Raw genomic sequence first — 115,343 nt, forward strand, 5'->3', positions numbered from 1 at the left:
GGTCACTGGGACGTCTGCTTGTCCCGGCGGTGATCGTCAGCGCCTTCGTGCGGTTGGCCGGGATGAAGAAGTTGCCCTTCAGCGTCACCCCTGCGCCGATCACGATCTCCGTCCAGGAGTCCGGTACGGACAGCTTGCCGATGGCCTTGTTCGCGGTGAACGTCGCCACCCCGTTGCTGACCGATGGGTTCGCCGCACTCACGTCGCCGCCGGTCGCCGGCGTCGCGCCCGGCGCGCCGACCCGCTGACCGACCGTGAACCGTACCGTCTGCTGGGCGGTGCCACCGGGGCCGATCGCCCGCACCGCCAGCGTGTACGCGCCGTCCGGGGCGGCGGCCGCGTTCCAGCCCGGCACGACCGTGCCGTTGTTGCCCAGGAAGTAGTAGGGCGCATCCCGTTCGGTCCAGGTCGCCGTGCTCGCGCCCGAGAGCGAGAACTCCACCCGGTCGACCGTGCCGCTGGTGCGCGCCTCGATCCGGGCGGTGCCGCTCAGCGTGGCGCCCTCGGTGACACCGGCGAGCTGGGTGATGCGGGGGGCGTCGTCGGCGGAGGCGGTCGGGGCCACCGCCCAGGCCCCACCACCCGCGGCCACCAGCAGGCCGGCAATCGCCAGCTGACGCCAGGATCGTCGTGACATCGTCGTGTCTCCTCAGTACTCGTTCGGCTTCCGTCGATCGGCGGAAGCACCGATCGCAGGAGGACACGTCGCGCCAGCGGCCCAGGTTTCACCGGGGGAACGCCGGATTCGGTGCTGCTGCGACGAAACCGTCCACGGCAGCGCGGAGTGTTCTGCACCGTCAGCAGCAACCCCGTGCCGGCCGTCGGGTCGACGAGGCCGGTGGCCGAGAAGGAGTTCCGTGGTGCACAGAAGAGGGAGGCTGCTCACCGCAGCCGTCAGCGCCGTCACCGTGTTCGGGATGGCGGTCGCCGGCATCACCTCCGCCGACGCCGAACAACAGCAGGCCGCGATGGCGACCGCCGAGGTGGCCTCCGGCAACCCGATCGTGACGAACATCCGAGGGGCCGATCCGGACGTCCACGTGTGGGACGGCAGGGTGTGGATGTACACCTCCCAGGACCGGCCGCCGATCGACACCTCGACGAACTACTCGGGGATGGACGGCTACCACGTCTTCTCCTCCACCGACATGGTCAACTGGACCGACCACGGCGAGATCCTGCACTCCCGCGACGTCAGCTGGGGATCCCGCGGCTACATGTGGGCGCCGGGCGCGGCCCGCAGGGGCACGACGAACTACCTGTTCTACCCGCACAAGGACAGGAGCGGGATCTGGCGGATCGGTGTGGCCACCGCGAACAGCCCGGCGGGGCCGTTCGCCGACAGCGGCCGTCACATCCCGAACATCTCCGGGATCGACCCGATGGTCCTGCAGGACGGCAGCGACTACTACCTGTACTGGAGCGGCTGGAAGAACGAGGGCGGGCAGACCAGGCACGTCCCGTACGTGGCCAAACTCAAGAGCAACATGGCTGAACTCGCCGAGAGCCCGAGGGTGGTCAGCTACGGCGCGACCAACCACAAGGAGGGCATCTTCGTCTTCAAGAAGGCCGGCACCTACTACTTCACCTACACCGACTGGCAGGGCGAGAGCGATCAGGGTTTCTGGGCCACCGGCAGCTCACCGTACGGCCCGTTCGGCGGCGCGGGCCAGCTCAAGGGAGCGGTCGGGCCGAGCCCGGCCGGGGCGCAGGACCACACCATTCGATCATCCGGTACGCCGACAGGTGGTACTACTTCTACCACGTGGGCAACTACACCAACGCCGCCGGTGAGCCCGGTGCCGGATACCGCCGCAACGCCTCGGTGGACTACCTGCACTTCCGCGCCGACGGTGGCCTGAAGAAGGTCGTGCACACCACGACGGGGGTGAGGCAGGTGGCCTCGCCGGGCGGCGCCAACCCGCCAGGTGTCCCCGGCCGCATCCAGGCGGAGGACTTCACCGCGCAGACGGGCGGCGTTCGCATCGAGACCACCGCCGGTGCCGACGGGCGCAGCATCGGGTACGTCACCGACGGCTCCTCGGTCACGTACGAGGTGGACGTCGCCGCCTCCGGCCGCCACCGGCTGACCTTCCGCTACGCGTCGGCGGCGACGGGCGCCCGGATCAGCGTCAAGCAGGGCCAGGCGCAGGTCGGGGGGACGACCGTCCGCGGCACCGGTGGCTGGACGGCCTGGCAGGTCGTCGCCGCCGACGTCGACCTCAGGGCCGGCACGAAGCAGCGCCTCACCCTCACCTTCGAGGGCGCCGGCGACTACCTGCTCAACCTGGATCTCTTCGACGTGGTCCAGCGCTGACGGCGACGTGCACCAGGCGTTCCGCCCGGGCAGGACGGCCGGGCGGAACGCCGTCGCCGGCGGTGGCTACCCGGCTGCCTTCGACGGGATCCCGCTCGGCCGGACACCCGACGTCGGTCGGGGAGTCGCTCGATTGCGTGGACGTTTCAGAGCCTCGATCTACGCCGTCGCAGGTCAGGGGCGGTGGGGTGGGGTGAGGGGATCGAAGATGTGGCCCGTATGTACGTGCTCTGACGATGCTTGGGCCGTGTATATCGGCAGCTGGCTGGCAACGACGGTGACCACCGTCGTCGTTGCTGCTGCCCGGGTGAGCGCATCCCGGGGAGGGCCGTACCGACCTCGTGCGACGGCGACTACGCCGGGGTGCCGCAGTGATGGACCATGGCTGCGACGCGCCGGCGAGCACCGATCGGCAGGGTGCCGCCTGCCGGCACTCGATCCACCTGGTCCGACCGCCGCCGGAGCAATCTGGCTGAACATGGCGATCAGGTGCCCCGATCAGGCATTCAGTGTGGTCGCGCTGCAGAGGCCCGGGGTCGACGGGCGCCGCGGCGAGCCCCATCGCGGTCCGGAGAAAGCCGCCGATCGTCGATCGGTCCCGGCGTGCCGAGTGACCACCTCGGCCCAACCGTTCCGGTTGTCTCGAAGGTGCGTCGACGTGTCGGCGCGGGTGTCCTGCCGCCGGCCTCTGGCGAAGACACTCCCGCACAGTCCCCGGTTCCCGCCGGTGTGGCGCGGCGCGGGATCTCGACGTCAGCAGAAAAAACCGCTCACGGCGACGGCGTCGCTTTCGTCGCTCGAATCTCGTGCACCAAAAGCAGGGGATGGGGGACTTTGACCTGAGTCTTCGGTGCGCATTAAGTCTTACCGGTGACGTGACGAGTCGGTGACAGTTTTCGGGTTGGAGGCTGCTCGCTTTTCGACGAGCGTTGTGGCTGCCCTGAGCTGCTAACTTTGGGCGAAGCGACGGTCGGCAGTGGACTGCGCGCGGCTTTCTTCGCTTTGCATGAGTGCCCGGCTCCGCGCTTATTTTGATGCCAGATGTGACCGAGAAAAATTACTCTCTTGGATTATTGCAATGGAAGCGCGCTCGTGTGACAGTTGTGGGGCTTAGGGGCCGCTCGTAAACGGCACATCGGCGGGAGGTCAAGGGCACCGGTTCTCCGGATGGCCTACCCGCCGACCTGCTCATCGCGTCACTGTCGACGCCATCGCACCACCACCGCCCGTCCGGGTCGGGCACCTCAGGAACAACGTCGATGACACCGGTGGGCCGTTCGTTCGGCTGCCCGCCGGGTCGATCGACCGGGCCTCCCACGGCCCGGTACCGTCCCGAAGGAGATCTGTGCAAATGAACGTGTGGAGAAGGCTTTCCGGCTCACGCCGGGCGGTCGCGCTCTCCGGAGCAGGCGTCCTGGTCGCGGGAGGGCTGGTAGCGCTGCCCGTCACCGCAGCCCAGGCCGCCACCCAGTGCGAGGTGTCCTACTCGACCAACGACTGGCCGGGTGGGTTCACCGCCTCGGTCACCATCAAGAATGTCGGCGACGCCCTCAACGGCTGGACGTTGGGATTCACCTTCCCGGACGGCGGTCAGCGCGTGGGGCAGGGCTGGGCCGCACGGTGGGCGCAGTCCGGCCGGGAGGTCAGTGCCCAGAACGAGTCCTGGAACGGCGCCGTCGCCAGCGGCGCGACGCTGAGCCTCGGCTTCAACGGCTCGTGGAGTGGCAGCAATCCGAAACCGACGTCGTTCACGCTGAACGGCACGGTCTGCAACGGCGGCACTCCGACCACACCGCCCACCAGCAGCCCGTCGCCGACCACGAGCCCGACCACCGGTCCGTCGCCGACGACTAGCCCGACCCCGTCGCCGACCGGCCCGACGACCCCGCCCGGACCGAAGGTGGACAACCCGTACGCCGGGGTGAGGGGCTACGTGAACCCGGAGTGGAAGGCCAAGGCCGAGTCGGTCGCGGGCGGCAACCGGGTGTCGAACAACCCGACCGCGGTCTGGCTCGACCGCATCGCCGCCATCAACGGCACCCCGGACAGCAGCTCCAACGGCGCGATGGGCGTGCGGGACCACTTGGACGAGGCGCTGCGGCAGGGTGCCGGTTACATCCAGTTCGTCATCTACAACCTGCCCGGCCGCGACTGCGCCGCGCTCGCCTCCAACGGTGAGCTCGGTCCGAACGAGCTGCCCAAGTACAAGTCCGACTACATCGACCCGATCGCCGCGATCCAGGCCGACCCGAAGTACAAGGACCTCCGGATCGTCAACATCATCGAGATCGACTCGATCCCGAACCTGCACACCAACACCGGCGGCAGCCCGGGCGCGACCGCGATGTGCGACACGGTCAAGGCCAACGGCGCGTACATCAACGGCGTCGGCTACGCGCTGGCCAAGCTCGGCGCGATCGGCAACGTCTACAACTACATCGACGCCGCCCACCACGGCTGGATCGGCTGGGACAGCAACTTCAGCCCCGTCGCGACCCTGCTGCACCAGGCGGCGATCGCCTCGGGCAGCACGGTGGACAACGTCACCGGCTTCATCGTCAACACGGCGAACTACTCCGCCCTCAAGGAGCCGTACTTCAAGGTCACGGACACGGTGAATGGGCAGATGGTGCGGCAGTCCAAGTGGGTGGACTGGAACTTCTACGTCGACGAGCTCTCGTTCGCCCAGGCGTTCCGGCAGGAGCTGATCTCCAAGGGCTTCCGGAACAACATCGGCATGCTGATCGACACCTCCCGCAACGGCTGGGGCGGCTCCGCTCGGCCGACCGGCCCGGGCCCGATGACCAACGTCGACGCCTACGTCAACGGTGGCCGCATCGACCGCCGGATCCACGCCGGCAACTGGTGCAACCAGGCCGGGGCGGGTCTCGGTGAGCGGCCTCGGGCGAACCCCGAGCCGGGCATCGACGCCTACGTCTGGGTGAAGCCGCCGGGCGAGTCGGACGGCTCCAGCACCGCCATCCCGAACGACGAGGGCAAGGGCTTCGACCGGATGTGCGACCCGACCTACACCGGCAACGCCCGCAACGGTTACAGCATGACCGGGGCCCTGCCCAACGCACCGATCTCCGGTGCCTGGTTCCCGGCGCAGTTCGCGCAGCTCATGCAGAACGCCTACCCGGCGCTGTCCTGATTCCGGTGCGCGTCGGTCGCTCGAACCCGGCACGTCACCACTCGCGGTAGTTCCCGCGTCCCTGATCCCGGCCGCCCGGCCGGGGTCAGGGACGCTTGGGGTGACCGGTGCGAACGAGAACGTCGTCCAGGCCGGCAAGCTGACCGCGCCGGCGCCCCGCCTGGGCCAGCCTGCTCACCGGCCAGGCCCCCGTCCACCACCGGCTGCTGGCCGACCGCGCCAGAAGGCTGGGCCTCCGCGCGGTCGTCCAAACCGCCCGACTCGTCGATGGGCAACGCCGGTTTCCGCACCGTGGGCCGCGCACGACGACGGGCTTGCTCGATGCCACCCGCCCGATCTCGCCGGCACGCGGGGGTACCGGCCCCCGGCTCGCCCAACCGAGGGCCGGTACGTGTCACCACCGCCGTGTGGAGCGGGTCGCAGGCCGGTGGTGCGTGCGGCACCCGTTCGGTCGGACGGAGTCGGGCGGTGGGCCCGAGGCTGCCATGCTCATCCACGCATCTCAATTCTGGCGCGATGATCACCGATGACAGTGCCGGAGCCGTCACTCCGCGGAAGGTCGGTTGAGCAGCGTATCCGTAGGCGGTCGCGGATCTCGCCGGCGATCGTCCGGGCCGAGCGAAGGCTGAAATGATTCATCGACGGCGCCGGGGTGGCGGTGACATGAAACCCCCGGGGGCGGGTCGGGGTGTTCACCGGCGTCCGGGCCCGCCGGGCGGAGTTCGTCGACGGGCGGACCGACCGCCCATGGAACAACCGTGTTGCAGTTCGGGCGTCGTATCGCGCTGACCCTCGTGGCCCGTCCTCGGTTCTGGTCGCCACCTCGGTTGCGCAGTGTTACCGAGGTATTGCCACAAAGTTTCCATTGACGTTGTCCGTGTTCACTGTATACAACGTATCCGTCAGGTTCGCATCGACGAACGGAGGTCGAATGAACAAGGCGTTCAGCAGGGGGTGGCGCGTCGCCGCGACGGCGGTCGCGGCCGTCACGCTGCTCGGTCCCGGCGCGGTGGCCGCCCACGCGGCCGCACCCGCGCTCAACTACCCGTGTGAGCGGATCGCGGTCAGCTCCGACGGCAACTACCACGACCGCGACGACATCGGCGCCTCCGCGATGGCGCTCGCGCTGCTCGCGGAGAAGGGCCAGCAGTCCCGCCTGGTGCACTGGGACTACAACTCGCACCTGGGCAGCTCGACCGCGAGCTGGGAGCGGGACATGGTCACCGCGACCGAGGGCACCGCGAGCCGGTTCGGCTACGACACGGGCGTCATCTTCCGCAACAGCCAGGCCGATCTCGGCCGGGCGGTCACCCACCTGAAGAACAAGATCGATGCCTCGACGGCCAGCAGCCGGCTCTGCCTGATCGGCGCCGGGCCGATGGGTGTCGTACACCGGGCGCTGGACGCCTCTAACCCTGCGGTCCACCCGCACGTCACGCTGATCTCCCACTCCGACTGGAACAACAACCACGACGACGACGACAACATCTGGAACCTCGCGGACATCCGCCGCGACTTCCCCCAGGTGCGGTACACCCGCATCCCGGACCAGAACGCCGGCCTGGGTACGAACGGCGGCGAGGCCAGGTGGTCCTGGATGGCCAACTCGGCAGACCCGGGTCTGCGCTACGTGCACGACGTGGTCAACAACGTGATGAACAAGAACGGCGATGTCTCCGACGCCGGAATGATGTACTACCTGATCACCGGTGACGACTCCGGCAACGCGACCAAGCTGCGCAACTTCCTGCAGTGAGGGTGGACGGGGTGGCGCCCGCTGGCGACACCCGCGGTCACGCCGCCCCGCCCACCGCCCGGGCAGTGCCGCGGGCTGCTCCCGAGCCACCGGGCTGACTGACAGTGGCGCCCTCGTCCGTCACCGCCCGACAGTCGGCCCCGACGACGGCTCTCCCCGAGACATCGGAACGGGCCGACGCGATCGACCTCCGCACCCCCACCACACCTTCTCGCCCCCTCTTTGGAGGAGCCATGGCACACCTGAGCCGCACCGGCCTGACCCGCCGCCACGCGCTGAGCCTCGGCCTCGGCGCCGGCCTCACCGTCGCCCTCGCCGCCTGTGGCGAGGACGGCACCTCGACCGCCGGCGGGACGTCGCTCGGCGGAGCCAGCCTCACCGGCCTGATGCGCGCCAGCTTCATCCCCGCCATCCACGAACTCCAGCAGAAGCAGGCCACCGCCTGGGCGGACTCCCACGACGGGGCCGTCGAGCTGACCTTCGCCAAGGAATGGCGGGAGCAGATCGCCGCGGTCGTCGAGTCCCGCGCCGGCGAGGACCTCGGTGAGCTCTTCGCCAACCAGGCGCACATCTACGCGGATCGCCTGGTCGACCTCACCGACCTGTGCGAATCCATCGGTGAACGCAACGGCGGCTGGTACGACGTCGCCCGGGACGCCTGCGTCGTCGACGGCCGGTGGCGGGCCGTTCCGCGCGCCTACACCGCGCACGTGATGAACTGGCGCACCGACCTGTTCGCGCAGGTGGGGATCACCGAGTTTCCGAAGACCTGGACCGGTCTCGTCGAGGCCGCGACCCGGCTGCGGGACGCGAAGCTTCCCCGGGTCGCACTCACCATGAGTCAGGCGGGGCCGAACGACTCGGCCAGCGTCGCCTACTCCCTGCTGTGGTCCTACGGGGCCGCCGAGGTGGAGAAGGACGGCAAGACCGTCGCCATCAACAGCGCCGAGACGCGCGCCGCCATCAAGGTGATGCAGGACCTGGCCGCCGCGAGCGCCCCGGAGATCTCCTCCTACGACGAGGGCGGCAACAACACCAGCTTCCTCGCCGGCAAGATCGCGGTGACCCAGAACGCCACCAGCATCTGGTACACCGCGCAGAAGCAGGCTCCGGACGTCGCGAAGAACATGAGCCACGCGCGCTACCCCGAGGGCCCCGCCGGTCACCAACAGCTCGTCGAGATGAACTCGCTGGCGATCTTCTCGCACAGCAAGCGGATCGAACCGGCCAAGGACCTCTTCGGCCACCTGATGGACAAGGCGCAGCTCGGCAAGCTGGCCGAGATCGCGCTCACCTACTACACCCCGTTGCTGAAGGGCTACGACGACCTGCCCACCATGCCGTGGAACTCCGAGGCCAAGCTCAAGGGACTCAAGGGTCTGGCCGCCGGCGGGCACATGCCGGGCTGGCCGGGGCCGGCCTCCCGGCAGTCGGCCCAGGCGTACAACAACCAGACGATCGTCAACATGTTCGCCCGGGTGATCAGCGGCAAGGCCAGCGCGGAGGAATCCATCCGGGTCGCCGAGGGTGAGCTCAAGAAGGTGTACGGGGGCTGACGTCGATGACCGTACGCACAGTGGACCGGGCCGCGGGGCCGCGACACCCGGCCCGGCCGGGCCCTCCGGCCGCCCGTGAGCGGTGGTCCTTCCTGGACCGCGAGACCCCGCTGGGCTACCTGCTCGTCCTGCCGATGGCGGTGGTGGTCCTCGGGCTGGTGGGCTATCCGCTGGTGCTCACCGTGTGGTTCAGCCTGACGGACAAGTCACTCGGCAGCGATTCGGTCTCCTTCGTCGGGCTGACCAACTACCTGGAGCTGCTCGACGACCCGGTCTTCGCCCGGACCATGTGGAACACGTTCAACTACACCGTCACCGCCGTGCTCGCGAAGCTGGTGTTGGGCCTGGTGATGGCGCTGGCGCTCAACGAGGTCCGTCGGTTCCGCCGGTTCTTCCGGGCCGCGTTCCTGCTGCCCTGGGTCGTGCCCTCGTCGTTGAGCGTGCTGGCCTGGATGTGGATGTTCCAGGCGGACTTCAGCGTGCTGACCTACCTCGGCCGGCAGGCCGGGCTGGTGGACGGCAACATCCCGTGGTTGGGCGAGGCGGGCTGGGCGATGGCCGCCGTGCAGACGGTCAACATCTGGCGTGGCGCCCCGTTCTTCGGGATCATCATCCTCGCCGGGCTGGCCACCGTACCCAAGGAACTCGTCGAGGCGGCCGTCGTCGACGGCGCGAGCGCGTGGCAGCGGTTGCGGTACGTCATCCTTCCGCACCTGACCCCGATCCTGGTGGTGGTCACCCTCTTCTCGTTCGTGCAGACGCTCGGCGACTTCCAGATCGTCTGGATCCTCACGAACGGCGGCCCGGTCAACAGCACCCACCTGATCAGCACGCTGGCGTTCCGCACCGGCATCCGGGGCGCGGACATCGCTTCCGGTTCGGCGATCTCGTTCTTCGTGTTCCCCGCGCTCGCCGCGATCATCGCGCTGCAACTGACCGTGATGCGACGAAAGGCGAAATGACCATGACCACCGTGTCCGGCCGGGCCGCCCGGCCACCCCTGCCCGCGCCTCCGCCGCGTACCGGACGGGTTCTGCGCCGCCTGAAACTGGGCCGCCGACTGCTGATCACCGTCACGATGACGTTGTTCACCGTCTTCACGCTGTTCCCGTTCGTCTGGATGGCGCTGACCTCGCTGCGCACCGGATCGGACCTCTACCGGGTCGCCGACCGGCCGTTCTCGGTCAGTGGGCTCACCCTGGAACACTTCCGGGAGCTGCTCACCGAGACGAAGTTCCTCACCTGGACGCTGAACAGCCTGATCGTGGCGCTGTCGGCCTCGGCGATCGCCCTGGTCATCGGGGTGCCGGCGGCGTACAGCCTGGGTCGGTTGCGGTACCGCGGCGGCGCCGTGGTGGGCGTGATCGTCTTCTCCACCTACCTCCTCCCGCCGGCGTTGCTGTTCATCCCGATGAACGTCGTGGTCAACCGGCTGCACCTGGGCAACACCCTCGGCGCGCTGATCCTGGTGTACCTGACCTTCCTGGTGCCCTTCATCGCCTGGATGCTCTCCAGCTACTTCCAGAGTCTGCCGGTCGAACTGGCGGAGGCCGCCCGGATCGACGGCGCCAGCCGGCTGCGGGCGATGATGGTGATCGACCTGCCGTTGGTGCTGCCGGGCGTGGTCTCGGTGTTCTTCTTTGCCTTCACCCTCTGCTGGCAGGAATACCTGTACGCGTTGACCTTCGTGCGCTCGACCGACAAGCAGCCCGTCGCGGTGGGCCTGGTCAACGCACTGCAGGTCGGCGACGTGTTCGCCTGGGGCCAACTGATGGGCGGTGCGCTGCTCGGCGCGCTGCCCGTGGTGATCATCTTTTCCTTCCTCATGGACTACTACCTGTCCGGCCTGACCGCGGGAGCGGTGAAGGGATGAGCATGCGCGAGCAGGTTCGCGGGCTCGACCACGTCGGGCTGGTGGTGCCCGACACGGAGCAGGCGCTGGCGCTGTGGCGGGACCGGTTGGGCTTCGCCGTCACGCACGCCGAGGTGGTCAACGACGACACGGTCCTGCTCACCCACCTCGACCTCGGCAACGTCCACCTGCAACTGGTGCAGCCGCTGGTCCGGCCGCACCCGCTGCACGAGTGGCTGGACCGGCACGGTGCCGGCCTGCACCACCTCTGCTTCGCGGTGGACTCGGTCGACGTGGCCTGGCACGGCGACGGCGTCGGCGTCCCGCCCGACCAGCCGGCGCCGCACCAGGGGATCCGCGGCCGGCGCTCGGTCTTCCTCGATCCGCGCCGCTCCGGCGGCGTCCAGGTGGAGCTGACCGGCTCATGAGTCACCTGTCGACCGCGCCGGACCTGGCCGGGCTGCCCGCCCCGTGGGCGGAGCCCTTCGTACCGCCACTGGCACAGCGCATCGCCGCCGAACGGCGCACGGTCGTCGTCCTCGACGACGACCCGACCGGCACGCAGACGGTGCACGGGGTGCCGGTGCTCACCCGATGGGACGCCGCCGCCATCGCCGGGGAACTCTCCTCCAGACCGCCGGCGTTGTTCCTGCTGACCAACTCGCGGTCGCTCGATCCGGCCCGGGCCGCGGAGATCAACACCAGGACCGGCCGGCAGATCCGTGCCGCGGCCGAGTCGGTGCGGAGTCGGGTCGTCGTGGTCAGTCGGGGTGACTCGACCCTGCGCGGACACTTCCCGGACGAGACCATGGCCTTGGCGGACGGTCTCGGTGGCGGGTTCGACGGCGTCCTGCTGGTGCCCGCCTTCATCGAGGGCGGGCGGGTGACCGTCGACGGCCGGCACTGGGTGGCCGATGCCGACGGCTGGACGCCGGTGGGCCGGACGCCGTACGCCCGGGACGCCACGTTCGGGTTCGGCTCGTCCGACCTGCCCGACTGGGTGGCCGAGCGCAGCGGCGGCCGGATCCCGCGCGAGGCCGTGCAGCTGCTGACGCTGCGGGAGTTGCGCACGGGCGGCCCGGCGGCCGTCTTCCGCCGGCTGTCCAGGTTGCGCGACGGCGCCGTCTGCGCCTGTGACGCGGCCGAGCAGGCCGACCTCGACGTGCTGGTCGCCGGGGTCCTGGCAGCCGAGGCGGCCGGGGCGCGACTGCTCTACCGCACGGCGGCGTCCTTCGTCCGGGTCCGGGCCGGGCTGCCGCCACGGCACCTGCTCACCGTCGGTGAGTTGGGTCTGCGGCGGCGCACCGGTGGGGGAGGTCTGGTGGTGGTGGGCTCCCACGTGCCCACCACCACCGCCCAGCTCGGCCGACTGCTCGCCGACCCCGCGGTGGCGGGCGTGCAGGTCGACGCGGCGCTGCTCGCCGGGTCCGACCGGCAGGCGGCCGCCGAGGTCGAGCGGGCGGCCGCGCTGGCCGAGGAGGCGATGGCGGAGGGCCGGACCGCGGTGGTGCACACCAGCCGGCGGGTGTTGACCGCGGCGACCGCGGCGCGGGCCCTCGCCCGCAGCGTACGGATCTCGACCGGGCTGGTGCGGATCGTCGGCCGTATCCCGGGCCGGCCCGCCTTCGTGGTGGCCAAGGGCGGCATCACGTCCAGCGACGTCGCCGCGGACGGGCTGGGCATCAACCGGGCCGAGGTGCTCGGGCAGGTGGTGCCGGGTGTGCCGGTGTGGCGGGCTGGCATGAACAGCCGGTTCCCGGGCCTCACCTATGTGGTCTTTCCCGGCAACGTCGGCGGTCCCGACGATCTGCTGGCGGTGGTGGCGAGGCTCGGTGGAGCCGATTGGCAGGAGTCGACACATGCCTGAGCCGTTGAATGGATACGACGTACACACGATCCGGCCGGCGAGCCGCCGGTCGCCGCTGGTCGACGTGCACGGCCACTTCGGTCGCTCCGCCGCCACCGGATACTCGGCGGGCGCGCCCGAGCTGCTCGCGGCGATGGACCACCACGGCATCGACACCACGCTCGTCATGCCGCAGCCGTCGACCGACCGGGAGACCGCCGACGAGGTGCACGCCGAGATCGGGGAGGCGGTCGCTCGCCATCCCGGACGGCTGTACGGCATCGTCAACCTCGACCCGCGCCTGCCCGACGCGGAGTACCGGCGACGGGCCGCAACCCTGCTCGACCGGCCGGGGTTCGTCGCGGTGAAGATCCACACCGCGGGGTTCGCGGTGGCGCCCGACGACCCGGTCTGCGACAAGGCGTTCCGAATCGCCGCCGACTACGACGTACCGGTGATGGTGCACACCGGCCTGGGCGGGCCGCACACCCTGCCGCACCGGGTGGTCGACCCGGCCCGCCGGTACGCCGAGCGGCCGGTGGTGCTCTGCCACGCCGGATTCGGCGCGTTCTGTGCCGAGGCGATCGAGGTGGCGGTGACGCAGTCGAACGTCCACCTCGAGCCGTCCTGGTGCCCGGCCTTCAGCGTCCGGCAGATGGTGCGCCGGCTCGGCGCCCACCGGGTCATGTTCGGCAGCGACCACATCGACAACATCCCGGTGGAACTGGCGAAGTTCGACGCCGTCGGTCTGACCCCCGGGGAACGACGCCTCGTCTACGCCGGCACCGCCGCCAGCGTCTTCTCCCTCGACCCGTCCGCCCCCGCCACCCCCCGACCGGAGGTTTCCGCATGACCGACTACCGCATCGCCGTGCTGCCCGGAGACGGCATCGGTCCCGAGATCACCGCCGTCGCCACCGAGGTGCTGCAACGGCTCACCGCCGCGCACGGCGGGATCTCGCTCCATCTCGACACACACGACGCGGGCGCCACCCGCTGGTTGCGCGAGGGCACCGTGCTGACCGACGAGACGTACGACGCCTGCGTGCGGGCCGACGCCATCCTGATGGGCGCGATCGGTCTGCCCGAGGCGCGTCACCCGGACGGTCGGGAGGTCAACGGCGACGTCATCTTCCGGCTCCGCTTCGACCTGGACCTGTACGCCGGAATCAGGCCGGTCCGGTCCTGGCCGGGACTGACCAGCCCGCTGTCGGCCGCGCCGCCCGTCGACTACGTGGTGGTGCGGGAGAACGTGGAAGGCCTGTACGCCTCCCGGACCGGCGGCTGCAACGTACGGGAGGAGGTCGCCACGGACACCATCGTGATCACCGCGACCGGTACCCGGAAGGTGACCGAACAGGCGTTCCGCCTGGCAGGCAAGCGCGCCGGCCGACCCCGCGACGGCCGCCGGACGGTCACCTGTGTGGACAAGGCGAACGTGCTCGCCTCGTACGCGTTCTTCCGGCGGGTCTTCGACCGGGTGGCCGAGGGCCACCCCGACATCGGCGCCGAGCACGTCTACGTCGACGCGATGACCGCGTACCAGGTGCAGCAGCCCGACATGTTCGACGTGGTGGTCGCCGAGAACATGTTCGGCGACATCATCTCCGACCTGGCGGCAGCCACGGTCGGTGGGTTGGGCCTGGCCGCCTCCGGCGACGTCGGTGACCGGCACGCGCTGTTCCAGCCCGCGCACGGCTCCGCGCCCACCATCGCCGGCAAGGGCGTGGCCAATCCGATCGCCACCGTGCTGTCGGCGGCCATGATGCTCGACTGGCTGGCGGACCGGCACGCGGATCCGGCCGCGGCCGAGGTGGCCAGGTTGATCGAGGACGCCGTCGGCGACGTGCTCGCCGAAGGACGGGTCCGCACGCCGGACCTGGGTGGGACCGCGAGCACCGTCGAGGTCGGTGCGGCGATCGTCGCGGCGGCGGGGCGGAGGCGGTAAGTGGGTAGGGGAGGAACGGGGATGGAACGGCCGTTGCGGGGCCTGATGGTCGGTGCCGGCTACTTCGCGCCGATCCAGCTCGCCGCCTGGCGAGCGGTGTCCGGTGCCGAGATCCACGGCCTGGTCGGGCACCGTGATCCGAGGCGGGTGGCCGCGGTGGCCCGGGAGGCCGGCGTGAGCTGGTCGGGGGTCGATCTCAAGGCGGCGATCGCGGAGGTCCGGCCCGACTTCCTGGACATCTGCACGCCTCCGGCCACCCACGCCGAACTGATCCGGCTCGCGGTCGACCGCGGACTACCGGTGCTCTGCCAGAAGCCGCTCGCGCCGACCGTGGCGGACGCCGCCGAGCTGGCAGACCTGGCGCACCGGCGCGGCGTGCCGCTCGTGGTCAACGAGAACTGGCGCTGGCAGCCGTGGTACCGGGAGGCGAAGCGGCTGATCGACGACGGCGTGCTCGGCCGACCGTTCCACACCACCATGCGGATGCGGCCCGGCGACGGCTGGGGGGAGCGGCCCTATCCGGACCAGCCCTACTTCGCCACCATGCCCCGCCTGGTGCTGTTCGAGACGGGCGTGCACTACGTCGACACGACCCGATACCTCTTCGGTGAGATCGACGAGGTCCGGTGCACGACCGCAACCGTCAACCCGGCCGTCACCGGTGAGGACCTCGTCATCGCGGTGCTGCACACCTCCGGCGGCGGCATCGTGGTGTACGACGCCGACCGCTCGGCGGTGGCTCGGACGGTCCGCAGCCTGGCGTACGGGACGATGTCGGTGGAGGGCACGGACGCCACCCTGGAGGTGGCCGACGACGGCACGATGACCGTGCTGCGCCGCGACGGGCGGACGGTCCGGCACGACTACCGGATCCCGGACGGCTGGAAGGGCGGCTGCGCGACCGCCGCCCAGCAGAACTTCGTCGATGCCCTGCGAGGTCGCGCCGAGGCGGAGACGCCCGCCGCGGACTATGTCCGTACGATGCGGGTGGTGGAGGCCTGTTACCAGTCGGCCGCATCGGGGCAGGCGGTCCGGATCCGGTCCGAGCGGGTGACAGGCGTGCCGGAACCCGCGGGTGAGAGGCTGCCGTGAGCACTGAGACGACCTATCTTCCGCTGGAGGAGAGCACCTACCAGCGGGTGCGCGCGATGCTGCTCAGCGGTGAGATCCCGACGGGCCAGCCGGTCAACCAGAGCGAGGTCGCCGTAGCCCTCGGGGTCAGTCGCACACCGGTCCGCCGCGCTCTCTCCCGGCTGGAGGGCGAGGGCCTGGTCACCGCCGGCCCGCGGGGCTGGCACGCGGTGGGCTTCGACGCCGATCGGATGACCGCCGTGTTCGAGATCCGCGCGGTGCTCGAAGGGCTCGCGTGCCGGCTCGCCGCGGGTCGGGCCGGCCGGGCCGAGCTGGCCCGGCTGCGGGTGCTGTTCCAGGACGCCTACGAGCAGCTCACCACCACCGGTTCGGCCGAGGCGTACTACCAGGCGGATGTGGTGTTCCACCGGGCGCTGCTGGAGCTGGCCGGCGAGCCGCTGCTCAGCCGTACCGCCGAGGTGCACCACATACTCACGACGAGCCTCGCCCCCGGGCTCTACCGCGACCCGCACGAGACACATCCCGAGCACCTGGCGATCATCGAGGCGCTGGCGGCGGGCGACGCCGACCGGGCCGAGGAACTGGCCCGCGGGCACATCCGCGCGGCCGTGCCGAACATTCGCACCGGTGCGGTGTACGTGCCGGGAGCGGAGGCCACCTGATGGTCGCCCGGCTCCGGTCCGCGTCCCGGTCCGCGTCGCACCCGGGTGGCCGTCTCCGCGGGCACCCGGTGCGGCGGCCCGGCCAGGCGACGCGGGTGCGCCACGACTGCCCGGGCCCCGCACGAGTAGTGAACCGGTCACCGGGCATCCGCCGTACTCCTGACCGTATGGGTCGTGGCGGGGGCGGAGGCTGACATGGGGACGTACCGCAGCGGAAGCCCGCTCGCCGGGAGACTCACCCCCGAGGACGTCACCCGGGTACGGCTGCCGCTGGCGCCCTGGTACCAGCGCGGCTACCGTCGCGACGAGGTCGACGCGCTGCTGCACCGGCTCGCGTACGAGCTCGGTGAGCGAGGGCGGGAACTGGAGATCGCCTGGGCGGAGGGTCAGCGGATCAAGCGGGCGCTGCGCGTCTGGCAGTCGGAACGAGCCGGCTCCGGGGCGCATGCGAGGCGGACGACCACCGGCCGGCGGGTGCGGCGGACCACCATGCCGAAGCGGCTGCCCTCGGAGCCTGCGGCGGGTTCCGCAGGCACCCCTGGAGCGCACGCGGCGACCCACCGGACGGACACCGAGGACTCCGCGAGGTAGCGGATCGCCCGCACCGGCCGCCGGGGGCGCTCACCGCACCGTCGTTCGCCCCTCGTCGGTCGGCGGCGTGTCGGTCCGGGACGGTCCGGGACGGTCCTCCACCGGCCGCGACCGGTGCTCCTGCCACGCGGCCAGCGCAGCCGCCCGGTCCGCCTGAGGGTGCGCCCTCCGCCACTGCCGCAGGAACGCGTTGAACTCGAACTGTGCTGCCACCGGCCGTTCGCGGGCGGCTTCGGCCCGGGTGTCGTACCAGTGCGAGACGGCATCACCCAGGGTCCGTCCCGCACCGTCACGGATGAACGCCCGCATGAACTCGTCGAAGACGAACCCCTTGCCGACCTGATCGCGGAAGAATGCCCGCAGCACCTGGCTGCACCGCTGCCCGGCGGGAATGACGGTGTCGACCGTCACCGGCGGACCCAGTTGTCGCGCCGACCCTGCCCGCCGAGCATGCTCCGGCGCTGCCGTGCCGTCCAACGCGGCGGCCAACCGCTCGATCAGTGCCAGCTTGCCGCCCCCGCGCGGGACGCCCATTGTCCGGGCCAGTTCCGTCAGCTCGGCGAGCGTCCAGTACCAGCGGCGCAACTCCGAACCGGAACGGACGTGGGTCAATGGCGGGCGATCCGTCACCGTGACTCTCCAGCCGGGCATTCAGGGGAACAGGGGGGTGATGAAGTTCGACACCGTCTCGGTGAACAACGCCGGTCGCTCGATGATCCAGCCGTGCCCGACGCCGGGTACCGTCCGGTGCTCTCCGCGTGCGAAGGCCGCGGCGAGCAGTGGCGCGGAGCGCCGGATGCTGGGCGGTTCGTCGCTGCCGCACAGCACCAGGACCGGTCGGACGAATGCGTTGTCCACCGGAGGTCGATATCCGGTCAGTTCCCGGTTGATGCGGGCGAACGCCCGGGGATGGGTCCGCCGGGCCGCCGACCGGTACCACGGGTGAAGGTCGGCCGGTATCCGTAGCACCCGGGCGTTGGCGCTCAGCATCGGCCGGGTGACGATGAACGGCGCCAGCACCGGACCGAGCAGCCGCGGTGGAGACCAGAACGGCAACGGGACGGCGTTGACTCCGCTGGCGACCGCACCCGCGATCCGATCCGGCGCCGCGCGGGCCAGTTCCAAGGCCAGATACCCGCCGAGCGACAGCCCCACCACACCGACCCGGGCGTCGGGGACCCTGCTGTCGATCAGGTCGGTCAGGTCGTGCACCACTCGGCTCATCGAAGTCCATCGCCGGTTCCGGGCCGTGCCGTGCCCGGGCAGATCGGGGATCAGCAGGCGGAACGAGTGGCCGAGTGTCTCCACGACGGGTTGCCACATCGTGCGGTCGATGAGCAGGCCGTGCAACAGGAGCAGCGGTGGTGCGTCCAGTGGGCCGTGTTCGCTGACTTCCACCTGTTGTCCGTCCGGTGATGATTGACGCAGTCCGCCGCGACTCGCATCCGGCCCGGACCACGCTACGAGGCGCCGGCGCGGCACCGATATCACAGACGCGCCGCAACACTGTCGAAGCCGTGCCCATCTGCCGCCGCCTCCGCTCGCCAGCGGCCCGGGCTCGAGCCGAAGTGGGCCCGGAAGGCGGCGCCGAAGTGGGAGGCGGAGGCGAACTGGTAGCGGTATGCCAACTCGGATGCGCTCATCGGCGACCCGATCAGGTCCCGAGCGCACGCCTGCAGCCGCCGTAGCCGGATGTAGCCGGCCGGGCCGTGGCCGTGGCCGTTGTCGGCGAAGGCGCGGTGCAGCTGGCGCACCGACACGGCGAGCTGGCTGGCCAGCCAGGCGACGGAGAGGTCAGGTTCGGTGAGGTGGTCCTCGACGAGTCGCTCCGCGGCGAGACGCAGAGCGAGGTGAGGGCCGCCCCGTGTGTCACCGAGCGTGCCGTCGAGCAGCAGATCCAGCACCACGGCGAACACCGAGGCAAGGTCTCGCCGGCGGGCGGGGTCCTCGGTGGCGCCCGCCGCCGTCATCAGGTGGGGCAGCTGTCTGCCCAGGGCGCGCCCGGCCGGGTCGAGGGGTGCCGAGCGGATCGCTGCGTCCAGTGCCGCGTACCGGGCCTCGACCAGAACCGGCGGAAGCACGACGAACAACAGCTTGGCGACGGCGGGATAGTCGACCTCGAAGGGCTCTCCGCCCGGTACGACCACGAGCCGGCCCGGCACCACCGGCTCGACGCCGAAGCGGTGCCGAATCCGACCGTCGGCCTTCGCGCCCAGCAGCAGGAACACGCCCCCGGGCGAACGTTGTCCGGTCTGCCGCGCATGCAGCGCGGCGACGGTGACGGACACCAGCCGAGTCGGACCGACGTCGGCGGTGCTCAGCCGGGCACGGAAGCCGGCCGGGTCCCGGGCCTCGACCGCTTGGCTGACCAGGCTCCGGCGGACCGCACGGCGGAAGTCGTGCAGGCCGCGTGGACCCGAGAAGTGGTGCGTGAGCACGGGCACGATCGCTCCTTGATCTGTTCGCCGCGGCTCGGGCGACCGCGGGCGCGCTCGTTCCCTCGATGATCCTCGTGCCCGGACGGGCCGGCCTCGGCTGTCCGGACGGATCCGCGGCCCCCGGTTCGCGCTTTCCGGCCGGGCGGAGGCGATCACCCGCTGTGGCGTGCGGAGGGTCGGGTGATCCGGCGCAGTCCGCGCCAGGCGCCGACGAGGCGGGCGGGTAGCGGGGCCCCGAGGTCGTTGTCAAGGTCGCCAGTCACCCGTGGCCAGCCGTCCGCGTACGTGGGCTGCCCAGGTAGCGCCCGGGCGAGCTCCGAAACGCTGATGCCCTGACGCACCGCGGCGGCCAGCTCGCCGATCCACTGCCCGACCCGGGGCGACACCACCGTGGCCCCGAGCAGCTGGCCGCCCGGCCCGACGACCAGGTGGCAGAAGCCGCCGACCCGCTCGCCGAGCTCATCCCGGTCGAGGTCGTCGTCGACCCACCAGCGGGCCCGCGCCCGGTCGCCGTGGAGCCGCTGTGCCTGCTCCAGCGTGACGCCGACCTGCGCCACCTCGGGATCGGTACGCGTCACGCGGGGCACCGGGATCCGGTCGACCCGCCCGACCGGTCCGAGTAGCGCGTTCTCGGCCGCCTGGACGCCCTGCAGTTCGGCGGCCCGGGCCAGCGGCGCGGAACCGGTGACCGGGCCGGCGGCGAAGACCCGATGGTTCGCGCTGCGCAGCCGCTGGTCCACCACGACGTGCCCCCGCACGTCGCGCCGCACGCCGGTGGCGGTCAGCCCGAGCCGATCGGTGCGCGGCCGGCGCCCGACGGCGAGCAGGATCCGGTCGGCCGGCACGATCGCCCCGTCGGCCAGATGCACCGTCCCCACGCCGACGCGGTCGACCAGCTGGCCCGTACGCACCGCGACGCCTTCGGCGCGGAGCCGCTCGCTGATCACGGCGCCCGCGGCCGGTTCCTCGTTCGGCAACAGGCGGTCGGCCACCTCGATCAGGGTCACTCGCACGCCCAGCCGGGCCAGGGCCTGACCTAGTTCGCAGCCCGTCGAGCCGCCGCCGAGCACCGCGATCCGTTCCGGTAGCCGGTTGAGCCGCGACAGGTCGTCGGCGGTCAGCGGTTGCGCGTCGGCGAGGCCCGGGATCAGGGGCACGGCGGGAGCACATCCGGTGGCGATCACCGCGCGACGGAAGCGCACCTCGCGGACCGCGTCGGTGCCGGTGACCCGCAGTGAGTCCGGGCCGGTGAACTCGGCCCGGCCGTCCAGCACGTACGGACCGCCGGCGATCGTGCCGTCGCGCAGTTGACCCGACTCCGTGCGAGCCGCGGCCCGCACGGCGGCGAGCACCGCGACGTCGTCCACCCGAGGCGCGCCGCAGCGCAGCCCGAAACGGCCGGCGGTCGCCAGCGTGTGCGCGGCGTGCGCGGCCGCGATGAGGGCGGTGGCCGCCGCGGACGCGGCGTACCCGCTCGTGCCGTCGTCGACGAGCAACACCTGCGCGTCGAGTCGACGGGCCGTCCGCGCGGCGGCGAGCCCGGCGACACCGCCGCCGAGAACCACCATGTCCCACGTGCCGGTTCGCATCCCTCGCCCCGCTCCGTGACGTCCGCAGCCCGATCCTGTGTCTGTCGTCGCACCGCCGTGAGCTGCGCCCGACCGGGTGGTCGTCGGGCGGCGCGGACGCGCCGCGGCCCGGCAGAGGACACTCCGCCGGGCCGCGACCTTCCCCGGTGTGCGGTCAGTTGAGGGTGCAGACCGCGAGGCTGTCGAGTTCGGGGCGCTGCGCGCCGACGCGGTTGAAGGCGATCTCGATCCGGTCGAGCGCCGCCCCGCGCTTGCTCTTCAGCGGGTTGAGGATGGCGTTGGCGATGAAGTTCGGCCCGCCTTCCGGCTTGACGGCGATCCGGGCAAGCCGAGAGTTGGCCTCGTCGATCTGCTTGTCGAGGGTGGCCAGCTCGGACTGGACCTGCCCGGCGGCCGCGGCCGGCACCGCCGGCAACTCGACGCGGGGGCAGTTCACCGTACGGGCCTGCGCGGCCCCGCCGTTCTCCGACCCGGCCGCCTCGCCCTGGCCGGCGTTGCCGTTGACGGCGCTCGGCGTGCCGGGGGAGTTGAGCGTGCAGGTGGCGAGGTCGACCAGGTCGTCCGGACGGTTGCCGTTGACCCGGCCGATGTTCGTGGCGATGCGGTTCAGGACGGCCACCCGCTTGTTGCGCAGCGGGCCCAGGATGGCGTTCTGGATGAAGTTCGGGCCGCCCTCGGGTTTGACGGCGAGCTTCGCCAGGCGCTCGTTCTGCCGGGCGATCTCCTCGTCCAGGTTCGCCAACTCCTTCTCCACCCCGGCGACCGCCTCGGCCGGCACCTCGGGGAGCTTGTCGCGTACGGTCGGGCAGTCGACCGTCTGCGCGTTGGCCGGCGGAGCGGCCACCCCGCCGTCCCCGGCGCCGCCGGCCGCACCTTCGAGCGTGCAGTTCGCCAGGCCCTGCAGCCCGGCCGGCGCGGCGCCGCCGACGCGGGTGATGTCCTGGCTGATCCGGTCCAGCACCGCGCGGCGCTTGCCGGCGATGTCGTTGAGCTGGTTCTGTGCCGCCTTGGGCTCGCGGGCCAGCCGCTCGTTGACGTTCGCGATCTGCTTCTGCAGATTCTGCAGCTCGCGGTTCACCCCGTCCTGCGCCGCGGCCGGCACCGCGCCGAGCTTGTCGGCGACCGACGGGCAGACCACCGACACCGGCGTCGCGTTGGCGTTCTCGTCGGCGGACGCCAGTTGCAGTCCCGCGCCGATCAGCAACGCGGCGACGGCTCCCACACCGCCGAGCTTCAGGACGGCGTTGTTGCGCGTACCCCTGGTCATGCACCTCTCCTTTGGTCGACCGCACCGGGCCGACGTGACGGGATGTCGCGGCGACCCGGTGCGGTGCGAAGTGAGGACTCAGGAATCGTGCTCGTGCCCGCTCCGGCATCGCGGTTCCGGACGATGTCCTCTGTCGATGAGGAGTACGGGGTGTTCAGCAGGATCGTTCAGTTTTTGTCACAGAATTTCAGGAAACACGAAGACGGGTCAGTTGAAGGCCAACGTAGGGCTGCCCGTGATGTCGAAGCCACCGTCGGTCCTGGCGTTGGCGGAGGTGATCCTGGTGCCACCGATGGTGAGGTTCGTGATCGTCAGCTCCAGCGGTGCCTTCGCCTGCTTGACCAGGTTGCGGGGCAGGTCCTTGCTGCCGTTGCCACGCAGCGAGTTGATCTCCGCAAGGCTGTAGAGCCTGTCCACCCTGGTATCGGCCAGCGTGATGTCGCGGAACGCCTGGCTGGCGGAGGTGTTGGAGAGGGCCACGACCCGGGTGGTGGGTCCCATGATCCGGGTGCCGGTGACGCTGACGTTCGAGATGGCGCCGGAGCCGCCGGCCTCCTGATAGTTCAGCAGGCCCCAGTTCGAGTTGGTGCCGGTCCACTCGGTGTGCAGCAGGGTGTTGTTGGTGGCGGTGATGTTGGAGATGGTCTTGGCGAACCAGCCGAGCTGGAACACGGCACCGTTGTCCATCTGCCACAGGGTGTTGTTCTTGATGGTGGCGTTGGAGCTGTAGAGCTTGAAGGCGTCGTCGAAGGCGGAGACGAACGAGTCGCTGATGGTGGTGCCGGTCAGGGCGGGGATGCCGTCGCCGTTCCAGCCCCAGTTGCCGAGCACCTTGACGTCGGAGATGGTGCCGGTGAACCGGGACTCGTCGTCGCCCTGCTTGGCGGTGATCTCGTTGTCGCGGTGGCCGGTGACCACCCAGTGCGGGGCGTTGACCACGGTGACGTCGTGGAAGCGGAACTTGTCGGTGCCGAGCTGCACCATCTTGACGGTGTACTCCCAGCAGTCGTAGCTGCACGAGGTGGTGCCGTTGGTGCGTTTGTCGGCCCGCCAGTCGAAGTCCTCACCGGAGAGCACGCCCCGGCCGGTGACGGTGAAGCCCTGCTGGGTCGACTTGCTCACCGTGGCGGAGTCGATCGCGCCCTTGACGTACGCGCCGCCGGCCAGGTGCACGCGCTGCACGGAATCCGGCACCGGCCAGTAGCCGAGGTCGTGCACGCCGCGGGTGAAGATCACCGTGGTGGAGCGGGCGGCCCGGGAGCGGTCGAAGGTGGCGCCGGGGTTGACCACGTAGGTGTCGGGGGCCGTGCGTGACGGGTCCGCCACGGCGGCGCGCGAGTCGTCGGCGAACAGCAGCATCCCGTCCAGCGGCAACTGTCGGAGGCTGTCGTAGCGGTTGTCGATGAACTCCACCGACAGCTTGGCCTTCGGCCGGTTGACCCGGATCTTGATCTGCCGGGCGGCGAGGTCCTTGCTGACGATGGTGTAGTCGCCGGTGCCGCGGACCTTGATGTCGGTCACGGCTCCGGCGGCGGCCGTCCGGGTCACCGTGACGGTCGGGGTGGTGCCGACCGGGAACCAGAACGAGGACCAGTTGAACGACCGGTTGTCCGCGCGGGCGTAGTCGCCGCCGTCGCAGTTGGTGCTCGAGCAGGTCCGTGCCTTCGGTGCGGTGCGGTAGACCGACGGGGTCTTCCCCTCCACCGACACCGCGTAGATCGACGACTTGTCGCCCGCGGGCAGCCCAGGGGTCTTCGCGACGGTCACCGCGGCGACGGCTGCGGCGGTCGGGGGAAGGGCTGGTTGCTGCCCGGCATACGCGCTGGTGACGCCGGCGACGGCCAGGCCTGCGGCGACGGTTACGCCCAGGGCGAGTGCCCCGAGGCGTCGGGTCTTTCCTGCCATAGCCTTGCTCCTTCGGTGTGGTGGGGGTGGGGGGTGTGTGGTGCCGCGGTCGCGCCCCGGGCAGGCGTGGCGAGGGTGGTGCGGGTGGGGACACTCCGCGGGACGGTGGGAGGTTTCAGGACTCGCCGGCTACTTCTCGGCGCCGGCGAGCATGCCCTTGATGAAGTGCCGCTGCAGGAACAGGTACGCCAGCAGGATCGGCGCCATCGCGGTCAGCGACGCCGCGGCGGCGGCGCCGAGGTTGCTGCTCTGCTGGGAGAAGAAGGACCCGATCGCGGGGGCGATGGTGCGGACGTCCTGGGTGGTCAGCATGTAGACCGACATCTGGTAGTCGTTCCAGATGAACACGCCGGTCAGGATCGCCACGGTCGCGGTGACCGGCTTGAGCAGCGGCAGCACGATCCGGAAGAACACCCGGAAGGTGCCCGCGCCGTCGACCCGGGCGGCCTCCTCAAGGGCGGTCGGCACCGTCCGGATGAACGCGGCGTAGAGGAACACGCTCAGCGGCAACTGGCCCGTCACCAGGATCAGGATGATGCCCCAGTAGGTGTTGACCCCACCGAGTTGGTTCATCAGCGAGTACAGCGGCACGAGCACGCTCAGCGGCGGCACCATGATCGAGCCCAGCATCAGCAGCATCACCACCCGGTTCACCCAGGTGCCGCGCCGGGCCAGCGGATAAGCGGCGAGCGCTCCGAGCAGGCAGACCAGGACGGTGGCGACCGAGGTGACGACGAGGCTGTTGACGATCGCCCGCAGGATGCCGCCCTGTTCGATGGCGATGCGGAAGTTGTCCAGGTAGAGACGCCCGGTCGGCGGCATCCACTGGGAGCTCAGGTCACTCTTGGGCTTGAGCGCCGTGGTGAGCGCGACGTAGAACGGGACGAGCTGGATGACCGCGAAGGTGAGCAGGAAACCCACCGAGGCCAGCCGGAACAGACGGTGTCCGATCAGCATTGCTCACGCCTCCAGCCGGCGCTTGTTGAGTGCCGCGTTGAGCACCAAGGTCATGATCATGATGACGGCGAAGAGCGCGACGCCCATCGCGGCCGCGTACCCGGCGCTCTGCGCGTTGAAGTAGGTCAGGCCGATGAAGGTGGACACCGAGTTGGTCGAGTAACCGGGGCCGCCGCCGGTGAGCACCTTGATCACGTCGAAGAGCTTCATGCCGCCGATCAGGTTGAGCACGATGCTGGTGGCGAAGGCCGGCTGCAGCAGGGGCACGGTGATCCGGCGGAACAGCGACCAGCCCGACGCGCCGTCGAGCCGGGCCGCCTCGTAGTACATCGTCGGGATCGACTGCAGCCCGGCCAGGTAGATGATCATCGACAGGCCGACGAACTGGATCGTGTTGACGGCCACGATGATGGCCACCGAGCCGGTGGTGGTGCTCAGCCACGCCTGCTGCTCACCCCCGAGCGCGACCACGACGTCGTTGAGGGCGCCGTTGTCGTACTGCAGCAGCAGGTAGTAAATGGTGCCCATGATGACCGGGGAGACCAGCACCGGCAGGTAGATGATCGCGCGCAGCAGGGCCCGTCCCCGCATCGGCCGGTCCAGCGCGAGCGCCAGGCCCAGGCCGAGCACCTGCTGCAGGACGGTGCTGCCGAGGGCGTACACCAGGGTGTTGACGAAGACGGTGCGGAAGGTGCCGTCGTTGAGCAGCCGCTGGTAGTTCTCCAGGCCCACCAGGTGGTGGCCGGGACTGTAGCCGTCCCAGTCGGTGAACGACAGCCCGACCCCGTTGACCAGCGGGTACGCCGTGAACATGGCCAGCAGCGCCAGCGCCGGCAGGTAGAGGACGTTCACCAGCCCCTGCCGAGGCCGATGTCGGGGGCCGGCCGTCGGGCGGTACGTCGCGTCCGCGCTGCGACGCACCGCCGTGTCGATGCCGCTGTCGACCATGTCGGTCACTTCGCCTGCGCGTACAGCTTGGTGAAGTCGGTCTTGACCTTGGCCACGCTGTCGGCGACGGTCGACTGCTTGGTCACCACGCCGTCGGTGGTCTTGACCATGGTGTCCCAGGCGCCGTTGGGCATGTAGACCCGGTCGAAGTAGGGGACGGTCGGCACCGCGCCCGACTTGACGTACGTGTCGTAGCTGCTCTGCAGGCCGCCCAGGTCGGACTGGGCGCTGGTCAGGCCCGGCGCGGACCCGGAGGCCTTGGCCAGCTTGGTCAGGTTCTCCGGCTGGGCCAGGAACGCGAGCAGCTCCTTGGCCTCCTTCGGGTGCTTGGTGTCCTTGTTGATGCCCAGCGCGTTCTTCTCGCCGCTGATCAGGTAGGGCTTGCCGCCGTTGGCGGTGGGCACCGGCATGAAGCCGATCCTGGCGTCCTTCTTGTACTCGAACGCCGAGGTGGCGACGAAGTTCATCAGGAAGCTGAACCCGGTCTTACCCTCGGCGAGGGCGCGGGCGACGTTGTCCGTGGTCGCCGAGCTGTAGTCCTTGTTGAACAGGCCGGCCTCGCGGAACGCGCCGACGGTGTCGAGCACCTTGGTGTAGCTGCCCTCGGCGAACGTGCCTTCCTTCATGCTCTTCAGCTCGGCCTCGCTGAAGACGCCCGGCGCGATCCAGTCGACGAACAGGCCGGTCGGCCACTGGTCCTTGCCGGCCGCGTAGATCGGGGTCTTGCCCTTGGCCTTGATCGCGGCGGCGGCCCGGTTGAAGTCGTCCCAGGTCTTGATGTCGTCGGGCTTGACGCCGGCCTCGGCCAGCACGTCGGCGTTGTAGAGCAGGCCCGCGATGTCGGTGTCGACCGGCATGGCGTACAGCTCGCCGCCCTGGCCGAGCATCGCCGGCTTGAGCGCGGGCGCGAGGTCCTTGGCCCAGGGCTCGTTCTGCAGCGGCATCAGGAACTTGCCGTAGCGCAGCAGCGACCACCCGTGGGTCATCCAGATGTCGGGGATGTTGCCCGAGGCCAGCCGCACCTTGAGGTCGCCCTCGTGGTCGGTGCTCGACGGCACCAGGTTGACCTTGACGCCGGAGTGGTCGGCCTCGAACTTCTTGACCAGGTCCTGGTACTGCCCGTAGAGCGGCGAGTCCACCGCGGTGCCGGTGAGGAACTCCAACTGCCCGCCCTTCCCGCCGCCGGAGTCGGTGCCACCGCCGGTGCAGCCGGTCAGGGCGATTGTGAGTGCGGAGATCGCCGCGGTGAGGACGAGGCGTCGTCTCATGGGTGTGTCCTTTCCAGGGGGTGGGCCGGCGGGCCCACCGGCAGGCGCGGCACCGGGTCGGGTCGGGTCGGGTTCGGTGCGCGCCGGGTGGGGTTCGGAGTGGATCGCCGGCCGGGGGGCCGGGCGCTGGGCGGTGCCGAGGCAGGCGACACCCGGGTGGGCGGGATCGTCGCCGTGCCGTGCGGTGGTGTGCCCACCGCGGTGCGGTGTGCTGTCAGCGGGCCATTGTGACCGCTCACATTGAGCGTGAGTCTGGTCGACTGAAAACCGGCAAGTCAAGCGTCCTTCTAGTTACGGTTGGGTCACGAGCGGCCTTCTACCAGTATGTTCACGCGCACATGCTCGTCCGACTATTGATCAAGGCCGCTCATTGTTACCGTTCTCAAACATGAAGTCGCCAGAGGTTGCGTCCTCCGCCTGCTGCCAGCCCGGCACAGCGGGAGGATCCCCTGCGGCGGTCGGCCCGCCGCACCCCGTTCCCGGATTCACGTCCGATCCTGCCCGTCCCGAACCAGCCGCCGCCCTGGCCGAGATGGTCACTGTTCCGGCCGGTTCGTTCTGGATGGGCGCGGACGGCCCCGGCACCGTCCCCGGTGACGCCGAGGGCCCGGTCCGCCAGGTCCACGTCGACGAGTACCGGATCGGCGTCACGACGGTCACGAACGCCGCGTACGCCGAGTTCGTCGACGCCACCGGATACGTCACGGACGCAGAGCGCTACGGGTGGTCCTTCGTCTTCGCCGGCCTCGTCGGCCCCGAGGCCTGGGCCGGCGTGCTGCCGGGCACCGTCGCGGCGGCGCCCTGGTGGTTCGCCGTGCGCGGCGCGAACTGGCGGCACCCCTTCGGTCCCGGGTCGTCCGTCGACGAACTCGCCGACCACCCGGTGGTGCACGTGTCCTGGTACGACGCCTCCGCCTACGCGCGCTGGACCGGCACCCGGCTACCGACCGAGGCGGAGTGGGAGAAAGCCGCGCGGGGCGGCCTGGACCAGGCCACCTACCCGTGGGGCGACCAGCTGCTGCCCGGCGGCGAGCACCGGATGAACGTCTGGCAGGGGGAGTTCCCGTTCCGTAACACCGCCGAGGACGGCCACCGTGCCACCGCGCCGGCCCGGTCCTACCAGCCCAACGGGTACGGGCTCTTCAACGCCTGCGGCAACGTCTGGGAGTGGACGGCGGACTGGTGGTCGGGCGACCCGGTCGGTGGCGGGCCAGGGCGCGACGCGGCCCGCGTGGTCCGAGGCGGGTCCTACCTCTGCCACGCGTCGTACTGCAACCGCTACCGCACCTCGGCGCGGACCCGTAACACGCCCGACACCTCGGCCGGCCACACCGGCTTCCGCGTGGCCTGCTGAGCCGGGCCCGCCGGCCGCTCGGCGGGGGACCACACCGCCGAGCGGCCGGCCGGGTCTCGAGGCGACGCGGGGTCGGGGACCCGGCCGGTGTACCGGTCAGCCGAGGTGCTGGACGCGAAAGAGCCGGGCGCCGTGCGCCTCGACGTGCATGCCGGTGGTGCCGGAGGCCTTGCCCTGATCCGACCGACTCCACAGGTCGCGCAGCGTCACCTCACCGTCGATGCCCACCGCCCGCAGGTCCAGCTGTACGTCCCGGTCGTCCTTGCCGACGTTGAACACCGCCAGCGCGGTGCTCGACTCGTCGAGCCGGGAGGTCCAGACGATGACGTCGTGCTCGCGGTACACCTCCCGGGCCCCGTCGCCGTCGCGCAGGACGGCCAGCACCTCGGGGTTGGTCAGCAGGTCCCGGGTCTCGTCGTCGAGCCGGGTCAGGTCGGTGCCGAGCATCAACGGCGAGCGGGCCACGCACCACAGGGTCATCAGGGTCGTCTGCTCCGGCCTGGTGAACCGGGTGTACCGGTCGCGCACCCCGGTTTCGCCGGAGCGCAGGGCGATCCGGCCCAGCGGCAGCATGTCGGCGTCCGGCCAGTGTCCCGGGCCGGCGTACGGGGCCCAGGCGGCGCAGATGTCGAACGCCGCACGCAGGTCGCTCCACCGGTCCCAGAAGTCGGCCGTGGTACGCCACATGTGCGCCCGGGAACTCAGGTGACCGGCCTCCGCCACCGGGGTCGGGCCGCAGGAGAGGCTCAGCACCATCTCCCGGCCGCAGGCGTCCAGCGCGTTGCGCATCAGGTTGATCTCGCCCCGGTGGTACGGCAGCAGCATGTCGTCGGCCTTGACGAAGTCCACCCCCCACGAGGCGTAGAGCGCGAACAGGGAGTCGTAGTACTCCTGGGCCCCGGAGCGGGTGGCGTCCACGCCGTACATGTCGGTGTTCCACGGGCAGATGGAGTTGGTCTGCGCGATGTCCCGGGCCGTCACGTCGCTGCCCAGGATCGGGGTGGCCGCGTGCACGGCCTGGCGGGGCACGCCGCGCATGATGTGGATGCCGAACTTCAGGCCCATCGCGTGGATCCGTTCGGCCAGCGGCGCGAAGCCCCGGCCGTCGGCCGCCGACGGGAACCGGTTCGCCGCCGGCACCAGCCGCGAGTGCCCGTCCACGGTCAGCGGTACGAACGGCCGGTAGGCGGAGCTGTGCGCGTCCGGCTCGTACCACTGGATGTCGACGACCAGGGTGTCCCAGCCGAAGGGGAGCAGCTCCCCGGCCAGCACCTCGGCGTTGGCGAGGATCTCCGCCTCGGTCACGCTGGCGCCGTAGGTGTCCCAGCTGTTCCAGCCCATCGGGGGAATGGCGGCCACGGTCATGTTCTTGTCCTGCGCTTCCTGGTCGTCGGTCACGAGCGGTCGTTCGAGGTGGCGCCGGCCGGCACCGGTCGGACCCGGTCCGGCGGGCCGGCGCCGAGGACGGCCCAGGAACCGCGGCGGTGGCGTGTGCCAGTCGTGCGGTCCGAGGGTGCCGGTGGTGTCACAGCCCGCGGGCGAGCCGGTGGTAGGCGCTGGTCCAGCGCAGCTCGTGGGCGAAGCGCCGGGACGTGGTCTCCGCCTCGATGAGTGCGAGTTCGACACCGAGGATCTCGGCGAAGTCGTACAGGTGCTCCCGGGTCAGCGCGGTGGAGAGCACGGTGTGGTGCGGGCCGCCGGCGGTCAGCCAGGAGTCGGCGGAGGTGGCGAAGTCGGGGTGCGGGCGCCAGACGGCCCTGGCGACGGGCAGCCGGGGCATGTCGGCCAGCGGCTCCACCACCGTCACCTCGTTGGCCACCAGGCGGAACCGGTCGCCCAGGTCGCACATGCCGACCACCAGGCCCTCGCCCGGGTCGGCGTCGAACACCATCCGGACCGGGTCCTCCCGGCCGCCGATCGACAGCGGATGGATCTCCACGCGCGGGGTGCGGGCGGTGATCGTCGGGCAGACCTCCAGCATGTGCGCGCCGAGTACCAGCTCCCGGTCGGGCTCCAGGTGGTAGGTGTAGTCCTCCATGAACGAGGTGCCGCCCGGCAGTCCCGTCGCCGTGACCTTGAGCGCGCGCAGCAGCACCGAGGTCTTCCAGTCGCCCTCGCCGCCGAATCCGTAGCCGTCGGCCATCAGCCGTTGCACGGCCAGGCCGGGCAGTTGGCGCAGGCCGCCGAGGTCCTCGAAGTTGGTGGTGAACGCGGTGAAGCCGCCGTCGTCGAGGAAGTGCCGCAGCGCCAGCTCGATCCGGGCGGCGTAGCGCAGCGACTCGTGGCGCTCACCGCCGGCGCGCAGCTCCGGCGCGACGGCGTAGCGCTGCTCGTACTCGCCGACCAGTTCCTTCACCGGGCCGTCGTCGACGGCGTCGACCACGGCGACGAGGTCGTTGACCCCGTAGGTGTTGACCGAGACGCCGAAGCGCAGCTCGGCCTCGACCTTGTCCCCCTCGGTCACCGCGACGTCGCGCATGTTGTCGCCGAAGCGGGCCAGTCGCATGGTGCGCAGCGCCTGCACCCCCACGGCCACCCGGGACCAGTCGCTGATCCGGGCCAGTACGGTCGGGTTGGACAGGTGGCCGGAGACCGTCTTGCGGGTCCTGCCGAGCCGGGTCTGCACGTAGCCGAACTCGCGGTCGCCATGCGCTGCCTGGTTCAGGTTCATGAAGTCCATGTCGATGGAGCTCCACGGCAGGTCCCGGTTGACCTGTGTGTGCAGGTGCAGCAGGGGCTTGCGCAGCGCGTCGAGGCCGGTGATCCACATCTTGGCGGGGGAGAAGGTGTGCATCCAGGCGACGACTCCGACCACCCGGTCGTCGGCGTTCGCCGCGCGCATCACCTGACGGATGGCGGTGGCATCGGTGAGCACCGGCTTGGCCACCACCTCTGCCACGATCCCGGGATGCCGGGCCAGCGCCACGCAGATCTCGCCGGACTGGCGGGCGACCTGGTCGAGCACCTCCGGCCCGTACAGCCCCTGGCTGCCGGTGAGGAACCAGATCTGCTGCTGCCTCATGAAGTCGGTTCTCCCTGCTGTCCGTAGACGTTCTGGTAACGGTGGAAGAGGCTGTCGATGTGCTCCTGCTCCAGGCGCGGTGGCCGGCCGAGCTGGTGGGCGACGTGCACCGTGCGAGCGACGTCCTCGAGCATCACCGCGGCCTTGACCGCGTCCCGCGCGTCGCGGCCGATGGTGAACGGACCGTGGCCGCCCATGAGCACCGCCCGGCTGCGCGACCCGCGCAGCGTCTCGACGATGCCGCGGCCGATGGAGTCGTCTCCGATCAGCGCGAACGGGCCGACCGGGATGTCCCCGCCGAACTCGTCGGCGACCATCGTGAGCACGCACGGGATCGGCTCCCGTCGGGCCGACCAGGCGGTGGCGTACGTGGAGTGCGAGTGCACGATCCCGCCGACCTCCGGCAGGTGCCGGTAGACGTAGGCGTGCGCCGCGGTGTCCGAGGACGGGGCGCGGTGGCCGTCGACCAGCCGACCGTGCAGGTCGGTGACGACCATCGCCGCGGGGGTGAGCTCGTGATACGGCAGCCCGGAGGGCTTGATGACCATCAGCTCCTCGCCGGGCACCCGGGCCGACACGTTGCCAGCGGTCCAGACGACCAGTTCGTAGCGGGTCAGCTCGGCGTGCAGCGCGCAGACGGTGTCGCGTAGCTGCGCCACGGCGGACCGTACGGCGGAGGCGGTGTCGATCGTCATGCGGTGGTCTCCCGTCGAATCGCCTTGAGGCGCCGCATGGCGTCGGTGCCGCCGCGGCCGAACTGGTCGTGCAGTTCCCGGTAGATGTCGTAGAGCCGCTGGTAGGCCATGACGTTGGCCGTGATCGGCCGGTACGACTCGACCACCCGGCCACCCATTGCCGCGGCGGCGGTGGGCACGTCCGGGTAGGCGCCGGCCGCCACGGCCGCGTGGATCGCGGAGCCGAGGGCGGGACCCTGCTCCGAGACGACGGTGGACAGCGGCAGGTTCAGCACGTCGCTGTAGATCTGCATGAGGAACCGGTTCTTCGGCAGCCCACCGGCGACGATGAACTCCCGCACCGGCACCCCGGCGCGGGCGAAGGTCTCCACGATCACGCGGGTGCCGAAGGCGGTCGACTCCAGCAGGGCGCGGTAGATCTCCTCGGGCCGGGTGGTGAGGTCCAGGCCGATCAGGAGACCGGACAGCTCGTGGTCGACGAGTACCGAACGGTTGCCGCTCCACCAGTCGAGGGCGACCAGTCCGTGCGCGCCCACGGGGTCCCGGGCCGCGAGGTTGGTCAGGTATTCGTGCACGGAGATGCCCTGGGTGCGGGCGTCCGCGACGTACGCCGGGGGGACCTGGTTCGCGACGAACCAGCCGAACATGTCGCCGACCCCGGACTGGCCGGCTTCGTAGCCGGGAAGCCCGGCGACGATGCCGCCGTCCACGACACCGCACATCCCCGGCACCTCCACGAGCCGGTCGCCGCTCATCACATGGCAGGTCGAGGTGCCCATGATCGCCACCAACTGACCGGGCTCGACCGCCTGCGCGGCGGCGGCGGTGACGTGTGCGTCCACGTTGCCGACGGCCACCACCGTTGCCTCGGGCAGCCCGGTCCAGCGGGCGGCCCGGGCGGTGAGCCGGCCGGCGGCGGCGCCCAGTTCACCGATGCGCTGGTCGAGCTTGTCCCGGACGAAGTCGCGGAAGTCGGGGTTGAGCGCGGCGAGGAACTCCTCGTCCGGGTATCGGCCGTCCTGGAGGATGCCCTTGTAGCCGGCGGTGCAGGCGTTGCGGATGTAGGTGCCGGTGAGCTGCCAGACGATCCAGTCCGCCGCCTCCACCCACCGGTCCATGGCGGCGTACGCCTCGGGTGCCTCCTCCAGCAGTTGCAGACCCTTGGCGAACTCCCATTCCGAGGAGATCAACCCGCCGTAGCGGCCGAGCCAGGGCTCGTTCCGTTCGGCGGCCAGAGCGTTGATCCGGTCGGCGTGGCGCTGGGCGGCGTGGTGTTTCCAGAGCTTCACGTAGGCGTGCGGCTCATGGGCGAAGCGGGGCAGCTCGCAGAGCGGCGTGCCGTCGGCCAGCGTGGGCACCATGGTGCAGGCGGTGAAGTCGGTGCCGATGCCGATGACGTCGGCCGGGTCGATCTTCGCGGCCCGTACCGCCCGGGGCACGGCGGTGCGCAGCACCGTGAGGTAGTCGGCGGGGACCTGGAGGGCCCAGTCGCGGGGCAGCCGTCGCCCGGTGCCGGGCAGCAGGGTGTCGATGACGCCGTGCGGGTACTCGCAGACCGCGGACGCGAGTTCCGCGCCGTCACTCACCCGGACGACCAGCGCTCGGCCGGAAAGTGTGCCGAAGTCGACCCCCACGACGTAGCGCGGTCCTGGCTGCGTGCTCATGTCCCCGACTCCCATGATCCCGACGGTGCCGGCGGGCACCTCGCTGCTGGCGGCCATTGTTAACGGTCACAACAGGCGCCGTCAACCCTTGATCAAGGGCAAATCACGGCTGAGAGCGGCAATAACGTCCGCTCTAGAAGCTCTCCTGAGAGTTGGTTGATGATCGCTTTGTGACCGCTCTGTTAAACGTTTTCGAGAGTCGCGGTCGGGCGGCGCGGCCTGTTACCGTACGGGTCATGACCTCACGCGCGCCCGCTCAAGGCGAGGACGCGGGCAGGGCCCGGACACCAGTCATGCGCGATGTCGCCCGGCTCGCCGGCGTCTCGCACCAGACCGTCTCCCGGGTCCTCAACGGGCTGCCCAACGTCAGCGACTCCGTGCGGGAGCGGGTGGAGCGGGCCGTCGCCCAGCTCGGATACCGCCCGAATGTCAGCGCCCGGGCCCTGATCACGAAGCGGACGATGACGCTGGGTGTGGTCAGCGTGTCCACGCAGCAGTACGGTCCGGCGGGCACGCTGACCGGCATCTCCGAGGCGGCGCGGCGGGCCGGGTACTTCGTCAGCGTCACCGTGCTCGACGCGGTCGATCGCCAGTCGATGCGGTCCGCGATCGACCACCTGCTGGCGGCTGCGGTGGACGGGGTGATCGTCATCGCGCCGGTCGGCTCCGTGGTCGAGGCGGTGGCCGGTGTCGCACGCACAGTGCCGCTCGTGATGGTCGAGGCACGCGACGGCGAGCAGTCCGTCGCCGGCATCGACCAGGTCGGCGGGGCCCGGACGGCCACCCGTCACCTGCTCGATCTCGGGCATCGGACGGTGGCTCACGTCCGGGGCCCGATCAACTGGTTCGAGGCGGACGCCCGGGTCAGCGGCTGGCTGACCGAGCTGATGGCCGCTCATGCTCCCGTGCCCGAAGTGCTTGTGGGCGACTGGTCCCCCGCTCCGGCTACGAGGCGGGCCGGCGCATCCTCGAGCGGTCCGACGTCACCGCCGTCTTCGCCGCCAACGACCAGATGGCGCTGGGCCTGCTCCGCGCATTCGAAGAGGCCGGGCGCTCGGTACCAGGCGACATCAGCGTGGTGGGTTTCGACGACCTGCCCGAGTCGGAGTTCTTCCACCCGCCGTTGACCACCGTCCGGCAGGACTTCGCCGAGGTCGGTCGACGCTGCATCGCCGAGATCGTCGCTCGGATCGACGGCACGAGCCCGCCCTCGGCAGGTCTGATCGTGCCCGAGATGGTCGTGCGAGACAGCACCGCCGCGCCCCGCTGAGCGGGCGGGCGGGCGGGCGTACCCAGTGTCGGGCCGAGAGCGGCTGCGCGGGCCGTCGGCGCCACCGTGCCGACGCACGGTCGCTCCGGTTCTCCGGCAGGCCCCGGGGCCGCCCCCACCTCCCGCTGAAACTCCGGCTGCGCCGCCGGAGTGTTCCCGGTCGACGCCGCCGTCCCGGTGGTGACCGACCCGAGGAGCGCCATGAAACCCTCAACTCGCGCCTGGCCGAGCGGCATCATCGCCGTCCTGCTCGTCCTGCTGCCCGGTGATCCCCTTGGGATCACGTCCGACGCCCCCACCGCCGTCCCGCCGCCGGTTACCACCGCCTACCTCTCGTCGAGCAGCGGCGGTGTCACCGCAGCCTCCCAGCGCCCCGGCTTCGCGCGGCGCACCGTTCGGCGGCCACCCCCCAACGTCTCGATCGACTACCAGCTCGGCGGCGCCTACCCGCTACCGCTGCCGGCGCGGGTGGTCAGCCGCGACTGGGCGGACAGCCCGGCCCTCGGCGCCTACACCATCTGCCGCGTCAACGCCTTCCAGGCCCAGCCCCAGGAGATCGGCTGGTGGCGGGCCTACCACGACGACCTGCTGCTGCGCGACGCCATTGGACGGTACGTGGTCGACGCGCCGCGGCAGGAGATCCTGCTCGACATCTCCACGCCGGACAAGCGGGCCCGTCTCGCCGCCATCGTCGGCGGTTGGCTCGAACGATGCGCCGCCGACGGTTTCCCGGCCGTCGAGCCGGACAACCTCGACTCGTACCACCGGTCCCAGGGCCGACTCACCGAAGTGCAGGCGATCGAGTACGTCGGGATGCTCGCCGCCCGCGCCGACCGGGTCTCCCTGGCCGTGGCGCAGAAGAATGCCGTCGACCTCGGCCGGGCCGGACGCGACGTCGGTCTCGACTTCGCCATCGCCGAGGAGTGCGGCCGGTACGCCGACTGCGACGACTACACCTCCGTCTACGGCGACCATGTCATGGTCATCGAGTACACCGACGCCGGCTTCGCGCAGGCGTGCCGCACGGTCGGGGCCCGACTGTCGGTGGTGCAGCGTGACCGGCGGCTCAGCCGCCCGAACAGCCCCGGCTACGTCTACCGCACGTGCTGAACCCCGTCGTCGCCTGCGGAGTGTCCTGTCGCGAGCGCCCTCTTGGTCCAGACAGAAGGCATCTGTCAGGAGGCCGAACGGATGGCCGCGTGGACCGGGTGGACTTCGTCCTGGACGGGGCCGATCCAGTGCGCTGGACGGAACGCGGCCGAGCCGGACCCCGTCGGCCGGGCTCCGGCTCGTGCCGTCATTTCGGCACCTGGTCGTGCAGCACGTCCACATAGAAGGCCCGCTGGTCACCGCGGATGGAGAAGCGGGCCTCCCGGATCCAGCCGAACTGCTCCAGGGTCCGCCGCATCGGCTCCAGCAGCTTGGTCTTCTCGCACCTGTCGTCGGGGGCCAGGATGCCGTCCAGGTCGGTGAAGTCGGCGCGGGCCATCGGCCCGTCCAGCTTGAGATACCGGAACCGGTAGGCGTCGTCGCGAAAGACGCTTGTCAGCCCCGCCGACTGCTCCGCCGGTGTCGGCCCGTCCAGCAGCGCGGCCAGCGCCCGCTTGGCCACCCCCTCGGCGGGCAACTCGCGAGTCACCGGCACGATCTGCGGACAGGGTTGACCGGCGCGCTCACGCAGCAGGAACAGCTTGACCCTGCGGGTGCCGGTGGAGGGCTCCACGGTCGGCTGCAGCGGCTCCTGCCCGTCACTCGGCCGGGCCGTCGGCGCGACAGATGTCGTGGTTGAAGGCCCCACCGCCGGGCCGGTGACCGCCTGTCCGCGTTGCCCCGCCGGGCTCAGGGCCCCGATCCCGATCGGCACGGCCAGCACGGCTGCGGTGACCATTCCGACGGCACCGGCGGTACGAGCGCGCCGTCGGCGGGTCCGGCGGTGCAGATCCGCCAGGTCCGGTGGCCGGGCGGTGTCCGCGGCGGTGCCGGCCAGGCGGCGCAGGGCGTCCCGCGTCGCGCCGTCGTCGCGCCCACCGTCCGTCACCGCTGTCTCCTCGAAGCGTCGTCGAGGCCACTGTAACGTTTGACGCTGAACCGGCCGTCACATAGCGTGCGGTAGCGGATGGCGGGTGAGTGGGCCTCGTTGCTGTCGGACGGCCGCCACAGTCACGGGCGATCCCTGGCTGAGAGGTTCGATGTCGACGGACCGGGAGTTCACCGAATTTTACCTCGCCACCTATCGTCGACTGGTCGGTCAGCTGTACGCGTTGACCGGGAACCGCCACGATGCCGAGGAGCTGGCGCAGGAGGCGTTCTCCCGCGCGCTCGTCCGATGGGCGAAGATCAGAGAGTACGACCTGCCCGAGGCGTGGGTACGCAGAGTGGCCTTCAACCTCGCGTTCTCCCGACGCCGGCAGGCACTTCGCGCGACGGCCGCCATGCTGCGCCTCGGCGCCGGTCGTCGCGGGCAGCCCGACGACGGTGACCACACCGCCGTCGTGGACGCGCTGCGGAAGGTGCCCGTACGCCACCGACAGGCACTGGTCCTGCACTACCTCGTCGACCTCCCCGTTCGGGACGTGGCCGAGGAACTCGGCGTACCGGAGAACACCGTCAAGACGTGGCTGCGGCGAGGACGCCAGCAGCTACAGGACGTGCTGCGTGACGAACTGACCGTCGCGGCACTGGCCCGCCTCGAGTTCTGAGCCCGGCCGCCGTTCGACATGAAACCCGCGCCGTCCCCGCGGGGTGTTCCTGCGCAGATCCCACCGCCGGCGCTCGCGAAGCGCCGCCGGTCGACACGGAGGAGGCCCGAGGATGAGCAGTCGTGGTGCGAGAGTTGGTCTGCTGAGTACCGCCGGTGTGCTGGTGCTCGCCGCCGCGGCGGCGTGGGGGACCGCGCCGAGTGCCTCCGCGGCGGCGGCACCGACCATCACCGCCGTCACCGGCGCGACGGACGGCGGCACGGTACGAGGCGTCACGGTGGTCCAGGCGAAGGTCCGGGGAGCAACCGACGCCGTCACCTTCACCCTGTCCGGCCCGTCGAGCGACGTCTGGACCGAACGGGCCGCACCGTACTTCTTCCACGGCGACCACAACGGAGCCGCCACGGGCTGGGACACCAACCGGATCGCCGACGGGCGCTACACCCTGACGGTGCGGGCCGCCAAGGGCTCCGCCGCCACGACCCGGACGGTAACCTTCACCGTCGACAACGGATCCGCCACCCCGACGCCCGACCCGACCGACGCCGCCGGCCGGCCCTCGGTGTGGGTGCTCAGCGACATGAGCATCCCCGGTGGCGGCACCGACCGCGACGACATCGTGACCCTCGCGACGCTGAGCGCGTATGCCGACAAGTTCGCCGTCGAGAGGGTCGTCGTCGGCGCGACCACCGTCGGCATCAACTGCGCCAAGGCTCTCGACTACGCGAGAACGTCCTTCGGCGCGCACCTGCCAGGCATCACCTTGGCCTCCACCTGCGCCGACGGCGACGGCTTCACCACCTGCACCGCCGCGAACCCGTGGCTGCGGCAGCCACCGGCGACCGTCGAGGCGCTCGTCGCCTCGATCCGGGCCGGCGGGCTCACGGTGCTCAACTGGGGGCCGATGTCGGAGATCGCAGGTGCGGTGTGTTGGCTGGAGCACCACGCGCCGGCCGACCTGGCCAAGGTCCGGATCATCAGCCACTGGACGGACCCCAGCCCCGGCTACCCGAGCCGCGGACAGGCGTACAACTGCGCGAAGGACCAGTCCGCCTGCGACTACCTGCACCAGGCTGCCCGACGCGCCGCCAACCGGATCTCGCTGGTGGAACTCGGCGGCTCGGGCCAGCGATTCGTCGACGAGGCCGACGACCGGTGCGCCGCGGACACCAGCGTCCCGAACAACGGGCTGGGTGCCCTGCTCAACGTCACCAAGGACACCGGCACCCCGGACATGTCCGACGGGGCGACGTTCCTGCTGCTGGTGACCGGCGGCCTGGAGAGCTACGTCGACGACGGGACCGACGACGCGAACTTCACCAAGGGCTTCCAGCAGCTCTGTGTGGCGGCGCCGGCCATCTTCGACCATCTGCGCACCCATCTGAACTGAGCCGTTCGGCGGGCGGGCCGGCGCTCCCGGCCGGTCCCCCCGTCGTGCGGGCTCGCGCGACACGCCGAGCCTCGGTCGACCCGGGCGGGGCGTGGCACAGGATCAGGCGGCGGGTGTGGCACGGGACACGGCGTCGCCGACGCGGTCGACGGCGTCGGTGAGCGCCGGGGCCGCCGCCGCTGACACCCCGCCGTCGCGGATCTCGTCGGCGAGGCTCCGGCGCAGGTCAGACATCAGCTGGGCCAGGTTGTCCGCCCGGGCGTTCTGGTTGTTCACCACGTTCACCACCTGAGCGTCGATCTTCTGCGCCGCGCCGGAGGTCACGGTGCCCTCGGCGAGATCCCGGCGGAGCAACTCGCGAAGCTCGGCCGCGGCGACGGCGAGAGACACGGTCGGACTGGCGGACGGTCCCGTCGTGGCGGAAGCAGGCCCGCCGGTCGAGGGCGCGGATGAGCGGATCGCGCTCGGCACACGGGTCGGCTTGTTGCTCCGTGATGGCCCGGGCGTCGTGACCGGCCGCGTCGACCGGATCAGGGGTGGCCAGGAGAGCTCAGGCGTGGGCAGTTGGGCCTCGGGCGGCGGCGTCGGCGAGCGGGTGAGCGCGACGATGGTCACGGCGGCAGCCAGAGCGCCCGCGACCACCGTGGCCACCCCGGCGATCACCGGTCCTCGCCCACGACGGTCGGCCGCCGGTTCGAGCACCGCGGTCACCACCCGGCCGGCCGGCGCGGCGGCCGGTGCAGGCGTCCGGGGCGGCTGGTGTCCGGCGGACATCGGATCGGTGAGCGCGTGCAGCTCGGCGGCGACCTCCGCTGCCGACGGGCGCCGGCTCGGCTCCCGCCCCAGACACCTGTCGCACAGTCGCACCACCTCGGTCGGGACCGCGGCGGGCATGCGGATGGCATCGTCCGGCGGTCTGCCGGTGAGCATCTCGACGAGCAACGCGCCGAGGGAGTACACGTCTGCCGCCGGATCAGCCGGAGCATCGGCGAGCCGCTCCGGCGCGAGGTACGGGGGAGTGCCGAAGGTCCAGCTCCGCTGCGGGCGGTCCCCGATCCTCGCGGCGATTCCGAAGTCGAGCAGCTTGACCTCGCCGTCGGCCACCATCACGTTGTCCGGGGTGACGTCCCGATGGACGACGCCGTGTGCGTGGACGGCCGCCAGCACCGCGGCCAGCCGCGCGGCGATCCTGACGGCCTGGCGCCACCCGAGCGCCCCGGAGGCCAGGACGTCGAGCAGCGATTCCCCGGCCAGCATCTGCAGGACCAGGAAGGTGACCGTGGTGCCGTCGGGTGCCATGACCTGTCCGACGTCGTGCACGACCACCACGTCGGGATGCGAGACGGCCGCCATGGTGCGCGCCTCGGTGCGTGCCAGGGCGTCCCGGTCCACCGGCACGTCGCGGTCCGGGCCGGGAAGCTTGACCGCGACGAGACGGTCCAGCTCCACGTCCAAGGCCCGCCAGATGACCGACATGCCCCCCGCGCCGATGCGTTCCACCAGTCGGTAACGGCCGGCGAGCGTCACACCCGGCGTAGGCCAGCGCCCGGGTGTCGCCGGCTCAGGCCGACGCACGACGGACGAGTTCAGTGGGAAGTACGACGGTGTCACTGGTGGGTCGGTCCTCGAGGATGTCGGTCAGCAGCAGCCGGCAGGCGATCCTGCCCAACTGTTCGACCGGTTGGCGGACGGTGGTCAGGGCCGGCTGGATCATGGTGGCCACGGGTGCGTCGTCGAACCCGACCAGGGCCACCTCGTCGGGTACGGCGCGGCCGGCACGGCGCAGCGCGTGAAGAGCACCGACCGCCATCGCGTCCGAGGCGACGAAGACGCCGTCGATCGTCGGTGCACGGCTGATCAGCCACTGCATGGCGTGCGTTCCGGACGCCTGGGTGAAGTCTCCGTAGGCCGTGGCCGCCGGCTCGGCCCCGGCCTCGGCCATCGCATCGCGGTACCCGGCGAGGCGGTCGGCGGCGGCTGGCAGGTCCGGCGGCCCGGCGATCATGGCCACCCGGCGACGCCCGCTGCGCAGCAGGTGCCGCACCGCCGCGCGGGCGCCCCCGCGGTTGTCCACGTCGACGAACGGAATGTCCAGCTCGGCCGGGCGGCCGACGCCGCGTACCGGCACCGGGGACGTGGCGACCGCCCGGGCAACCGGATGCTGGTGGTATGCGCTGACCAGGAGGACACCGTCGGCGCCGCCGGTGAGCAGGTAGCGTTCGATCCCGGCCAGGTTGTCCCGTGCCGCCGTCAGGATCGGCATGGGAGAGCCGTGGATCGACAGTTCGGCCTCCGCGCCGGCGGCGAGCCGCGCGAAGAACGGGTCGGCGAACACCCGTGCGGTCGGCTCGCAGATCACCAGGGCCACCACCGGGGGCTTCCGCAGACCCGGGTGCCGGGCGTCTCGCCGTACGTAGCCGAGCTGCGCCATCGCCGCGTACACGCGCTGCCGGACTCCCGTCGTCACGCGGACGGAGCCGGTGAGCACCCGTGACACCGTGGCCGGTGACACCTGCGCCGCGGCGGCGATCTGTTGGACGGTCGGCTGCGCGCGCATCATGCTCCGGCTCGAGGTCGGGTACCGAGCGGCCGGCCGCCGTTCTGTGGACAGGCAGGCGCGTCCGCGGCGCGACGAGCCCGGCTGAGGTCGCTGGAAGCAGGTCTCGTCGCGGGGACCTGCTTCCGAGTGGCGGGGCGTGGCCCGACTGCGCCGGAATGACCGAAGCGTGGCACGGCCGGGAGGACCTGGCAAGGCCGGCGTGCCGGACAGGGCCGCACCCCGGCCGGCGGTGCCCCGTCGTTCGGGCCGGGGCCACTGCCGGGAGGCGGCGTCCGGTCCACGGCATCCGCCCCGGTCACCACCGTCCGGGCATCGACGGTGGTGACCGGTGTCGGCGCGTCACGGACCGTTGCCGCCGTCGGTGAGCCAGCGGCGGTGACGAGCCGGGCCCCGGCCGGGCCGGACCAGGCCGTGAAACGCGTTTCAGGCAGCCGGCGTCGCCGGTCCCGGGGACGTCTCCCCGCCGGCGGCGCGGGCCGGTCGTGGGGAGACGACCCCGGGGGGCCACCGGTCAGCAGGCGAGCGGGTACGCCGACACGGCGACGTCGTCGAACCAGAGGGTGTCGTCGCCACCGCCGTAGCTCTCCCAGCCGAGCCGGAGGTCGGTGAGGTGCGGACGCCAGGTCCGGCCCATCCATTGCGCGTCGACGTCGGCGGTGGGTACGGCGTCGACGAGCAGGCCCGGCACCTGGGTCCCGTTCACGCTCGTGGACATCGTGCCGCGATCACCGTCCACGGTGAACGCCACGCAGTTCCACGTGCCGGTCGGCAGCGGACGGCTCTGCGCCACGCCCGCCGGACTCTGCACCGGCACGGTGGCGTCGTCCGACTCCCGGTTCCACTGCAGCGCACCGCTCTGTCCGCCGAGGCGCAGGTCCTTGCCGCCGTCGGCGTCGTCCCGCAGCGCCGCCAGCGCCACGTGGCCGTCGGGTAGCGGCGTGCTGTGGCGGACGTAGAACCGGACGTGCCAGGTCCGGCCCACCGGCGTGAGGTCGGCGGCCGGTCGGACGAAGACGTGGTTGCAGTAGCCGGCGCGGCCGTCCACCCGCACGGATCGGGTGCCGGAGTGCGCGACGGCGGTGTCGACGGTGGCCGTACCGGATCCCTGGCAGTGGGGCCGGCTCACGGTCCAGGCGCCGTCGGGCACGGTGCCACCCTGGGCCTCGAAGCCGTCGCAGAACGTCGCGGTTCCGCAGGCGGCGTCCGGCGGGCCGCTCGGGGTGGTCGAGGGGGTGGGGCTGACCGGCGGGACCGACGGGGTGGGAGAGCCCGCGCCAGCGGGGTCCGCGCACGCGACCGCCGGTGCCTGGCTGTCCGGCTGACCGGTGCCCAGCAGCCCGATGGTCGTGGACCCGGCCGGCGTCACGTTGCCGTTGAAGGTGGCGTTGGCGGCGGTCACCGTCGACCCGTCCTGGGTCACGGTGACGTTCCACCCCTGGCTGACCCGCTCACCGTTGTGGTAGGACCACGAAAGCCGCCAGCCGGTCAGTGGCACGGTGCCGGTGTTGGTCACCTGGATGTCGGCCTGGAAACCACCGGACCACTGGTTGACGATCCGGTAGGTCGCGGCACACGAGGCGGCCGCCGCGCCGGCGGCCGGTGGGGAGAACGGCACGGGGACCGCCGCGGCGGTGACCAGGACCGCGGCGATGGTTGCGGTCGGTGCCGACCGTCTGGTCGGCAGCCGGAGGGGACGGGTCATCGGTGCTCCTGCGGTGGTGGGGGTGCGGTCCACGTCGGGGACGTGGACCGCACCCGGTGGTGGGGCGGGTACGGCTGGACTCAGCCGCAGGTCACGTCACTGAAGGTGGGAGCGGTGGTGCCGCTGCCGAGCAGTCCGGCGGTGGTCGAGGCGCCCGGTGCCAGGACCCGGTTCCAGCTCGCCGCGTGGATCATGGCGGTGGTGCCGCTCTGCATCGGAGTGCCGTTCCAGACCTGGTCGAGCCGTACTCCGGTCGGGAACGTCCAGCTGGCATACCAGTTGGTCATGGTCGTCGTGCCGGTGTTGGTGATGGTCAGGGTGGCCTGGAAGCCGCCGCTCCAACTGTTGTCGGTGTGCAGGCTCGCCCGGCAGGCCACGGCCGGTGGGGCGGTGGGGGAGGTGCTGGGCGTGGGCGTGGGCCCGGTCGGCGTCGGGGTCGGGGTCGGGGTCGGGCCACCAGGTCCGCTGAAGTCGACGTCGGAGCAGCCGTAGAACGTCTCCTGGCTGTCGGTCCGCGACCAGACCGAGTAGATGACGTGTCGGCCGGAGCGGTGCGGCAGCTGGCCGCTGAAGCGGTAGGCGCCGTCGCTGACCGGGGGCTGCGGATCTGCCGTCAGGAACGGCTGCGCCTCCAGATCGTCCCAGGTGAGCGGCTTGGTGGGGTCGTAGCCGTCCTTGGTGATGTACAGCCGGATTCCACCGGGGTGCGGCACCCAGGCGCCGTAGGAGAAGTCGTACGTGCCATCGGCCCGCACCGGGGTGGCCGGCCAGTCCGCCCGGGGAGCGTCGTACGCGGCGTACTTCGGATTGCCGCCGCTGCACAGTTGGCCGTCCGGAATGTAGCCCCGGGTGCGACCGCCGCCGTCGGAGCGCAGGACGCCGTACCAGTCGTAGAGCGGCTGGGTGCCGCCGGCGGCCACGGCGGCCTGGCAGGCCGGGTTCTCGGGCACGATCTCGCCGCTGCCGACGATGCCGTCGGTGTAGCAGGCGTACGTTCGGCTGGCCGGGGCCTGGAGCGCGCCGTGCGCCTGTGCCGGCCGGGGCGCGCTCAGGACCGTCACGACGCCGGCCGTGAGGGCCAGGACGCCGAAGACGGCCAGCATGCGCCGGGTAGGCGTTGCCGCCAGTTGCATGTCTCCTCCTCGCGGCCCTCAGCGGGACCGCTTTCGCCGACCGGGACGGGTCGGGGTGGTGGATCGTGAGTGGGTCCGGCGGTGGCGCCGCCGCTGCCCATGCCGCGGTCGCTCGTCCGGCGAGCGGCGGGGCGCCCCGGCCACCTGGCCCGCTTCCGCGGAGCCTGCCGCTCGGTGCCAGAAGCCAACATGCCGCGCGTCCCGGGTGCCACCTCGTATGCAGGGATTCGGCGACGACCTGCGGCTTTGCCTGAAACGTCTTTCAGCGGTCAAGCCGAAGACCCTGGGTGCGGCACGGGAATCATCGGGATCCGTCCTCGCAGGTGAACCGACGTTTGTCCGATCCGGCGCACGGGTGCGGCGCGACGGTCGGGTGGCTCGGCTGGACAACAGTGGACCCCGAGCTGCTTATGCTCGCCGATGGAAGCGCTCCCATCCGCACCGCCACCACCACCGTCGAAGGACAGAGCATGTCTGTGAAGAGATCCGTGCGCGGCCTCGCGCTCGCGGCCTGCGTGGTCGTCGGGCTGTCGACGCCGGCGACCGCCACGGCGGCCCCGCCACCCCGAGCGGCGCTGCCGCCGGCGGCCGACAGCGCGGCACCCGCCGCGGACTGGCTGCACACCGAGGGCAACAAGATCGTCGACGAGGCCGGCAACCAGGTCTGGCTCACCGGAGTCAACTGGTTCGGCTTCAACGCCACCGAGCGGGTCTTCCACGGCCTGTGGGGCGGCAACCTCGAGACCATCACCCGGCAGATGGCCGAACGCGGCATCAACACCGTTCGGGTCCCGATCTCCACCCAGCTGCTGTTGGAGTGGAAGGCCGGGCAGACGGTCATGCCCAACGTCAACCTGGCGGCCAACCCGGAACTGGCCGGGATGAACAACCTGCAGATCTTCGACCACTGGCTCGACCTGTGCGAGAAGTACGGCCTCAAGGTCGTGCTCGACGTGCACAGCGCCGAGGCCGACAACGCCGGCCACGTCTATCCGGTCTGGTACAAGGGCACGGTCACTCCCGAGCAGTTCTACCAGGGCTGGGAGTGGGTCACCGCGCGGTACAAGGACAACGACACCATCGTCGCGATGGACATCAAGAACGAGCCGCACGGCCAGCCGGGCGAGTCCCCCCGGGCGAAGTGGGACGGCAGCACGGACGCCGACAACTGGAAGAACGCCTGCCAGACGGCCGGTCGACGGATCCTCGCGATCAACCCCAAGGTCCTGATCATGTGCGAGGGGATCGAGGCGTACCCCCGGCCGGGCAAGAACTGGGACTCGCCGAAGACCAACCCCGACCTGAGCCCGAACTACTACAACAACTGGTGGGGCGGCAACCTGCGCGGCGCGAAGGACTTCCCGGTCGACCTCGGCGCCAACCAGGACCAGCTCGTGTACTCCCCGCACGACTACGGCCCGCTGGTCTACGAGCAGCCCTGGTTCCAGGGCGCGTTCGACAAGGCCAGCCTGACCGACGACGTGTGGCGCCCGAACTGGCTCTACCTGCACGAGGGCAACACCGCGCCCCTGCTGATCGGTGAGTGGGGCGGACGCCTCGGCCAGGACGCCCGGCAGGACAAGTGGCTCAAGGCGCTGCGCGACCTGATCGGCGAGTACAAGCTGCACCACACCTTCTGGTGCCTGAACCCCAACTCGGGCGACACCGGCGGGCTCCTGCTCGACGACTGGAAGACCTGGGACGAGACGAAGTACAACCAGATCCTCAAGCCGGTGCTCTGGCAGCACAACGGCAAGTTCGTCAGCCTGGACCACCAGGTCCGCCTGGGCGGCAACACCGCCACCACCGGCATCAGCCTCACCGAACGCTACGCCGGCGGCAGCGAGGACGACACCGTCGCGCCGACCGCTCCGGGCCGGCCAGCCGCCAGCGCGGTCACCGCCAACGCCGCCACCCTCACCTGGGCCGCCTCCACCGACAACGTCGGAGTCACGTCGTACGAGGTGTTGCGCGCCGCGGGCACCGCGCCCGCGACCGTGGTCGGCACCGTCTCCGGCACCAGCTACCGGGCCGGGAACCTCAGCGGCGACACGACGTACACCTTCACCGTGCGGGCCCGCGACGCCGCCGGCAACGTGTCGGCGCTGTCGCCGGCCGCGACCGTCACCACCCCGGCCGGCGGCAGCGGTGAGGGCGGGTGTGCCGCGACATACCAGGTGACCAACGCCTGGCAGGGCGGATTCCAGGGCGAGATCCAGGTGAAGAACACCGGCACCGCACAGATCAACAGCTGGACGGTGACCTGGACCAACCCGACGGGCACCGCCATCTCCTCGGTCTGGAACGGCAAGCTGAGCACCACCGGTGGCAAGAACACGGTCAGCAACGAGCCGTACAACGGCAAGGTGGCCGCGCAGGCCAGCACCAGCTTCGGCTTCACGGGCACCGGCGCCGGGTCCGCACCGTCCGACCTCAGCTGCGTCGCGTCATGAGCGGCCCGCTGCGGCGCGACGACGCGGCGGGTACGCGGCAGGCCGTCCCTGCGCCTGCCGCGGGCGTCGACAGCTCACGGTTGAACACGGAGGCCACCGGCCAGGACGTCGTCGGACCGACTCGCGCAGGAGTGGACCCGCCGGCCGGACGCCATCGCGGCCTCCGGGTCCACCGATTCCGGTGACTCATCGCCACGGATCAGGACACTCACCTTCACGAAGGACGAGCTGTCTCTGATGCGGGGTCGGCAGAGACGTGCCGACCCGATCAGGACGCGGCCCGGCGGGACCCCACCCCGTCGGGCCGCACCCCTCCCCGCTCCGTGCGCAAGATGCTCACCGCACATCTCATTCAGCTGTTCAGGTACGCGGGCTGGCTGCGTAGACTCTGCTCCACCCTTCCCGACCAGCGGCGAAGGCTGCTCCGGTACGCCTCCACCGGAGCGCCAGTGCTGACCGCTCGGATCGGTCAAGGCCCGTGGGTGGGCACCCACGGGCAGGCGGAAAGGTGGGTGCCGTGCGCGGTCCAGCGATGACGGACGTGGCTCGACTCGCCGGCGTCTCCCACATGACGGTCTCCCGCGTCCTCAACGGGCACCCCACCGTCCGCGAACAGACCCGCCTGCGGGTTCAGGCGGCCATCGCGCAACTCGGCTACCGACCCAATCGGGCAGCCCGAGCGCTGGTCACCGGCCGGTCGCAGATGATCGGGGTGATCGCGCAGAGCACCAGCCTCTACGGTCCGGCATCCCTGCTCACCGAGGTCGAACGGATCGCGGCGCAGGACGGGCTGGCCGTCAGTGTCAGCTGCGTGCCGCGCCCCGACCAGCACTCCATCTCCGAAGCGGTCGACCGGCTTCTCGCGCACCGGGTCGCCGGCATCATCGTCATCGCCCCGATCGAGGTGGCCGACGTGGCCCGGTACCGCCTTCCCCCGGACGTTCCCGTCGTCACCATCGACGGCGACATCCAGCGATCGACGGCCGTGGTCACGATCGACCAGGTGAGCGCTGCCCGCGAGGCAACCCGACACCTGCTCGACGCGGGACATCGCACCGTCTGGCACGTCGCCGGACCACCGGACCGGTTCGGCAGCGCTGCCCGTCAGAAAGGATGGCAGGAGGCACTCGTCGCGGCGGGGGCCGATGTGCCACCACCGCTGCCGGCCGGCTGGTCCGCGGCGTCCGGATACGAGTGTGCGGAACTGTTGGCCCGGATGCCCGAAGCGACCGCGATCTTCGCCGCCAACGATCATGTCGCTCTCGGCGTACTACGCGCGCTTCAGGAGCACGGCAGGCGAGTCCCGGAGGACGTCAGCGTCATCGGCTTCGACGACGTGCCGGAGGCCGCGTACTTCATGCCACCACTGACCACGGTGCGACCACACTTCGACGCGGTCGCGCGAGCCAGTTTCGAGCTCTTGGGTGCGCAGCCCGGATCCGGGGACGGCGGCGTCCGGCAGCGCACCGTCGTGCCGACCCTCATCAGCCGGGCCAGTGTCGCGGCACCGCCGAGCTGATCGGTGGGCGCTGCCTACGGACTGGGCGCATGGCGCTGGGACCGATCTTCGAGAAGATCGCCACGATGCCTCCACATAGACCGGAATGACTGCCACCGGCGAACAAAGTCCTTCCGGGAGTTCGGGGGACCATTGCCACGTAGGTCGCTTCGCTCGCTGGTTGGGGGGTAGGGTGATCATGAGCTGCCAGCGCTACGATCACGGCGCTCCAGCGAACGGTGTTCGCCGTGCTCGGGGTGCCGACAGGATGGCCATGGTGGTGCTCGTGAACCTCACCATGGGCGCGATCGCCGCAGCGACAGCGAGCTTCGTCGGCTGGCGTCTGAGTAGCCCTTCGCCGAGCGTCGGGGGAGCGACGACTGCGGAGCGGATCGGCCTGCCAGACAGACGCATCGGTCCCGGCCCGACCGGCCGGTCCCATGCGTGAAGGATCGAAAAAATTGAGAACTGTCACTTGCCGTGCTCTGCCATCATGAGCCCGTGCAGCGACTGGGGAAGATTGCCGCCGCTTCCGGCTGCGTCCTGGTCGGCGCCTGTGTGGTGCTGACCGCGGTGGCCGCGCGGGAGGCCCGGGGCGATCTCGAGCGGGCTGACCAACTGTTCGGGGTCATCGGCGGCGTGACGGGGGTGATCGGCGCCGCGCTCGCGCTCGTCGGGCTCGTGGTCTCGGTCGTTCTCGGCAGGTTGCAGCTCAGGGCGGCGCGGTCGACGCAGGACGAGGGTGAGACCCTCCCCGATGCCGCGTCCGCGTCCGCGGTGCCGGCCGCCGGCCGGATCGACGCCGACATCGACCGGCTCCGGGTGGCGCTGGCGGTCGCGTACGACCAGTTGTTCGGGGTCGACGACATGGTCGACCAGGTGGGCGAGATCCTGAAGAACCCGGCGAGTCCGCGGATCCTGTCCGTCTGGGGTGGAGCGGGTTACGGCAAGACCACCCTGGTGTACGAGGCGGCGCGCCGGCATACGGGGGAAGCCGGTTTCGCGCGCCTGTTCGGCATCTCGGCCAAGTTCACCCACATCGGTCCGGCCGGCCTGATGAAGCCTCAGCGGGCGCGCATCACGAGCGAGTGGCGGGACATCCTCGTCGAGCTCGCCAAGCAGGTCGACCCGACGGCGGACGTCGACGCGACCACAGTGGAGGAGGCGCTGCCGGGCCTGTTCCCCGCCGCCCCCTGCCTGGTGGTCGTCGACAACCTGGAGACCGTGCCGGAGGCCCGGCAGGCGGTCGACTACCTGGTCGCGCGCTTCGCCGAGTCGCCGCACCGGTTCCTGCTGACCACTCGCGAGTCGGTCGCCGCGATCGGCGGTCGGTGGGTGACCGAACGCAGGTGGAACGGCCCGTCGGCGGCGGACGCGAAGCGGTACGCCGACCACCTCGCCCGCCACGACACGGCCCTCGACCCCACTGACGCGGATCTCGACGACGTGGTGGAGGCGGCCGAGTGCGCACCGCTGCTGATCCAGATCATCGTGCGGTACGCCGCGGAGAAGACGCTGACGATCGCTGAGGTGGTGCGGCGGTTGCGCGATCGGGGCGGCCAGCTCGGAAACAACGTGTGGCGGTACTGCTATGCGCAGTCGATGCAGGCACTGGCCGACGGCGTGGGCTCGACGCAGGACGCGATACGTCTGATGGGCGTCTTCTGCTTCGTCCCGGCCGGACGCTCGGTGACCGACCAGGAGTTCTTCGCGCAGAGCCGGATCGCCGACCGGGAACAGTTCCTGCGCGTCCGCGAGCTCGCCTGCCGGCTGACCCTGGTGCGTGCCCTCGAGGGCAACACGCGATTCACCGTGCACTCACTTCTGCGCGAGCACTTCTGCGGCAACGTCGACGGCACCGACGCGGCTGCTCCGGCCGCCCGATGACGCCGGACGCCCGGGCCGAGCTCGACGAGTGGCAGTGCGGCGTCCGGGCGGTGGCCGGCGATCCGGAGGGCTGGGAGAGGCAGACGACGTTTCGGATCACGCAGGCCCGTACCCGACCGATGGCCGACCTCGGCGAGGAGTACGCCGCGTTCGTCTACTGGATGCGGCGGCTGGCGGCGTCGCCCACGAACGTCTCGCCGGACGTGCTGTCGGCGTTCGTCGCGGAGCTGGGGCGCCTCGCCAGCAACCTCGGGCAGCCGGCCCGGATGGACGACGTGGAGACCGCCCTGCGGGAGGCGATCGCGGCCCAGTCGGCGGTGGGCGGCCCGGTCTCGGGCCTCTACCTCGCGTTGGCGTCCTACCTGGGCACACGCGCGTTCGAGACTCGGGAGCGCAGCAGGGCCATCGCCGCTGCCGTGGCGAGCGCCGAGCCCGGCACCGACGACTGGGGGCGGGCCATGATCGCGAAGTGCGAGTACGAGGTGTCGATCAGCCGGTACACCACCGCCGTGCGGACCGCGCACGACCTGCGGGCGTGGCTGGGTCGGGGTCTTGATCCCCATTTCGAGTGCGGCGCGCTCACCCATGAGGCGACCGCGCTGTTCACGTCGTTTCAGGACCTGGCGGAGGCCGAACGCTTGTTGCGGCGTGCCGTGACGTTCGCCCCCGCCGCCACTGACGACGTCCGGGTCGCGCGCTGGATCGCGACCGCCTTCCACTACCTGGGCCGGATCGCCGAGGTGCGGGGCCGTGACGAGGAGTGCCTCCGCTACTACGTCCGTGGCCAGAAGTACCAGGAGCTGTGTCCGGAGGAGATCGAGGCGTCCGCGTTCCTGCACCTGCGGCTCTCCGAGCCACTGGCCAACGCCCATCTGTACGAGCTGGCGTCCGACCATCTGCGCCAGGCGGAGCGGCTGGCGCAGGTGGGTGCGAACCGCAGCTCCGCCGCCGTCCAGGTCGAGGTCGGCTACGCCGTGCTGACGGCCAAGCAGGGACGGCTGGCCGAGGCGCAGCGGAGGGGCCGGGAGGCGTTGCGGCACTGCCGGCGGATCAAGTTCCGGCGCGGCGAGCTCCTCTGCCTCGGGTTCCTGTTCACGATCCAGGTCAAACGCCGCCACTACCTCCGGTCGGCCCTGACCCTGCTGCGCATCGTGCCAACGCTGCTGACCGGTGAACTGAGGCACAACAGCATCCTCAAACTGCGTGGTGGCATCCCGGTGCTCTTCCGGCTGGCCTTCCGGCGGCTGGCGCGGAGAGGGTCGCAGGGCGAGAGCCCGCCGGGGGTCAGCGAGCCGGTCGGCTGCCCCTGTCCGCAGCATGCGGGTCCTCGGTGAGGGGCGCGTCGGCGCCGGCCGGAGACGAACGGCTGGAGGCGACGACCGTCACCCCGATCGCCGCCACCGCGAGGAGTGCCGCGAGCCCGCCTCGCGTCGCGGCGAGGAACACGGCACCGCGGACCGGGTCGGCCTCGCTCCCGATCCCGATCCACACCCCCAGCGACGCTCCGACGACGAGCGCCCCGCCCACCAGGGCCCACGCCCGACGGGCGCGGCGCGACGCCGGCTCCGGCCCGCCGAGGGCCGGGCCTGGGCGTGCGCGCCTGGCGCACCACACGGCGAGGACGGCCAGTCCGACGACGGTGCTCGCGTACTGGGCCCACTCGTAGCCGGGAAGCGGCCCGTGTGCCGCGGCCAACCAGGGCAGGTGTCGGACGCCCCAAGTGCCGGAGTGGGTGAAGCTGTCCCACACCACGTGCGTGAGCGCGCCGACGGCGAGCCCCGCGACGACGGCCAGGGGATTCAGCCGGGCCTTTCCGGTCCGGGTGCCGCCGACGGTTCCGGTGGACGGGGTGAATAGGCCGGGCAGCAGCACGCCGGCCGCGGGCCGGCCGATCGTCCGCCACCCGACGAACGCCACCGCGCCCACCAGGACGTCGAGCGAGACCGCCCCGGCCAGCGAGTGGGTCCATGTGGTCAGCGACGTGACCGTCACGTAGAACGGCAGGTCGGGAGCGAGACTGCCGACGACGAGGGCCGACGGGGGCACGCCCAGGCGGCCCAGCGGTCGCAGCAGGGGCAGGACCACAGCGGGATGACTGGCGGTGAACGGCACGGCGCCTCGGTTCGCCTCTCGGTCGCGGCAGGGCCGTATCGTATCGCCGCGCCGCACCCCGGTGGCACCGGCCGACGGTGTCGGAGACCTCCCGGTCTCAGCGAAGAGCGGCCGTGGCCTGGGCGACCAGCCAGCGTTCCGCCTGCTCGTAGGTCCAGCCGTTGTCGTCGAGCAGGGTGAAGTAACCGGAGTATCCGAAGTAGAACCAGAGGATGTCGGTCGCCTCCGCGACTGTCGTTCCCGCCCTCAGCCCGCCGACGTCGCGGAGTCGCACGGCGACGGCTTCGACGGCGTCGCGGTAGCGTCCGGTGGCCACCCGCAGGCTGTCGGCGACCTCGGCGTGGTGCGGCGCGGTCGTCAGCATCAGCCGCATGATGTCGCCGTACGTCTCGCGCATGGCCCGGACCGTGGCTGCCGTGTCCCGCAGGATCTCGTCCGGGTCGGTGAGCGTCTCCTGCCGGGAGAGGGTCTGCGCCACGATCGGCGCCTGGCTCCACAGGTCGACGAGCGTCCGGACCAGCCCCTGCTTGCCGCCGGTCACCGCGTACACCGTGGCCGGTGCGACGCGAGCCTCCGCGGCGATGTCCTCGATCTTCGTGGCGAAGTAGCCGTTGCGGGCGAAGAGTGAGCGCGCCGCCTCGATGATGGCGGCGCGGGTGGCCGCGGCGTACTCGGCCCGACGGCTCCTCGGTGCTTCGGTCATGGTCGTGTGAGCATAGCCCCCGCCATTTGTCAGAGTTGGTCTCTGACGAGTGAGTGGCTACTCTGATCAAATGGGTGACATGCTGACGTCCGGCACGGAGTACGAAGCAGCGCGGACGATCTGGAACGGTGCGGTGACCAGACGTCCGCGCGCCGTCCTTCGGTGCGCCACCACGGCTGACATCCAGGCCGGGGTGCGGACCGCCCGGGAGAAGGGCCTCCCGCTGTCGGTGCGCGGCGGCGGGCACGACTGGGCCGGTCGCGCGCTGACCGACGGCGGGCTGACGCTGGACCTGAGCCCGATGCGGCGGGTGAGCGTGGACCCGGCAACCGCGGTCGCCACCGTGGCCGGCGGTGCCACGTCGGCCGACGTGGCCGCGGCCGCGCAACGGGCCGGTCTGGTCGCGGTCACCGGGACGGCCGGTTCGGTCGGCATGGCGGGCCTGACGCTCGGCGGTGGGTACGGTCCACTGAGCGGCCGGTTCGGCCTTGCCGCCGACAACCTGCTGTCGGCCGACGTGGTGCTCGCCGACGGCACGTCGGTCACCGCGGACGAGGAGCGCGACCCCGAGTTGCTCTGGGCCCTGCGCGGCGGTGGCGGCAACTTCGGCGTCGTCACCTCGATGCGGATCCGGCTGCACGCGGTGCCGACGATCCTGGCCGGCATGATCATGTTCGGCTCCGACGTGCTGCCGGAGCTGGAGGAGTCGCTGCTACGCGGGCCGGACGAGCTGACCGTGCAGGCCGGCTTCATCACCGCCCCGACCGGTGGGTCGGCGCTGTTCGTCGCGCCGACCTGGTGCGGCGAGCCCGAGGCCGGGACCAAGGTGCTTCAGCGGCTCACCGAGCTCGGCGAGCCGCTGACGGCGCAGTTCGGCCCGACCACGATGACCGACCAGCTCGCACAGATCGACGCGATGTTCCCGGGGGGTCGCCACGTCGAGATCGGGGCGCGCACGGTGACCGGACTCGACCGTACGGTCCAGGAGATCCTGCTCGACGCCGCCGACGCCAAGACCTCGCCGCTGTCGGCGATCTCGCTGCACAGCCTCCACGGCGCGGCCGCTCGCGTCCCCGCCGACGCCACCGCGTTCCGCAACCGGACGCCGCACCTGATGGTCGAGACCATCGCGGTGTGGGAACCCGGAGACCCCGCCGAGGATCGACACCGGGCCTGGGTCCGCAAGACCGACCGGCTTCCGGGCGGCTATCCCAACCTGCTCGGTCCGGGCGACGCCGAGCGCACCGCCGCAGCCTTCGGGCCGAACGCCGAGCGCCTGCTCTCCGCCAAGAAGCGGTACGACCCCGAACTGGTGTTCCACGCGCCGGGAAGGCTCTGACGGCCGGCGCCGAGGATCCACCATCGAACGGAGGTGCGCAGTGGGCTGGAGCACCCGGGAGATCGCCCAACTCGCCGGCACCACGCTGCGGGCGGTACGCCACTACCACGACATCGGGCTGCTGACCGAACCACCCCGGCGCACCAACGGCTACAAGCAGTACGGGGTTGCCCACCTCGTCCGGATCCTGCGCATCAGGCGCCTGACGGAGTTGGGTTTCTCGCTGTCGCAGATCGCGACCATGCAGGACACCGACGATCAGCCCGTGGAGGCCCTGCGCACCCTGGACGCCGAGCTCGCGGCCACCATCGAACGGCTCCAGCGGGCCCGCCTCGAACTCGGCGTCATCCTGCGACAGCCCACACCGGCGGAACTGCCACCCGGTGTCGTCACACCCGATGTCGTGTCGACGATGCCGCCGGCCGACCGTTCGTTCGTCGTCGTGCTGACCCGGATACTCGGCGCCGACACGATGCGGGCCTGGGGGGACATGCTGCGCAAGCCCGTCACCGACCCGGTGGCCGAGCGGTTCGACACCCTTCCCGCGGACGCCGACGCGCAGGCTCGCGCGGCCGTGGCCCGGGACCTGGCCCCCTACGTACGCACGCTGCTCGCCGAGAACCCCGGAGTGCGGATCACGAACGCCGGCACCCGGTACAGCGCACGCTACGTCGAACAAGCCGTCGGCAAGGCCCTGGCGGAGCTCTACAACCCGGCGCAGCTGGACGTCCTGCGGCGCACCCACCGCCTGCTGTCCGAACCGCGGGACTGATCGACGGCACCGACCGGCGCGCGGCGAGCGGGCCGGGGACGGGTGCCGGTGGACCGCACGTGGTCAGCGGCGGGCCGCGACGAGACGTCTGGTGCTGCGCCGGAAGCTCCACACGACGACCAGCGCGGCCAGTACGGTGAGCGGAGTGCCCATGACGACTCGGGCAAGGCCCAGCCCACCGGTGCTGTCGGCCAGGTAGAGCCACTGCTGGACCGCGAACCGGGACCCGAACACCGACGCCGCGGCGAGGGTCGCGACATCGTGTGCCACCCGTACGGCTCGATCGGATCGCCATGCGTGCGTGCCGCCGTGCAGGGCGTTCCAGATGACACCGGTCAGCGGCCGGCGAGCCAGCACCGACCCGGACGTGACGACGAATCCGGCCAGCGAGGCCCAGATCCCGATCACGAAGAAGTCTCGCGCGGAGCCGGTCCAGGCGACGATCCCGGCGGCCACCGCCACACCGAGCAGGCTGCCCACCGCCGAGACGAGACGCTCGCCGCGCAGCCACCGAAGGAGGAACAACGCCAGCCCGGTCGCGACCGCGACACCGACAGCCACCGGAAGCGACAGGAACGCGTCGGCCGTGACGAACACGATCACCGGGACCGTGGAGTAGACGAACCCGGCCGGGCCGCCCATCTGCCGCAGGACGGTGTCGGCGGGCTGGGCGGTGCCGTCGGGAGGAGTGGGCCCACGGTCCCGCTCCGACATCACATCTGGGTCGACCTCGTTCGGCATTGGACAATTAGCCGGTGTGCCGCAGCGGCACACTCAAGCACGCGCGGCACGCTGTGTCCGACCTCACGACCGGCGGCGCGACCGCTGCCGGCACTCGATGCCGGCCTCGAGTTCGACGTCGAGGGCGCGGAACGTCTGTTCCGCGCCCTCGACCGATTCCCGCGCCACGGCGATGTCGCAAGCGACACGCCCAGGTCCACCAGGCGACGGATCCGCAGCAGCCGGAGGAGATGCAGGATCCCGTACTGTTTGCCACTGCACACCGTGCCCCAGGGGCACGGCCGACGTCAGCCGTGCCGGCAGGTCCGGTCGCCGGCCGGCATCGTGCCATCCACCAGGTACGACGTGGCGAGGTTCAGCGCGCAGGCGTTACCACCGAGTACGTAGACGCCGTGCCCGCTCCCGTCGACGGTGACCAGCCGGGAGCGCTTCTCGAACTTCTCCCGCAGCAGCCTGCCACCGGCGAGCGGGGTGACCGGGTCGTGCCGGTTCTGCAGGATCAGCACGTTGCGTGGCCCCTCGTCGTCCACCGCGACCGGCGGCTGCGCCGGCTCGTGCGTCCAGAAGGCGCAGGGGGTGATGTTGGCGCTGGCCGCGCCGAACAGCGGGAACCGCTTGCGGTCCTGCGCGACGGCCCGCCGGTAGGTGTCCACGTCCTCGGGCCACGCGACGTCGTTGCAGGTGACGGCGAGGAACACGGTAAGCGCGTTGTCCTGCGGGTTGGGGGCGGTCGCCGCCTTCGCCCGCGGCGCCTCGCCGGGGTTCAGGTAGGTCTGCCAGATCCGCGCGAGGCTCGGGTACTGGATCTGGTTGTAGAGGGAGCCGAAGGTGATCTGCCGGAAGACGGCACCGGTGAGCCCGTCGGCGGCGGGCGTCTCGTCGAGCCGCTCGGCGAGCGTGAGGTAGGTCCGGCGTACCTGCCGCGGGGTGCGGCCGAGGCCGTAGGACTCGTGCCGCTTCGCCGCCCACGCCGCGAAGTCGGGGAACGTCTGCTCCATGCCGAGCGCGAACCGGCGCAGTCCGGCCCGGTCGAGGTGGGTGTCGCCGACGATGCTGTCCAGCACCACCCGGTCGGTGGTGGCCGGGAACATCGAGGTGTACGCGGCACCGAGCGCCGAGCCGTAGGACGCCCCGTAGAAGCTGGCCGTCTTCTCGCCGAGCGCGGCGCGGATCCGGTCCAGGTCGCGGGCCATGTTCGCGGTCGTGAGGTGGCGCAGCCGGCCCTCGGTGTCGTTGGCCGCACAGCGTTCGGCGACGTCCTCGGCGATTTCCGCCTGGCGGCCCACCGCGGCGTCGTCCGGCGCGTACGGCGGGATGTTTGCCCAGTAGGCGTCATCGGCGGTGAAGCCGCAGCTCACCGGCGACGAGTGCCCGACGCCCCGGGTGTCCATGCCGATCAGGTCGTAGGCGTCCGTGACGCCGGTCGGCAGCCCCTTCGAGACCAGGAAGGCCGGCTGGTCGAGCCCGGTGCCGCCCGGCCCGCCCGGGTTGAACATCAGCACGCCGCGTCGCTTCTCCGGTTTCGTGCTCGCGATCCGCGACACCATCAGCTCGATCTGGGTGCCGTCCGGGTCCTGGTAGTCCAACGGAACCGGCACCGTCGCGCACTGCACCGGCAGTTGAACCGTCGGGGGCACCACCACGTCCTTGGGGCACGCGGTCCAGCGTGGACCCGCCGCGGCCGGTCCCGCCGGCGCCCCGCCGGCGGTCGCCGGAATCACCGAGACCAGGGCCCCAACCAGTCCCAGCGTCCCCACCAGGGCCATTGCACGTCCTCGCGACATTCGCATCTCCTGTCCGACCCACGTTCAGCGGGTTGGCACCCATGCGAACCTGTGCCCTCGGGGCACAGTCAAATGCGGCACGGCAGACGTCGGTCCGCGTCTGCGGACGTCGTCGAACAGATCACACCCGGGCGGGGTTGAGTGTGCCGCTACGGCCGGGTGTCTCATCGGAGCCGCCGTCGCCCGCCGGCGGCGGGGGCACCGGCCGAGCAGTCCGAGCAACGAACGCGGCCCACCGATCGGCACGTCGACACGAAGGAAGACATGCGCCACTCTCCAGCACACCCGATCGTGCGTCCCCTGGGGGCGTTCGAGCACATCATCGACCTCTACATCGGTCGCAACCCCGTACAGTTCTCGCTCGTCGTCGAACTCGCCTCGCCCGTCTCGGCACACCAACTGGAGCGCGCGCTCGCGCAGCTGCAGCGGACGCACCCACTGCTCGCCGTCGGCATCGACCGCAGCGGCGACCGCCCGACCTTCCGGAAGTCGACCGAACCCATCGAGGTCCGACACGTTGGGGGAAGCTGGCGCGACGTGGCGGCGCAGGAGCAGGCCCGTCCCGTCGACGCCGACGGAAGCCCGCTGGCGCGCGCGACGCTCGTGGGCGGCGCACCCGGCGACCGGGGGAGCGCCGTCGTCCTGACGTTCTCCCACCAGATCACCGACGGACGCGGCGCGCTCCGCGCAGCGCACGACCTCCTCGTGATCCTCGACGGGCGGACGCTCCCGGCCCGGCCGGCGCCCCTGGACCAGGAGAGCCTGCTCGAACGTCTGCCCCGGACGGAGCGGCCGACCGATCACATCCCGGGCCCTCCGGCGGAGCCGGCTGTCGGCACGATCCGTCCGTTCGACGCCACGGCACCGAGCATCGAGATCGCCGAACTCGACCCCGCGACGACCGCACATCTTCGCTCCACCGCCCGTGCCAACGGGTCGACCGTCCAGGGCGCGATCTGTGCCGCCGCCGCGCAGGCGCTGGCCGCGCTCACCGGGGCCGAGAGCATCCGCGTCAACGTTCCCATCGATCTCCGCTCGGCGCTGGGCCTCGAGGACGACGTGGTGAACCGCTTCACGGCGACGAGCGTGGTGCTGCGCGCACCTGCGCAGAACACGCTCTGGTCTCTCGCGAAGGACGCGACGGCGCAACTGCGAGTCGCGCGGGACGGTGCCCGGCATGCGGCACTGATGCTGGGCTCGCTCAACCCCGCCGACGCCTCGGAGGCGGAGGCGGCGATGCTCGCCGCCACGGCTGCCGACCTGGAGATCACCAATCTGGGGACATCCGAGCCCGACACGTCCTCCGCCGTCGCGATCTGGGGACCGACGATGACGACGCAGGTCCGCGACGAGCGGATCCTCGGCGTCGTCACGCACGCCGGGTCGCTGAGACTCGTACTGACGACACACGGCGACACCAGGGGTCTTCCCGCTGACGTCGCCGGCCGCCTCACCCGACTCGGAGGTTCCGCAGCCGAAGGCTAGGTTCTGCGCCCGGCACCCGGTCGCGGCCGGACCGAGCGGTAGGTGGCGACCTCGTCGACCGCCGGGTCGACGGCGACGTGGGTCTCGGGCGTCGCACGCCGGTACCGGCGCGTCCGATCTCCGGTACCGGCCTGCGGGAGCAACTGCTGACCCAGGGGTTGAACCATCGGGGAAGGGTTTGTCGGAGCGACCGGGGGCATCGCGGTCGCGCTGGCGTGGACCGCCCTGGCCCGCCCGGCGGCGGTGCCGGTGGCCCTGTCTAGACGCGGGTCCGCAGGGTGACCGGGGAGCTGGATGTGCCGCCACCGGCGCTTGCGTGACGAGAGTCCGCACCGCGGCTGGGGTGGCGCGCGGGCCGGATGAGTCGTTCGCCGAGGGCCAGCACCAGGGCGGCTACGCCGAGCAGGGCGCCGATCAGCACCGTAGCGCGCACACCGTGGCTCGGCAGGGCCAGGCCGCCCACGAACGCGCCGGCGGTGATGCCGACGTTGACCGCGGCGGAGACTGTGGCGGCGGCGAGGTCGGAGCGCCCGGGGGCCACCTGGAGAACGAGGCCGCCGAGCGTCGCGGTGAACGCGGCGAATGCCAGTCCGGCCAGAGCGATCAGGCCGACGGACACCGACGGCCGTTGGCCGAACCTGTACAGGCCGAGCAGTGCTGACGATTGCAGTGCGACGGTCGTGAGGAGAGCGAGCCACGGGCTGCGGTCCAGCAGCGCGCCGATGGCGAGGATGCCGAGCACGCTGGCGATGCCACGTGCGAACAGGACGGCCCCGACCGACGCGGCGGAGAATCCGCTGACCTCGGTGACGAAGAGGGCGACGTAGGTGTAGGCGGCAATGGCACCGGCGGTCGCCAGGACGGCCATCGCCACCAGCAGCCAGAAGCGTCGGGCGTCGGGCGTCGCACCTCGGGCGGCGTGTCCGTCTTCCGGCCGCGTCGAGGGCAGCAGCGCGGCCACCACGACGAACACCACCGCGCCGAGCCCAGCTACCGCCAGGAACGATGCGCGCCACCCGGCGCGGTCGCCCAGCCAGGTGCCTGCGGGCACGCCCAGGGCCAACGCGACGGTGCCGCCGGCGAACACGACCGCGACGACCCGCCCGCGTAGTGCGGGCCGGAACAGCTCAGCCGCAGCCGGCACCACCACGGCCCAGAACAGCGCATGGGTCGTCGCGGTGACCATCCTGGCGACCAGGAGCAGCGCGAAGGTGCTCGTCAGCGCCGTGACGGCGGTGCTGAGGACGAAGCCGGCCAGGAGCGCCGACAGCAGCCGGCGGCGAGGGACCCTGCGGACCAGCGCCGTCAACGGGACCGAGGCGACCATCACCACCGCGCCGTAGGCGGTGACGAGCATGCCCACCTGCGGCGGCGAGACGGCCAGGTCCCCCGCCATCGGCAGCAGCAGCCCGATGGGCAGCGCCTCGGCGGTGGTGTAGAGGAACGTCCCACCGGACAAGCCGATCAGCGCCCCCGCTGCCCGTCCGCGTTTCATCAGACCCCCAGTTTCCGGCAAAAGCGCTTACGATGGAAACATGCTAGTGGCGTCCTTCGATGCGGGTCAACTGGTAAAGTGAGTTTCGATGGAAACACTCGAGGGCGTGACGCGGATGCGCCTGGTAGGCGGCAATCTCGCGCTGGACTTCATCAACACCCGTTCCGGTCCGCCCGTCGGATCTCCGGACGACGACGTGCTGACCGGCTACCCCGAGCTCCTTGCCTGGAGCGTGTACGCGGGTGCGCTCAGCGAGCCGGAGGCGGAGGTGTTGCGCCGGCTGTCACACGATGATCCGGCTGGCTCCCGGACCGCCTTCGCCCGATCGCTGCGCATCCGCGACGATCTCGACGATGTGTTCCGGGCGGTCGCCGCTGATCGCAGCCCGGACACGTCCGTGCTGGCCCGTCTGCGAGACGACGAAGCGGACGCGCTCGGTCACGCACGACTCGATCAAGGGCGTACGTTCGGATGGACCTGGCGAGACGACCAGACACTTGCCCGGCCGCTGCGGCCGGTGGTGCACGCGGCGGTCCAACTCCTCACCACAGGCGCACTGGACCGGATCAAGGGATGCGGCGGCTGTCGCTTCCTCTTCCACGACGAGAGCAAGAACCGCAGTCGCCGCTGGTGCAGCATGGACGACTGCGGAACCTCCGAGAAGATGCGCCGCTACGTCGCGGCGCGACGCACTCGCGCGACGAGCTGAGCCCGGCCTGGCGCGATCCGGCGGGTCGCGGCGGGCTGCCGACCTCGACCGGGTGCACGCGCGTGAACCAGTGACACCCGACGGCCTTCGGCAGGGCGTCTACGACCGTGCGGAGAGTCGGAAACGCGTTTCCTCCGGTCGGTGTCCGCTCCGTAGGATCTCCGGCGATCAAGGGGGATGAAACGGTGGGCGATTTCCAGCAGTTCGTGACGGATGTGACTTCGCGTCTGTCCACCATGTCCAGGGGCGAGTTGTACGTCGTCGGCGACGGTCTCGACCGGGACTCACTCTGGCTCACGTTCCTCGATTCCTTCCCCGCCGGCACCAATCTGCGGTTCCGTGAGCGGTCCGAGTACGACTGCTCGACGTGCCGCGGTTTCATCAAGCACTTCGGCACCGTCGTCGAGATCCACGACGGGCTGGTCCGTACCGTCTGGTCCGGGGTGTCGGCATCCGACCCGGTCTTCTCCGTCGTTGCCGCCGCTCTGGACGAGTTCGTTCTGTCGTTGCCGTTGTCCACCGTCTTCCGGTCCACTCAGGCGCAGTACGGGACGAAGACCACCCGGACGCTGCGCGACGGCCAGGTCGAGGCGTGGCACCACCTGCACGGCCGGGTGGAGGAGCGGCATCGCGTCGCGGACGTCGGCGCGGCACAGGGCAACTTCGACGCCGCGGTGCAGGTCTTCCAGCGTGGCCTGGCCGAGCTTGCCCCGCACGCTCTGGACACCGTCGTCGACCTGATCGACGGCAACGCCCTCTACCGCGGCGCGGAGCACCGTCGGGCGGTGACCGAGTTTCGGTCGCTGCAGAGCCGGTGGACGACGGCGACCGACGGACGGGCCTTCGTCTTCGCCAACGCCATGAACCCGGCGGCACGCATCCGCAACACGGTGATCGGCACCCTCGTTCAGGATCTCTCCGCGGGCGTCGACCTGGAGCAGGCCGTCCGGTCGTTCGAGACGAAGGTGGCGCCGCAGAACTACCAGCGCCCCACGGCGTTGATCACCCCGGCCATGGTCAAGGCGGCCATGAAGACCATTGACGAGTTGGGCATCGAGGAGTCGTTGCAGCGGCGGTTCGCCCGGCTGTCCGATGTGTCGGTCACCAACGTGCTGTGGGTCGACAACGACACGCAGCCGCGAATGAAGGACGGCATCGCAGGGCTGCTCATGCAGGCGACCACCGTGAGGTCGACAGGTGCGCGCCTTCGGGACGCGGAGCCGGAGGAGATTCCGGTGGTCTCCTTCATGAAGGACATCCTGCCCGGCGCCACCAGCATCGACCTGTGGGTCGGCAACGCCCACGAGCCGCACTTCGTCAGTCTCACGACCGGCCGGCACCCGGCCGCTCCGCGATTGTTCAAGTGGGACAACGATTTCGCCTGGTCGTACGGCGGCAACGTCACCGACTCGATCCGGGAGAAGGTCAAGCGAGCCGGCGGCAACGTCACCGGCAAACTGCGGGTGAGCCTGTCCTGGTTCAACCACGACGACCTCGACCTGCACGTGTTCGAGCCCAACGGCGACCACATCTGGTACCAGGAGAAGCGCAACAAGCTGGACGTCGACATGAACGCCGGCGGGACGCTCTCCCGTGAGCCGGTGGAGAACGTCACCTGGACCGACCGGGTCCCCGACGGTGAGTACCGGATCGAGGTGAACCAGTACCGCAGGCGGGACAGCGCCCAGGGCGGCTTCGTGATCGAGACCGAGAGCAACGGCAAGATCGAGCACTACCGCCACGAGCGCGCGGTCGGCCACAAGGAGACCGTCGAGGTGGGCCGGATGACGGTCACCGGCGGGGTCATCACCGCTTTCCGGCCGGGCAGAGACGTGCAGTCGGGCAGTGCGAGCAAGGAGGTGTGGGGTATCACCACCGAACAGTTCGTACCGGTGTCCACCATCATGTACTCGCCGAACCACTTCGACGACAACGAGGTCGGCAACCGGCACTACTTCTTCATCCTGAAGGGGTGCGTGAACGACCAGCCGGCGCGCGGGATCTACAACGAGTTCCTCCGCGGCGACCTGCAACCGCACCGCAAGGTGTTCGAGGTTCTCGGCGACCGCACCAAGTGCGAGCCGTCTCCGGATCAGCTGTCCGGTCTCGGCTTCAGCTCCACGGTCCGCAGCTCTGTGGTCGCCAAGGTGACCATGACCGGCGGCCGACGCCGCCTCATCGGCATCCAGTTCTGATTCCCTACCAGATATCGGAGAGAGACCATCGTGACCGTTTTCGAGAAGGCCACGCGGGAGAAGTTCCGCTATCCGTCGGCCAAGGGACAGCTGACTACCGAACAGTTGTGGGAGCTTCCGCTGACCGCCAAGTCCGGCTTCAGCCTCGACGACGTGGCCAAGGCGGTCAACGCCGAGCTCAAGGCCGTCGACACCGAGTCGTTCGTGGCCACCGAGGCCAATCCGGCCAAGGCGATCTGGGAGGCCAAGTTGGAGGTCGTCAAGCACGTCATCGCCGTCCGCCTCGCGGAGGAGCAGGCGGCGAAGGCGGCGGCGGCCAAGAAGCTGGAGAAGGAGAAGCTGCTGGCGGTCCTGGGCCGCAAGCAGGACGCGGTCCTGGAGAACCTGACCGAGGCAGAGCTGCTGGCCCGGATCAACAACCTGTAGCCCGCCGACAACCGGCATCCGCCAGCAGGTCCGTACATCGCGGGGCAGTACGGTCGCCCTCCAAGACCTGCGCGGCCAGGCCGGTACTCGACGGCCATTTGCCGGTGAACTCACTTCAGTGCCACAGCGACCCGACGCCCGCTCATCGACATGAGCGTGCACCGGATTGCGTCGAGCACCGGGCACGTTGCTTGTGATCCCCGTCCCGTTGGGCGGGGATCTCTGCTGTCGTGGCGAGGAAGCTCCCCGCCGGGGTGTGCGGGTCGATCGGTGACGGATTGTCCGGCCCGGCCGCGATGGAGCTCTCTCCGGTCGTGGGCCGGGACGTGGTGGACGCCGCGTGACATCCGGTCCGGGCGGCCCGTTGACGGGGGCTGATGCCCAACTTTAGGGTCGAGGCCAGTATCGGGCCTGACCGTAAATGGCCCGGCCTGCAACTGTCTGCGCTGAAGGGGCACATCATGTCGAAAGTTGTATCGCGGCGAGCGATGCTTGCCGGTCTCGGTGCGGTAACGGCAGGAGCCGTATTTCCACGAGCCGCCCACGCCGCCCCGGGTTCCGGTGCGCCCGAGCCGTCCGACGTGGTGATCACCGACCTCGGACCTGCCTCCCGGGTGCTGAACTTCGGCAACGGTCTCCGCGTCGGCAACGAGATCTGGTTCGCGACCCGGCAGATCATGCCCACCCGGGTCGCCGCGTACGACCTGACCGAACGCCGGATCACCAAGACCGCGCTGATCCCTGGGGTGCCCGGCTTGTGGGGAATCGACGCGGTCGGCACCGACCTGTTCGTCAGCTCGTACACCCCGGGTCTGCTGTTCAAGGTGGACACCGTGACCCTCGCGGTCACGCAGGTGCTCGACCTCGACCAGGAGGTCGGCTGGAGCGTCAAGGCGTCGCCGGACGGCAGGGTCTTCGTCGGCACGTACCCCTCGGCCCGGATCTGGGAGTACGACCCGGCCACCGGGCACGCCACCGACCACGGGCGGATGGATCCCGACGACACCTACGTCCGCGACCTGGTCGCGACGGAGACGACGGTGTACTGCGGCATCGGCTCCCGCGCCGGCCTCGTCGCCTACGACCGGGACACCGGCACGCGCACCGACATCCTTCCGGCCGAGCTGCGGGGGCGGACCTTCGGCGCGGTCTGTCACCTGGTGGGTGACCACCTCGTGGTCGGCATCTCGCCCACCGCCGAGATCCTGGTCGTCGACACCCGCGACCACAGCCGGTACCAGATCCTCGGCACGCCGAACGACTCGTTCGTCGTCGGCATCACCAGCCGGGGCGACGAGGTCTTCTACACCACCCGGCCCAGCGGGTCGCTGTACCGCTTCACGTTGGGCGACACCTCGCCCACGCTGGTCGGTGTGCCGGTGGCCGAGGCGTCCAACGTACGCATCGGCTTCCTGGACGACGGCCGGCTCTGGGCGGTGCAGGGTGCCGGCGGCATCCTCTACGACCTGGACTCCCGCACCACCGAGGCGCTGGACATGAGTTCGCCGAACCTGGCGCCCACGCCGGAGCGCCCGATGTCGCTCTGCCACGCCGGCGACCGGATCGTGGTCGGCGGCACGCTCGGCGTCCAGGTCGTCTCCACCCAGCCCACGCCCGCGTTCGAGACCTACCGGGTGCCCTTCGGTGGCGAGGCCAAGGACATGGACCACTGGCGGGGTGTGACCCACATGGGCGTCTACACGCTGGCCCGCCACCTGACCCTGCGGAATGGTGACCGGGTGGCCACCGAGGTGGCCCGGGTCGACCCCGCCGAGGAGCAGACCCGGCCCACGTCGCTGGTCGTCGACCGGCGCCGCGGCGTGGTGCTGATGTCCACCGAACCGGACTACGGCCGGTGGGAGGGCGCGCTCACCATCTTCGACGGACGGCGGTCGCACACCTGGCGGGGCATCCTGCCGGACCAGACCGTCCAGTCGCTGTGCCCGGATCCGCACGGCGTGTTCCTCGGCGGCAGCGTCATCAACGGCTACGGCACCACCCCGACCACGACACGCGCCAAGCTCGGCTACTTCGACCACCGCGCCCGGAAGCTGGCCTGGCTCGTCGAGCCAACCGACGGCGGGGTAATCGTGGACCTGAAGCTGATCGGGCGGGTGCTGGTCGGGGTGACCCGCGACGGTGAGCTGTTCGCGCTGGACCCACGTACCCGCTCGGTGTTGTGGCGCGTGGACGTCGGCCCGGTCGGAGGCAAGCTGGCGGTCATCGACGAGCGGGTCTTCGGCACCGACGGCGGCCGGTTGTGGTCGGTGCGGGTGGGCCGCCGCGAACCGGCACTGACCGTGCTGGCCGACGGGCTTGCGCAGTCCTGGTTCGGCGCTCCGGAGGTGGTCACCGACGGCGTGCGGACGCTGTTCACCACCCGGGGCACCGACCTGATCCGCGTCGATCTGCGCTGACGGCATTACGGGCAGGTTCGATTTGACTCGCCTGGCTTACCAGCAGTCATGATGTGATCTCGATCCTTCTCGACTCTAGTATCGGCCCGGACCGTAAGTTACTGTACTGCCCACCTGACCTCCCCTGGAAGGATGCGAGATGCGTGTTCGCAAGAGCCTGTCGGCCGTGGCGGTGGCGCTCGTCGCCGCGCTCGCGGCCACGGCTTGTGGTGGTTCCGGCTCCGGTGACTCCGGCAAGAAGACCGTTACGATGTGGATCTACCCGGTGATCTTCGACGAGGCCAAGCACCGCGCCTACTGGGAGGAGACCGCCAAGGCCTTCCAGGCGGAGAACCCGGACATCGAGGTCAAGACCGAAATCTTCCCCTGGGCCAACCGCGACCAGGCGCTGGCCACGGCCATCGCCGGGAACAAGGGGCCGGACGTCGTCTACCTCATCCCGGACCAGCTGCCCAAGTACGTCCGCAACATCGAGCCGGTCGACAAGTACCTCGACGACGCCGCCAGAGCCGACTACCTGCCCAACGTGGTCAACTCCGTCACGATCGACGGCAAGATGATGGGCGCCCCGGTGCTGACCAGCGCCGTCACCCCGCTGTGCAACAAGAAGGTCTTCGCCGCCGTCGGTCAGACCACCTACCCGAAGACCTGGAACGACCTGCTGGCCATGGCGCCGGCGTTCAAGGCCAAGGGCTACGACGTGGCCGCGTACGGCGGCGACGTCAAGCACACGCTCAACCAGACCTTCTACCCGCTGCTGTGGCAGGCCGGCGGCGACGTGTTCAGCCCGGACGGTAAGTCGGTGGCCTTCAACGGCCCCGAGGGCCGCAAGGCGCTGAGCTTCGTCAAGCAGCTCGTCGACGGTGGCTTCGTCGACAAGAACCTCCTCACCTCGTTCCCCCCGATCGAGCAGACCCGCATCGCCCAGAACAAGGTCGGTTGCGTCTGGCACGTGCTGCCGGCCGAGATCGAGAAGTTCTGGGGCAAGGAGAACATGCAGGCGCTGCCGCACTTCACCGAGACCAAGCAGATCGGCTACGGCACCGTCGGCTCGCTGTCGATGCTGAAGAACTCCGACGCCAAGCAGGCCGCCGGCAAGTGGATCGCGTTCGCCTCGAACGCCGAGAACTCCAAGAAGTACGACCTCGCGGCCAGCTTCTTCTCGGCCAAGAAGTCCGTCGGCGCGCTCTACGCCGACGACCCTGTCCTCGGTGAGCAGGAGAAGCAGGTCGCCGTCAGCACCGTCGGCCCGCTGAACGAGAAGGCCCGCGACGTCCAGGGCGTGCTCGCCCCGGAGATCCAGGCCGCGCTGCTCGGCAAGAAGTCGGTCGAGCAGGCCCTCGACGACGCGGCCAAGGCCGCCGACCCGCTGCTCGGCTAGCTCGGACAGGGCTCGCGGTGGACGGCGCACACCGTCCACCGCGGGCCGCCGGAAAGGTTGTCAGATGGTTGCACTACCGACGATCCGCCGTCGGCGCGTCCGCCGCCCGTCCGCCCGGGAGGCCGGGACGGCGTTGCTGTTCGTCCTGCCGTTCCTGGTGCTGTTCGCCCTGTTCCGCTTCGGACCGGCGATCGCCGGGGTGGTCCTGGGTTTCACCGACTACACGATCGGCGGTGACACCTCCTTCGTCGGCGTGGAGAACTTCCGGCGCCTCGCCGACGATCCGACGTTCTGGTCGGCGCTGCGGGTGACGGTCATCTTCACCGCGCTGTCGGTACCGCTGTCGATGCTGGCCTCGCTCGGCATGGCGCTGTTGACCCGGCGGGCCTTCCGCGGCGCGAAGGTCTTCCGGTCGGTGTTCTTCCTGCCGGTGGTGACCAGCCTGGTCCTCGCCGGGGTGGTGTTCAGCTGGGTCTTCGGCGACGGCGGCCCGTGGTCGCGGACGATGGGCGCGCTCGGCCTGCCGGCACAGTCCTGGCTGGCCGACAGCGTGCTGGTGATCCCGGCGCTGGTGCTGGTCGCGGTCTGGTCCCGCTTCGGCTACGGCATGCTCATCCTGCTCGCCCGGCTCCAGGAGATCCCCGCCGAACTCGAGGAGGCGGCGCTGACCGACGGCGCATCGGCCTGGCAGCGCTTCCGCTACGTCACGCTGCCGCAGCTGCGCCCGGCGCTGTTCTTCGTGGCCGTCATCGAGACCACGGTGGCGGTCCAGGTCTTCGACATGATCTACGTGATGACCGGCGGCGGCCCGGTGCGCGCCAGCTACAGCCTCGTCTACCTGCTCTACGACCAGGGCTTCAAGTACTTCGATCTGGGTTACGCCAGCGCCATCGGCGTCGCGCTGTTCGTGATGACGATCGTGGTCGCGCTGGTGCAGCGGCTGACCCTCGGGAGGGAAGAATGACCGACACCCTGGCGGCCACGCCCGCCGTGGCCGAACCGACGCCCGCCCTGGATCGGCCGCGCCGGCCCTACCGGGTCGGCCGGACCAGCCGGCGCTGGCTCGTCGGTCGCAGCCTGCTGCTGCTCGTCGGCGCCGCGATCACGCTGTTCCCCTTCTACGCGATGGTCGTGCTGTCGTTCAAACCGACCGGCCCGGTGACCTTCCCGGACAGCCTGCTGCCGTGGCCGTTCTCCACCGAGGCGTACGACCAGGTGATCGGCGCCAAGAGCGTGCTGCGGTGGATGTGGAACACCATCGTCTACTCGGTCGTGTCGGTGGTCGGGGTGCTGCTGTTCGCCTCGATGGCCGGATACGCCTTCGCCAAGCGCCGCTTCCCCGGCAAGGAGGCGATGTTCTGGTCGTTCCTGGCGATGCTGATGGTGCCGTACCACGTCACGATGATCCCGACCTTCATCATCATCTCCGAGCTGGGCGGCGTGGACACCTACTGGGGCATGATCGTGCCGACGCTGGCCAACGCGCAGGCGGTGTTCCTCATGCGACAGTTCATCGCCTCGCTGCCGGACTCGCTGTTCGAGGCCGCCCGGCTCGACGGCTGCTCCGAGTGGCGGGTCTACGTGTCGATCGTGCTGCCGCTGATCAAGCCGATCCTGGCCACGCTCGGCGTGTTCGTCTTCCTCTGGCACTGGAACGACTTCCTCTGGCCGCTGATCGTCGGGCAGAGCCTGGACATGCGCACCCTCACCACCGGCATCGCCTCCCTCCAGCAGGAGAACGTGGCGTTGAACATGCTGCTCGCCGGTTCGGTGGTGGCGTTCGTGCCGATCTTCATGGCGTACCTGATCGGCCAGCGCTACTTCCAGGAGGGCGTCGCGAGCACGGGCATCAAGGGATGAGTGGGCCGATCGTCGCGGTGGCGGTGACCCCAGGGGTCCGATCCCTCTTCTTCGACGCCGACGCGTGGGCGGCGCTGCGCCGGCTGGGCGAGGTGCGGCTGCCCGCCGGGGACGACGTCGGCGACGAGGACGTCCTGGCCCGGCTGCTCGCCGACGCCGACGTGGTGGTCACCGGCTGGGACACCGCGCCGCTGACCGCCCGGGTGCTGGCCGCCGCGCCCCGGCTGCGGCTGCTCGCACACACCGGGGCCAGCGTGAAGCCGTTCGTCACGCCGGCCAGCTTCGCCGCTGGCGTGCGCGTCACCCAGGCCGGCGACGCCATGGCGTACGCGGTGGGGGAGCAGGCGCTCGCCCTGACCCTGGCGCTGCTGCACCGGCTGCACCGCTTCGACCACGCGATGCGTACCGGGGTCGACTGGGCGACGGCCAAGGCGGCCCCGCCCCGGCGCGAGTTGCGCGGCGCCACGGTCGGGGTGGTCGGCGCGTCCCGTACCGGCCGGGCGTACCTGGCGCTGGTCCGGGCGCTCGGCGCGCGGGTGCTGGTCGCCGACCCGTACCTGGACGTCGGCGAGGCCGCCGCCCTCGGCGTCGAGCGGGTCGACCTGGACGACCTGCTCACCCGGTCACTGGTGGTATCGCTGCACGCCCCGGTGCTGCCGGAGACGACCGGTATGATCTCCGCCCGGGAGCTCGCCCTGATGCCCGACGGCGCCCTCCTGGTCAACACCGCACGGGCGGCGTTGGTGGACGAGACAGCGCTGCTGGCGGCGCTGCGCGGCGGACGGCTGGATGCCGCGCTGGACGTCTTCGACGCCGAGCCGTTGCCCACCGGCCACCCGCTCCGCGCGCTACCGAACGTCCTGCTGACACCGCACGAGTCAGCCGGGACCGTGCAGTCGCGGCGGCGGGCCGCCGCGATCGTGTGCGCCGAGATCGACCGGTTCCTGCGCGGCGAGCCACTGCGCCACGAAGTGACAGTGGAACTGCTCGACACCACCGGCTGACCTGCGTCGCGACGGGCCAGGGGGAGAAGTAGCCTCTGCGGTCATGCGCATCGCCATCGCCGGACTCGCCACCAGTCACCCGTACACCGACGCCCGAACTCTGCGTGCCGGCGCGGCAGCTCCCGAGCTGGTGGTGTGGGAGCCGGATCCGCAGCGGCTGGAGCGGTTCCGGGCCGAACAGCCCGACGCCGTCGTGGTGCCGGACCTGACCGCGCTGCTGGCCACCGCCCCGGACGGGGTGGTGCTCACCGTGCCCACCTCGGGGGTGCCGGAGGCGCTGGCGCGGATCCTCGACCGGAAGCTGCCGTGCTTCGTCAACAAGCCGGCCGCGGCCACCCGCGACCAGTTGGACCGGCTGGAACCGGTGGTCCGCCGGGCACCCGAGCTGGTGCTCACCTCCTCGGTGCTGCGGTTCGCCCCGGCGTTCGCCGCGTTCGACGTGGCGCGCGAGGAGGTGCTCGCGGTACGGGTCACCGTCCGGCACGACGTCGGCCTCTGGGCCACCGGCTACAACCCTTGGCAGGACGATCCCGGCGTGGGCGGCGGCACCCTGGTCATGATGGGCCTGCACGGAGTCGAGCTGCTTGTCGCGCTGCTCGGGCCGGCGGTCCGGCTGGTCGGGGCGGCCGCGACCGTACGCCGGCACCACGGCCTGCGCTCCGAGGACACCGGCCTGCTGACCGTGCAGTGGGACGACGGCGTGCCCGGAACGGTCGAGGTGCTCGGGGTGAGCCAAGGCGAGTCGTACGAGGTGACGGTGTACACCGCCGCCGGGGAACGGCGGGTGGCGCTGCGCGGCGGCGCCGACGAGCTGGGCTACCGGGCCACGGTGGACGCCTTCCTGGACATGGTGGCCGGCGCGCCGGCCCCGGTGCCGTGGGAGCAGACCCGGGCGGTGCTGGAGATCCTCGCCGCGGCCCGCGACCTGACCTGACCGCCGCGGCCGATCCGGTCGCCGCGACACCTTGACGCCCTCTGGGACGGAAGTTACGGTCATGACCGTTAATCCGGAAGGGTGTGGTGGTATGCGTACCGTGGCGGACCTGGAGGAGCGCCTGGCCCGGCCGCGCGGCGTCCTGGTGGACGACCTGCGCAAGATCGACGGTGACCTGCTGATCCTCGGTGCGGGCGGCAAGTTGGGGCCGAGCCTGGTCCGGCTGGCGCTGCGCGGCGTCGCCGAGGCGGGCACCGGCGCCCGGGTGATCGCGGTGTCCCGCTTCTCCGAGGCCGGCCTCGCCGACGCGCTGCGGGACGAGGGCGCGGTGGTGGTCGAGGCCGACATCACCGACGACGCCGCCCTGGCCGCCCTGCCCGACGCGCCGAACGTGGTCTTCCTGGTCGGTGCCAAGTTCGGCACCAGCGGCCGGGAACACGCCACCTGGGCGACGAACGCCTACCTTCCCGGCCGGGTGGGGCAGCGCTTCGCCGGCTCGCGGATCGTCGCGCTGAGCACCGGCAACGTCTACCCGCTGGTGCCGGTCACCTCCGGCGGCTGCGTCGAGGCGACCCCGGTGCAGCCGGTCGGCGAGTACGCGATGTCCTGCCTGGGCCGGGAACGCGTGCTCACCCACTTCTCCGAGCGCCACGACACTCCGCTGGCGCTGATCCGGCTCAACTACGCCGTCGAGATGCGCTACGGCGTCCTCGTCGACATCGCCTCCTCAGTGCTGGCCGACAAGCCCGTCGACCTGACGATGGGGCACGCCAACATCGTCTGGCAGGGCTACGCCAACGAGGTGACACTGCGTGCCCTGCACCACGCACGGACACCGCCGCTCGTGTTGAACCTGACGGGCCCGGAGCTGGTCTCGGTCCGTCAGGTCGCCACCGCGCTCGCCGACCGGCTGGGGCGGGAGGCGCGCTTCACCGGCACCGAGGCGCCGACTGCGCTGCTGTCCAACGCGCAGCTCTGCCACCGGCTGTTCGGCTACCCGGACGTGCCGGTCGCCGAGCTGATCGAGCTGACGGCGGACTGGGTCGGCGACGGGCTTCCCCTGCTCGGCAAGCCGACCGGATTCCAGCGCCGCGACGGCAACTTCTAGGAGAGACCGTGTTGACCGCACCGGACACCCGACAGACCACGGCCCTGGCCCGATTCAAGCAGGGCTGCGTCATCCCCGCACACCCGCTCGCCCTCGACGCCGGCCGGCGGCTCGACGAGCGCCGGCAGCGGGCCCTGACCCGCTACTACCTCGCCTCCGGTGCCGGTGGCATCGCCGTCGGCGTGCACACCACCCAGTTCGCCATCCACGACCCGGCGGTCGGGCTGCTCGCCCCGGTGCTCGAGCTGGCCGCCGAGACCGCCGCCGGCTCGGGGGCCATCCTGGTCGCCGGCGTCTGCGGAGACACCGCGCAGGCGGTGCGTGAGGCGGAACTCGCCGCGTCGCTCGGCTACGACCTGGTGCTGCTGTCGCCGTACGCGCCGCTGGACGAGGACGCCTTGATCGAGCGGGCCCGGGCGGTCGGCGAGGTGCTGCCGGTGATCGGCTTCTACCTCCAGCCCGCCGTCGGTGGCCGGCACCTGTCCCGTGAGTTCTGGGCCCGGCTGGCCGCGTTGGAGTCGGTGGTCGGGATAAAGGTCGCGCCCTTCGACCGCTACCGCACCCTCGACGTGCTGCACGGCGTCTGCGCTGCCGGGCGCACCGGCGACCTGGCGCTCTACACGGGCAACGACGACCACATCCTGGCCGACCTGGTGGCCCCGCACCGGATCACTGTCGACGGGCGGCCGGTCGAGGTCGAGTTCGTCGGCGGACTGCTCGGCCAGTGGGCGGTGTGGGCGCGTACCGCCGTGGGCCTGCTGGAGGACGCCCGTGGCGCGCGCGGCGGTGACGACATCGCGCTGCGCCGGCTGCTCACCCTCGACGGTCACCTGACCGACGCCAACGCCGCCATCTTCGACGCCGCGAACGGCTACCACGGCTGCATCCCCGGGATCCACGAGGTGCTGCGCCGCCAGGGCCTGCTGGCCGGCCGCTGGTGCCTGGACCCGGCCGAGGAGCTGTCGCCCGGGCAGCTCGCCGAGCTGGACCGCGTCCACGCCGCCTACCCGCACCTGCGCGACGACGCGTTCGTCGCCGAGCATCTCGACACCTGGCTGGCCTGATCCCCGCTCACCCCGGTCCGTGCCACGGGGCACGGACCGGGTCGGGGTCACACCGTCAGCCGGTAGAGCGTCAGCGGACGGCCGCTGCTGCCGGAGGCGAGGTTGCCCAGGCGCTCGGCCAGGCCGGCCAGTTCCAGGCGGTGCAGCATGCGGCGGGCGGTGCGCTGCTGGATGTGGAGCTGCGCGGCGACCTCGCGGCTGGTCAGCGGCTCGTCGCCGGCCGCGGCGCGGACCTCGCGCAGGCGCAGCAGGGTGGGTACCGACAGGCCGACCCGCTGGGCGATGACGGCCAGGTTCGCCTCCGCCGGTGGCGGGGTCGGGCTGGTCGACTCCAGCACGATGTCGGTCTCGCCGCGCAGCGACAGCACCGCGGTCGTCGACCCGACCCGACGGGCCCGGCTCAACGCCCGGCGCGCCAGGTTCTCCGCCTCCGCGGCGCTGCGCCCCAGCCCGAAGCCGATCTGGACGGTGCCGTGCCGCTCGGCCAGGCGACGCAGCATCGGCAGCGCGGTGAAGCCGCCGGTCGCGTCGTGCAGCGGACCGCGGGTGGTGACGATCAGGTACGTGTCGGGAGCGAACCGGGCAAGCGTCCCGCCGAGCGTGGCGACCTCCTTGAGCAGGCCGTCGTCACCGTCCGGGAGCCTGGCCAGGCCGAGGGCGATCTGTGCGTCCTCCTGGGCCTGGCTGTTGACCGACAGCAGCACCTGGCGCAGCGCGGTGCGCACCGAGTGGATCGACGGGGCGAGCCGGAACGTCGGCATCTCGTGCCGCAGTGCCTCGTAGACCGACCTGATGCAGGTGACCGCCACCTGGGCGCCGGAGCTGTGCTGCCGCCGGTGGAAGGCCACCACGTCGTCGGAGCTGAGGCTGCCCCGGTACGGCAGGGTGCGGACCCGGTCGACCGGCAGTCCGGCCTCGGTGAACGTCGTCGCGATGTCCGCGCCGGTGATCGTGTCGATGGAGATCCGGGTGACGTCGTGCCCGTCGCGCAGCAGTCGCACGGTGGCCTGGAGCAGTGTCGCTCCGGTGTAGTCGACGAAACCCGCCGGCCGGGTCAGCGCGTTGGCGTCCCGGGCCAGGGTGTACGGCACCACACCGGTGAACAGCCACGCGTCGACCTGTGTCGCGTGCGCGTCGACGAGTGCCGGGGTCTGCGACTCGTGGTCGTAGTGCAGCCGCCGCGCGGTGACGCCGGGCTGCTCTTCGCAGACGGCCGCCACGTCGTCGACAAGGTCGTGCGGCCCGACGACCCCTATCTCGATGGTCACGGCTGCCTCCGGTCGAAGGGTTGCATGTTCCGTAGCTCAAGATTACGGTCAGGCCCGGTATTTCCGGAAGTCGGGAGGGTACGTGTCGTTTCCCAGCATGGCGGATGCCGGTGGCCGGACCCTCGGCGCCGAGGAACTGGACGCCGTCGCCCGGGTGCTCCACTCGGGGATGCTGAGCTCCGTGTGGGGCACCGAGGTCCGGGCCCTGGAACGCGAGATGGCCGACCGGCATGGAGTCTCCCACGCCGTGGCCACCAGTTCGGGGACGGCGGCCCTGCACTGTGCGGTCGCCGCCGTCGCGCCCGACCCGGGCGACGAGATCATCACGTCTCCGATCAGCGACTTCGGCACCGTCGCACCGATCCTGGCGCAGAACGCCGTGCCGGTCTTCGCCGACGTCGACCCGTACACCGGGAACCTGGATCCGGACGCTGTCGCCGCCGCGATCGGACCCCGTACCCGGGCGATCCTCGCGGTGCACCTGTTCGGCGCGGCGGTCGACCTGCGGGCGGTGGCCGACGCCGCCGGCGTCGCACTGATCGAGGACTGCGCCCAGGCCTGGCTCGCGGCCTATCCGGACGGCTCCCTGGTCGGCACCGCCGGCGCGGTCGGCTGCTTCAGCCTCCAGCAGTGGAAGCACATCACCTGCGGCGACGGCGGCCTGGCGGTCACCGACGACCCGGCGCTGGCCCGGCGGATGCGGCTCTTCGCCGACAAGGGCTGGCCGCGCGACGAGGCCCGCCGGCACGTCGGCCTCGGTCTGAACTACCGGATGACCGAACTGGCCGGCGCGGTCGCCCGCGCCCAGCTCACCAAGCTGCCCGGCGTGCTCGCCGACCGCCGCCGCACCGCCGCCCGGCTGCACGCCGCCCTGGCCGACCTGCCCGGCGTACGCCTGCCCGCCGACGTCGACGCGCACGCCTGGTGGCTCTTCCCGGTGGTGCTGGACCCACCCCTGACCAACCGTCAGGTCGCCGCGACGCTCGCCGCGGCCGGGATCCCGGCCCGCGCCGGCTACCTCGACCAGCCGCTGCACCACGCGCCCGCGCTCACCGACGCCCCGGTCTACGGCACCTCCCGCTTCCCGCTCACCGTCCCGCCCGCCGATCGGAAACCCACCTACGGGCCGGGCACCTGCCCGGTGGCCGAGCGGCTCATCGACGAGACCCTGCTGGTGATCGACTGGAACGAGCGCTACACCGACGACCACGTCGACGAGATCGCCCGCGCCGTCCGGGCCGCGGTGACGGCGTGATCGCCCCGGCCGCCGCCGCGCTGCGGGACCGGCTGCGGTGGACCCTCATCGCGGCCACCGCCACCCCGGTCGACGGCGGCGGCGCGACGGACGGGGCGATCCTCGACCGCTACCTGCGGGGCCTGGTCGCCGACGGCGCCGACGCCCTGGCGGTGCTCGCCCACACCGGTCGCGGCCCGTTCCTCGACGACGCCACCCGGGACCGGGTGGTCCGGCGGGCCGTCGCGACCGGCGTACCGGTGATCGTCGGGGTGGGCGGCCGGCCAGGGGAACGGACCGGCGATGTCGCCGACCAGGCGACGGCCGCCGCCGCCCTCGGCGCCGCCGGGGTGCTCGTCTTCCCGGTCGACGGTGACGCGCCGGCCCACCACGACGCCATCTGGCGGGCCGCCGGCCTGCCGATGCTCGCCTTCGACCTCTACGTCCGGCCCTATCCACCGGAGCGGCTCGTGGACCTGCTGGACCACCCCGGCGTGGCCGGCGTCAAGGTGGCGCGGTTGCACGACGCGATGGCCTGCCAGGCCGCGCTCGCCGCCGCCCACGCCGCCGACCGGCTCGCCGTCACCGGCGAGGACCGGATGTTCGGGCCGTCGCTGATGTGGGGTGCGCAGGCCGCGCTCGTCGGCCTCGCCGCCGCCGCGGTGCCGGTAACCGCCGCCGTGCTCCGGGCCTTCGCCGAGCGGCGGTACGCCGACTTCGTCACCGCCTCGGCGCGCCTGGACCGGCTCGCCGAGGTGACCTTCACCGAACCGATCGAGGGGTACGTCCGCCGGATGCTCTGGATCGCCGCCGCCGAGGGACGCATCCCGCAGTCGTACGCCGACGACAGGTACGGGCCGGCCCTGTCCGCGGACGACCGGGCGCGGGTGCTCGCGGTGGCGGGGTCACGGTGACCTCTCCGTTCACCGCCGGCGACCTGCCGCCCGTCACACTCGACGTCGACGTGCTCGTCGGCCGGTACGCCGACCGCCCGGGGCCGGTCGGTGACCCGCGCCAGGTGGTTGACGCGCTCACCACGAACGGGATCGGCCGGGCGGCGGTGGCCAACCTGCGGGCGGCCCTGTTCGACGTGCCCACCGGCAACGACGAGTGCGCCGCACTCGCCGGCCCGCGCGTGCTTCCAGTCGGCGGGGTCGACCTGCGTGACCCGCTCGGGGCCGAGCGGGAGGTGGACCGGCTGGCTGAGCGGGGCGTCCACGCGATCCGGCTCTTCCCCGACGAACAGCGGGTGGAGGCGGACTTCCCGGCCGTCCGGCACGTGGCCCGCCGAGCCGCCGCGGCCGGCCTGGTCGTCCTCACCGGCGGCGACGTCCGCCGGTTCTGGCGTCCACTTCGCGGGGCGACCGTGGTCTTTCTCGACACGCACTTCTACCACCTGGGCGACTTCGTCGTCGCCGCCCGCGACGAACCGGGCTTCCACACCTCCACCCGGCTGCTCAACTCGCCGGACGCGATAGAGACCGTCGCGGAGCACGTGGGTATCGGCCGGCTGCTCTACGGCTCCCGTACGCCGTTCTACGAGGCCGTCGTACCCCGGCTCCGGCTGGCCCGGGGTGGCCTCACGCCGGCCGAGGTGGCCGCCGTGGCCGGCGGCAACGCCCGCCGCATCCTGGAGCCGACCGAATGATCATCGACGTGCACGCCCACTGGGGCCCGTGGTTCTTCAGCATGGAGGTCGGCGCGCTGGCCACCAACCTCGCCGTGATGGACCGGTACGGCATCGACCTCGCGATCGCCTCGGCCACCGAGGCGGTGATCTACGACGTGACCGCCGGAAACCGGGCCATGGCGCGGACGCTTGAGCACAGCGACCGGCTGCGGGGCTACCTGACGGTCAACCCGCGCCGGCTCGACGACGCCGAACGCGACCTGCGGGAGCTGCTGCCCACCGGCCGGTTCGTCGGGGTGAAGATCCACACCGACTACACCGGCTCACCGGTGCGCTCTCCGCAGACCCGGGCGGCGCTGGAGCTGGTTGCCGCCCACGACCTGCCCGCCCTGGTGCACACCTGGGACGCCACGCCGCTGGAGCTCGCCCAGGCCTGTGTGGACATCCCCGGCCTACGGGCCATCGCCGGGCACATGGGCGCCAACGGCTGGCGGCACGCGGTCGAGGCGGCGAACGCGGTGGACCGGCTCTGGCTCGAACCGTGCTTCTCGCACACGGAGGCGGGCCGCTTCGCCGCCGTCGCGGCTGCGGTCGACCCCGGACGGCTGCTGTTCGGCACCGACGCCACCCTGATCGACCCGGCCGCCGCGTACGGCGCGGTGCTCGCCGCCGACCTGCCGCCGGCGCTGGCCGAGCGGGTCGCCTGGCGCAACGCCGCCGAACTGTTCCGCCTCGACGTCACCGGCTGACCGCGGACACGGCGTGGGGCCGCCCTCCCGACCTGGAAGGACGGCCCCACGACCGCCGTCTACTTCTTCCTCTTCTTCTCCGGCAGTGGGAACAGCGCCAGGTCGTTGCCGAGCATCCCCCAGGTGGCCTTGCCGTCCGGGGTGAAGTGGAACGACGGGTTGTTGTACCAGCCCCGCGGCACGTTGTCGTACAGGGTGGTCACCTCGCCGCCGGGAACGGTCGGCAGCTCGGAGATGTCGTTGGTCCAGTGCACCCAGGAGAAGACCCGGCCGTCGATCCCGTTGAACTGGCCGTACCCGCCGAGGTCGCCCTCCATCACGATCTGCCGGCTGTGCAGGTCGTAGGCGAACCAGGCCCCGCGCGGACGGCGGCCCATCGCGTAGAGCAGGTTGCCCACGACGAACAGGCTCTCGTACGACAGCCAGTCCGGCTTGATCTCCTCCCGCCACAGCAGGGTCCGGGTGACGATGTCCACCGCCGCCACCTGCGCCACCTTGCGGATCGGGCCGCTGGTGCCCTCGCCGTAGGTGTCGCCGGCGAGGTAGGCCGTGGTGCCCCGCACCACCACGTCCATCACGCTCTGCTCGGGCAGGAACTCCCGGTGGGAGTCGAAGGTGTTGTCGCTCAGGTCGATGAAGGTGAGCGCGCCGGTGTGTTTGGTGGTCTGCGGGCTGGACGCCACGACGAGCTGGTTGCGTGCCCGGTCGTGGTGGATCCGCTTGGTGCGCAGCTGCTCGTTGCCGAGCAGTCCGAGCGGGGTGATCTCGTAGCTGTCCGGATCGATCGCGACGATCTGGGCGCTCGGGTAGAGGCCGGCGTACACCACCCCGCGCCGGCCCTCGGCCATCGCCTTGACCTCGCCGTTGATGTCGAAGCGCTCGCTGGTGCCGGCCTTCGGCCGGTGGACGGTCATCGCGTAGTGGCCGCCCACCCAGATCCGGTTCCGGCTGTGCCGCATCATCGACTGGATGGTCTCCGGGTACCCGAAGCCCCGGTCGGCGGTCTGCCACACGCTGGCGGTGCCGCCGGGCGTCGCCCTCCACAGGTGGCCGAGCCCGCTCACCCCGAGCAGCGCGCCGCCGGGCAGCGGAGCGAGCAGCTGGTTCTCCACGTCGGCCAAGGGCCGGCCCACCTTGGTCAGGCCGTCGGCGGTGACCTCGTACAGGTTGGTGGTCAGCCGGCACAACGCGTACACCTTGCCGTCGCTGCCCACGGTGAGCTGGTCGATGTAGCGGTCCTCGGCGGGAATGTCCCGGGACACCCGCTGCGAGCCGTCCCGGCGGAAGGAGATCAGTTGCCGGCCGCAGGCGACGTGGAGCATCCCGTCGCTGACGACCAGGTCGAGGATCCCCACCGGTGAGGCGCTGAGGTACGACGTCAGGCTGGTCGGCGCGCCGCCGCCCTTCGGCCACATCAGCAGCGTGCCGGGGGCGGCCGAACCGCCGTAGACGTACTCGTCGTCGACCGCGACGGCCGCCGCGTACTGCGAGGTCGAGATGCGACCGTACGTCTCGACGGTGGCGTCGGCCAACCGGATCCGCTTGACCGTGCAGTCCGGGTACGTGCCGATGTACAGGTGCTCGCCGTGCACCACCATGTCGTAGTACCAGGTGGTGGCGGCACCGGCCCGGGACCACGCGACGACGTCGCCGGTCTGCGGGTCGTACCGGTACACGTCCGCGCTGCCGGCGGGACCGATGTAGATGTACCGACCGTCGGCGGCGAGCTTCTGCCCGCCATTGCTCGGGATCGCCAGGTCCGCGATCCTCCGCTGCTCGCCGGTGTGCACGTCGAACTCGCCGAGCCGCATCCGGCCCTCCGGCGTGTTGAACCGTGAGGTGATGAAGACGCTGTCGCCGATGACGGCGGCCCCGCGCACGGCGGCGGTCAAAGAGGCGGGGCCGAAACTAATCGGCGTGAGGGGCTTTTCGGCTGCGGAGGCGGGGGACGAGAGCCCAGCATGCCCGACTGCCAGCGATGCTCCGGCGGCTGCGCTACCTGCGAGCAGTGTGCGACGGCTGAGGGGCATGGGAGTCTCCGTTCGTCGACAACATTACGGTCAGGACCTTAATAATCGGCCTTCTATGCGTCAAGGGTCGGTGAGCGGTTGGCGCCGGCGCGGCTCGATCCCTCATCCCGAGCACCCGGTTGCCCGCGCCGGTGGCGATCCTCTACGTTCTGCTGAAGCGGTGGGCGGTGCGGTCCGCATCCGACCGACACCGCCGGGTGCCCGTCGCGCGGGCCGGGATGGTGGAGTCCCGGGCCACCCCGTCGGCGGTCGTCGCGGCGGTCGTGTGACTCCAGCTCGTCCTCCGGGTGGTGCTGCCCGGCGCGGCTCCGCGCGGAGCCGACGGCGAGCGGGCCACGCCGATCCCCACCGGAGAATCCCGTGTTCCTCAGCCCGCACGAGCAGGATCGCCTGCTCGTCCACGTCGCGGCCGACGTCGCTCGCCGCCGCCGCGAGCGCGGCCTGCGACTCAACTATCCCGAAGCCGTCGCGATCATCACTGCCTTCCTGCTCGAAGGGGCCCGCGACGGGCGGTCGGTGGTCGACCTCATGGCCGCCGGCCGGACGGTGCTCGGCCGCGAGGACGTCCAGGACGGCATCCCCGAGCTGCTGAGGGAGGTGCAGGTGGAGGCGACGTTCCCGGACGGTACCAAGCTGGTGACGGTGCACCACCCGATCCCGTGATCCCCGGGGAGATCCTGCCGGCGGCCGGCCCGGTCGAGATCAACGTAGGTCGGCCGGTGACCACACTGGTCGTGGTCAACACCGCCGACCGTCCGGTGCAGGTCGGCTCGCACTACCACTTCGCCGAGGCCAACCCGGCCCTGATGTTCGACCGGGCCGTCGCCTGGGGCCAGCGTCTCGCCGTTCCGGCGGGAACCTCGGTCCGGTTCGAGCCGGGCGTGAGCCGCACCGTCGAGCTGGTCCCGCTCGGCGGCGCACGCGTCGTGCCCGGCCTGCGCGGCGAGTGCGCCGGGCCGCTGGACGAAGCGTCACCGGCCGCGCCGGGAACAGCCGCACCGACGACCGACGGGCCGGCGCGGTGAGTGCCGTGCGGCGGGACCGCTACATCGACCTGTACGGGCCGACCACCGGTGACCGCATCCGGCTGGCCGACACGAGCCTGCTGATCGAGGTGGAGACCGACCACTGCGTGGGCGGCGACGAGGCGGTCTTCGGCGGCGGGAAGGTGATCCGCGAGTCGATGGGCCAGTCGCGGGCGACCCGCGCCGAGGGCGCCCTCGACACCGTCGTCACCGGCGCGGTGGTGCTCGACCACTGGGGCGTGGTCAAGGCCGACGTGGGTCTGCGCGACGGGCGGATCGTCGCCCTCGGCCGGGCCGGCAACCCGGACACCATGCCCGGCGTCCACCCCGAGCTGGTCATCGGCCCGGCCACCGAGGTCATCGCCGGCAACGGCCGGATCCTCACGGCCGGCGCCGTCGACACCCACGTGCACTTCATCTGCCCGGAGATCGTCGCCGAGGCGCTCGCCAGCGGCGTCACCACACTCGTCGGCGGCGGCACCGGCCCCGCCGAGGGCACCCGGGCCACCACGGTCACCCCGAACGCCTGGCACCTGGCCCGCATGCACGAGGCGCTGGACACGCTGCCGGTCAACGTGCTGCTGCTGGGCAAGGGCAACACCGTCTCGCCGGAGGCGCTGTGGGAGCAGTTGCGCGCCGGCGCGGGCGGCTTCAAGCTGCACGAGGACTGGGGCACCACACCGGCGGCGATCGACGCCTGCCTGCGGGTGGCGGACGCCTCCGGGGTGCAGGTGTCGATCCACACCGACACCCTCAACGAGGCCGGTTTCGTGGCCGACACGCTCCGGGCGATCGCCGGCCGGGCCATCCACTCGTACCACACCGAGGGCGCGGGAGGCGGGCACGCGCCGGACATCATCACGGTGGCCGGCGAGCCCAACGTGCTGCCGTCGTCGACCAACCCGACCCGGCCGTACACCGCCAACACCCTCGCCGAACACCTGGACATGCTGATGGTCTGCCACCATCTCAACCCGTCCGTGCCGGAGGACCTGGCCTTCGCCGAGAGCCGCATCCGACCGTCCACCATGGCCGCCGAGGACCTGCTGCACGACCTCGGCGCGATCTCCATCATCGGCTCCGACGCCCAGGCGATGGGCCGGGTGGGCGAGGTGATCCTGCGAACCTGGCAGAGCGCGCACGTCATGAAGGAGCGGGTCGGCGCGCTGCCCGGCGACGGCGCGGCCGACAACCACCGGGCCCGCCGGTACGTGGCGAAGTACACCATCTGCGCGGCGATGGCGAACGGGCTGGACCGCGAGATCGGCTCGGTCGAGCCGGGCAAGCTGGCCGACCTGGTGCTGTGGGATCCGGCGTTCTTCGGCGTACGACCGCACCTGGTGCTCAAGGGCGGCATGATCGCGTACGCCCAGATGGGTGACGCCAACGCGTCCATCCCCACGCCGCAGCCGATGCTGCCGCGCCCGATGTTCGGGGCGTACGGCGCCGCGGCGTCGGCCACCAGCCTGGCGTTCGTCGCGCCGGCCGCTCTCGACGCCGGGCTGCGCCTCGACGTGCGGCGACGGGTGGTACCCGTCGCGGACGTGCGCTCGCGGGGCAAGGCCGACCTGCCGGAGAACGACGCGATGCCCCGGATCGAGGTGGACCCGGACACCTTCACGGTGCGGATCGACGGTCAGGTGGTGGAGCCGGACCCGGTGCCACGCCTGCCGATGGCCCAGCGGTACTTCCTGTTCTGATGGCGACGTCGAGCCTGCTCCTGCTGCTGGCCGACGGTCGCTTCCCGGCCGGCGCGCACGCCCACTCCGGCGGCCTGGAGGCCGCCGTCGCCGCCGGCCGGGTCACCGACCTGGCCACGTTGGAGGCGTTCGTGGCCGGCCGGCTGGCCACCGCCGGGCTGGTCGGCGCGGCGTTTGCGGCGGCGGCGCACCGGGCCGTGACCTCGGCGAATTCCGCCGTTCGCGGGTCCACGCTGGCGTTGCTCGACGCGGAGCTGGACGCCCGGACGGCGGCACCGGCGCTGCGCACGGTGTCCCGTCGCCAGGGGCGGGCTCTGCTGCGCGCGGGCCGGGCCATCTGGCCGGAGGCGTCCTTCGCCGACCTGCCCGGCACACCCGGCGGAGCGCACCAGCCGTTGGTGCTCGGGCTGCTCTGCGCCGCCGCCGGCCTGAGCCGCGCCGAGACCGCCACGGTCGCCACCCACGGGACGGTGACCGGCGCGGCCAGTGCGGGCGTACGCCTGCTCGGCCTCGACCCGTACCAGGTCCAGGCCCTGCTGGTCGGTCTCGCCGACCGGTGCGACGGCGTCGCCGCCGCGGCGGCGCGGGCCGCCGACGACCCACCCGAGCGGCTGCCCGCGGCGGCCGCCCCCCTTGCCGACATCCATGCCGAAGCTCATGCCACCTGGGAGGTGCGTCTCTTTGCGTCCTGACACCGTTGCGCCCGAGGCCGACCGGAACACTGCCCCGCACGACGAGACCGTTCCGCACACCCACCCCGAACCGGGGGTGGACCCGCATCCGCCGCTGGCCCGAGCCGGCCGGGCGCTGCGCGTCGGCATCGGCGGGCCGGTCGGGTCCGGCAAGACCGCCCTGGTGGCGGCCCTGTGCCGGGCGTTCGCCGGCGAGCTGCGGCTCGGCGTGGTCACCAACGACATCTACACGACCGAGGACGCCGACTTCCTCAAGCGGGCCGGCGTGCTGGACCCGACCCGGATCCGCGCCGTGGAGACCGGTTGCTGTCCGCACACCGCCATCCGGGACGACATCGGGGCCAACCTCGACGCCGTGGACGAGCTGGCCGAGGCGGTCGGCCCGCTGGACCTGGTGCTGGTCGAGAGCGGCGGCGACAACCTGACCGCCACGTTCAGCCGGGGCCTGGTGGACCGGCAGATATTCGTGGTCGACGTGGCCGGCGGGGACAAGGTGCCGCGCAAGGGCGGACCGGGGGTGACGTCCGCCGACCTGCTCGTGATCAACAAGACCGACCTGGCCCCGATGGTGGGCGCGGACCTGGCCGTCATGGACCGGGACGCGCGGGCCCGGCGCGGCGACCTGCCGACCGTGTTCCTGTCGATCGTCGGCGACCCGACGGCGGGGCGGGTCGCCGACTGGATCCGCCACGAACTGGCCCACCACGCGGCCCGGCACCCGATCGCCCCGGCCTGATGCGCGCGGACGCCCGGCTGGTGGCTCGGGCCGACGGCCGGGGCGGCACGGTCCTCGCCGAGCTGCGCGGTGAGACGCCGCTGCTGCTGCGACAGACGCCCGGCAGCGGTCGTGTCGCGACCGTGTACGTCGTCGGCGGGGCGGCCGGCCCGCTCGCCGGCGACGACCTGCGGCTGGAGATCGACGTGGGACCGGGGGCGGCGGTGCGGATACACACCGTCGCCGCCTCGGTCGCCCTGCCCGGCCGGCCCGACGCCGTGTCGCGGATGGCGGTCCGCGCCGTGGTGCACGACGGCGGCGCCCTGCACTGGCTGCCCGAGCAACTGGTCGCCGCGGCCGGCTGCGCCCACCTCGCCGAGTCCCGGGTCGAGCTGGCCGCCGGGGCGAGGCTGATCTGGCGCGACGAGGTGATCTGCGGCCGGTACGGCGAGGCGCCGGGCGGTGCGGTCGTCCACACCCGGGTCGACTACGACGGCCGGCCGCTGCTGCGCCAGTCGCTGGCCGTGGGACCGGACGCGCCCGGCTGGGCCGGCCCCGCGGTGCTCGGCGGCGCGTCGGCCACCGGGTCGCTGCTGGTGGTGGACCCGTCGCTGCCCCACGAGCCCGCGACGGTCGAGGGCACCCTCGCCCGGCTGCCTCTGGCAGGTGGTCCGGCGACACTGTGGACCGCCACCGCCCCCGACGCGCACACGCTGCGCGCCCACCTCGACGTAGAGGTCGAGCCGCTGCTCACCGAGGTGGAGTGAAGCGGGGTCAGCGGCGAGGGCCGGCCGCCTCGGCGTTGTCGCGGCGACCCGCAGGGTCGAGTCGGGCGATCAGGTCGGCGATGTGGTCGAGCAGGGCGGTATCGGCCGGTACGCCCGCCTCGGCGAGGCTGGCCCGGGCCCGCTGGTCGAGGCGGGCGTGCTCGCGGCGGCCCCGCGTCGTCAGGTAGGCCCGGATCCGTCGGCGGTCCAGCGGGTCGATCCGCCGGAACACCAGGTTACGGTCGACGAGTTGGTCGACCAGCTTGGTGAGGGTCCCCGGCGGCAACGACGCCTCGGCGGACACCTCGCTCATCGGATGGCCCTGACCGTCGGCGAGCAGGCAGAGCACCCGCCACGCCTCGGTGGTCAGGTCGTCGTCGGCCAGAACGGCGGCCAACCGGCGGGAGAGCAGCCGTTCGGCGCGGGTGAGCGAGCGCAGCAGATCGGCTGGCGCCCCGGGCACGTCTGACATGGAACCCCCTGGGCCGGTGGCCCTGTCATCGTAGCGACTCGTCCCGGTCCGTGGAGAGCTGTGGTTTTCCCACGTCGGCCGGACAATCATGGGCTCATGTCCGCGCCGGCACCGCCGTGGCTCACCGTCGATCGGACCGTGGTCAGCATCGCGCTGGTGTACCCGATGCGCGGGCCGGCGGGAATGTTCGGCCCGACCTGCGAACTCTGTGCCCAGCTCGCGGTCGAGGAGATCAACGCCGGTGGTGGGGTGCTGGGCCGCGAGGTGCGGCTGGTGCCGGTCGACGGTGGCGCCCCGCCGACCGAGGTGGCCGCCCAGGTGGAGGCGCTGGTGTCGGTGGGCGCCGTGCAGGGCGTGACCGGTTGGCACATCTCCTCGGTGCGACAGGCGCTCGCGCCCCGGGTCGCGGGCCGCGTGCCGTACGTCTACACCGCCCTGTACGAGGGCGGTGAGCGTACCGAGGGGGTCTATCTGACCAGCGAGACGCCGGACGCCCAGCTGTGGCCCGCGATGCGGCTGCTCGCGGGGGAGCAGGGCGTGCGCCGCTGGTTCGTCGTCGGCAACGACTACGTGTGGCCCCGGCGCACCGCGCGGGCGGCCCAGCGGTACGCGTTGCGCGGCGGTGGCCGCGTGGTGGGCCAGGCGTTCCTGCCGTTGGAGACGCACGACTTCGACGACGTGTTGCGCCGGATCGAGCGTAGCGAGGCCGACGCGGTGGTGATGCTGCTCGTCGGCGCGGACGCGGTGCGGTTCAACCGGGCGTTCGCGCGTGCCGCGATGGACCAGCGCTGCCTGCGGCTGAGCACCCTGATGGACGAGAACATGCTGCTGGCCAGCGGGGCGGGCGCGACCCGGCGCCTCTACAGCGCGGCGGGCTTCTTCGCCGGTCTGGTGACGCAGGAGAACCTCGACTTCCACGGCGAGTTCGCCCGCCGGTTCGGGGTGGAGGCGCCGCCGCTGGGCAGCCTGGGGGAGTCCTGCTACGAGGGCGTGATGCTGCTCGCCGCCCTGATCGGGCAGGCCCGCACCCTCGACGTGCGGGCGATCGAGACGGCTGCCGACACGGTGGCGTACCACGGGCCGCGCGGTCGGCTGCAGCTGCGTCGGCGGCACGTGCGTCAGCGGATCTACCTCGCCGAGGCCGACGGTCTCGACTTCACCGTGCTCGCCCAGATCTGACCGTCCGGTCCGGACCCTTGACACGTCCACCCGGCCCGGCCCTAAGATGCTTCCTGCGTGAAGGATCTGCCCGCGGGGTGGATACCACGAATGTCTGTCCACCGTCGGCGGAATCTGCCCGTCGACCATTGTGGTGGCAATTCTTCACCGAGTTCGTCACGGCCGGCACCGTCTCGCCTCAGACAATGCCGGCCTTTGTGGCATGCGTTCTCTCCAGGTGCGCGGGAAACAGTCAATTAAGGGCTGGGAAACGTCCGCGCAATCATGCCGGTCGACGCTTTGCGTGCCCGTGTTCGATGCGATGACGACAGGCGACGTCCACCCGTCGGCCTCGGTATCGCCAACTCCACCGGACCGCACCGACCGTCCTTTCGCTACTTCACTGCACACCGCAGGAGATTAGATGTCACTTCTTTTCCGCCGCCGCATCCTGGCGGGTGCCATGACCCTCGTCGCCGCGGCGGCCATGACCGCGTGCGGCAGCAGGACCAGCGACGAGGGCGGCGCGGCCGGCGTCGCCGCCGACGTCTCCGGCGACACCGTCAAGGTGGGCCTGCTCAACTCGCTCTCCGGCACCATGGCGATCAGCGAGGTCACCGTCCGCGACTCGATCATGCTCGCCGTCGAGGAGATCAACGCGGCCGGCGGCGTCCTCGGTAGGAAGATCCAGCCGGTCGGGGAGGACGGCGCCTCGGACTGGCCCACCTTCGCGGAGAAGGCCGAGAAGCTCATCTCCGAGGACCGGGTCGCCGCCGTTTTCGGCTGCTGGACGTCGGCCAGCCGCAAGGCGGTCAAGCCGGTGTTCGAGAAGAACAAGGCGCTGCTGTTCTACCCGGTGCAGTACGAGGGCCTGGAACAGTCGCCCTACATCTTCTACACGGGCGCGACGACCAACCAGCAGATCGTCCCCGGGCTCGACTACCTCAAGGCCCAGGGCACGAAGACGGTCTACCTGGTCGGCAGCGACTACGTCTTCCCGCGCACGGCCAACAAAATCATCAAGGCGTACGCGGCGGCGAACGGGATGACAGTGGTCGGCGAGGATTACGCGCCGCTCGGGTCCACCGAATTCGGCACGATCGTCAACAAGGTCAAGTCGTCCGGCGCGAAGGCGGTCTTCAACACCCTCAACGGCGACAGCAACGTGGCGTTCTTCAAGGAGTACAAGTCGGCCGGGCTGACCGCCGCCGCGATGCCGGTGGTGTCGGTGTCCATCGCCGAGGAGGAGGTCAAGAGCATCGGCACCCAGTACCTGGAGGGCCAGCTGACCGCCTGGAACTACTACCAGACCACGCCCGGCGCGGCGAACGACAAGTTCGTGGCCGCGTACAAGGCGAAGTACGGCGCGGACAAGCCGACGAGCGACCCGATGGAGGCCGCCTACGTCAGCGTCTACCTGTGGAAGGCGATGGTCGAGAAGGCCGGCGCGTTCGACGTCGAGAAGGTCCGCGGCGCCTCCGACGGAATCACCTTCGACGCGCCGGAGGGCCTGGTCACCGTCGACGGCAAGACCCAGCACATCGCCAAGACCGCCCGCATCGGCAAGGTCGGCGCGGACGGCCTGATCACCGAGGTGTGGAACTCCGGCAAGCCGGTCGCGCCGGACCCGTACCTCAAGACCTATCCGTGGGCGAGCGGCCTGAGCTGACGACGCCGGCCCCGGGCGGGCACCGCGACGACGCGTCCCGCCCGGGCCCCCCGACCAGCAGTACGGGAGTACCCACCGTGACAGTCCTCTTCGGTCAACTCTTCACCGGCATCAGCATCGGCGCGGTGCTGCTGCTCGTCGCGCTCGGGCTGGCGCTGACCTTCGGCCAGATGAACGTCATCAACATGGCGCACGGCGAGTTCATCATGGCCGGCGCCTACACCACGTACGTGCTGCAACAGAGCATCACCGGCGCCGGCCTGTCGCTGCTGATCGCGCTGCCGGTGGCGTTCGTGGTCGCCGGCACGATGGGGGTGCTGCTGGAGTTCCTGCTGATCCGTCGGCTCTACGCCCGGCCCCTGGACACGCTGCTGGTCACCTGGGGCGTGTCCCTGATGCTGCAACAGCTCGCCCGGGACGTCTTCGGCAGTCCGAACGTGCAGACCCGCGCGCCCGACCTGCTCACCGGCAACGTGGCCCTGCCCGGCGGGCTGACGGTCGCCAACAACCGGCTGTTCATCCTGGCCCTGGCCCTCGCCGCCGTCGCCGCCCTCACCCTGGCGCTGCGGCTCACCCCGTTGGGGCGTCGGATCCGCGCGGTCGTGCAGAACCGCGACCTCGCCGCGGTGTCCGGCGTCCCCACCGCCCGGGTCGACCGGACGACCTTCTTTCTCGGCTCGGGCCTGGCCGGGCTCGCCGGGGTGGCGCTCACCCTCCTCGGCCCGATCGGCCCGACCATGGGCACCAACCTGATCATCGACGCCTTCCTGGTCGTCGTGGTCGGCGGGATCGGTCAGCTCAAGGGCAGCGTGATCGTCGCCTTCGCCCTCGGGGTCCTCCAGGCCACCGGGGAGTACCTCACGACCCTCAGCGTCGCCAAGGTGATCGTCTTCGTGGCGATCGTCGCGTTCCTCCAGTGGCGGCCACAGGGCCTGTTCACCCTGCGGACCAGGAGCCTGGCATGACCGCCGTGACACCCGCGCCGCCGAACACCGCCGGCGCACCGGCGCCGGCCGACATCGCGCCTGAGAGCCGGTCCGGTGGCCGGTCCCGCATGCGCGCGGCGGCGGGGTTCGCGTTCGGCGCGGCGCTGCTGTTCGCCGTCGCGCCGCTGGCGCTGTCGGACTTCCGGCTGGCCCTGCTCGCCAAGTACCTCTGCGTCGCCATGGTGGCCGTCGGCATCGGCATCGCCTGGGGGCGCGGCGGCATGCTCACCCTCGGCCAGGGCGTCTTCTTCGGCCTGGGCGGCTACGCGATGGCCATGCACCTCAAGCTCGCCGACGCGGGTCCCGGTGGGATGCCCGACTTCATGCAGCTGTACGGGCAGCTCGACGAACTACCGGTCTGGTGGCGGCCGTTCGCCAGCCCGTGGTTCGCGCTGCCGGCCACGGTGCTGCTGCCGATGGCCGTCGCCCTCGGGCTCGGCTCACTGGTGTTCCGCCGCCGCGTGCGGGGCGCGTACTTCGCCATCCTCAGCCAGGCGCTCGCCGCCGCCATGGTGATCCTGTTGATCGGCCAGCAGGGGACCACTGGCGGCACCAACGGGCTCACCGACATCCAGGGCTTCTTCGGTTACGACCTGGACGACCCGGTCAACCAGCGGATGGTCTACTTCATCATCGCCGGCGTCCTGCTCGCGCTGCTCGCGCTGGCCCGCCAGCTCATCCACAGCCGCTACGGGGAACTGCTGGTGGCGGTGCGGGACAGCGAGGAGCGGGTCCGTTTCCTCGGCTACGACCCGGCGTCGGTCAAGCTCGTCGCCTACGTGGTGGCGGCGGGTATGGCGGGCCTCGCCGGCGCGCTGTTCGTGCCGGCGGTGGGCATCATCTCGCCCGCCCTCATCGGCATCGTCCCGTCGATCGAGTTCGTCATCGGTGTGGCGGTGGGCGGCCGGGCCACGCTGCTCGGGCCGGTGCTCGGCGCGGTGGCGGTCGCCTGGGCGCGTACCGCCCTCTCCGAACGTTTCCCGGGCACCTGGACGTACCTGCAGGGTCTGCTCTTCGTGGTGGTGGTGGCGTTCCTTCCCGGCGGCCTGGCGTCGCTGTGGACGCTGGCCCGCCGCCGCGCCGAGCGGGCGGAGGTGCGCCAATGAGCGACGACCGGCTGGACGGGCTGTCCGTCCGTGACGTGCGGGTCAGCTTCGACGGCTTCACCGCCGTCGACGGCGTCTCGCTGGAGGTGCCCGCCGGTGACATCCGGTTCCTGATCGGGCCGAACGGTGCCGGCAAGACCACACTGGTCGACGCGATCACCGGTCTGGTGCGGGCCACCGGCTCGGTGTGCTTCGGCGACCAGGAGCTGCTGGGGCGCCCGGTGCACCGGATCAGCCGGCTCGGCATCGGCCGGACGTTCCAGACGTCGACGGTCTTCGAGGAGCTGTCGGTCGTGCAGAACCTCGACATCGCCGCGGGCGCCCGCCGGAGCTGGGCCACCCTGGCCCGGCGTCGGCGGGGCATCCCCGACGAGGTGGCCGCCGCGCTGGAGACCATCGGGCTGACCGGCCGGGCCGACCAGCTCGCCGGCACGCTCGCGCACGGCCAGAAGCAGTGGCTGGAGATCGGCATGCTGCTGGTGCAGGACGCGCGGCTGCTGCTGCTCGACGAGCCGGTCGCCGGGATGAGCCACGAGGAGCGCGACGCCACGGGCGCCCTGCTGGAGACGGTGAGCCGTGACCGCACGGTGGTGGTGATCGAGCACGACATGGACTTCCTGCGTCGCTTCGCGCGCAGCGTCACCGTGCTGCACGCGGGGAAGGTGCTCAGCGAGGGCACGGTGGCGCAGGTCCAGGCGGACCCGCGCGTGCAGGAGGTCTACCTCGGCCACCCGGTCGACGCCGGGTCGGTCCCCAGCGGTCTGGAGGCATGATGCTGACCCTGCGTGGGGTGCACGCCGGATACGGGCGTTCCCGGGTGCTGCACGGCGTGGACCTCGCCGTCCCGCCCGACGGGGTGGCCGCGGTGCTCGGGCACAACGGCGCCGGCAAGAGCACCCTGCTGCGGGTCGCGGCAGGCCTGCTGCGCCCGACCGCCGGCACCGTCGAGCTGGACGGCGAGGACGTCGCCCGTCTCGCGCCGCACGAGCGGGTGGCGCGCGGCATGGCGTACGTCCCGCAGGGCCAGCAGTGCTTCCCGCACCTGACGGCGGCGGAGAACCTGCGCCTCGTCGCCGACGGCCGGCGCGACGGCGCGGTGGCGACGGCGGAGGCGCTGGACCTGTTCCCGGCGCTGCGCCCGCTGCTGCGGCGGCGGGCCGGGCTGCTCTCCGGTGGTCAGCGTCAGCAACTCGCCATCGCCCGCGCGCTGATCACCCGGCCGCGGCTGCTCATGCTCGACGAGCCGACCGAGGGCATCCAGCCGTCGGTGGTCGCCGAGATCCAGGAGCGGATCGTCGAGCTGACCCGGCAGTCCGGCTTCAGTGTGCTGCTCGTCGAGCAGCACCTCGGGTTCGCGCTGCGGGTGGCGAACCGCTACCACGTCCTCGAATCCGGCCGGGTCACCTCGCACGGCGACGGGGGAGTCACGGCGGAGCGGGAGGTGCGCGCGGCCCTCGCGGTCTGATCCGGGTCGCGTCGCGCCCGCCGGCCGGTGCGTCGGTATCGATTTACATTGACGGTGGTCTCTACTAACATCGTGGCTGGGAGTCGCCAAGCGCTGCTGGGCAGCAGTGTCGTCCACCTCTGGGACGGCTTGAATCGATCGGCGTCACCTTCTCCGGGGTGGGCACCCAGCGAGGGCCACTGGGCGCCGGCGCATCCACTGGAGCATCATGAAAATCTCACGGACAGCACGCCGTCTGGGACTGGGCGCGGTCGCGGTTCTCGTAGCCTCGTTCACGATGGTCGCCGTCAACCAGGCCGGTCCGGCCTCGGCGCACGGATCGGTCACCAACCCGCCGTCACGCAACTACGGATGTTACGAGCGCTGGGGTTCCGACCACCTCAACCCCACGATGGCCCAGACCGACCCGATGTGCTGGCAGGCGTGGCAGGCCAACCCGAACACCATGTGGAACTGGAACGGCCTGTACCGCGAGAACGTCGGCGGCAACCACCAGGCCGCCGTGCCGGACGGACAACTGTGCAGCGGCGGTCGCACCCAGGGCGGCCTGTACGCATCGCTCGACGCGGTCGGCGCGTGGACCGCGAAGCCGATGCCGAACAACTTCACCCTGACGCTGACCGACGGCGCTCGGCACGGCGCCGACTACATGTTGATCTACATCACCAGGCAGGGTTTCGACCCGACCACCCAGCCCCTCACCTGGAACAGCCTCGAGCTGGTACTCCGCACCGGCAGCTACCCGACCACCGGGCTCTACGAGGCGCAGGTGAACGCGGGCAACCGCACCGGGCGGCACGTCGTCTACACCATCTGGCAGGCGTCCCACCTCGACCAGCCGTACTACCTCTGCAGTGACGTGATCTTCGGCGGTGGCGGCACCCCGCCGCCGACGACCCCGCCGCCCACCACGCCGCCGCCGTCGACCCCGCCGCCGACGACTCCGCCGCCCACCACGCCGCCGCCGGCCGGAAACGGTGCCTGCACCGCCACGTTCCGCAAGACCAGCGAGTGGTCCGGTGGGTTCGGCGCCGAGGTCACCGTCCGGGCCGGCAACGCCGCCATCTCCGGATGGACGGTGGCATGGACCTGGCCCAACGGCCAGAGCATCACCAACTCCTGGAACGCGACAGTCACCTCGAGCGGTTCTTCGGTCACCGCGTCGAACGTCGCTTACAACGGCTCCCTGAGCGCCAACGCCACCGCCAGCTTCGGCTTCAACGCCTCCTGGAACGGCACCAACTCCGCACCCACCCTCACCTGCACCGCCCGGTAACAGCATCGGCGGTGGGGTGGCGCGGCACGCGCCACCCCACTGCCGGCAGGGCCGTGCGCCGGGGGCGGCGGTGCGGACGGACCCGACTTCCAGGCAGAGGTCCGTGCGCTGCTCTCCGCCACCATCAGGAACCGCGACGAGGTGAGGAACGACCATGATTTCCCGGGTACGCGTCAGCGGCTGGTGCCGAAGCGGCTTCGTGTGGATCGAGGTGTGCCTGCTGGCCGCGTCGATCGGTGTCGCCGCCCTGGTCACCTCGACGACCCCGAGGACGGACCCGGCGGTTCTCCGCCAAGAGATCCTGGCCCTGATGCGTACGACCCTCGAGCAGGTGGACCCGACACATCACGGCCACGCCGGGCACACCGCCCCGCAGGGACCGGCCGGAGAGCAGGCCGCGCCGGCGGTCGTCTGCGGAGTGCATGTCTACGGCCACGAGCCCACCGGGGCCACCACGCTGGCCGACGTCCGGACGGTCTACGGCTTCCACCTCTGTGGCGTCGCCGAACAGAAGCGCCATTGGGACGGAGCGGTCAAACTCGTCGGCCCGCTGATCATGGACATGACCACCCGACCTCCCGGCATCGAGGTGGTCGAGGCGACCGCCGACGTCAGGTTCGTCGACCGGCTACGGGAGATGTTCCCCGACAAGTACGAGGACCTGGCACTCAGGGAAGCGTTGCCCGCACCGGAGATGGCCGACCTGCGGCGCCGGTACGACGCCGCCGCCGGCCTCTGACCACGCCGAGCGGCCGCCTCCGGTCCACCGGGCGACCCCGTGGTGGTGAGAGCGCCGCCGGCCCGTCTCATTCGTCATAGCAAATTCAAGGTGGTCTAACTCTGGACCTTTACTGTTAACAGTCCTAATAATAAGGCTCTCGGTTCCGCCCCGATCCGGAAGGGCCACCCCCATGCGCCGCCCCGCCATCCTCGCCCTGGCCGCCGTCCTGGCCGCCGGTGCTGCCACCGTCTACCTGGCGTCGTCCGCCTCCGCGGCCGCCGCCTGCTATCCCACCTGGTCGTCGTCCGCCGTGTACGTCGGCGGCGGCCAGGCGTCGTACCAGGGCGTCAACTACCAGGCCAAGTGGTGGACCCAGAACGAGAGCCCGGCCACGCACAGCGGCCAGTGGGACGTCTGGGCCAACCAGGGCGCCTGCGGCGGCTCCACCCCGCCGACCACGCCACCCCCGACCACGACGCCACCGCCCACCCCGCCCCCGACGACCACCCCACCGCCGACCACGCCCCCGCCGACCGGCAACGGTCAGCTGCCGAAGCACTTCCTCACCGGTTACTGGCAGAACTTCGACAACCCGGCCCGGGAGATCCGGCTCCGTGACGTACCGGCCACCTACGACCTGATCGCGGTCGCGTTCGCCGATGCGACGAACACGCCCGGCACGGTGTCCTTCAGCATCGACGCGGGCCTGAGCGCCTCACTCGGCGGCTACACCGACGCCGACTTCAGGAACGACGTCGCCACCCTGCACTCGCGGGGCAAGAAGGTGATCATCTCGGTCGGTGGCGAGCGCGGCACGATCTCGGTCGCCAGTTCCAGCGCCGCCACGAACTTCGCCAACTCGATCGTCGGCCTCATCGCCAGCTACGGGTTCGACGGCGTCGACATCGACCTGGAGAACGGCGTCAACGCGACGTACATGGGTCAGGCGCTGCGTGACATCCGCAACCGGACGAACCCGAACCTGATCATCACGATGGCGCCGCAGACCATCGACATGCAGAGCACCGGCAGTCAGTACTTCCAGTTGGCGCTGAGCATCAAGGACATCCTGACCGTCGTCCACACCCAGTTCTACAACTCCGGTGCGATGCTCGGCTGCGACAACAACGCCGCGTACGGCCAGGGAACGGTCAACTTCCTCGTGGCGCTCGCCTGCATCCAGCTGGAGAACGGGCTCCGGCCGGACCAGGTGTCCCTCGGACTGCCGGCCGCGCCGAGCGCCGCCGGTGGGGGCTACGTCAACCCCTCGGTGGTCAACCAGGCCCTCGACTGCCTCGCCAAGGGCATCAACTGCGGCTCCGTGAAACCGCCGCGCACCTACCCGGGGATCCGTGGCGCCATGACGTGGTCGGTCAACTGGGACGTCACCAACGGCAACGGATTCGCCAACACCGTCCGCCCCCACCTCAACACCCTTCCCTGAACCCCCGCAGGAGAGTGTCATGAAACTCAGGCAGAAGATCCTGGCCCTGACCGCCGTCACGGTCACCGCCACCGCCGTCGCCGTCGCCCCGATGACCACGTCGAGCGCGGCCGCGGCCTGCTACCCGGCCTGGTCGTCGTCCGCCGTGTACGTCGGCGGCGGCCAGGCGTCGTACCAGGGCGTCAACTACCAGGCCAAGTGGTGGACCCAGAACGAGAACCCGGCCACCCACAGCGGCCAGTGGGACGTCTGGGCCAACCAGGGCACCTGCGGCGGCACCACCCCGACCACCCCGCCACCCACCGGCCCGACCAACCCGCCCCCGGCCGGCAGGATGGCGGCGGCGCCGTACGTCTATCCCGGCTGGGGCAACCCGCCGGCGCCCTCGACGATCACCGGCCAGGGCGTCCGCGCGTTCACCGTCGCGTTCGTGCTGGCGAACGGCTGCAACCCGGTCTGGGACGGCGAGGGCGGCCTGACCGGCGGCGTCCACGAGTCCTGGATCAACCAGGCCAAGGCCGCCGGCGCCACCATCGTCCCGTCGATCGGCGGCTGGCAGGGCAACAAGCTCGGCCCGAACTGCGCCACCCCGGAGGCCCTCGCCGGGGCGTACCAGAAGGTCATCAACACCTTCGGGCTCAAGGCCATCGACATCGACATCGAGAACTACGACGAGTTCGAGAACTACACGGTCGCCGACCGCATCGTGAGCGCCCTGGGCATCATCAAGCGCAACAACCCGGGCGTCACCACGATCCTGACCTTCGGTACGACCACGAGCGGACCCAACGTGCACGGCGTCCGGCTGATCAACCAGGCCCGGGCGCTGAACGCCAACGTGGATGTCTTCACCATCATGCCGTTCGACTTCGGCGGCGGCGCGGACATGTACACCAGCACCCGCAACGCCGCGGAAGGCCTGAAGAATCAGCTGAAGTCCACGTTCGGCTGGAACGACCAGACCGCCTACGCCCACATGGGCATCTCCGGCATGAACGGACTGTCCGACCAGCAGGAGGTCACCACGCCGGAGACCTGGACGCGGATCCGTGACTACGCCAGGAGCAACGGGCTCGCTCGATTCACGTTCTGGGCGGTGAACCGGGATCGCGGCTGCGCCGGCGGCGGTGTGGTGTCCAACTGCAGCGGCATCGCCCAGAGCGACTGGGAGTTCAGCCGGATCTCCGCCGGCTTCTGAGAGCTGTTCCACCAGGGCGGTGGAGCCGGGGAGGAGTACGGGCGGCGGCCCGGACTCCTCCCCGCCCCGCACGGCATCCACCCCACAACCTCGTCGACACCCCTCGGTCGGGCACCCCTCAGGAGGACCGGACCGCGCACCGGCCGCGAGGCCTGGCCGTGGTGCACGTCAGCTCGCCCCGCCCGTTCACCTCCGACAGCGCCCAGTCGCTGTGGAGCACCGAGGCGTGGTCCATCCTCAGCTCGGATCGCGGTGGTGCCGAAGGCGGAGCACCCGGCTGCGCCGGGAGGTCACCACACCCCCGGGACCCATCGACGCCGCGCCGCCGTCGTTCGGCTCAGCGAATGACCTGGCGGGCGCGGTGCGGCGTGCGTCGACCGCCCCCGGGTCACGCGGGTCGGTGGGATCGGTCCACGCCCCTGTGCACGCGGACCGTGCGCTCCACGAGCTCACGCAGCGTGCCCTCGTCGACGTCGTCGAGCCGCTTGAGGTAGAGGCAGCCCTTGCCGGTCCTGTGCGGGCCGAGCCGGGCGAGCAACGTCGGGTAGCGCTCCTCGTAACCGCCGACCAGATAGAGGACGAGCTGCTGCTTGCGGGGCGAGAACCCGGCCAGGGGCCAGGCGCCCGTGGGGCCGTGGTAGCTGCCGAAGCCCACGATGCTCGGGCCCCACATCACCGGCGGCTCACCCGTCACGTCGCGCAGGATCGCGCACAGGCGCAGGGCGTCGGCACGCCGGCGCTCGTCCGCAACCGCCGCCAGGAAATCGTCGACGCTCGCATCGGTGGGAACCGTCACCGGCTGCCTTGATGTCGCCACGACCGTGATGCTGCCACGTCCGTACGACAGACGCTCCTACGCGAGGACCGTTTGCGCCGCCGACGGCATCCGTACGTTCTGTCGAGAGGCCGGACCTCCGGACGCCCGGTGGTGCCGCTGCCGCACGGCCACCCGTCCTCGTCCTTCCAGCTCCGCGACCTGATGCCGGGACGACTCGGCGACCGTTGGCGGCTGGTCGCGCCCGATCTCCCCGGCAGGCGCTCCAGTCGCGAGCGGGATCGGCGTGACCGCGCCGCGCGCCCCGACGCTGTCCAGCAGACGTCGCGACGCTTCGTCTGTCCTCCCGTCGAGCAGGGATCGCGCTCACCTGGCGGGGGAGCGGCCGGCAGGAACCGCCCCGCAACCACGGCGATGCCGGATCGGCATGAACACCGCCGATTCCGTCTTCGACCGCATGCCCGATCGCTGTCATGGTCGAGTCCTGCCCAACCGGCGCTGTCCGGCGCCGGACGCACGACACCGACAAGGAGTGATCATGATGTTCGCCCCACACCGTCTGGTGGCCGCGGTGTCAGCGGTGGCCCTCGCCGCCTGCGGTCCCGCCGATGCCGGCGATGCCGCCGAACGGCCGACGCCGGACCGCCCGGTGACGGCCACCGCGTCCGCCGCGGCCGACCGGGATCGCGCGTTCCGGCAACTGGAGGAGACGTTCGACGCGCGGCTGGGGGTGTACGCGATTGACACCGGCACCGGCACGACGGTGGGCTACCGGGCCGACGAGCGGTTCGCGTACGCCTCGACGTTCAAGGCGTTGGCCGCCGCGGAGGTTCTCGACGAGACCACGGATGCCGAGCTGGACCGGGTGGTGCGGTACTCGGCGGACGACCTGGTCACCTACTCGCCGATCACCGAGAAGCACGTCGCCGACGGCATGACGCTGCGCGCGCTCGCCGACGCGGCCGTGCGCTACAGCGACAACACCGCCGGTAACCTGCTGCTGCGCCGGCTCGGCGGACCGCAGAGGTTCGAGAAGGAACTGCGCGGGGTCGGCGACAAGGTCACCGCCCCCGCACGGTACGAGACCGCGCTCAACGAGGCGCGCCCGGGGGACCGTAGGGACACCAGCACCGCGCGGGCCCTGGCTCAGGACCTGCGGGCGTACGCCGTCGGCGACTCCCTCGACCCCGCGGACCGCGACATCCTCAACGGCTGGCTGCGGGGCAATACCACGGGCGGCGAGTTGATCCGCGCCGGTGTGCCCGACGGCTGGGTCGTCGGGGACAAGACCGGTTCCGGCGGCTACGGGACCCGCAACGACATCGCGGTGGTCTGGCCACCGGACCGGGCGCCGATCGTGCTCGCGGTGCTGTCCAGCCGCGACCAGAAGGACGCCGACTACGACAACGCCCTGATCGCCCGGGCGGCCGAGGTCGCGATCGCCGCGTTGTGACGGCTCCACCAGCCGGTGCGGCGCCAGCCGTCCGGCAGCGCGGATGGAGGCCGCGGTGAACGCGCCGGTCGCCGGCAGGACCGACACCACCGACGCCGAGAACCACGAATGTCACGGTGCGACGGTGACGCGGTGACACTGCCCGCGCCGTCCGGCGAGCGCTGCAATGGGAATGCCGCGCCGCTTGGAAGGAACCCCATGGACGCCACACGAACCGACGAACCGACGCAGCGTCACCGGCCGGCCGTCGACAGCTCCCGGCCCTTCGGGGCCCACCTGCGGATGAGCTGGTGGAAGCCGCTCGTGGTCATCGGTGTCCCACCGGTGGTGATGCTGGTCCTCCAGGTCCTGCTCTATCAGGTCGTGGGCGCCATCGAGGGCAGCGACGACCCGATGTCCCCCGTCATGACGCCGCTGAAGTCCCTGGCCGTCAACATCAGCATCGGCACGTCGGGCGTGGTGGCGGTCCTGCTCCTGGCGCGGATCGCCAAGGTGCCGTGGCGCAGGCTGATCAGCTCACCCCGGGCCGTCGACGCCCGCCGCCTGACGTACCACCTCGTGATGGCCGCGGTGCTCGTGGGCGCGGGGATCGGCGTCGTGGCGCTGGTGGCGCCGGACTCGCCGGGCTGGACCACCTTCGGTGTCAGCGGCACGACGATCGGCCTGCTGGCGGTCACCGTGCTCAGTACGCCGCTGCAGTCCACCGGCGAGGAGTTGTTGTGGCGCAGCGCCGTGCTGCCCGCCGCCGCGTCCTGGGTGCGTGCGGTCCGGCCGGCGCTGGCCGTCGGGCTCGTCGTGTCGAGTCTGGGCTTCGCCGTGCTCCACGGGTCGAGCGACCCCTGGCTGTTCGGTTACTTCACCTTCATCGGCCTCTGCACCGGCCTGATGGCGATCATCAGCGGCGGCATCGAGGCGCCGGTCGCCTTCCACGTCGCCAACAACGTCCTGTTCGGGGTCGTCAGCACGGTGATGGCCGACGGCGAGCCCTACGCGATCGACCGCGCCACCGACTCCGGCGACGCGTCCCTGCTGATCCTGGCGGCCGTCAACGTCGCCATGGTGGTGCTGGTCTGGTCGCGTGAGCGGCGGACCCGGTCCACGACCGCCGGCTAACCCCACCAGGGCAGCGCGCCCGTGCGCAGGTGGTCGTGCAGGGAACGGGCGACCTGGGCCATCGTCGCCTCGCTGCCGGGCTGGGCGACGGCGGGCACCCGGGAGGCGGTGAGTGCGGCGACCGCGTACGACTGCCCGTCGCCGTGGTCCACCACCCCGACCTCGTGGCGCAGGTGCAGCAGGGTGCCGGTCTTGGACGACCAGCGGGAGGCGTCGGAGGTGAAGTCGGGGGCGAGCCGCTGCCGGTGCAGGTTGTCGCCCATCAGGGCGCGCACCCGCGCGGCGGTGGTCGGGTGGATCACCGACGGTCGCCAGAGGGCCTGCAGCAGGTCGACGTAGGCCCGCGCCGATCCCGTGTTGGCACGGGTGACGTCGAGCTGGGCGACCGGATGGCCCTGCCCGGGAGTCGCCGCACCGATGGCGAGTGAGTGGGCCAGATGCGCGTCGTCGGGCCCGAGCCGTTCCGCCGGCGTGTCGGCGAGGTCGCCCGCCCGGTGCCGGACGGCGATGCCGTCGACGCGCAGTCGCCGCAGTTCGGCGGCGACCGCGGCCGGCGGAACGAGGTCGAACAACGCGTCGGCGGCGACCGAGTCGCTGACGGACGTGCTCAGGTACAGCAGGTCGTCCACGGCGATCCGTGCCGGATGCCGGAATCGGCTCAGACCGGTCGGGCCGGGGGTGGTGATCCGACCGGGCGCGACGTCGACCGGCAGCGCCGGGTCTATTTCGCCACGGGCGATCCGTTCCAGCACGGCGACCGCCAACGGCACCTTCACCAGCGACGCCGACGGGTAGCGGGCGTCCGCGTCGAAGCCGATCTCCGCGCCGCTGTCGAGGTTGCGGACCAGGAAGGCGCCGCGCAGCCCGGCCTCGTCGAGGAGCCCGCACGCGTCGCGCACGACGGTGGTGGCACTCACGTCGTCGCGCCCAGGCATCGCGCTATGTCCGAATGCAGAACCGTTCGCAGCTGTTCGAGGTCCTCGCGGAGGCCGGCGGCGATGTCGTAGCCGCGTACGAGTCGAGGCTCGGCGAGGGGACACCAGTGCAGCCCGAAGTCCTCGGCCTGCTGGCGGGAGCAGAGCAGCAGGTCGGGTGAGCTGAGCGCCTTCGCCGCGGCGTCGACGAGCGACGGCGCGACGGTGACCTGGGCCGGCGCCAGTCCGGCCGACTGGCCGGCGCGGGTCAGCGGATCCCGCAGGTGGGCGAGGTCGTCCTCGGGCTGGATGAGGATCCGCCGTCGTGCCTGGGTGCGGGCTCGGCCGCGGCGCAGCGTCTCCAGGAACACCGTCGCCGCCGGAAACGGGGTCCGGGCGGCCAGCCCGAGCGGAACCCGCCAGGACGCCGCCGCCTCGGGGACCGCCAGGATCCCCGCGCCGACCTCCAGGGCCTGACAGAGCCGGTCGCGTTCCTGCGGGCCGGCCGGCCGTACCTCCAGCTGGAGGCGGTGACGCCGGCTCGCGACCACCAGGGCGGCGAGGCGGGGTGCGGGACAGGTCTCGGGGACGGCGACCTGTAGGGGGCGCAGCCGGGCGCGCTCGGCGTCGTCGGTCATCGCGTCGGCGAGATCGACCAGGCGACGGGCCGTCGGCAGCATGTCCCGCCCGAACGACGTCAACCGGACCGCCCGGGAGGACCTGTCGAACAACCGCGCCCCGAAGTGCTCCTCCAGGGCGGCGATGCGGCGACTGGCGACCGACTGGGGGATGCCCGCCGCGGCGGCGCCGGAGGTGAAACTGCCGTGCCCGCTGACGGCGACGAAGGCCCGGCAGGCGGCGACCACATCCACCTGCCGAACCTATACCTGGAACGCATGGAACCGACGACCGGAGGCCGGACGAGGATCGTCCGCTACAACCAGTCGTGTTCGCGGGCGTACCGGGCGGCCTCGTGGCGGGTCCGGGTCTGGGTCTTGCGCATGGCGTTGGAGAGGTAGTTGCGGACGGTGCCCGGCGCGAGGTGCAGTCGGGCGGCGATGTCGGTGACCGAGTAGCCCTCGCCGGTGACCCGGAGGACGTCGGCTTCGCGGTCGGTGAGGGGGGAGTCGTCGGTGACGGCGAGTGCCGAGACGTCCGGGTCGATCCAGCGCTTACCGGAGTCCAGGGTGGCGATGACGGAGGTGATGTGGGCCGGCTCGGCGGACTTGCTGATGAAGCCCTGGACGCCGAGTTTCAGGGCCTTGCGGAGCACGCCGGGGCGGGCGTGCCGGGTCAGCATGAGGATCACCTGCTCGGGTCGCGTTCGGCGGATCTCGGCGACCGCGCCGAGGCCGTCCACGCCGGGCATCTCCAGGTCGATGACCAGGACGTCGGGCCGGTGCCGCAGGGTGGCCTCGATGGCTGTCTCACCGTCCTGCGCCTCGGCGAGAACGGTGATGTCACCCTCCAGGGGCAGCAGCGCGGCAAGGGCCGTCCGGAGCAGCACCTCGTCGTCGGCGAGCACGATTGTGGTCATCGACCGTCCTCCTTCAGGGCCGGTGGCTGCACCGCGCCACGGGCGGGCGGGAACGTCGCGGCCGTCCGGAAGCGCCCCTCGTGCTGCTCCACGATCAGCTGACCGCCGTCATCCGCCAGCCGTTGCCGCAGCGCGGACAGTCCCCTGAGCTCGGGTGGGGTGTCGGCGGTCACGCCGTCGTTGACGATGGTGATGCCCGACCCGGCGAGCGTGATCTGCACCTGGGTGGCCTGCGCGTGGCGCAGGATGTTGGTGGTGGTCTCGCGCAGCACCTGCCCGAGCAGTTCGCTGACGTGGGCGTCGACCTCGGCCTCCCGGGTCACCCGCACCCGGATGCCGGCGGCCTCGAACAGGTTCTTCGCGTTCTCGATCTCCGCGGTCAGGTTGAGCCGCCGTTGGGCGTACGCGAGTTCCTTGGTCTGGGTGATGGTGTCGCTGACCAACGCGTACGTCTCGCGCAGTTCCTCCTCGGCCCGCGCGGTGTCGCGGAGCAGCAGTCGCTGGGCCAGGGCGATCTTCAACTTGACCACGTGCAGGGTGTGGCCCTGGATGTCGTGCAGGTCGCTGGCGAATCGCACGCGCTCCCGGACGACGGCCAGCTCCGCCTCGCGTTCCCGGGTCTGTTCGAGTTCCCGGATGAGGTCGTAGAACCGCTCGCCCACGATCGTGAAGACCGTCACGACGACGGTGAGGGCGGTCGGGACGAGGACGTAGGTGACCAGGACGTGAGCGACGTCGTCCCGCTGCACCAGCAGCCGCGCCGCGCCGACGACGGCGACGTAGGAGAACAGCCCGGCCACCGCCGGCCCGCGGTGCCGCCGAACCTCCCGCAGGGCGAGGGAACCCACGGCGCAGAACCCCCAGTAGGCGTTGGGACTGCCGGTCACCAGGACCCCCAGCGGCCACACCGCTGCCCCGACGACCAGGCAGGGCACCGCCACCCGGGCCAGGTCGTTGGCCGTCCATCGTTCAAAGGCCACCACGGCCGCCACCGCCCCCGGCGCCAGGATGACGATGTGCCACCAGGTACGCGCGTCGATGTAGAGGAGGACCGCGGCGGCGAACACCACGGGCGGTAGTGACGTGACGAGATTGAGCCGGCGCAGCCTTCCCTGCGTCGACTCGGTGAAGCGTGGTGATCTCGCGGTCACCACACCAGTATCCGGCAGCCACGGGTCGCGACCAGTGACACCACGTCACATGCGGTGATGACACCGCGCCACTGACGGGTCGGCGGCGCCCGCGCTGTCATGGGTGCATGTCCACCTCACCCGTCATCGAAGTCGACCGGCTGAACCTCACGTACGGTGACTTCCACGCCGTCAAGGACCTTTCCTTCGAGGTACGGCCCGGAGAGCTGTACGCGCTGTTGGGCACCAACGGCGCCGGGAAGACCTCGACCCTGGAAGTCGTCGAGGGACACCGGAGGCCGACCTCCGGGACCGTCCGCGTTTTCGGGCACAGCCCGCAGGACCGCCGTCTGGTCCGTCCCCGGATGGGCGTCATGCTCCAGGAAAGCGGTTTCTCCCCGGACCTCACGGTTCGCGAGTCCGTCCGGCTCATCGGCCGGCTCACCCGGCGCGGCGACGACGTCGACCGGGTGCTCGACCTGGTCGACCTCACCGGGCGGGCCGGCCGCAAGGTCTCGCAGCTCTCCGGCGGCGAGAAGCGGCGGCTGGACTTCGCCACCGCCGTCTACGGCACCCCAGAGCTGATCTTCCTGGACGAGCCGACCACGGGGCTGGACATCCAGTCCCGCGACGCCGTCTGGGCGACTGTGGACCGGCTCCGCGAGAACGGCGCCACCATCGTGCTCACCACCCACTACCTGGAGGAGGCGCAGCAGCGCGCCGACCGGATCGGACTGATGCACCAGGGCACCCTGCACCGCGAGGGCACCGTGGCGGAACTGACCCGCACCCTGCCGGCGGTCATCCGCTTCTCCCTCCTGGCCGGGGCGCCGGCGCTGCCGCTGCAGGCTGCGGTCGACGCCGAGGGGAAGGTCGTCGTCGAGACCTTCGGACTGCAGAAGGACCTGCACGTCCTGCTCGGGTGGGCCCAGGACCACGCCGTCGAACTGCAGGGTCTGGAGGCCGGGCCGACCCGCCTCGACGACGTCTTCCGCGCCATCAGCAACTGAACCGCGACCTCGACAGGAGTTCCCCCGTGTTGTCCATCGCCGCAAGCGAGCTGATCCAGATCTTCCGCAACCGGCTGGTACTGATCACCAGCCTCATCGTCCCGGTGGTCGTCAGCGCGTTCTTCGTCCGCCAGCACGAGACCTACGCCGCCCTCGGCAGCCTCGGCTACATCGCCGCGATCGTGATGTTCACGATCACCGCGTTCGGGCTCTACGCCACCGCGGTCACCACGCTGGCCTCCCGGCGGCAGAACCTCTTCCTCAAGAGACTGCGCTCCACCGCCGAGGGGGACGCCGGCATCCTCGCCGGCCTGCTGCTGCCCGTCCTCGTCCTCGCCGTGGTGCAGGCGACCGCCATCCTGACCGTCCTGGCCGTGGTCGCCGGCGGACCGGCCGACGTCGCTCTGCTGGTCGTGGCGTTCCTCGCGACCCTGGCCATGATGGTCGGCCTGGCCCTGGCCACGGCTGGGCTGACGAACTCCCCGGAACACGCTCAGGTCACCACCCTGCCCGTCACCCTCGGTGTGATCGCCATGGCCACCTGGGTCGGCATCTCCGGCACGGAGAACCTCGCCTGGCTCAAGCGGCTGCTGCCCGGCGGCGCGGCCACCGAACTGACCATGAACGCCTGGAACGGCGGGGTCGCGGTGACCGACTCCCTGGTCCTGCTCGCGCCCACGCTCGGCTGGGTCGTCATCTCCGTCGCCCTCGCCGCGCGCCTCTTCCGCTGGGAGCCCCGCCGATGACCACCCCACCCCGGTCGGACGCCCCGACCCTCGTCGAAGACCTCCTCCTGCTCCTGTTCCAGCCCGCATCCGGGACCATCGCGGGTGAGAACACCCTCTTCTACGTCCTCGGTGGCGCGGTCCTGGCGGACCTGGCGCTCGGCGACCACCTGACCACGGCGGACCGTGGGCGGGTCAGCGGCGTGGCGGGTCACCCACCGTCGGACGACCTCCTCCGCCCGGCGTGGACCTACCTCGCCGAGAAACCGAGGGGAGTGCAGACCGCACTCGCGGCCATCGGTCCCGCCCTGCGCAAGCCGGTGTTGGAGCGGCTCGTCGCCCGTGGCGACATCGACGAGGTGCCGCGCAAGGTGCTCGGCCTGTTCCGGACGACGGCCCTGCGCGACGGCAGGACCGAACGACGGGCCCGCCTGATCGCCGACGTTCGGCAGGTTCTCGTGGAGGGTGCGAAGCCCCGAGCCCGTGTCGCCGCGCTCGCGGCGCTGCTCTCGGCCAGCGGAACACTGCCGCAGTTCCACCGCGAGATCCCGTGGACGTCAGAAGTGATCACGCGGGCCAAGGCGCTCGAGCGCGGTGACTGGGGTGCCGACGCCGCGGCCGAGGCGGTGACCCGTACCGTCACGGCCACGGTCGTCAACAGCACCATCGTGGCCGTCACCGTGCTGCCTCGGAGCTAGGTGCGGAACGCGGTGGTCCCACCGCGCCTACCGGGTTCGGTCGACTCCTGGCCCCGGCCGTGGCCGCCCCCTGAGCTTGGTGGCGATGCGCCTCAGTGCGCCGGCCACGGCCGGGGCCACCCCACTGGCGCGACGCCGTGTCGGTGGACTCCTTCCACGTCCCGGACGCCCCCGACCAGGTCGGGGCTCATGGAGAGCTGATGGTGGAGCAGTTCCGCACGCGGACGGGTGACCGGTCGCCCATCTGGACCATGACGGGCGTCGCGGCTCTCGCCGCGCCGAAGATGCGCGTCGAGATCCGGGTGACCGCCGTCGCCGGTCGCGACTGGCGGGCCGGCACTGCGGTCCGGGGGCCGCCGCGGCTGACGGTGACGTCGCGCGGACCGGTCACCAGGCGCAGGGCGCGTAGTCCTTCAGGAAGCAGCCGTACAGGTCTTCGCCCTGTTCGCCGCGGACGATCGGGTCGTAGACCCGGGCCGCGCCGTCGACCAGGTCCAGCGGGGCGTGGAAGCCGGCGTCCGCCAGCCGCATCTTCGTCGGGTGGGGCCGCTCATCGGTGATCCAGCCGGTGTCGACGCTGGTCATGAGGATGCCGTCGGCCAGCATCTCCTGGGCGCTGGTTCGGGTGAGCATGTTCAGCGCGGCCTTGGCCATGTTGGTGTGCGGGTGCCCCGGCCCTTTGTAGCCGCGGGCGAACTGGCCCTCCATCGCCGACACGTTCACCACGTACTTGCGGCGGGCGGTCGCTGCGGCCATCGCCGGTCGCAGTCGGCTGACCAGCACGAACGGCGCGGTCACGTTGCACAGCTGCACTTCGAGCAGCTCGACCGGGTCCACCTCGTGCACCCGCTGCACCCAGCTGTTGACCGGATCGAGGTCCGGCACCAGACCGCCGGCGTCGATGGCGGTCGCCGCCGCGATCCGCTCCGGTGAGGCGGAGCCGCCGGTCAGCGCCAGCGCGGTGAGCGCGTGCGGGGTGAGCGCCGGGCGCGGCCCGGCGGTCAGGCTGCCCGCCGGGTCGCTCCGGCCGGTCGACGAGGCGAACGTGACGATCTCCGGCAGCGGACCGTCCGGCAGCGCCGCCGCCTCCGCGGCCAGGAGCGGCGCGTACGCCCCGGGCGTGCGGCGGACGGTCTGCGCGGCGTTGTTGATCAGGATGTCGAGTGGTCCCTGGGCGCTGACCGAATCCGCGAGGGCGATCACCTGGGCGGGGTCGCGCAGGTCGATCCCGACGACCCGCAGGCGGTGCAGCCAGTCCGCGCTGTCGGGCATCGCGGCGAATCGGCGGACCGCGTCGTGCGGGAACCGCGTGGTCACCGTGGTGTGCGCGCCGTCGCGCAGCAGCCGCAGCGCGATGTACATGCCGATCTTGGCTCGGCCGCCGGTGAGCAGCGCGCGCCGGCCGGTCAGGTCGGTGCGGGCGTCCCGGCGCTCCCGGTTGAGCGCGGCGCAGGGCGGGCAGAGCTGGTGGTAGAAGGCGTCCACCTCGCGGTAACGCTGCTTGCAGACGTAGCAGCCGCGCGGATTGTGCAGGAAGCCGGCCGTGGCACCGACGGTAGGGGAGGCCAGCGGGATGCCCTGGGTCTCGTCGTCGATCCGGCCCGGGGCGCCGGTGGCGGTGGCCGCCGTCACCGCACGGTCGGCCGCCACGACGGCGTTCCGGCGTTCCTCGCGTCGCCGCTGCTTGATCACCTTGTAGAGCCTCGCGGTGGCCCGTTGCACCCGCACCACGTCGGGGTGGTCGGGAGGCAGATCCTCCAACGCCTCGAAGACGCTGAGGCAGGTCTCCAGCCGATCGCGGTCAATGCCGTTCTGGCCGTTCTCGGTGCTCTTGTCCGCCGTCATGCCGCCGCTGTCTCATTCCGTTCCCGCACCGGATCCACCCGGCCCGCCCCACGTCCGACCCGGAACTGTACGCACCGCAGGGCCGCCGACGCATCCCGCGTCGGCCCGCCGGCCCGGGAGGTCGGGGCGAACATCGCCCGGAGGGACGAACGGTGCATCTCACTCCCGGACGGGCGGGGCGGAAGCGGCCACGTCGAGGTGTGCGGGCCGGTGACCGGGTTGGTTGTCATCCCCTTCTGCATCGTTGTAAATTGGCGTGCGTCCATGTTCGACGAAGGAGGTAGTTCTGGACTGCGCACTGGCCTTCGATGCCACCTACGCCCCCCACGCCGCCGTCGTTGTGTCCACTGTGGTCGCCCACATGCCGGCCGAACCGTTGCGGTTCTGGTTCGCCGCGGGCGACGACGTCACCGAGCGGAGCCGGGCCGCCCTGACCCGGGCGGCCGGGCACGCCACCGTCTCCTTCCTGACGGTGGACCCACCCCCGATCCGCCTGCCCGGCTCCCGCGAACCCCACCTGAGCTACCTGTCGGCCGCCATGTACCTGCGGCTGCTGATCCCGCACGCCCTGCCGCCGGACGTCCACCGCCTGGTCTATCTCGACTCGGACGTGCTCTGCACCGGCTCGCTCGCGGAACTGCGTGATCTCGACCTGGCCGGCGCGCCACTGGGCGCGGTCCGGGACGCGTTCACCCGCCGGCTCATCGACACCGGCGGCCTGCCGGGCATCTACGGCCGGTACCACGACCTCGACGCCCAGGCCCCGTACCTGAACTCCGGAGTGCTGCTCATCGACGTGCCGCGGTGGAAGGCGCTCGATGTCACCGCCAAGGCGCTCGACTACGTCGCCCGCCACGCGGACGAGTCGCGCTTCCCGGACCAGGACGCCCTCAACCACGCCGTCTACGGGCGGTGGACACGGATGCCCAAGCGCTGGAACCACATGATGGCGTGGCGACTCGATCCGCGCGTCGGCGGGAACGTCACCGACGCGTCCGTCATCCACTTCGCCGGCCCGGTGAAGCTGTGGCAGCCGGAGTTCCCCGACGGCGTGTACCGGCAGATGTACTGGCGACACCGCCGCCGTACCGAGTTGGTCACCGCCCGGAACAGGTGACCCGGAGCGCCCCGCGTCGGCCGGGTCACCTGTCACCGCGGGTCCCGCCCGGGCGGGACCCGCGGCAGAACCGGGGGCCCCGGTACTGGCGCGACGGTCGCGCCGTTGCGCCAGGAGTGCCGGCGCGGCGCGGCGATGGGCTTGCGGGGTGGAGTCCGGCACGCCTGGGTCGTGCACTTCGCGCTGATCCGGATGGAGAACTACGACACGGCCCGGGCCGGGCGGCTGCTCGCCCCGTTCATCCCGTTTCTCACCGAGGAGGTGTGGCAGCAGGTCGTCCGCCCCGGGGGACGGGTCGGCCGCGGAGTCGGTGCACCTGGCGACCTGGCCGCGCCCGGACACCGATCTGATCAGCCCCGAGCTGTCGTCCCAGGTGGCCACCGCGCCGCCCGCACGGCGGTCAGGGGCGGGGGAAGATCGGCACCGGCTGGTCCTCCGGGTCGAGGTCGAGCCCCGCGGGCCCGATGATCCGCGGATCGGGTACGCCGACGACCGAGGCGTCCTTGCCGGTGTAGTCGAAGCGGTGCAGCACGTGGCGCATCGCCTCCAGCCGGGCCCGCTTCTTGTCGTTGCTCTTCACCACGGTCCACGGGGCGTCGGCGGTGTCGGTCCAGAAGAACATCGCCTCCTTGGCCTCGGTGTAGTCGTCCCAGCGGTCCAGCGAGGCGAGGTCCATCGGGGAGAGCTTCCACTGGCGTACCGGGTCGACCTTGCGGATGACGAAGCGGGTGCGTTGCTCGTTGCGGGAGACCGAGAACCAGAACTTGACCAGCCGGATGCCGGAGCGGACCAGCATCCGCTCCAGGTCCGGGGCCTGCCGCAGGAACTCCAGATACTCCTTGCGGGAGCAGAAGCCCATCACCCGCTCCACGCCGGCCCGGTTGTACCAGGACCGGTCGAACAGCACGATCTCCCCGGCCGCCGGCAGGTGCGCCAGCCAACGCTGGAAGTACCACTGGCCGGCCTCCCGCTCGTCCGGCTTCTCCAGGGCGACGACACCGGCGCCCCGCGGGTTGAGGTGCTCCATGAAGCGTTTGATCGTGCCGCCCTTGCCGGCGGCGTCGCGGCCCTCGAAGAGGATCACCATCCGCTCGCCGGTGTCCTTCACCCAGTCCTGGAGCTTGAGCAGCTCGATCTGCAGCAGGCGCTTCTCCCGGTCGTACGCCTCCCGGTCGAGACGCTCGTCGTAGGGGTAGCCGTCGCGCCAGGTCTCCACCGGGCGGCCGTCGGGCAGCAGCAGCACCGGATCGTCGTCGTATCCGTCACGTACCTGGTAGTCGGCGTCGAGGTCCAGCAGCGCAGCGTCGGCCATACCGACCGTACCTACCCCGCCACACCTGCTCCGACGCCTCCGGACAGGGGGAATGCCTGGTCGATTGTGCGGTCGATAGGGGTCCTCCGGCGTCGGGACACCCGGCATCATCGGCCTGCGACGACCGCCCGGTGGCGGCTGCCGGATCTCTCACACTCACCGTCGGTGGAAGGAACTGCCGTGTCGACTCGTCGTCAACTGCTGCGCCTCGGCGCGGCGTCGGGCATCGTCGGGGCGACCGGCGGCCTGGCCGGCCTCGCCGGACAGCTGGCCGCGACCCCCGCCACGGCGGAGGTCGCCGCGCCGACCGCCACGCCCGTCACGCCGTTCACCGTCCCGCTGACCGTGCCGCAGACGCTGCGTCCCGTGCTGCGGACCGCCACCACGGACTACTACTCGGTCACCATGCACCGGAGGCGACTGGAGATCGTGCCGGGCACCCGCACCGAGGTCCTCACCTACAACGGCGACCTGCCCGGCCCGACCATCCGCGCCCGGTCCGGCCGCCGGGTGGTGGTACGCCAGCGCAACCGGCTCGCCATGCCCACGGCGGTGCACCTGCACGGCGGCGCCACCGCCCCCGGCGACGACGGCTCGGGCGACGCCACGATCCCGCCCGGCGGCGAGCGCGTCTACACCTATCCGAACCGGCAGCCGCACGCCACGCTCTGGATGCACGACCACACCCACCACATGGAGGCCGAGCACCTCTACCGGGGCCTGTCCAGCCTCTACCTGCTCACCGACCGCACCGAGGCGGCGCTTCCGCTGCCCGCCGGCCAGTTCGACGTGCCGCTGGTGCTGCGCGACGCCCATCTGGACGCGAACGCCCAGCTGGTCTGGACCATGGACGACGCCGACAACCGGACCACCCTGTTGGTCAACGGGCGACCGTGGCCGCGCTTCGAGGTGCAGGCCCGGCGATACCGCTTCCGCCTGGTCAACGCCAGCAACCTGCGGTTCTTCCTGCTCCGCCTGGCCGACGGCGGGGACATCACCGTGATCGGCTCCGACGGCGGGCTGCTGGAGGCGCCGGTGACCATGCCGTACCTGCTGTTCTCGCCCGGCGAGCGGCTCGACGTGGTGGTCGACTTCGCCCGCTACCAGCCGGGCACCTCGGTGGTGCTGCAGAACATGCTGGGGCCGGGCCCGGCCGAGCAGGTGGGCCAGGTGATGCGCTTCGACGTCGTACCGGCGCGGGGACGGGACCGCACCTCGGTGCCGCAGCGGCTGCGTACCCTGCCGGCGCCGCCGACGCCGACCGTGCGCCGCAGCATCGAGCTGCGGATGGACGAGGCGGGGTCCGGCGGGCACCGGGCGTACATCGACGGGAAGGTCTTCGACCCGGCCCGGATCGACACGACCGTGGCCTGGGGCAGCACCGAGGAGTGGACGGTGACGAACGCCAACACCCTCATGCCGCACAACTTCCACCTGCACCTGGTGCAGTTCCGGGTGCTCGACCGCAACGGCGCGCCGGCCGACCCCACCGAGTCCGGCCTGAAGGACACCGTGATCGTCTGGCCCGGGCAGAGCGTCCGGCTCCAGGCCACCTTCGACACCTGGCGCGGCGTCTACCCGTACCACTGCCACATGGTCGACCACAGCGCGATGGGCATGATGGCCAACCTCCGGATCGTCTGAGCCGACCGGCGGGGACGGGACGATCACCGACCTCCTGGAGGGCGCCGGAAGCGGACCGTCGCGTGCGGACCGCTCCCGGCGTCACTGTCACCGGTTGCCGTTGACGACCGGCGGCACCAGACCGACGTACGTCAGGGCGGCCCGGCCGCCGACCACCGCGACGTCCAGGGTGCAGGCGTCGAGCCACTCCTGCCGCACCTTGTACTGGAGGCAGGTGGCCTCGGCCCGCTTGCGGAGCTCCTCGTCGAGGTCCCGGGCGAAGAACGGTGCGGACGGATTGCCGGAGGCGACCGCGCCGCAGGGCGCCAGCAGGGTCCGGATCGGGGCGACCCGCCAACTCGCGCCGAAGCGCTGGTAGAGGTCCTCGAAGGAGAGCGGGACGGCGAACTGGGTGCCGTCCTTGGCGGCGAGGCGCTTCGGATCGCCGTCGGGGTTGCCCAGCAGGCCGACCACCGGGGTCGGGTACGTGCCGAGGCCGACCGCCACGTCGATGTAGCCGCTGTTGACCGTCACCCGGATGCTGTTGCCGCTGGAGTCGGTCACCACGTACACGTTGCCGATCCGGTGGATGTCCACGCCCGAGGGCAGATGCAGCGCGCCGTCGGACGGGAGGTCCCTGGTCCGGCCGTCCACGACGAGGCTCTTGCCGTCGCAGAGCGCCACCTTGGTGCTGCCCATCCGCGTGGCGACCGAGCGGTCGACCGAGGCGTTCGGCCAGGTGGGCGCGCCGGACGCCTTGCGGGTCTGCACCTCGAAGCCGCTGCCGGCCTGCGCCTCGACGAAGTCGCCGGAGGCCTGGAAGTCGTACAGCAGGCCGGCGAACGTGTGCTGGTGGGTGTCGCCGATGACGGAGGCCGCCGCGCAGTTGGTCGCCGCGCCGCCGGCGGTGTTCTCCACGAAGACCACGGCCGGGCCGGGCGCGGTGGCGGCCGGCGCGGGCGAGCCGAAGTTCAGGTTGTTGGTCTCGCCGGTGAAGCCCTGGGCCACGCAGATCGGGGCGGCGGTGCCCCCGTAGGTGATCCTCGTCCGGACGTTCAGCGACGCGCCGGCGTTGAAGGTTGCCGCGCCTCCGCCGTCGCTGTTGCCGCCGTAGCCGAACACGTTGAACTCGGACGTGGTCCAGCCGGCCGCCGCGTTGACGGAGTTGGAACCCGCCGCGGTGTAGGCGGTGGCGCCCACGAACAGGGTGGCGCTGTCACTGGTCGCGTTCACCGTGCCGGTCAACCGCAGCGACCCGAGGTTGGTGATCGGCTGGTTGGGCACGGCGGCCGCGCCCGGGCTGTTGCGGTAGCAGTAGATGTCGGGGTCGCCGGTGAACGAGAACTGGGTCCAGCCGCCGGCCGGGCAGGCCGCGTTGTACTGGAGGAGCCAGTACTGGATGAACACCTGGCCGCTGGAGCCGTTGTTGGCGTAGACGAACTGCTGCCAGCCCCGGCACCCGGCGTTGGGCGAGCCGGCGCAGGCCGTGCTGGCGAAGAAGTCGGTGTTGATCTGGAGGGTGTAGGCGTTCGCGACGGGCGGCCCGGCGTTGGCGATGGGCGAACTCTCGCTCGTCACGTTGACGATGTTCTCGAACGTGCCGGACGACTCGGAGATGAACCCGCTCGGCGCCTGGGCGGAGATGTCGTTGCCGTTGCCCACCACCAGTGGGCGGATGCTGCGCTTGGGCGTCATCGGGATCGCCGGCGCGGAAACACAGGTGGCCCGCTGCCACGCCAGTCGGGGATAGTCGGCGGTGAAGCATCCCTTCGCCGACGGGTGCGGGACGGCGGTGATCTCCGTCTGCCATGCCTTCAGGCTCGTGGCCGAGGGTGCCGCGTTCGCCGTCGCGGCGGATCCGCCCACCGCGATCAGCACCGCCAGCGCCGTGACGCCGGTCAGTCTGCGGGTCACCCCGCGTGTTCGAGCAAAGAGCCCCATCGCCGCTCCGTTCACTAGCCGGCAGCCATGTCGCCGGACAGGAAAAGGCAACCATCGATACGGGGGACGATCACCCGTTGTGACGGCGTTGTGACACGTCGGAGATGCGCGTTCTCGGAAACCGCGCCGGCGCTGTCAGCTCCACCGGGTGTGACGCCCGTTACCTCTGGGCGGAGGGGGAATCAGCCCGGGTGACGAGGATTTGAACCCAGGTGTGACTGTCGCACCGTCCTCCGCCTCGTCGTGTCCTGACCGGGTGGAGGTCCTCCGATGACCGATGTCCTCCCCGCCGGGACGACTCCCGCCTCCACGCCCGGTGACCTGATGAGCCGGGGGCAGCGGCTGCGGCTCGTGCTGGTCCTCGGCTCGCTGATCGCGATCGGTCCGCTGACGATCGACATGTACCTGCCCGCGCTGCCCGCGATCGTCGCCGACTTCGCGACCTCCTCGGCGGCGGTCCAGCTGACGCTCACCGGCACGCTCGCCGGCCTCGCCCTCGGCCAGCTCCTGATCGGGCCGCTCTCGGACGCCGTCGGCCGGCGGGGTCCGCTGGTCGCCGGCCTGGCGCTGCACGTCGTGGCGTCGGCGCTCTGCGTCGTGGCGCCCGACATCGTCGTCCTCGGCGTCCTGCGGGTGGTGCAGGGCCTCGGCGTCGCCGCCACCACGGTGGTGGCGATGGCGGTGGTCCGGGACCTGTTCAGCGGCCGGGCCTTCGCCACCCTGCTCTCCCGGCTGCTGCTGGTGATGGGGGCGGCGCCGGTTCTCGCCCCGACCCTCGGCGGTGGCGTGCTGCGGTGGACGGACTGGCGCGGCGTCTTCGTGACCCTGGCCGTCTTCGGCGTGC

101 protein-coding genes and 1 pseudogene (1 of these 102 running past the window's edge) are annotated in these 115,343 nt (G+C 71.4%); 67 read left to right on the plus strand and 35 right to left on the minus strand.

Annotated features, from left to right (window positions below; genetic code table 11):
* Nucleotides 1–637, minus strand: a 637-nt coding sequence (locus tag CO540_RS30280) for a hypothetical protein (RefSeq protein WP_216642312.1), incomplete at its 3' end; no start/stop codon positions are given.
* Between the two features lie 220 nt (nucleotides 638–857).
* Here CO540_RS30280 and CO540_RS00010 point away from each other — a divergent pair.
* The 14 genes from CO540_RS00010 to CO540_RS00075 all read left to right on the plus strand — a co-directional run bounded on the left by CO540_RS00010 (nucleotide 858) and on the right by CO540_RS00075 (nucleotide 16,773).
* Nucleotides 858–1,862 carry a family 43 glycosylhydrolase gene (locus CO540_RS00010; RefSeq protein WP_157779018.1) on the plus strand — a complete coding sequence of 335 codons (1,005 nt, stop codon included), beginning with the start codon at nucleotides 858–860 and terminating at the stop codon, nucleotides 1,860–1,862.
* Nucleotides 1,826–2,317 carry a carbohydrate-binding protein gene (locus tag CO540_RS00015; protein WP_157779019.1) on the plus strand — a complete coding sequence of 164 codons (492 nt, stop codon included), beginning with the start codon at nucleotides 1,826–1,828 and terminating at the stop codon, nucleotides 2,315–2,317. The genes CO540_RS00010 and CO540_RS00015 overlap by 37 nt, the downstream gene beginning before the upstream one ends.
* 1,351 nt (nucleotides 2,318–3,668) lie before the next feature.
* Nucleotides 3,669–5,471 carry a glycoside hydrolase family 6 protein gene (locus tag CO540_RS00020; protein WP_099160205.1) on the plus strand — a complete coding sequence of 601 codons (1,803 nt, stop codon included), beginning with the start codon at nucleotides 3,669–3,671 and terminating at the stop codon, nucleotides 5,469–5,471.
* A gap of 931 nt (nucleotides 5,472–6,402) precedes the next feature.
* Entirely contained in the window at nucleotides 6,403–7,227 is an 825-nt protein-coding gene (locus tag CO540_RS00025; RefSeq protein ID WP_099160207.1) for a hypothetical protein, read from the plus strand.
* A gap of 233 nt (nucleotides 7,228–7,460) precedes the next feature.
* A complete protein-coding gene (locus CO540_RS00030) occupies nucleotides 7,461–8,783 on the plus strand; it encodes an ABC transporter substrate-binding protein (protein WP_099160209.1) in 1,323 nt (440 codons plus the stop codon).
* A gap of 5 nt (nucleotides 8,784–8,788) precedes the next feature.
* Nucleotides 8,789–9,745: a carbohydrate ABC transporter permease gene (locus CO540_RS00035; RefSeq protein ID WP_099160211.1), complete on the plus strand. Its 957-nt coding sequence runs from the start codon at nucleotides 8,789–8,791 to the stop codon at nucleotides 9,743–9,745.
* Entirely contained in the window at nucleotides 9,742–10,656 is a 915-nt protein-coding gene (locus tag CO540_RS00040; protein ID WP_099160213.1) for a carbohydrate ABC transporter permease, read from the plus strand. Before CO540_RS00035 ends, CO540_RS00040 begins: the two co-directional genes overlap by 4 nt.
* A 2-nt stretch (nucleotides 10,657–10,658) precedes the next feature.
* Nucleotides 10,659–11,063 carry a VOC family protein gene (locus CO540_RS00045; protein ID WP_157779020.1) on the plus strand — a complete coding sequence of 135 codons (405 nt, stop codon included), beginning with the start codon at nucleotides 10,659–10,661 and terminating at the stop codon, nucleotides 11,061–11,063.
* The gene (locus CO540_RS00050; protein WP_099160216.1) at nucleotides 11,060–12,502 is read left to right on the plus strand and encodes a four-carbon acid sugar kinase family protein; all 1,443 of its coding nucleotides are present in this window, start codon (nucleotides 11,060–11,062) and stop codon (nucleotides 12,500–12,502) included. Before CO540_RS00045 ends, CO540_RS00050 begins: the two co-directional genes overlap by 4 nt.
* The gene (locus CO540_RS00055) at nucleotides 12,495–13,334 is read left to right on the plus strand and encodes an amidohydrolase family protein (RefSeq protein WP_157779021.1); all 840 of its coding nucleotides are present in this window, start codon (nucleotides 12,495–12,497) and stop codon (nucleotides 13,332–13,334) included. Before CO540_RS00050 ends, CO540_RS00055 begins: the two co-directional genes overlap by 8 nt.
* Nucleotides 13,331–14,428, plus strand: coding sequence for an isocitrate/isopropylmalate dehydrogenase family protein (locus CO540_RS00060; protein ID WP_099160220.1), 1,098 nt, complete (start codon nucleotides 13,331–13,333; stop codon nucleotides 14,426–14,428). Before CO540_RS00055 ends, CO540_RS00060 begins: the two co-directional genes overlap by 4 nt.
* A gap of 21 nt (nucleotides 14,429–14,449) precedes the next feature.
* On the plus strand, nucleotides 14,450–15,520 hold the full coding sequence (locus CO540_RS00065) for a Gfo/Idh/MocA family protein (RefSeq protein WP_099160222.1): 1,071 nt from the start codon (nucleotides 14,450–14,452) through the stop codon (nucleotides 15,518–15,520).
* On the plus strand, nucleotides 15,517–16,182 hold the full coding sequence (locus tag CO540_RS00070; RefSeq protein ID WP_099160224.1) for a GntR family transcriptional regulator: 666 nt from the start codon (nucleotides 15,517–15,519) through the stop codon (nucleotides 16,180–16,182). The genes CO540_RS00065 and CO540_RS00070 overlap by 4 nt, the downstream gene beginning before the upstream one ends.
* Before the next feature lie 195 nt (nucleotides 16,183–16,377).
* Complete coding sequence (locus CO540_RS00075; RefSeq protein WP_099164506.1) at nucleotides 16,378–16,773, plus strand: DivIVA domain-containing protein; 396 nt, start codon at nucleotides 16,378–16,380, stop codon at nucleotides 16,771–16,773.
* 30 nt (nucleotides 16,774–16,803) lie between these two features.
* On the opposite strand, the gene CO540_RS00080 is transcribed toward CO540_RS00075, so the two are convergent.
* The 9 genes from CO540_RS00080 to CO540_RS00125 form a co-directional block, all read right to left on the minus strand.
* Nucleotides 16,804–17,403 (minus strand): DUF6434 domain-containing protein, encoded by a 600-nt coding sequence (locus tag CO540_RS00080; RefSeq protein WP_216642313.1) that lies wholly within the window; start codon nucleotides 17,401–17,403, stop codon nucleotides 16,804–16,806.
* 21 nt (nucleotides 17,404–17,424) lie between these two features.
* Nucleotides 17,425–18,171, minus strand: a complete 747-nt coding sequence (locus CO540_RS00085; protein WP_099160227.1) for an alpha/beta fold hydrolase — start codon at nucleotides 18,169–18,171, stop codon at nucleotides 17,425–17,427.
* 89 nt (nucleotides 18,172–18,260) lie between these two features.
* Nucleotides 18,261–19,217, minus strand: a complete 957-nt coding sequence (locus tag CO540_RS00090; RefSeq protein ID WP_157779023.1) for a helix-turn-helix domain-containing protein — start codon at nucleotides 19,215–19,217, stop codon at nucleotides 18,261–18,263.
* A 146-nt stretch (nucleotides 19,218–19,363) separates the two neighbouring features.
* Nucleotides 19,364–20,800, minus strand: a complete 1,437-nt coding sequence (locus CO540_RS00095) for an NAD(P)/FAD-dependent oxidoreductase (RefSeq protein WP_099160231.1) — start codon at nucleotides 20,798–20,800, stop codon at nucleotides 19,364–19,366.
* Nucleotides 20,801–20,954: 154 nt separating this feature from the next.
* A complete protein-coding gene (locus CO540_RS30645; protein WP_253866299.1) occupies nucleotides 20,955–22,067 on the minus strand; it encodes a hypothetical protein in 1,113 nt (370 codons plus the stop codon).
* 207 nt (nucleotides 22,068–22,274) lie between these two features.
* Nucleotides 22,275–23,972, minus strand: a complete 1,698-nt coding sequence (locus CO540_RS00110; RefSeq protein WP_099160233.1) for a hypothetical protein — start codon at nucleotides 23,970–23,972, stop codon at nucleotides 22,275–22,277.
* Nucleotides 23,973–24,101: 129 nt separating this feature from the next.
* The gene (locus CO540_RS00115) at nucleotides 24,102–24,929 is read right to left on the minus strand and encodes a carbohydrate ABC transporter permease (RefSeq protein ID WP_099160234.1); all 828 of its coding nucleotides are present in this window, start codon (nucleotides 24,927–24,929) and stop codon (nucleotides 24,102–24,104) included.
* A 3-nt stretch (nucleotides 24,930–24,932) separates the two neighbouring features.
* Entirely contained in the window at nucleotides 24,933–25,877 is a 945-nt protein-coding gene (locus CO540_RS00120; protein WP_253866790.1) for a carbohydrate ABC transporter permease, read from the minus strand.
* A gap of 5 nt (nucleotides 25,878–25,882) precedes the next feature.
* On the minus strand, nucleotides 25,883–27,145 hold the full coding sequence (locus CO540_RS00125) for an ABC transporter substrate-binding protein (RefSeq protein ID WP_099160238.1): 1,263 nt from the start codon (nucleotides 27,143–27,145) through the stop codon (nucleotides 25,883–25,885).
* 532 nt (nucleotides 27,146–27,677) lie between these two features.
* Between CO540_RS00125 and CO540_RS00130 the strand changes: the two genes are divergently transcribed.
* Nucleotides 27,678–28,499, plus strand: a complete 822-nt coding sequence (locus CO540_RS00130) for a formylglycine-generating enzyme family protein (protein ID WP_253866301.1) — start codon at nucleotides 27,678–27,680, stop codon at nucleotides 28,497–28,499.
* A gap of 96 nt (nucleotides 28,500–28,595) precedes the next feature.
* Here the strand turns inward: CO540_RS00130 and CO540_RS00135 are convergent, their stop codons facing one another.
* The 4 genes from CO540_RS00135 to araB form a co-directional block, all read right to left on the minus strand.
* Complete coding sequence (locus tag CO540_RS00135) at nucleotides 28,596–29,897, minus strand: glycoside hydrolase family 27 protein (protein ID WP_253866303.1); 1,302 nt, start codon at nucleotides 29,895–29,897, stop codon at nucleotides 28,596–28,598.
* 127 nt (nucleotides 29,898–30,024) lie between these two features.
* Entirely contained in the window at nucleotides 30,025–31,521 is a 1,497-nt protein-coding gene (gene araA / locus CO540_RS00140; protein WP_099160242.1) for an L-arabinose isomerase, read from the minus strand.
* The gene (locus CO540_RS00145) at nucleotides 31,518–32,216 is read right to left on the minus strand and encodes an L-ribulose-5-phosphate 4-epimerase (protein WP_099160243.1); all 699 of its coding nucleotides are present in this window, start codon (nucleotides 32,214–32,216) and stop codon (nucleotides 31,518–31,520) included. Before CO540_RS00145 ends, araA begins: the two co-directional genes overlap by 4 nt.
* The gene (araB, locus tag CO540_RS00150) at nucleotides 32,213–33,880 is read right to left on the minus strand and encodes a ribulokinase (RefSeq protein WP_099164508.1); all 1,668 of its coding nucleotides are present in this window, start codon (nucleotides 33,878–33,880) and stop codon (nucleotides 32,213–32,215) included. The genes CO540_RS00145 and araB overlap by 4 nt, the downstream gene beginning before the upstream one ends.
* Nucleotides 33,881–34,173: 293 nt before the next feature.
* Here araB and CO540_RS31230 point away from each other — a divergent pair.
* From CO540_RS31230 to CO540_RS00160, 3 genes and pseudogenes are all read left to right on the plus strand, one after another.
* A pseudogene (locus tag CO540_RS31230) lies at nucleotides 34,174–34,248 on the plus strand (LacI family DNA-binding transcriptional regulator); the annotation flags it as partial.
* A 596-nt stretch (nucleotides 34,249–34,844) separates the two neighbouring features.
* Nucleotides 34,845–35,150 (plus strand): substrate-binding domain-containing protein, encoded by a 306-nt coding sequence (locus CO540_RS31235; protein WP_371682316.1) that lies wholly within the window; start codon nucleotides 34,845–34,847, stop codon nucleotides 35,148–35,150.
* Nucleotides 35,151–35,351: 201 nt separating this feature from the next.
* Nucleotides 35,352–36,260 (plus strand): endo alpha-1,4 polygalactosaminidase, encoded by a 909-nt coding sequence (locus CO540_RS00160; RefSeq protein WP_099164509.1) that lies wholly within the window; start codon nucleotides 35,352–35,354, stop codon nucleotides 36,258–36,260.
* A 187-nt stretch (nucleotides 36,261–36,447) separates the two neighbouring features.
* Here the strand turns inward: CO540_RS00160 and CO540_RS00165 are convergent, their stop codons facing one another.
* Complete coding sequence (locus tag CO540_RS00165) at nucleotides 36,448–37,188, minus strand: GerMN domain-containing protein (RefSeq protein ID WP_099160245.1); 741 nt, start codon at nucleotides 37,186–37,188, stop codon at nucleotides 36,448–36,450.
* A gap of 151 nt (nucleotides 37,189–37,339) precedes the next feature.
* Between CO540_RS00165 and CO540_RS00170 the strand changes: the two genes are divergently transcribed.
* Nucleotides 37,340–37,849 (plus strand): SigE family RNA polymerase sigma factor, encoded by a 510-nt coding sequence (locus tag CO540_RS00170; RefSeq protein WP_099160247.1) that lies wholly within the window; start codon nucleotides 37,340–37,342, stop codon nucleotides 37,847–37,849.
* Between the two features lie 112 nt (nucleotides 37,850–37,961).
* Nucleotides 37,962–39,239, plus strand: coding sequence for a hypothetical protein (locus CO540_RS00175; protein WP_157779024.1), 1,278 nt, complete (start codon nucleotides 37,962–37,964; stop codon nucleotides 39,237–39,239).
* Nucleotides 39,240–39,341: 102 nt separating this feature from the next.
* On the opposite strand, the gene CO540_RS00180 is transcribed toward CO540_RS00175, so the two are convergent.
* From CO540_RS00180 to CO540_RS00195, 4 genes are all read right to left on the minus strand, one after another.
* Nucleotides 39,342–40,850, minus strand: a complete 1,509-nt coding sequence (locus tag CO540_RS00180; RefSeq protein ID WP_371682259.1) for a protein kinase — start codon at nucleotides 40,848–40,850, stop codon at nucleotides 39,342–39,344.
* Nucleotides 40,801–41,799 (minus strand): LacI family DNA-binding transcriptional regulator, encoded by a 999-nt coding sequence (locus CO540_RS00185; RefSeq protein ID WP_253866306.1) that lies wholly within the window; start codon nucleotides 41,797–41,799, stop codon nucleotides 40,801–40,803. The genes CO540_RS00180 and CO540_RS00185 overlap by 50 nt, the downstream gene beginning before the upstream one ends.
* Before the next feature lie 511 nt (nucleotides 41,800–42,310).
* On the minus strand, nucleotides 42,311–43,501 hold the full coding sequence (locus CO540_RS00190) for a cellulose binding domain-containing protein (RefSeq protein WP_099160253.1): 1,191 nt from the start codon (nucleotides 43,499–43,501) through the stop codon (nucleotides 42,311–42,313).
* Between the two features lie 80 nt (nucleotides 43,502–43,581).
* The gene (locus CO540_RS00195) at nucleotides 43,582–44,634 is read right to left on the minus strand and encodes a lytic polysaccharide monooxygenase (RefSeq protein WP_172967764.1); all 1,053 of its coding nucleotides are present in this window, start codon (nucleotides 44,632–44,634) and stop codon (nucleotides 43,582–43,584) included.
* A 470-nt stretch (nucleotides 44,635–45,104) separates the two neighbouring features.
* On the opposite strand from CO540_RS00195, the gene CO540_RS00200 reads away from it, so the two are divergent.
* From CO540_RS00200 to CO540_RS00215, 5 genes are all read left to right on the plus strand, one after another.
* Nucleotides 45,105–47,087: a cellulase family glycosylhydrolase gene (locus tag CO540_RS00200; RefSeq protein WP_099160257.1), complete on the plus strand. Its 1,983-nt coding sequence runs from the start codon at nucleotides 45,105–45,107 to the stop codon at nucleotides 47,085–47,087.
* 532 nt (nucleotides 47,088–47,619) lie between these two features.
* Nucleotides 47,620–48,606, plus strand: a complete 987-nt coding sequence (locus CO540_RS00205; protein WP_099160259.1) for a LacI family DNA-binding transcriptional regulator — start codon at nucleotides 47,620–47,622, stop codon at nucleotides 48,604–48,606.
* Nucleotides 48,607–48,853: 247 nt separating this feature from the next.
* Complete coding sequence (locus CO540_RS30285) at nucleotides 48,854–49,033, plus strand: hypothetical protein (protein WP_172967765.1); 180 nt, start codon at nucleotides 48,854–48,856, stop codon at nucleotides 49,031–49,033.
* A 53-nt stretch (nucleotides 49,034–49,086) separates the two neighbouring features.
* Nucleotides 49,087–50,472 (plus strand): ATP-binding protein, encoded by a 1,386-nt coding sequence (locus tag CO540_RS00210; protein WP_157779026.1) that lies wholly within the window; start codon nucleotides 49,087–49,089, stop codon nucleotides 50,470–50,472.
* Complete coding sequence (locus tag CO540_RS00215) at nucleotides 50,469–51,806, plus strand: hypothetical protein (RefSeq protein WP_099160263.1); 1,338 nt, start codon at nucleotides 50,469–50,471, stop codon at nucleotides 51,804–51,806. Before CO540_RS00210 ends, CO540_RS00215 begins: the two co-directional genes overlap by 4 nt.
* On the opposite strand, the gene CO540_RS00220 is transcribed toward CO540_RS00215, so the two are convergent.
* Entirely contained in the window at nucleotides 51,757–52,584 is an 828-nt protein-coding gene (locus tag CO540_RS00220; RefSeq protein WP_157779027.1) for a DUF4184 family protein, read from the minus strand. The two genes, CO540_RS00215 and CO540_RS00220, sit on opposite strands and share 50 nt — an antisense overlap.
* Before the next feature lie 97 nt (nucleotides 52,585–52,681).
* Nucleotides 52,682–53,287 (minus strand): TetR/AcrR family transcriptional regulator, encoded by a 606-nt coding sequence (locus CO540_RS00225; protein WP_091573758.1) that lies wholly within the window; start codon nucleotides 53,285–53,287, stop codon nucleotides 52,682–52,684.
* A 70-nt stretch (nucleotides 53,288–53,357) separates the two neighbouring features.
* Here CO540_RS00225 and CO540_RS00230 point away from each other — a divergent pair, with 70 nt between their 5' ends.
* Entirely contained in the window at nucleotides 53,358–54,626 is a 1,269-nt protein-coding gene (locus tag CO540_RS00230) for an FAD-binding oxidoreductase (RefSeq protein ID WP_099160266.1), read from the plus strand.
* Between the two features lie 40 nt (nucleotides 54,627–54,666).
* Entirely contained in the window at nucleotides 54,667–55,398 is a 732-nt protein-coding gene (locus CO540_RS00235) for a MerR family transcriptional regulator (RefSeq protein WP_099160268.1), read from the plus strand.
* A 63-nt stretch (nucleotides 55,399–55,461) separates the two neighbouring features.
* Here the strand turns inward: CO540_RS00235 and CO540_RS00240 are convergent, their stop codons facing one another.
* Together CO540_RS00240 and CO540_RS00245 are read right to left on the minus strand one after the other, a co-directional pair.
* Nucleotides 55,462–56,112 carry a DUF3159 domain-containing protein gene (locus tag CO540_RS00240; RefSeq protein WP_099160270.1) on the minus strand — a complete coding sequence of 217 codons (651 nt, stop codon included), beginning with the start codon at nucleotides 56,110–56,112 and terminating at the stop codon, nucleotides 55,462–55,464.
* A gap of 314 nt (nucleotides 56,113–56,426) precedes the next feature.
* Nucleotides 56,427–57,776, minus strand: a complete 1,350-nt coding sequence (locus CO540_RS00245; RefSeq protein ID WP_216642314.1) for an alpha/beta hydrolase — start codon at nucleotides 57,774–57,776, stop codon at nucleotides 56,427–56,429.
* 411 nt (nucleotides 57,777–58,187) lie between these two features.
* On the opposite strand from CO540_RS00245, the gene CO540_RS00250 reads away from it, so the two are divergent.
* Nucleotides 58,188–59,408 (plus strand): peptide synthetase, encoded by a 1,221-nt coding sequence (locus CO540_RS00250; protein ID WP_157779028.1) that lies wholly within the window; start codon nucleotides 58,188–58,190, stop codon nucleotides 59,406–59,408.
* 259 nt (nucleotides 59,409–59,667) lie between these two features.
* Here the strand turns inward: CO540_RS00250 and CO540_RS00255 are convergent, their stop codons facing one another.
* Nucleotides 59,668–60,903, minus strand: coding sequence for an MFS transporter (locus CO540_RS00255; protein WP_099160275.1), 1,236 nt, complete (start codon nucleotides 60,901–60,903; stop codon nucleotides 59,668–59,670).
* An 88-nt stretch (nucleotides 60,904–60,991) separates the two neighbouring features.
* Here CO540_RS00255 and CO540_RS00260 point away from each other — a divergent pair, with 88 nt between their 5' ends.
* The 11 genes from CO540_RS00260 (at nucleotide 60,992) to CO540_RS00310 (ending at nucleotide 74,001) form a co-directional block, all read left to right on the plus strand.
* On the plus strand, nucleotides 60,992–61,612 hold the full coding sequence (locus CO540_RS00260; protein ID WP_099160277.1) for an ABATE domain-containing protein: 621 nt from the start codon (nucleotides 60,992–60,994) through the stop codon (nucleotides 61,610–61,612).
* Between the two features lie 185 nt (nucleotides 61,613–61,797).
* A complete protein-coding gene (locus CO540_RS00265; RefSeq protein ID WP_099160279.1) occupies nucleotides 61,798–63,807 on the plus strand; it encodes a hypothetical protein in 2,010 nt (669 codons plus the stop codon).
* Nucleotides 63,808–63,837: 30 nt separating this feature from the next.
* Nucleotides 63,838–64,233 carry a hypothetical protein gene (locus tag CO540_RS00270; RefSeq protein ID WP_098746605.1) on the plus strand — a complete coding sequence of 132 codons (396 nt, stop codon included), beginning with the start codon at nucleotides 63,838–63,840 and terminating at the stop codon, nucleotides 64,231–64,233.
* Nucleotides 64,234–64,814: 581 nt separating this feature from the next.
* Nucleotides 64,815–66,650: a hypothetical protein gene (locus CO540_RS00275; RefSeq protein WP_099160281.1), complete on the plus strand. Its 1,836-nt coding sequence runs from the start codon at nucleotides 64,815–64,817 to the stop codon at nucleotides 66,648–66,650.
* A 139-nt stretch (nucleotides 66,651–66,789) separates the two neighbouring features.
* On the plus strand, nucleotides 66,790–68,031 hold the full coding sequence (locus tag CO540_RS00280) for a sugar ABC transporter substrate-binding protein (protein ID WP_099160283.1): 1,242 nt from the start codon (nucleotides 66,790–66,792) through the stop codon (nucleotides 68,029–68,031).
* A gap of 64 nt (nucleotides 68,032–68,095) precedes the next feature.
* Nucleotides 68,096–68,995 (plus strand): carbohydrate ABC transporter permease, encoded by a 900-nt coding sequence (locus CO540_RS00285; RefSeq protein WP_099160285.1) that lies wholly within the window; start codon nucleotides 68,096–68,098, stop codon nucleotides 68,993–68,995.
* A complete protein-coding gene (locus CO540_RS00290; RefSeq protein ID WP_099160286.1) occupies nucleotides 68,992–69,891 on the plus strand; it encodes a carbohydrate ABC transporter permease in 900 nt (299 codons plus the stop codon). The genes CO540_RS00285 and CO540_RS00290 overlap by 4 nt, the downstream gene beginning before the upstream one ends.
* Entirely contained in the window at nucleotides 69,888–70,895 is a 1,008-nt protein-coding gene (locus CO540_RS00295) for a hydroxyacid dehydrogenase (RefSeq protein WP_099160288.1), read from the plus strand. The genes CO540_RS00290 and CO540_RS00295 overlap by 4 nt, the downstream gene beginning before the upstream one ends.
* Before the next feature lie 43 nt (nucleotides 70,896–70,938).
* The gene (locus CO540_RS00300) at nucleotides 70,939–71,829 is read left to right on the plus strand and encodes a Gfo/Idh/MocA family protein (RefSeq protein WP_098746595.1); all 891 of its coding nucleotides are present in this window, start codon (nucleotides 70,939–70,941) and stop codon (nucleotides 71,827–71,829) included.
* A 91-nt stretch (nucleotides 71,830–71,920) separates the two neighbouring features.
* Complete coding sequence (locus CO540_RS00305; RefSeq protein ID WP_099160290.1) at nucleotides 71,921–72,937, plus strand: NAD(P)-dependent oxidoreductase; 1,017 nt, start codon at nucleotides 71,921–71,923, stop codon at nucleotides 72,935–72,937.
* Nucleotides 72,938–72,945: 8 nt separating this feature from the next.
* The gene (locus CO540_RS00310) at nucleotides 72,946–74,001 is read left to right on the plus strand and encodes a dihydrodipicolinate synthase family protein (protein ID WP_216642315.1); all 1,056 of its coding nucleotides are present in this window, start codon (nucleotides 72,946–72,948) and stop codon (nucleotides 73,999–74,001) included.
* A gap of 47 nt (nucleotides 74,002–74,048) precedes the next feature.
* Here CO540_RS00310 and CO540_RS00315 read toward each other — a convergent pair whose 3' ends face one another.
* Nucleotides 74,049–75,269 carry a hypothetical protein gene (locus CO540_RS00315; protein ID WP_098746590.1) on the minus strand — a complete coding sequence of 407 codons (1,221 nt, stop codon included), beginning with the start codon at nucleotides 75,267–75,269 and terminating at the stop codon, nucleotides 74,049–74,051.
* Between the two features lie 82 nt (nucleotides 75,270–75,351).
* Here CO540_RS00315 and CO540_RS00320 point away from each other — a divergent pair, with 82 nt between their 5' ends.
* The 4 genes from CO540_RS00320 to CO540_RS00335 are packed head-to-tail and all read left to right on the plus strand — an operon-like array spanning nucleotide 75,352 to nucleotide 78,882.
* Nucleotides 75,352–76,524 carry a DegT/DnrJ/EryC1/StrS aminotransferase family protein gene (locus CO540_RS00320; protein ID WP_099160292.1) on the plus strand — a complete coding sequence of 391 codons (1,173 nt, stop codon included), beginning with the start codon at nucleotides 75,352–75,354 and terminating at the stop codon, nucleotides 76,522–76,524.
* Nucleotides 76,521–77,417, plus strand: a complete 897-nt coding sequence (locus tag CO540_RS00325; protein WP_157779029.1) for a dihydrodipicolinate synthase family protein — start codon at nucleotides 76,521–76,523, stop codon at nucleotides 77,415–77,417. Before CO540_RS00320 ends, CO540_RS00325 begins: the two co-directional genes overlap by 4 nt.
* Nucleotides 77,414–78,151 (plus strand): amidohydrolase, encoded by a 738-nt coding sequence (locus tag CO540_RS00330; RefSeq protein WP_216642316.1) that lies wholly within the window; start codon nucleotides 77,414–77,416, stop codon nucleotides 78,149–78,151. Before CO540_RS00325 ends, CO540_RS00330 begins: the two co-directional genes overlap by 4 nt.
* On the plus strand, nucleotides 78,148–78,882 hold the full coding sequence (locus CO540_RS00335; RefSeq protein ID WP_099160295.1) for an amidohydrolase family protein: 735 nt from the start codon (nucleotides 78,148–78,150) through the stop codon (nucleotides 78,880–78,882). Before CO540_RS00330 ends, CO540_RS00335 begins: the two co-directional genes overlap by 4 nt.
* Nucleotides 78,883–78,941: 59 nt before the next feature.
* On the opposite strand, the gene CO540_RS00340 is transcribed toward CO540_RS00335, so the two are convergent.
* A complete protein-coding gene (locus CO540_RS00340) occupies nucleotides 78,942–80,762 on the minus strand; it encodes a YncE family protein (protein ID WP_172967766.1) in 1,821 nt (606 codons plus the stop codon).
* Nucleotides 80,763–81,272: 510 nt separating this feature from the next.
* Between CO540_RS00340 and CO540_RS00345 the strand changes: the two genes are divergently transcribed.
* The 6 genes from CO540_RS00345 to CO540_RS00370 are packed head-to-tail and all read left to right on the plus strand — an operon-like array spanning nucleotide 81,273 to nucleotide 85,811.
* Complete coding sequence (locus tag CO540_RS00345) at nucleotides 81,273–81,575, plus strand: urease subunit gamma (protein ID WP_099160299.1); 303 nt, start codon at nucleotides 81,273–81,275, stop codon at nucleotides 81,573–81,575.
* Complete coding sequence (locus tag CO540_RS00350) at nucleotides 81,572–81,937, plus strand: urease subunit beta (protein WP_099160301.1); 366 nt, start codon at nucleotides 81,572–81,574, stop codon at nucleotides 81,935–81,937. Before CO540_RS00345 ends, CO540_RS00350 begins: the two co-directional genes overlap by 4 nt.
* Nucleotides 81,934–83,637 (plus strand): urease subunit alpha, encoded by a 1,704-nt coding sequence (locus CO540_RS00355; protein WP_099164512.1) that lies wholly within the window; start codon nucleotides 81,934–81,936, stop codon nucleotides 83,635–83,637. The genes CO540_RS00350 and CO540_RS00355 overlap by 4 nt, the downstream gene beginning before the upstream one ends.
* Complete coding sequence (locus tag CO540_RS00360) at nucleotides 83,637–84,329, plus strand: urease accessory protein UreF (protein ID WP_099160303.1); 693 nt, start codon at nucleotides 83,637–83,639, stop codon at nucleotides 84,327–84,329. The genes CO540_RS00355 and CO540_RS00360 overlap by 1 nt, the downstream gene beginning before the upstream one ends.
* The gene (gene ureG / locus CO540_RS00365) at nucleotides 84,319–85,065 is read left to right on the plus strand and encodes an urease accessory protein UreG (protein ID WP_305777689.1); all 747 of its coding nucleotides are present in this window, start codon (nucleotides 84,319–84,321) and stop codon (nucleotides 85,063–85,065) included. The genes CO540_RS00360 and ureG overlap by 11 nt, the downstream gene beginning before the upstream one ends.
* Nucleotides 85,065–85,811 (plus strand): urease accessory protein UreD, encoded by a 747-nt coding sequence (locus tag CO540_RS00370; RefSeq protein ID WP_099160306.1) that lies wholly within the window; start codon nucleotides 85,065–85,067, stop codon nucleotides 85,809–85,811. The genes ureG and CO540_RS00370 overlap by 1 nt, the downstream gene beginning before the upstream one ends.
* A gap of 7 nt (nucleotides 85,812–85,818) precedes the next feature.
* On the opposite strand, the gene CO540_RS00375 is transcribed toward CO540_RS00370, so the two are convergent.
* Nucleotides 85,819–86,283, minus strand: a complete 465-nt coding sequence (locus CO540_RS00375) for a MarR family winged helix-turn-helix transcriptional regulator (RefSeq protein WP_099160308.1) — start codon at nucleotides 86,281–86,283, stop codon at nucleotides 85,819–85,821.
* Nucleotides 86,284–86,379: 96 nt separating this feature from the next.
* Here CO540_RS00375 and CO540_RS00380 point away from each other — a divergent pair, with 96 nt between their 5' ends.
* From CO540_RS00380 to CO540_RS00425, 10 genes are all read left to right on the plus strand, one after another.
* On the plus strand, nucleotides 86,380–87,462 hold the full coding sequence (locus CO540_RS00380; RefSeq protein ID WP_099160310.1) for a substrate-binding domain-containing protein: 1,083 nt from the start codon (nucleotides 86,380–86,382) through the stop codon (nucleotides 87,460–87,462).
* Between the two features lie 403 nt (nucleotides 87,463–87,865).
* Nucleotides 87,866–89,110, plus strand: a complete 1,245-nt coding sequence (gene urtA / locus CO540_RS00385; RefSeq protein ID WP_099160312.1) for an urea ABC transporter substrate-binding protein — start codon at nucleotides 87,866–87,868, stop codon at nucleotides 89,108–89,110.
* Nucleotides 89,111–89,187: 77 nt separating this feature from the next.
* Nucleotides 89,188–90,075 (plus strand): urea ABC transporter permease subunit UrtB, encoded by an 888-nt coding sequence (gene urtB / locus CO540_RS00390; protein ID WP_099160314.1) that lies wholly within the window; start codon nucleotides 89,188–89,190, stop codon nucleotides 90,073–90,075.
* Nucleotides 90,072–91,202 (plus strand): urea ABC transporter permease subunit UrtC, encoded by a 1,131-nt coding sequence (gene urtC, locus CO540_RS00395; protein ID WP_099160315.1) that lies wholly within the window; start codon nucleotides 90,072–90,074, stop codon nucleotides 91,200–91,202. The genes urtB and urtC overlap by 4 nt, the downstream gene beginning before the upstream one ends.
* Nucleotides 91,199–91,975: an urea ABC transporter ATP-binding protein UrtD gene (gene urtD, locus CO540_RS00400; RefSeq protein ID WP_099160317.1), complete on the plus strand. Its 777-nt coding sequence runs from the start codon at nucleotides 91,199–91,201 to the stop codon at nucleotides 91,973–91,975. Before urtC ends, urtD begins: the two co-directional genes overlap by 4 nt.
* Nucleotides 91,972–92,667 (plus strand): urea ABC transporter ATP-binding subunit UrtE, encoded by a 696-nt coding sequence (urtE, locus tag CO540_RS00405; RefSeq protein WP_253866308.1) that lies wholly within the window; start codon nucleotides 91,972–91,974, stop codon nucleotides 92,665–92,667. Before urtD ends, urtE begins: the two co-directional genes overlap by 4 nt.
* Before the next feature lie 208 nt (nucleotides 92,668–92,875).
* Nucleotides 92,876–93,943, plus strand: coding sequence for a lytic polysaccharide monooxygenase (locus tag CO540_RS00410; RefSeq protein ID WP_099160320.1), 1,068 nt, complete (start codon nucleotides 92,876–92,878; stop codon nucleotides 93,941–93,943).
* Between the two features lie 154 nt (nucleotides 93,944–94,097).
* Nucleotides 94,098–94,682, plus strand: coding sequence for a hypothetical protein (locus tag CO540_RS00415; RefSeq protein WP_099160322.1), 585 nt, complete (start codon nucleotides 94,098–94,100; stop codon nucleotides 94,680–94,682).
* A 172-nt stretch (nucleotides 94,683–94,854) separates the two neighbouring features.
* Nucleotides 94,855–96,108: a chitinase gene (locus tag CO540_RS00420; protein WP_099160324.1), complete on the plus strand. Its 1,254-nt coding sequence runs from the start codon at nucleotides 94,855–94,857 to the stop codon at nucleotides 96,106–96,108.
* Nucleotides 96,109–96,127: 19 nt separating this feature from the next.
* Nucleotides 96,128–97,306: a carbohydrate-binding protein gene (locus CO540_RS00425; protein ID WP_099160326.1), complete on the plus strand. Its 1,179-nt coding sequence runs from the start codon at nucleotides 96,128–96,130 to the stop codon at nucleotides 97,304–97,306.
* Between the two features lie 388 nt (nucleotides 97,307–97,694).
* Here the strand turns inward: CO540_RS00425 and CO540_RS00435 are convergent, their stop codons facing one another.
* The gene (locus CO540_RS00435) at nucleotides 97,695–98,123 is read right to left on the minus strand and encodes a DUF1801 domain-containing protein (protein WP_253866310.1); all 429 of its coding nucleotides are present in this window, start codon (nucleotides 98,121–98,123) and stop codon (nucleotides 97,695–97,697) included.
* A gap of 496 nt (nucleotides 98,124–98,619) precedes the next feature.
* Here CO540_RS00435 and bla point away from each other — a divergent pair, with 496 nt between their 5' ends.
* On the plus strand, nucleotides 98,620–99,534 hold the full coding sequence (gene bla / locus CO540_RS00445; protein ID WP_099160332.1) for a class A beta-lactamase: 915 nt from the start codon (nucleotides 98,620–98,622) through the stop codon (nucleotides 99,532–99,534).
* Between the two features lie 198 nt (nucleotides 99,535–99,732).
* A complete protein-coding gene (locus CO540_RS00450) occupies nucleotides 99,733–100,647 on the plus strand; it encodes a CPBP family intramembrane glutamic endopeptidase (protein WP_099160333.1) in 915 nt (304 codons plus the stop codon).
* Here the strand turns inward: CO540_RS00450 and CO540_RS00455 are convergent.
* The 4 genes from CO540_RS00455 to CO540_RS00470 form a co-directional block, all read right to left on the minus strand.
* Nucleotides 100,644–101,564: a serine hydrolase gene (locus CO540_RS00455; protein ID WP_099164513.1), complete on the minus strand. Its 921-nt coding sequence runs from the start codon at nucleotides 101,562–101,564 to the stop codon at nucleotides 100,644–100,646. The two genes, CO540_RS00450 and CO540_RS00455, sit on opposite strands and share 4 nt — an antisense overlap.
* A complete protein-coding gene (locus CO540_RS00460; RefSeq protein WP_099160335.1) occupies nucleotides 101,561–102,433 on the minus strand; it encodes a LysR family transcriptional regulator in 873 nt (290 codons plus the stop codon). The genes CO540_RS00455 and CO540_RS00460 overlap by 4 nt, the downstream gene beginning before the upstream one ends.
* 62 nt (nucleotides 102,434–102,495) lie before the next feature.
* The gene (locus CO540_RS00465) at nucleotides 102,496–103,098 is read right to left on the minus strand and encodes a response regulator transcription factor (RefSeq protein WP_099160337.1); all 603 of its coding nucleotides are present in this window, start codon (nucleotides 103,096–103,098) and stop codon (nucleotides 102,496–102,498) included.
* A complete protein-coding gene (locus CO540_RS00470) occupies nucleotides 103,095–104,249 on the minus strand; it encodes a sensor histidine kinase (protein WP_099164514.1) in 1,155 nt (384 codons plus the stop codon). Before CO540_RS00470 ends, CO540_RS00465 begins: the two co-directional genes overlap by 4 nt.
* A gap of 107 nt (nucleotides 104,250–104,356) precedes the next feature.
* Here CO540_RS00470 and CO540_RS00475 point away from each other — a divergent pair, with 107 nt between their 5' ends.
* Genes CO540_RS00475 through CO540_RS00485 form a run of 3 tightly spaced genes read left to right on the plus strand, consistent with a single transcriptional unit; the run spans nucleotide 104,357 to nucleotide 106,661 of the window.
* Nucleotides 104,357–105,238, plus strand: a complete 882-nt coding sequence (locus CO540_RS00475; RefSeq protein ID WP_099160340.1) for an ABC transporter ATP-binding protein — start codon at nucleotides 104,357–104,359, stop codon at nucleotides 105,236–105,238.
* A 26-nt stretch (nucleotides 105,239–105,264) separates the two neighbouring features.
* The gene (locus CO540_RS00480) at nucleotides 105,265–105,984 is read left to right on the plus strand and encodes an ABC transporter permease (RefSeq protein WP_099160342.1); all 720 of its coding nucleotides are present in this window, start codon (nucleotides 105,265–105,267) and stop codon (nucleotides 105,982–105,984) included.
* Nucleotides 105,981–106,661 (plus strand): GPP34 family phosphoprotein, encoded by a 681-nt coding sequence (locus tag CO540_RS00485; protein ID WP_099160344.1) that lies wholly within the window; start codon nucleotides 105,981–105,983, stop codon nucleotides 106,659–106,661. Before CO540_RS00480 ends, CO540_RS00485 begins: the two co-directional genes overlap by 4 nt.
* A 387-nt stretch (nucleotides 106,662–107,048) precedes the next feature.
* Here CO540_RS00485 and CO540_RS00490 read toward each other — a convergent pair whose 3' ends face one another.
* Nucleotides 107,049–108,506 carry an SDR family oxidoreductase gene (locus CO540_RS00490; RefSeq protein ID WP_099160346.1) on the minus strand — a complete coding sequence of 486 codons (1,458 nt, stop codon included), beginning with the start codon at nucleotides 108,504–108,506 and terminating at the stop codon, nucleotides 107,049–107,051.
* A gap of 256 nt (nucleotides 108,507–108,762) precedes the next feature.
* Between CO540_RS00490 and CO540_RS00495 the strand changes: the two genes are divergently transcribed.
* Nucleotides 108,763–109,623 (plus strand): glycosyltransferase family 8 protein, encoded by an 861-nt coding sequence (locus tag CO540_RS00495; RefSeq protein WP_157779031.1) that lies wholly within the window; start codon nucleotides 108,763–108,765, stop codon nucleotides 109,621–109,623.
* A gap of 400 nt (nucleotides 109,624–110,023) precedes the next feature.
* On the opposite strand, the gene ppk2 is transcribed toward CO540_RS00495, so the two are convergent.
* A complete protein-coding gene (gene ppk2 / locus CO540_RS00500; protein WP_099160350.1) occupies nucleotides 110,024–110,935 on the minus strand; it encodes a polyphosphate kinase 2 in 912 nt (303 codons plus the stop codon).
* 180 nt (nucleotides 110,936–111,115) lie between these two features.
* Between ppk2 and CO540_RS00505 the strand changes: the two genes are divergently transcribed.
* Entirely contained in the window at nucleotides 111,116–112,579 is a 1,464-nt protein-coding gene (locus tag CO540_RS00505) for a multicopper oxidase family protein (protein ID WP_099160352.1), read from the plus strand.
* Nucleotides 112,580–112,666: 87 nt separating this feature from the next.
* Here the strand turns inward: CO540_RS00505 and CO540_RS00510 are convergent, their stop codons facing one another.
* A complete protein-coding gene (locus CO540_RS00510; protein ID WP_157779032.1) occupies nucleotides 112,667–114,472 on the minus strand; it encodes a VWD domain-containing protein in 1,806 nt (601 codons plus the stop codon).
* A gap of 351 nt (nucleotides 114,473–114,823) precedes the next feature.
* On the opposite strand from CO540_RS00510, the gene CO540_RS00515 reads away from it, so the two are divergent.
* Nucleotides 114,824–115,343: the 5' end (the start) of a multidrug effflux MFS transporter gene (locus CO540_RS00515; RefSeq protein WP_099160356.1), read on the plus strand. Its footprint extends 704 nt past the window's final position; only the first 520 of its 1,224 coding nucleotides appear in the window; it begins with the start codon at nucleotides 114,824–114,826; its stop codon lies beyond the right edge, outside the window.

Origin of the sequence: Micromonospora sp. WMMA2032 (genome assembly GCF_002688545.1) — a bacterium.
Classification (GTDB): Bacteria; Actinomycetota; Actinomycetes; order Mycobacteriales; family Micromonosporaceae; genus Micromonospora; species Micromonospora sediminicola.

Excerpts from the sequence above, each read along its gene's own strand:
- CO540_RS00020 (WP_099160205.1), top strand. The coding sequence starts at position 3,669 with ATGAACGTGTGGAGAAGGCTTTCCGGCTCACGCCGGGCGGTCGCGCTC.
- CO540_RS00025 (WP_099160207.1), top strand. The coding sequence starts at position 6,403 with ATGAACAAGGCGTTCAGCAGGGGGTGGCGCGTCGCCGCGACGGCGGTC.
- CO540_RS00030 (WP_099160209.1), top strand. The coding sequence starts at position 7,461 with ATGGCACACCTGAGCCGCACCGGCCTGACCCGCCGCCACGCGCTGAGC.
- CO540_RS00035 (WP_099160211.1), top strand. The coding sequence starts at position 8,789 with ATGACCGTACGCACAGTGGACCGGGCCGCGGGGCCGCGACACCCGGCC.
- CO540_RS00040 (WP_099160213.1), top strand. The coding sequence starts at position 9,742 with ATGACCATGACCACCGTGTCCGGCCGGGCCGCCCGGCCACCCCTGCCC.
- CO540_RS00045 (WP_157779020.1), top strand. The coding sequence starts at position 10,659 with ATGCGCGAGCAGGTTCGCGGGCTCGACCACGTCGGGCTGGTGGTGCCC.
- CO540_RS00050 (WP_099160216.1), top strand. The coding sequence starts at position 11,060 with ATGAGTCACCTGTCGACCGCGCCGGACCTGGCCGGGCTGCCCGCCCCG.
- CO540_RS00055 (WP_157779021.1), top strand. The coding sequence starts at position 12,495 with ATGCCTGAGCCGTTGAATGGATACGACGTACACACGATCCGGCCGGCG.
- CO540_RS00060 (WP_099160220.1), top strand. The coding sequence starts at position 13,331 with ATGACCGACTACCGCATCGCCGTGCTGCCCGGAGACGGCATCGGTCCC.
- CO540_RS00065 (WP_099160222.1), top strand. The coding sequence starts at position 14,450 with ATGGAACGGCCGTTGCGGGGCCTGATGGTCGGTGCCGGCTACTTCGCG.
- CO540_RS00075 (WP_099164506.1), top strand. The coding sequence starts at position 16,378 with ATGGGGACGTACCGCAGCGGAAGCCCGCTCGCCGGGAGACTCACCCCC.
- CO540_RS00095 (WP_099160231.1), bottom strand. The coding sequence starts at position 20,800 with ATGCGAACCGGCACGTGGGACATGGTGGTTCTCGGCGGCGGTGTCGCC.
- CO540_RS30645 (WP_253866299.1), bottom strand. The coding sequence starts at position 22,067 with ATGACCAGGGGTACGCGCAACAACGCCGTCCTGAAGCTCGGCGGTGTG.
- CO540_RS00110 (WP_099160233.1), bottom strand. The coding sequence starts at position 23,972 with ATGGCAGGAAAGACCCGACGCCTCGGGGCACTCGCCCTGGGCGTAACC.
- CO540_RS00115 (WP_099160234.1), bottom strand. The coding sequence starts at position 24,929 with ATGCTGATCGGACACCGTCTGTTCCGGCTGGCCTCGGTGGGTTTCCTG.
- CO540_RS00120 (WP_253866790.1), bottom strand. The coding sequence starts at position 25,877 with ATGGTCGACAGCGGCATCGACACGGCGGTGCGTCGCAGCGCGGACGCG.
- CO540_RS00125 (WP_099160238.1), bottom strand. The coding sequence starts at position 27,145 with ATGAGACGACGCCTCGTCCTCACCGCGGCGATCTCCGCACTCACAATC.
- CO540_RS00130 (WP_253866301.1), top strand. The coding sequence starts at position 27,678 with ATGGTCACTGTTCCGGCCGGTTCGTTCTGGATGGGCGCGGACGGCCCC.
- araA (WP_099160242.1), bottom strand. The coding sequence starts at position 31,521 with ATGAGGCAGCAGCAGATCTGGTTCCTCACCGGCAGCCAGGGGCTGTAC.
- CO540_RS00145 (WP_099160243.1), bottom strand. The coding sequence starts at position 32,216 with ATGACGATCGACACCGCCTCCGCCGTACGGTCCGCCGTGGCGCAGCTA.
- araB (WP_099164508.1), bottom strand. The coding sequence starts at position 33,880 with ATGAGCACGCAGCCAGGACCGCGCTACGTCGTGGGGGTCGACTTCGGC.
- CO540_RS00160 (WP_099164509.1), top strand. The coding sequence starts at position 35,352 with ATGAAACCCTCAACTCGCGCCTGGCCGAGCGGCATCATCGCCGTCCTG.
- CO540_RS00170 (WP_099160247.1), top strand. The coding sequence starts at position 37,340 with ATGTCGACGGACCGGGAGTTCACCGAATTTTACCTCGCCACCTATCGT.
- CO540_RS00175 (WP_157779024.1), top strand. The coding sequence starts at position 37,962 with ATGAGCAGTCGTGGTGCGAGAGTTGGTCTGCTGAGTACCGCCGGTGTG.
- CO540_RS00185 (WP_253866306.1), bottom strand. The coding sequence starts at position 41,799 with ATGATGCGCGCGCAGCCGACCGTCCAACAGATCGCCGCCGCGGCGCAG.
- CO540_RS00190 (WP_099160253.1), bottom strand. The coding sequence starts at position 43,501 with ATGACCCGTCCCCTCCGGCTGCCGACCAGACGGTCGGCACCGACCGCA.
- CO540_RS00195 (WP_172967764.1), bottom strand. The coding sequence starts at position 44,634 with ATGCAACTGGCGGCAACGCCTACCCGGCGCATGCTGGCCGTCTTCGGC.
- CO540_RS00200 (WP_099160257.1), top strand. The coding sequence starts at position 45,105 with ATGTCTGTGAAGAGATCCGTGCGCGGCCTCGCGCTCGCGGCCTGCGTG.
- CO540_RS00205 (WP_099160259.1), top strand. The coding sequence starts at position 47,620 with ATGACGGACGTGGCTCGACTCGCCGGCGTCTCCCACATGACGGTCTCC.
- CO540_RS30285 (WP_172967765.1), top strand. The coding sequence starts at position 48,854 with ATGGCCATGGTGGTGCTCGTGAACCTCACCATGGGCGCGATCGCCGCA.
- CO540_RS00215 (WP_099160263.1), top strand. The coding sequence starts at position 50,469 with ATGACGCCGGACGCCCGGGCCGAGCTCGACGAGTGGCAGTGCGGCGTC.
- CO540_RS00225 (WP_091573758.1), bottom strand. The coding sequence starts at position 53,287 with ATGACCGAAGCACCGAGGAGCCGTCGGGCCGAGTACGCCGCGGCCACC.
- CO540_RS00230 (WP_099160266.1), top strand. The coding sequence starts at position 53,358 with ATGGGTGACATGCTGACGTCCGGCACGGAGTACGAAGCAGCGCGGACG.
- CO540_RS00240 (WP_099160270.1), bottom strand. The coding sequence starts at position 56,112 with ATGTCGGAGCGGGACCGTGGGCCCACTCCTCCCGACGGCACCGCCCAG.
- CO540_RS00250 (WP_157779028.1), top strand. The coding sequence starts at position 58,188 with ATGCGCCACTCTCCAGCACACCCGATCGTGCGTCCCCTGGGGGCGTTC.
- CO540_RS00255 (WP_099160275.1), bottom strand. The coding sequence starts at position 60,903 with ATGAAACGCGGACGGGCAGCGGGGGCGCTGATCGGCTTGTCCGGTGGG.
- CO540_RS00260 (WP_099160277.1), top strand. The coding sequence starts at position 60,992 with ATGGAAACACTCGAGGGCGTGACGCGGATGCGCCTGGTAGGCGGCAAT.
- CO540_RS00280 (WP_099160283.1), top strand. The coding sequence starts at position 66,790 with ATGCGTGTTCGCAAGAGCCTGTCGGCCGTGGCGGTGGCGCTCGTCGCC.
- CO540_RS00285 (WP_099160285.1), top strand. The coding sequence starts at position 68,096 with ATGGTTGCACTACCGACGATCCGCCGTCGGCGCGTCCGCCGCCCGTCC.
- CO540_RS00290 (WP_099160286.1), top strand. The coding sequence starts at position 68,992 with ATGACCGACACCCTGGCGGCCACGCCCGCCGTGGCCGAACCGACGCCC.
- CO540_RS00295 (WP_099160288.1), top strand. The coding sequence starts at position 69,888 with ATGAGTGGGCCGATCGTCGCGGTGGCGGTGACCCCAGGGGTCCGATCC.
- CO540_RS00300 (WP_098746595.1), top strand. The coding sequence starts at position 70,939 with ATGCGCATCGCCATCGCCGGACTCGCCACCAGTCACCCGTACACCGAC.
- CO540_RS00305 (WP_099160290.1), top strand. The coding sequence starts at position 71,921 with ATGCGTACCGTGGCGGACCTGGAGGAGCGCCTGGCCCGGCCGCGCGGC.
- CO540_RS00335 (WP_099160295.1), top strand. The coding sequence starts at position 78,148 with ATGATCATCGACGTGCACGCCCACTGGGGCCCGTGGTTCTTCAGCATG.
- CO540_RS00360 (WP_099160303.1), top strand. The coding sequence starts at position 83,637 with ATGGCGACGTCGAGCCTGCTCCTGCTGCTGGCCGACGGTCGCTTCCCG.
- CO540_RS00370 (WP_099160306.1), top strand. The coding sequence starts at position 85,065 with ATGCGCGCGGACGCCCGGCTGGTGGCTCGGGCCGACGGCCGGGGCGGC.
- CO540_RS00375 (WP_099160308.1), bottom strand. The coding sequence starts at position 86,283 with ATGTCAGACGTGCCCGGGGCGCCAGCCGATCTGCTGCGCTCGCTCACC.
- CO540_RS00380 (WP_099160310.1), top strand. The coding sequence starts at position 86,380 with ATGTCCGCGCCGGCACCGCCGTGGCTCACCGTCGATCGGACCGTGGTC.
- urtA (WP_099160312.1), top strand. The coding sequence starts at position 87,866 with ATGTCACTTCTTTTCCGCCGCCGCATCCTGGCGGGTGCCATGACCCTC.
- urtC (WP_099160315.1), top strand. The coding sequence starts at position 90,072 with ATGACCGCCGTGACACCCGCGCCGCCGAACACCGCCGGCGCACCGGCG.
- urtD (WP_099160317.1), top strand. The coding sequence starts at position 91,199 with ATGAGCGACGACCGGCTGGACGGGCTGTCCGTCCGTGACGTGCGGGTC.
- urtE (WP_253866308.1), top strand. The coding sequence starts at position 91,972 with ATGATGCTGACCCTGCGTGGGGTGCACGCCGGATACGGGCGTTCCCGG.
- CO540_RS00410 (WP_099160320.1), top strand. The coding sequence starts at position 92,876 with ATGAAAATCTCACGGACAGCACGCCGTCTGGGACTGGGCGCGGTCGCG.
- CO540_RS00415 (WP_099160322.1), top strand. The coding sequence starts at position 94,098 with ATGATTTCCCGGGTACGCGTCAGCGGCTGGTGCCGAAGCGGCTTCGTG.
- CO540_RS00420 (WP_099160324.1), top strand. The coding sequence starts at position 94,855 with ATGCGCCGCCCCGCCATCCTCGCCCTGGCCGCCGTCCTGGCCGCCGGT.
- CO540_RS00425 (WP_099160326.1), top strand. The coding sequence starts at position 96,128 with ATGAAACTCAGGCAGAAGATCCTGGCCCTGACCGCCGTCACGGTCACC.
- bla (WP_099160332.1), top strand. The coding sequence starts at position 98,620 with ATGATGTTCGCCCCACACCGTCTGGTGGCCGCGGTGTCAGCGGTGGCC.
- CO540_RS00450 (WP_099160333.1), top strand. The coding sequence starts at position 99,733 with ATGGACGCCACACGAACCGACGAACCGACGCAGCGTCACCGGCCGGCC.
- CO540_RS00465 (WP_099160337.1), bottom strand. The coding sequence starts at position 103,098 with ATGACCACAATCGTGCTCGCCGACGACGAGGTGCTGCTCCGGACGGCC.
- CO540_RS00475 (WP_099160340.1), top strand. The coding sequence starts at position 104,357 with ATGTCCACCTCACCCGTCATCGAAGTCGACCGGCTGAACCTCACGTAC.
- CO540_RS00485 (WP_099160344.1), top strand. The coding sequence starts at position 105,981 with ATGACCACCCCACCCCGGTCGGACGCCCCGACCCTCGTCGAAGACCTC.
- CO540_RS00490 (WP_099160346.1), bottom strand. The coding sequence starts at position 108,506 with ATGACGGCGGACAAGAGCACCGAGAACGGCCAGAACGGCATTGACCGC.
- ppk2 (WP_099160350.1), bottom strand. The coding sequence starts at position 110,935 with ATGGCCGACGCTGCGCTGCTGGACCTCGACGCCGACTACCAGGTACGT.